Source organism: Ewingella sp. C233 (assembly GCF_055407225.1).
Genome location: NZ_JBUZRI010000005.1, coordinates 57672 through 173014 on the forward strand (window position 1 = coordinate 57672; position 115343 = coordinate 173014).

A 115343-nucleotide genomic window follows, 5' to 3' on the forward strand; every position below is an offset into this window, starting at 1 on the left:
ATCACCTCGCTGGAGAAATCCCCGCCGCTGCGCGTACCGGGCACGGCCGTGTTTATGTCACGCGCACCTGATGCGGTACCGCTGGTGTTGCTGCACAATCTTAAACATAACAAGGTGTTGCATGATCGGGTGATCCTGCTGACGATCGCCAGCGCCGATGCTCCGTATGTGCATAAACTCAAACGCGTCACCATCGAGCATCTTTCACCGTCGTTCTGGCGGGTGGTGGCGAGTTATGGCTGGCGTGAGACACCGAATCTGGAAGAGGTCTTTTACCGCTGCGGGCAGGACGGATTGCGCTGCACCATGAGTGACACCTCGTTCTTCCTCTCCCGCGACACGCTGGCGCTGGATAAACGTCCGTGGTATCTGCGCATCCGCGGCAAACTGTTCCAGGTGTTACAGCGTAACGCACTACGGGCACCCGACTTGTATCAGATCCCGCCTAACCGGGTGATTGAGCTGGGTGCCGTGGTGAAGTTTTAACGCCCCGGTGTTTTAGTGATAATCCGGTGGTGCATTGTTGTCAGGAGCGCCACCGGTATAATCCGGCGGAACATCACTTTGTGACCCGGCAGGCTGGTAGTCCGGCGGCACGTCGGACTGACGTGTGTCTGACTGCTGGTCGTAGTTGTAGGCGACCGGCACCTTGTTGCCTTTAGCGTACATACACTGGGTATAAATCACGTCATATTGATCCTGCAAATCGCCGCTGTTCATTCCCGCCGTATTACTGCCCATGGCACTGCCGACCAGCAAACCGCTGCCCGCGCCAATCAGCGCGCCCGGACCAGCCTGGCCAGACGCCGCCCCGATCAGCGCCCCTGCCGCCGCGCCTACGAGAGTACCCGCTGTCGCAGTGCCTGCGGCGCTGTTTGACGCCGCCTGCGCACCGCCGCTGGTGCTGTTTTGCGCCGTATTACGGCACAGAATGTCGTCCTGTCTGAATTGCCCGTAACTTTTACTGCTGCCTGGCAGTACAGTGACATCCGGACTGGAGGGCGGCGAGACGCAGCCGGAAAGGGCCGCCAGCAGAGCCAGCGGCGCTAACTTATAGAGACGTTTCATGGATAGCTCACTCAGGCTTAACGGGAAGCGGGATCGCCAACCACTACTTTCATCCAGCCACGTGAACAACGCGGCACGCGGGGGTAGTAGCCCGCCGGATTCTGGCAGTAATAGGCATAAGTCGGGGTTTTCTCAACATAGGTTTGCGCTGGCGGTGGCGTCACATAGACTACCGGCGGCGGACCATAATAGACCGGTGGCGGGGGTGCCCAAGGCGATACGCCGATCACCACATTCGGACCACCGTACCAGCCATGATAATAGCCATGTCCGTAATACCCATGTCCATAGTAACCATGCCCGTAATAGCCGTAGGCTTGCGAAGCCTGCGTGACAGACATCAGCGCCCCCGCCGCCAGCATTAACATCAATAGCCTTTTCATAAACCACCTCGACAACCTGCTTTTAACAACGTCTTTGACTTTGGGCGCAGCGCCCATCGATAGAGGGGAATATACGCCGGTACAAGCGTTTTTTTACGCGGGAGATCAGGGGGAATACGCTAAGGTATCGACAGTAATTGTGTAGAAATATTCAGAGGATAGCGGGGAAGGATAAACCTTCCCCGTACAGGTGACAACGTCACCAGAAAGGCGTTAACGGAACGGCGGTTCGTTGAAGGTCCGCAGTTTACGCGAGTGCAGTTTGTCGCCTTCCTCACGTAGCAGACCGATGGCATGAATGCCGATTTGCAGGTGCTCGGAAATCGCCCCTTCGTAGAAATGATTGGCCTGACCCGGCAGCTTAATTTCGCCGTGCAGCGGCTTGTCAGACACGCACAGCAAGGTACCGTAAGGCACGCGGAACCGGTAACCCTGTGCCGCAATAGTGGCACTTTCCATATCCACGGCCACGGCGCGGCTCAGGTTAAAGCGCATGGCCGATGCAGAATAACGCAGCTCCCAGTTGCGATCATCCGTCGTGACGACCGTTCCCGTACGCAGACGCTGTTTCACTTCCTCGCCCGGCATTCCGCTGATCACTTTAGTGGCGTCATACAATGCGCGCTGTACTTCGGCGATGCTCGGGATTGGGATATCCGGCGGCAACACGGCGTCCAGCACGTGGTCATCGCGCAGATAGGCGTGGGCCAGCACGTAATCCCCAATTTGCTGACTTTCGCGCAACCCGCCGCAGTGACCAATCATCAGCCAGGCGTGAGGACGCAACACGGCCAGATGATCGCAGATAGTTTTGGCATTCGACGGCCCGACGCCGATATTGACCAACGTAATGCCTTTGCCGTCGCGTGCGATCAGGTGATAGGCCGGCATCTGGTGCTTTTTCCATGCCAGATCTGACACCGTCTCTTCCAGATTAATGGTTTCCGGCGTGACGTAAGCGCCGCCGGCGCAGGAGAGCGCCACATAAGGGCTGGCGGGATCGATAATCTGCGCGCAGGCCCAGCTGACAAATTCGTCCACGTAGCGGGTGTAGTTGGTGAACAGCACGTAAGGTTGAACGTGCTCCGCTGGCGTGCCGGTGTAGTGCTTCAGGCGGGCCAGCGAGAAGTCGGTGCGCAGGGCATCGAAATGCGACAACGGGAAGACCGAAGACGAAGGCGAAAGACCATCGGTGATCTGGTCACCAATTTGCGACAGCTCGGTGGTCGGAAAATGGTGAGCCAGCGCCGCGCTCATGGTGCGGTTGAGGTTCAGGTCGGAGCCGTCAATCACGAACGGGAACGGGATCTCAAGCTCGGAAGGTTTAACCACAAAACTGGCGTTGTACTCACTTTCCAGCAGTGCCAATTGATCGGCCAGATATTCGCGAAACAGCTCCGGGCGAGTAATGGTCGTCGTGTATTTTCCCGCACGCGGAAAACGCCCATAGGCGCGGGATTTAAACTGATTCTGCGCGGTACCGTCCCAGCTAACGCTCAGTTCCGGGTAAGTAAAAAGCCCTGAGGCGCGTATGTCTGCGTCGGGCAGGGAGCCGTCAATAATAAATTCGCCAATGGCTTTTCGCAGCGCAATAACAGCACCGCTGTAGAGGACTTCAAGCCGATCAACGGCTTCGGCGGCGGTCAGTTGAGTACCAGGATTGCTTGTGTTCAAAGTGATTCCTTTTGATTTTATACGTTCATAACACAAAGTATGACATTGCTTAACACAGGATCCCAACCGGAACAATTGCGGGACACCTTTCACCTTTATCTCTTCACGTTCTTCTCTCGCACATTTTCGCGCTGTTAAATGTAAATTTTATGAATGCAGTGCGCGAACTCGCGCGTTAAGAAAATTCTCAGTTACCCTCTAACCCATTACATTGAATGACATTCTATGTTGAATTTTTTTTAAACATTCCAATATACTAAAAATCCTAATTTACATTTTTTACAAATATTCATTTTTCTTGCGAATCTCTTACAACAAAGGACGTTATGCCATGCAACAGAATCAGCGTGTATTGCTTTTATCCGCTCTGGTATCCACCGCGTTGTTAAGCGCATGTGGAGGAGGAGGCGGTGGTGGTGACGGCGGCGGTAGCAATACACCTCAGGTAGTGACTCCGGTACCCGCACCAGACACCAATGCCGGTAATTCAGGTAATAGTGCGACAGACAACGCAGAGATCCCGGTCTCAAAAGCCACGCTGGGCACGGTGTCGGCCTATACCTACGTTACGCCAGACGGCAAATCTTATGTGATGCGTAACGGCGGGGTCAGTGTAAGTGGGGTAGCGAATTTCATCACGCAGGATGCCGCCACCGGTGCTGCAGTTGAGAAGACGTCCTATTGTTGCGGGAAAATGAGTTACACCAACTTTGGTACCTGGGTGTCGATGCGTGAGGATAAACACGGGGTCTTCTATACTGGCGAGGGCACGTCTGCCAATGCCGTGCCTGCACAAGGCAGTGCAACCTATACCGGCAGCGGGATGCGCGCAGGGGAGATTTCACCGGCGACGTTCCAGGTAGATTTTGCGGCTAAAACGATCAATGGCAATATCGCCAGCGGCGACAAGTTTGGTTCTGAAATCGCCATGCAAGGCCAGATCCAAAATGGCGGCATCAAAGGCGCAGCACAGACTGGCGGTCAGAGTGGCACTTTTGTCGGCCATTTCAACGGGCCTGCCGCACAGGAACTTGGCGGTATAGCACAGTTTGCTGATGCCAAACTAGACGCCTCTTTTGGCGCCACGGCCAATCCGTAATAACGAACCCGGCGCAGCGCAGTTGGCTCGCCGGGTGATCCCTGCACCGCTTTGTTGATATGAATCCCTTAAAAAATGGAATTTCGCCGTTTTGTCTGGCCGTTTATTGTGTTTGTCTGGCCTGCAGTTCCCGCTCTGGCGGTTCAGCCGGAAACCCGCATCATACCTGCCGCCTCAGATATTCAGGTGCTGCAACCCCTCGATCGGGGAAATAACGGAGCCAGTGCGCAAGGCCCTGTCATTGATAACACCATGCTGCAAAAGAATCCGCAACTCGCCGGAGCGATGCTCAATCAGGCGGTGGAAGAGGAACAGTGGCCTATGGTGGGCGCTATCCTGCCGGTGTATGCAGCCAGCCCGCAGGCCGATGTCTCGCTGGTGCTGTATGCCAGAGCGGGGCTGGCGTACAGCCGCGGAGACTATCGTCAGGCCATTTCGACCTACCGCACGCTGCTGGCTGAGCATCCTGATTACGTTCGCGTTCGCCTTGATCTGGCTAAAGCGCTGTTCGAAGATCGTCAGTATCAGGCCGCTGTCTGGAATTTCGAACAGGCCCGCCGTCAGGATCCTCCCCCGGAAGTCATCGGGAAGATCGACAGCTATCTTGCTTACATGGATAAACACGCGGGCTGGACAGGCAACTTCAGCCTGAGTTACCTCAATGACAGCAACGTAAACAATGCGTCAGACAATAAATACATCACCATTGGTGACAAGGTGTTCCAGCGCAACGCCGATTCTTTTCCCAAGCGGGGTGAGGGCGTTTATTTTGGTGGCCTCGCGCAGCGTGATGTTTCACTTACCGATCACCAGAATTTGCGTTTCAGAACCACACTGAGCGGGAAAACGTACTGGAATAACCATGATTTTGACGACATCACATCACGTGTCTATCTTGGCTATGCCTTCCTGAATGCCCGTCAGCAACTGGCGCTGTTACCTTTTTATGAAAAACGTTGGTATGCCACCGAGGCCTATTCTGCCGGTGCGGGTATCAGGGCGGAATACAGTTATCTGCTGGCACCGGACTGGCAATCCAGTCAGGCGGTGGAATACCAGAAACTGGATTACGACAACCGTGACTACGCGGCCTTGCAGGGGCACAATACACTGATATCCACCACGCTGGCCCACGCCGTCAATGCGCGTATCTCCGTGTTTGCCGGGTTCGATCTCGGTCAGCAGAAGACACAGGTGGATGCAGAAACTAACCGCAGGCTGGGTGCGCGCCTCGGGGCCGAAACGGCGCTGCCTTACGGGGTTTCTCTGGGTCTGATGGCCAACCTGGCGCAGCGCAAGTATCAGGGTGAGAATGATATTTTTCAGGTAAAACGCAAAGACGATGAGCAAATTTATGCTCTATCACTCTGGCACCGCGATTTCTATTTCTTCAACCTGATGCCCAAGATCAACGTGGTCTATAAAGTGGTGAACAGCAATATCGATTTCTACAGTTATGATGAAACCAATGTGTTTCTGAGCGTGGACAAAAACTTCTAAATCAGACCCGCGGTGGCAAATGCCCCTCGGGCAGTGAGTGACAAGTCTGTCCCGGCTAACCTTTTTATGATTCCTGCTCCATACTTCATTTCCCTGTCATGCGAAATGGAATAGCCGTCATGCAAAATCCCACACTGTTGCAGTTCTTTCACTGGTACTACCCTGATGGCGGAAAACTGTGGCCAGAAGTCGCTGAGCGCGCTGACTATCTGGCAGAGATTGGCATCACTTCCGTCTGGCTTCCCCCTGCGTATAAAGGGGCCTCCGGCGGATTTTCCGTCGGTTATGACACCTATGATTTATTCGATTTGGGTGAATTTGATCAGAAAGGATCCCGCGCCACCAAATACGGTGATAAAGAGCAGCTTCTGGCGGCGATCCTCGCGCTGAAGGAGCGGCAAATCGGCGTGATCATGGACGTGGTCCTCAACCATAAAATGGGGGCCGACGAGAAAGAGCGCATTCAGGTTAACCGCGTCTCTCAGGATAACCGGGATGATATTGAGGAAGAGGTAATCGAAGCAGATGCCTGGACGCGCTTCACTTTCCCGGTGCGGCAGGGGAAGTACTCAGAATTCGTCTGGGACCATCACTGCTTCAGCGGCGTGGATCACATTGAAAATCCCGATGAAAACGGGGTGTTTAAAATCGTTAACGACTACACCGCCGACGGCTGGAATACTGAAGTGGATTCTGAATTCGGCAACTATGACTATCTGATGGGGGCCAACGTCGATTTCAGAAATAAAGCCGTGGATGAAGAACTCAAATACTGGGCCCGCTGGATGATGGCCGAAACTGGCTGTACCGGCTTTCGGCTCGACGCGGTAAAACACATTCCGGCGTGGTTTTATAAAGACTGGATCGACCATATTCAGGCCGAAGCCGAACAGCCGATGTTTATCGTGGCGGAATACTGGTCCCATGAAGTGGAAACCTTACAGCAGTACATTCAGCAGGTTGACGGCAAAACCATGCTGTTCGACGCGCCGTTGCAGCTCAATTTCCATCATGCCTCGCGCGGTGGCGCCGATTATGACCTGAGTAAAATCTTCGACAACACGCTGGTGGCTGCCGATCCGGCGCACGCTGTCACGCTGGTGGCTAACCATGACACTCAGCCATTGCAGTCGCTCGAAGCACCTATCGAACCCTGGTTCAAGCCGCTGGCTTACGCGCTGATTTTGCTGCGCGAGCAGGGCGTCCCCATCGTGTTTTATCCCGGCCTGTTTGGGGCCACTTATGAGGATACCGGCAGCGACGGCAACGAGCATGAAGTGGAATTGCAGGTGGTCCCGCATCTGGAGATCTTAATCAAGGCCCGCCAGACACACGCCTGGGGCGTACAGACCGATTACTTCGGTCACCCTAACTGTCTGGCTTTCAGCCGCAGCGGGACCGACGAACATCCAGGCTGCGTGGTAGTGATGTCCAACGGCGAAGAGGGCGAGAAGTCAGTCGCGCTGGGCGAAGGCTACGCGGGTAAGAAATGGCACGACCTGCTCGACAACTGTCAGGAGCAAGTCGAATCTGACGATCAGGGTACGGCGGTATTTCGCTGCAACGCGGGCAGCCTCAGCGTCTGGGTGGTGACCGAATGACGTAAAATAGCCTGGCCGGGCGGGTAATTTATCGCATCGTGTACCCGCCCTTTGCCAGCGCAATCAGGATTGCTACTATTGGGATATGAAATAGCCACCCCCTAAGTAGTGAAAAAATGAATCGCTATCCGATGTTCAGCCCGCAGCAAATACTCAGCTTTGTGGCCGTTTGTGAAACGGGCAATTTTACGCGTGCGGCTGAGCGGGTTTTTCTTTCGCAGTCGACTGTCAGTCAGCAGGTGCGGCGTCTCGAGGAGGCTCTCGGCAAACCTTTGCTGGAGCGCACTTCGCATCAGGTTAAGCTCACCGAAGAAGGAGATCGGCTGCTTGGCTACGCGCGCCGCATTATTGCGCTCAATGGCGAAGCCCATGACGCCCTGAGCGATCAGTGGCGTGAGGGTGTCGTGCGACTGGGCGTGCCGGAAGATTTTGCTGCCGCCACCACGACTCTTCTGGCCGAATTCGGCCGTTCACATCCGCATCTGCGGCTCAACGTTACCAGCGGTCTGAGCAACGAACTGCGTCGCGCATGGCAACAGGAAGAGCTGGATATCATTCTTATCAAGCAGACGAAAGGTGAAAAGCCCAATGCATCGCGCGCGGAGCCTATGCTGTGGCTCGACAGCGCCGGATTCCCCGCCTTTGAACGCTCGCCGGTGCCACTGGTGCTGTTTCCGCTTAACGGCATGTATCGGGAAGAACTCTGTCAGACGCTGGATAATCTGGACCTCAGTTGGCGTATCAGTTACAGCAGCGCCAGTCTGGCGGCACTTGCCGCGGCCAGCGCTGCCGGGCTGGGCGTCACACTGCTTCCGGCCAGTTGCCGTTTGCCCGGGCACCGGATTCTGGGGGCTGAGAACGGGCTGCCCGTGATCGATACCATTGAACTGGCGCTGTTTTATCGCCCTGACGCCACGGTAGCCCAGCGGGCCTTGGCCGAGAAACTGCAACATTTTTGCCAGCTCATTTAGCCATTGTGTTTGCCACTGATCGCCAGTGGAAAATATAGCAGCCGGGCAGGGACAGTTCTTTTATGGTGAAAGGAACAGGCCATTTTCCCTCGCATGAATAAGGAACCGACGTGCAAAATTCCCTGCAACAGAGCCGCAGAAGCTTTCTCTCCCAGAGTGCAAAATTAACCGCTGGCGGTGCGTTGCTCGCCACCGGCATGGCCTCCGCCGCGCCGCTCAGTACGGTATATCCACCGCAAAAATGCGATGACCCCGATCAAGTCAAAACCATTACGCCTGTCCATTACCAGCTGCGTAATGTCAGGCTGGAGGAGGGTTTTGAGCACCAGGATGGCATGATTGTTGCGACCAAAACCGCGCTCTATCATCTGGACATCAACGACGGAAAAATTGTCGCCATACAACCGGCCAACGGTGCGGTGGCCAGTAAATTGCCGGGGTTTGATGCGCAGGGGCTATTGCTGCTGCCAGCCACCCGCGATATGCATATTCATCTCGATAAGACGTTTTACGGTGGCCCGTGGGAAGCGCCAAGGCCGCGTAAAGGCAAAACTATCATGGATATGATTGCCCGCGAGCAGGTACTTATTCCCCAACTTCTGCCGACGTCGGTTGAACGCGCCGAAGCCATTATTGGCCTGCTGCATGCTAAAGGCACCACGGTGGCGCGCAGCCACTGCAATATCGACCCGGTCAGCGGTCTGAAAAGTCTGGAGCATCTGCACATTGCGCTGGAAAAGCATAAACAGGATTTCAGCTGTGAGATTGTTGCTTTCCCGCAGCATGGTTTACTGCACTCGAATGTCGATGGCCTGATGCGTGAAGCCATGCAAATGGGCGTGCAATATGTCGGCGGGCTGGATCCCACGAACGTGGACGGCGCGATGGAGAAGTCGCTGGACGCCATGTTCCGTATTGCGCTCGATACCCATAAAGGTGTGGATATTCATCTGCATGAAACCTCTCCGGCCGGTGTCGCGGCGGTAAAATACATGATTAAAACGGTAGAACAGAACCCGCAGTTACAGGGCAAAGTGACGCTGAGCCACGGATTTGCGCTCTCGACGCTCAAGGGTGACGAACTCGATGAAGTGATCGACGGACTGGCCCGCCAGCGCTTTACCGTTGCCTCCACGGTGCCTATCGGGAAGCTGGCGATGCCGTTGCCGCAGCTGAGTCAGAAGGGCGTTTTTGTTATGACGGGAACCGACAGCGTTATTGATCACTGGTCGCCATTTGGCACCGGCAGCATGTTGGAGAAAGCCAATCTTTATGCGCAGTTATATGGTAACTCGGATGAGTTTGGCCTGACGCGATCGCTGGCGATTGCGACGGGCAACGTCCTGCCACTGGATGACAACGGTAAGCGGCAATGGCCCGCGATCAACGACAGTGCGGAGATGATTCTGGTGCAGGCGAGCTGTTCGGCTGAAGCCGTCGCCCGCGTGTCTGACGTCAAAGCCACGTTCCATCAGGGGAGGTTGGTGGCGGGTACCGTGCAAAAAGTCTGACGTTTCAGCCTGCAGCCCATCACAACATTGGCCGCTGCGGGCTGTAAAATCAGGGGCGGTTACACTATAATTTCCACAGATACATACGCTGACTGGACGACCAGAGACTCAGCCAGATCATTTAGGGACGGCCCTGGATTCTATTAAGGTAAATAATATGGCCTGGATCTATTTGGTGTTGGCAGGTGTTTTTGAAGTGGTTTGGTCGACGGCAATGAAAGAGTCGCACGGTTTCACACGTCTGATCCCCAGTCTCATCACGCTGTTCTTTATGCTGCTCAGTTTTGCTCTGCTGGCCGTGGCGATGAAAACCCTGCCGCTCGGCACCTCGTATACCGTTTGGGTTGGCATTGGTGCTATTGGCGCATTTATTCTCGGCGTCACGATGTTCGGTGAAAGCCTGAATCCAATGCGTGTTGTCGCCGTTCTGCTGATTTTCTCCGGCGTGGTGCTGCTGAAACTGGCAACGAAGGAGTAGTTATGACGTTCTATTTTCTGAGCAGCCCTTGGTTGCTGCATCCCCGCATTGCCAGAACCAGTGATTATCTGAACGTGTAATCACTGCCACGAAGTTAAATCGTTCCGTGGCTTTCTTATTTCAAGGAAAAAGTCATGAAAAACAAACATTGGTCCCAGGTCGAGTATCTTCACCTGACGGTAAAAAATCCCAATATTCTGATCACCGGGCAGCACAGTTATTACAGTGATTGCTGGGATCACGGATTCGAACATTCGGTTGTCCGTTATCTTCACGGTGACAGCGTCAGCCAGCAGTGGGAGGCGCTCGGGCATATTGACCGTCTTATCATCGGTGACTATGTCTGTATCGGCGCGGAATCCGTGATTTTGATGGGCGGAAATCATAATCACTGCATGGATTTTATCAGTCTTTATCCTTTTATGAGTGAGGTGAAAACCTCTTATCAACCGCGTGGGGATACTGTACTTAACGACGGTTGCTGGCTGGGAATGCGCTGCATGATCATGCCTGGAGTAACTGTAGGTGAGGGCGCTGTGATTGCCGCAGGAAGCGTAGTGACCAAAGATATTCCGCCTTATGCTGTGGTCGGCGCTAACCCTGCGCGAGTGATCAAATATCGATTTGAGCAAGAGGTCATCAACCGTATTCTGGCGCTGGGCATTTATCAACGTTCTGCCGTGCAACGGGAAACGCTGATCCCGCTGTTGGGCTCGGCTGATCTTTCGGCGCTGGAAGCCGCGTTGAAACAGCTGGATATTGATACCGGCACTTGCGGCCAATAAATACCTATTGTTCTCAATGGGCAGGCAATCTGCCCATTTCTACTCTGTCCCTTCGAGCTACCCCCACGCCTTATTGCGCAAAAAACAGACTCCGATGCATAACTAAAAACGTATATATGCCTATTATTCATTCACATATGTGATGAATCTATCATTTTGCGATCCGGCGCACTCTTTTTAATCCGTATTTTGTTTTACTGACGAATGTTAGTAAATGTTACGAAGCTGATTTCGTAACTAAAATATAATGATAAGTAAGGAAACTTCGATGAAGATTGTTGCTACGTTTTGTGTTGCCAGCCTGTTTTCCCTCAATGCCTTTGCCCTTGCTGGCAATGATGCGACGACCAAACCAGACCTCTATTTTCTAAAAAATGATCAGGCTATTAACAGCCTGACACTGCTTCCGCCGCCTCCTGCTGTGGGCAGTATTGCGTTTCTCAATGACCAGGCCATGTATGAACAAGGGCGTCTTTTGCGTTCAACCGAACGCGGCAAGCAGGCGGCTGAGGATGCCAACCTGAGTGGTGGCGGGGTGGCTAATGCTTTCTCTGGCGCGTTTGGATCGCCAATCACGGCGAAAGACTCACCTGAGTTACATAAGCTGCTGACCAACATGATTGAGGATGCAGGCGATTTAGCGACGCGCGGTGCTAAAGAGAAGTACATGCGCATTCGTCCGTTTGCGTTCTACGGTGTCCCTACCTGCAATACGACCGAACAGGATAAGCTTGCCAAAAATGGTTCTTATCCCTCCGGCCATACGTCCATTGGCTGGGCCACGGCGTTAGTGTTGACGGAGATTAACCCGCAACGCCAGGATCAGATCCTACAACGTGGCTATGATCTGGGCCAGAGCCGGGTAATCTGCGGATATCACTGGCAGAGCGATGTTGATGCCGCACGTATCGTCGGCTCAGCCGTTGTTGCCACGCTGCATACAAATCCGGCTTTCCAGCAACAATTGCAGAAAGCCAAAGAAGAATTTGCTAAGCAACATAAGTAAATTTGCCTGAACGACGAATGGCCCTTGTTTTGCAGGGGCCATTTTATTAATGAGTTAGAGACGATGACTTATTTATTTTGGGTCAGTTTACTGTAGCTGGTCATCAGGTTGCGATAATCAGGAATATGGTTGGAGAACAGCGCTCCAAGCCCTTCAACATCATTACGCCAGTCGCGATGTAATTCACAGGCGACGCCGAACCAGGTCATCAACTGAGCACCTGCGTTAGACATGCGATCCCAGGCAGCGTGCCGGGTCATTTCATTGAAAGTGCCAGAAGCATCGGTGACCACAAACACCTCAAAACCTTCTTCTATCGCTGACAGTGCCGGGAATGCCACACAGACTTCGGTGACAACGCCCGCGATCAGCAGCTGTTTCTTGCCGGTGGCCTTGATAGCCTTAACAAACTCCTCGTTGTCCCATGCGTTGATTTGCCCCGGACGCGCAATATAGGGCGCATCGGGAAATTGGGCCTTCAACTCCGGTACCAGCGGACCATTCGGACCCTCTTCAAAGCTGGTTGTCAGAATAGTAGGTAGATTGAAATAGCTGGCCAGGTCGGCCAGTGCCAATACGTTGTTTTTAAACTTATCCGGATCTATGTCGCGCACCAGCGAAAGCAGACCGGTCTGGTGATCGACCAACAGCACAGCCACGTCATCTTTGTTGAGGCGGGTATAAGGAACTGACATTAGGTAACTCCTTCGTTGTTGAAACGCCCTTCGGGCGGTAAGTGACCCTCCATCCGGCTCTGATAGTCAGGCGTTAGAGCCGAATAATCGGTCAGGAATGCATCTGACCAAACCGACCGCTGTTGAAATCGTCGATGGCTTGCTTGATTCCCTCTTGCGTGTTCATCACGAACGGCCCGTGGCCCACAATAGGCTCGTCGATAGGGTCACCACTGAGCAGCAGCAACGTACTATCCGTATTGGCTTCCAGCTCAATGGTGCTGCCGGTTGAGTCAAACTGCACCAGTTGCGCCTCGCGTACGACGTCATTACCGTTCACCAGCACGGTCCCGTGTAACACCACCATGGCCAGCGTTCTGCCTGCCGGTATGTCAAAGCGCGCATTGCCGTTCTGCGTCATGCGGACATCCCAAACATCGAGCGGAGTAAAGGTATGTGCTGGGCCCGTATGCCCGGAAAACTCACCGGCAATCACCCGGACAAGACCCGCACCATCCGGTAAGGCGACTGACGGAATGTGTTTATTCAATACGGTCTGGTAACCCGGAGCTGCCATTTTATCTTTTGCTGGCAGGTTGACCCATAGCTGTACCATTTCCAATGCCCCACCCTGACGGGAGAAGGTTTCAGAGTGTAATTCTTCGTGCAAAATACCTGCGCCAGCCGTCATCCACTGCACATCGCCAGGGCCGATAACGCCACCTGCACCTGTAGAGTCGCGGTGTTGAACTTCACCCTGATAGACGATGGTCACGGTTTCGAAACCTCGATGTGGATGCTGGCCAACGCCGCGAGGCTGACCATCGTTTGGCGTAAACTGCGCTGGCCCTGCATAGTCAAGCAGCAAGAAAGGGCTCAGATGTTTACCATGGCTGTCGTAGCTGAACATCGAACGTACCGGAAAGCCGTTACCAACCCAGTGCTGGCGGGGCGCGCTATAAATACCGAGGATCTTTTTCATGGTTATCTCCTGTCGAAAAAGCTGCCAGAGCCAATTTACCCTGACTGATTGATAGAGAGATAATATGGGTGCAACGATGTGGCCACTAGATGCTAAAATTCAGTTTCAGCGTTCTATATATAGGACAATAAGGAGAGCGTGATGCGCGATTTAAACGACCTCTATTACTTTGTTGAAGTCGTGAACCATCGGGGTTTTGCTCCGGCAGGACGGGCTCTGGGGATACCCAAGTCTAAACTCAGCCGCCGTATTGCTCTGCTGGAAGAACGTCTTGGAACTCGGCTAATTCAACGTTCAACCCGTCATTTCACTGTCACGATCATTGGCAATACGTATTACAACCATTGCCGTGCGATGTTGGTTGAAGCGGAAGCGGCTGATGAAGCGATTGCGATAACTAATGCGGAGCCGCGTGGCATAGTGCGAATGGCCTGCCCGGTGGCGCTGCTGGATACGCGAGTCAGCACCATGTTGACGAACTTTATGGTTCAAAACCCTTTAGTGGAGATCCATTTAGAGTCGACAAACCGGCAGGTTGACGTCATTGGGGAGGGAATTGATGTGGCGATCCGTGTTCGCCCGCCTCCTCTGGAAGACAGCGATCTTGTTATGCGGGTACTGTCCGATCGCGCACAATGCCTGGTTGCCAGCCCGACATTGATTGAAAAATTTGGCATGCCCGCAGCGCCGGCGGAACTCATTGGCATACCCAGTATGGATTTGAGTATGCCGCAAAACGAACATGTGTGGACTCTGAATGGTCCGGAGGGTCAACAGGCCGTCATACGTCATAAGCCGAGGCTGATAACGCGCAGCATGATGACATTACGGACCGCGGCGGTCGCAGGAATTGGGCTCGTACAGCTGCCGACGATGGTGGTAACGGGGGAGTTTACTCAGGGCAAGTTGTTACCTGTACTACAAGAATGGCGACCACGCAAAGAAATCATTCATGCGGTATTTGCTTCTCGGCGAGGTCTGTTACCTTCGGTTAGGGCACTGCTCGACTCACTGGCTGAACAATTTTCGGCATTATCAGAAGAGTAGAATATGAGGGTCTGACTTAATGATGTTCGCACGATAAAAAAGACGAGAGGGTGTATCTCGTCCGCATTACTGGCATACTGTGTTTAATTACAGTGTAAGGAGCAAGTCATGGCTGTTGTAACAAAATTTGTTGTGGTCAGAAAAGGTGAAGAGAAGATGACATTTGCCAACAAAAAAGATGCGGATGCTTACGACAAAATGCTCGATATGGCCGATGCGTTCAGCGAGTGGCTGCTTGCGAGCGGTCTTGAACTGGATGAAACACTGGCTGAAAATATTTCACTGCATCTTGCAGAACAAAGAGATACCGTTCAGCACATCCTGCGTACCAGCAAACTGCCAGAACCAGAAAATGTTGAACTGCCCGTTGCTGCTACCGAAGAAATAGAAGAACCGGCAGAGAGCGAAGAACTCACAAACAGCAAGAAAATGCGTTCGGCAAAAGCAGCCTGAGTGGCGGGCAAGGCGCGCTGAAATGCGCGCAAAGCCTCTCTACCTGGTTATGGTTAACGGAGTACGACATTTTAACTTTGCTAGAACACGACATTATCGCTTTGGAGTAACAATCTTGGTGCGTATAACATTGATTATGTTAAATCAGATAATTTAATACCAATACAAACGTGGCATCATCGTCCTCCGAACTACCCCATATAAAGGAGGATGGCGCAGGTTACAAACCCACGCCCTTTTAACGCTTGAACTGTCTATTTAGTCATTAGAAACTAAAACGGTAACCACCGTTAATCTGTCTCTGGTCGAACTTATTGCCGGTCGCGCTATCAACATCTACATACAGTGTGTGCTGCTTATTGATCTGAGCGCTAACGCCGATACCATTATTCCACCATCCACCTTTAAAAGTATGCTGTTCGTTAGAACCGTTCAGATGATAATCAGCATCACCATCAAACTCATGCACGTAACCGGTTTTGAAATACGCATTCACCACCGTAGTACCAGAGTTTAGTTCATAACCTACAATGGCGCTGGTACGGGCTAATTTAGAATCGTAACCGTCTAAATCGATATTCAGTCCATTATTCGAAGTCATACGGGCGCTGTTTTGATGACTATAGGAGAGTTGTGCCTGAGGCTCAATGTAGAAGCCATTACCCGGCTGATTCAGGTTAAACTTCCGCCCTACTTCTAATGAGAAGCTAACACCGTCAGAATTTCCACTGCCACGGACAGTATTATCCTGACTATCTAGCACGCTGAATTTATTATTTAGCCTGGAATACTTAGCTACCGCGTCCGTATAGAAACCACCCGGCGCCATATAGGTCGCATAAACGCCCATGTGGTTAGACTTCACGGAACCATCACCAGAGCTATAGTTTGGATTACCGCTCGCCATACCAACAAAGGCACCCAAAATTAGCGGAATCTCTTCAGAAATACGCTTATCAGCACCGAACTGTATGCCGTTATAGCTCATATCAAAGCCGCTCATTTTACCCGAAGAGAATGAATCAAACTTGCCGGAAAAAGCACGCAACCACATATCACCGTGCTCGTTATTTCGACGCAGGTCGCCCATGCGCTGTAACAGCGTTTGGGTTTCTGCATAGTTCATCAGGTAGCCAATATTGAGAAAATTCGCTCCGGCATCAGCTGCGGAAGTTATCGGACCACTGCCACCCTCTTCGTTCGGCTCCGGAGTACCAGGGGAGACGGGATCAACGGGCTCGGCTGGTATAATCGGCTCGGCTGGTATATTGGGCTCGACTGGATCAATGGGGTCTACCGGCGGTTCAGGCGGAGGGACAGCCCCGGATGAAGACAGCTCCCAGTTATTGCCATTTTTACGCACACCATATAAGTAACCACCTAATTCAACCTTCCGCACGCTGCTGTCCAAACCAAAATTTGCGTGCCCATCAGCGGTTTCTACGACAGTTAATATTTCATTCCCCGTGGTTGCTAAGCTGCCTCTGTTGAGTATTTTTAATGAGTGATTGCCAGCGCTCGTCCCTGTAACTATCAGCTTATCGCCGGAGTTATTCACACCGTCACCATCGCCAACAATGTTGGCTCGCATAATAAAAGTACCGTTACCGCTTAAATCACCGACGGTTAAAACCGAGCCAGTTTTATCTTCCGCGTAGTCGACGGTACTGTTATTTAACGCCAGCTTAGTGACATTTGAATCAGCAATCATCGTCCAGTTGGAATGAGTCATGGCCATATTGAGCTCTCCACCATTCACACCGTCGGATGATGTTGCACCCGTCAGGGTTGAACCTGGAGCCATAGTAATATTAATCATACCGCCGCGTGAGAGAATGCTGCCCTGGATATCCATAAGGCCGCTGGCGTTAATCCGGCTAGGCGCATATCCGGCATTATCCTGAGTGGCTATAGCCATTCCAGCCGGGTCGGCCATTTTAATCACCGTATTACCGGTCAGGTCGATCTGACTATCGTTCATGGCATAAACCCCGCGGGAATCCATAGAACCGTTAACTGTCAGGTTGTCACCTTTAATTTTACCACCAGACATCGTCCATAGACCTATCCCTATCGCGCCAATGCGGTCAATGGTAATGTCCGTATTACTCAGATTAATCACTGAGTTTCCAGTTTGAGCTGAAGCGCCGTAAGAGCCACTGGAAAAAATAGAGTTACGGTTAGACTCAGTCCCTAGAAAATTAACTAGCACATCACTACCGCTGGCGACTAACGCGCCCGCCTTTTCAGATGAGATATGACTACCCGCGCCAATATTAACTTTTGCCTTTAGTCGGGCTTCGAGCGCCAGAGAATTACCGCCAGTAGTGGCCACGGTTAACGCATCGGCATTAACCGTAGTGCTATACATGGTAATACCATTAGCGTTAGTTCCTTGAGTCAAGATAGTGGTACCCGACCCCAGATCAACGATTGAATTATTATTAGCTTCAATGCCGGATGCCAGATTTCCGCTGGTCGAAATAGATAAGTTAGATGCAGTAAATTTAGCAGGGCCGTTAACTGCACTACCGTTGCTACCAAGTATTGATACGCCCAAAGCACCAGCACTGTTAGTCGTAATCGAGCTGCCAGTGCCGAGATCGACTGAGCTACCGTGATCGTTAATATGAACAGCAGGAAACATTGAGTTAGTCGCGGTATAGCTAGTATTAATATCAATGCCGTTAGCTTTTAAACCGGATGCGCCAGAGACAGTAATCGCCTGCCCTGACCCCGTTCCGGCGATATGAATACTGCCGCCATTACCTAAATCAACTTTTGACTTGTTACTGATAGCCAAACCCACGGCATTTCGCCCTGTGGCGGAAATGGTCAATTCATTCGCCTTCAGGCTGCTATTAGCGCCGTTCATTATAATAGCGCGCGAGCTGTTATTTCCGGTAGCATTAGCAATCACGCTTGCCCCGCTGGCTAAATCGATTACCGAATTTTTATTATTGGTAGGATTATTGATGCCATACAACAACGAACTATCCAGTGTATCGGCGATGATTTTATCGCCATCATTCAAGGTGATATTTCCGCCGGTCATACTGCCATACTCAGTGGCCAGGGCATGACTCTGAAAAAAGAACGGACCCAAGCCCAGCAAACCGGTAATGACCAGCTTCTGATGCAATGTACGCTTTGTCAATTTCCCCGTAGACTTTCGCTGGAAATCCTTTTTATACGCAAACCTATTCACTGACTAGCTCCCTTTCCTTTGTAATGAAGTATCCTTACAGCCAACGCCAGGCATGCTGTATGCAGCTTCGCCCACATTCCGCATGACATCTCAGTCAGCTATAGAAAATGTATTAATGGTCACACTGGATGACGAGCGATAGCCTGTCGGCGCATTACAGTACATTTCGTGACTGGGTAAATCATAAACCCAAGAAACGACTTTAGATATTTAACAATACATAAATGAATTTATTAGTTATTTGTTCTAATTATTAAAGTAAATTAAGAATTTTACTCCAATAGAGAGGTGTCACATAGCCATGCAAAGCACGGATGAGCATCACAGAAATTGCTAATTTATTATTAAAAATATAAAACCATCAAAAGATTGACAGAGAGGAGGTTTTCAAAGGGTAGCGGTCTGATCCTAATGCCGACCACAATATCGATTAATTCAATAATGCCTATTTGATGTTAAAAAACGTTATGCATTAATGGGTTAATTCTTGATGTATTGAATTTAAACCCATTTAACGTTTTCAGATTATTTTTCTACACGTGCACAAACAAAAAGAGGGTTGGAAAGTAGCTCTACTAACATCCCATTTTTATTTACTTTGCTGATTTCAGAGTAGAACTTAACTCCAGAAGACTCCGGTGAGATATATTTCAACCATATTTCCTCCGGAATTTCATTGCTCTTATTTATCTGCTCGTGAGTTATTATGGTTTTATTTACGCCACTTAATTCAGAGGGTTGAATAGTGAAGAATATTGTTCTGCTCACAAGGTATTTTTTGTCATCTTGTTTGACTGATCCCGTTATTGAAATAGACCCTTCATTATGAACCATGAGGATAATATCAGCATGTAAATTTGCCTCAATATTACTATTGCTCTGTTCAATGTGCGAGATCAGTTGCGCCTCACATCGGAAAGAATGCTTGCTATGATATCGATAAAAAATATAGCCACATATAAAGGTGATGCACAAAATAGAGATGATGATTTTTTTCATTTTCTTTCTACTTTACTAATTTATAGTTTATACACTGCTGATAGTGAGAATCAGCACTTTTGTAACAGACAGCCATGAAACTAACCCGGAGTAAATCACTATCCTGCCGTGCATCCGTGTAATAAATATCAGCACTCTTCTCGCTGCAATTTATCCCTTCCGTATCTAACATTTTAGTAGCATTCTCAATGAAATGAGAAGGCGGCTTAGTGTTTTTAAAACTATAAATATTGCATTTTTCATTTGTACTCACCAGCCTAACGTTATCTTTATCAGACATAAAAAAGAAAACTACCCACAAAGCCACTGTAAGTAAGCATAATCCACAGGCAAGAATTCCTACATTCTTCATGCGGGTTATTTTTTTTTCTGCTTCTGGTCTGTTTTCGCTCTGGGGTACTACATGTTCATTTACAAGTAGCGAGGTTTCATCAATAGCGGTGTTACTACTATCATCTGCTGATACTTTTTCAATAGGCTCATGATGTTTCGCTACTGGATGGATTTCTGCTTCCATTCTGAAACCTGTTCTCGGCACTGTGATGATGATTTCTTTATCGATGCCGAGACTGTCGAAGGCCTTTCTTAATTCACTAATGTGGTTACTTAAACTCGCCTTTGATGCTGTAAATCCATAGTCCACCCAAACATTCTTTATAATTTCATCACTAATAAGGGTGGTGTTGTTATTAATGATAAGTTCGGATAGCAACCGTGTTGCAGGCTTCGATAATCCAACAGATAAGTTTATATCATTTTTCAACACCAACACTCTGGAGTCAGAGTCAAAAACCAGATTGAGATTTATTATATACTTCATGGTTGTGCGAATTCCCTAGTGTAAAGAATTAAATAAATTATTACTATAATAATAGTCTTGCTTTGATAGTCGGTGAGAATTTAGTTCAAAGCTACCGTCATAATCAACCTCTCAGATACATTTATTTTTTTAATAAAAAATTATCTTTTATTAAAGAAGATGTTGATCACGATTAACGCTTTGTAAGTTACTCTTTTTTGTATTTTATTCTTAATAATAAATAATTTCTAGATTAAAAAACTTTTTATACTCATTAATCGATATTAAGTATCGATTTTTATTTTTTGTCGCTAGTATTTAATGCAACCACCGAAGCATATTAGCACTCCTTTTGACTCTTTAACGACTTGCTTTGCATAGGTTTTCCCAACTGTTTGCCGGTAACAAAAAATTAGAATATAACTCTTTGATTTGTCTAATTTTAGACTATCACTCCCCTGATTTCAGTCTACGCACGTCGTTGACCAAAAATTCAACAAGCTCCTTACTCACTGTAGAACATTTCCTACAGTCAGCGAAGACCGGACCTATTCTTGTTTTTTGCTACACGCAGTTTAATTACTGTCATGTGGCAGTTGGTTTTGATTCTCTTTGCTGTACCACACCAGGGATTGCTTTCCAGGAACCCGAGGCAATTTTTTCAGGAGAAAGGATATGTTTAATATTGCCATGATGGATCCGGATACCTACATTAAATATGGCCTATCTATCTATTTTAACGCCCAAGACATTCACGTCGTGGCAGCTTCAAATATCAGCGATCTGACCGTTAATTTGCATCATAACCACGTGGATGTGGTGGTCATGGAATTATTCAGTCGAGACGACGACGTGTTTGATTGCATTGAGTTTATTAGGGTGTTTCCGCAGCAATGGCCCACAAGTAAACTGGTGATTTATACTCAGATAGTGAATGAAGAAGCGATCAAGTTGCTGATTGCCGTCACCGGCCAGAAAGAGATTTTCTTTAAAACGGGCCGTTTACAGGAGCTGGCCGCTTGCGTCTTTACTCCGTGGAAGGAAAACCTGACTACGCCAGAAAGGAGGGGCTGATATGCCAATGCCAATGACCCGTTTTAAAAAACTCACTGCCCGTGAATGGAGCATACTCAGAATGCTGGCTAAGGGGGTTATTCCCGCGCTTATCGCCGTAAAACTCGCGATCAGCGTCAAGACGGTGAGCCAGCATACCCAAAGCATAGCGAAAAAGCTCGGCGTAGAAAATCGTCTGCTGTTGAAGAGAATGCTGGTCGCCATCAATCAGCAACGTGACCCTCTTTAGCCATTGGGGAACTTCTGTATTGCCTATTTCCCCCTTCACTCCCACTGAATTCTACCCATCACATTTTGCTGACAGACATCCCCCCTGCCGGCAATGGCAGCGCCGTTTTATAACGGACCTGTTTGAGAGCAAAACTCGAACGGATATTCGAGACGCCACGGATTTTGGTCAGGTGATCAAGGATGAAGTGCTCAAGAGCCCGAATGTCAGGCACTAAGACTCGCAGCAGATAATCGGCATCACCGGTCATCAGGTAACACTCCATCACTTCCGGGCGCTCGTTGATGGCCTGTTCAAAATAACTCAGCGCATCCTCGACCTGCTTCTCCAGACTGACCTGAATGAACACGTTGACGTTAAGCCCCAGCACGGCTGGTTCTAACAACGTGACCTGCTTTCTGATCACGCCCATCTCCTCCATCGCTTTTACCCGGTTAAAACAGGGCGTCGGTGACAGGTTCACTGCACGGGCAAGATCGGCGTTGGTCGTGCGGGAGTTGTCCTGCATCAGATTCAAAATGGCGACGTCGGTACTGTCAAGTTTTCTCATAAGGTAAAATATCTCTTAATATTATTTTATGGAGATAAATTATCTCAAATAAAACGTTTAACCTAATGTAATGAGAAAGTTTATCCACGCCTGTGTAGATAAAATTACCCCATCATAAAAAGGTGTGGAGAATCGATTGTGGAAACTGAGGGGAAATATTTAACCGCTTCAACGCGCGCTTTGGACATTAACAATGTCAAGGTGAAGGGAATTTTGCTGCTGGTCGGTGCGATCGTTGTCTGGGGGGCAAACTGGCCGGTCATGAAGTCTGGTCTTTCACATGTTTCCCCTATCTGGCTTTCCACTTTACGGTTTGCGACCGGCGGGCTGTGTCTATTTGCACTACAGGCGGTGACCGGTAAGCTGCGCTTCCCACCGCGCAAAGACTGGCCATTAGTGGTCAGCGTGGGATTACTGCAAATGATGACCTTTACGGTGCTTGGTGCGATTGCGATGACTGAAGTGCCCGCTGGCCGCTCTGCGGTCCTCGCATATACCACGCCGCTGTGGGTTACCCCGATTGCCGTCCTGTTTTTCCGGGAGTCGTTGTCGCGCAGACAACTGTTGGGTTCATTGCTCGGTGGCGTCGGCGTCGTGGTGCTGTTCAACCCGTTCACGTTTAACTGGGGAGACAGTGCCTTAGTGACGGCGAATCTGATGCTGCTGGTCGCCTCCTTCACCTGGGCAATGTGTATTTTGCACCTGCGCCACCATAAAGGCGTGTGCAGCGCCTATGAGCTGGCTCCGTGGCAAATGCTGCTGGCGAGTATCCCGCTGGTCATCCTGGCGCGTGTTATCGACGGCCCTTATGATGGCGACGGCTCGGCGTCTTTTATCGAAACTCTGATCTTTATGGGCCCGTTTGCGACGGCATTCTGTTTCGTCGCCGTGAATGCCGCCAGCATGTGGCTGTCGAGTACCAGTATGTCTACCGCCATGCTGGGGGTTCCGGTGATCGGTTTACTGATGTCGGTGGTGTTTCTGGGTGAGCGTTTGACGCCGACGCTGGCGACCGGGCTCATCGTGATATCAGTTGGGATTTTGATCGTAACGATCAAATCCTCAAAAGCAGGCGCGAAGGCGAGTAAAAAGTTGGGATGACATCGTTTATAGGGCAAGAGTATGAGTGAAGAACGGTGCTGAAACGCCTAAGAAATTGACTTTAGGTAGAAAAATAAGAGAATGACCCTTTCGAGCGACTACCTTAAAAAACGGAGTTTATCATCGTCTCTCCCCGTCAATTTTCTCCCGCAACGACAGTCAGGACGTTAGCCTCAGTGGCGGCTGCCGTTGTTTTACTGGCGAGTTGTTCATCCGCACCGCCGAAATCGCTGGTCACCCCACTTCATCCTGTGACCTCACAACCGGTTCCGGCCACATCGGCGCAGAGTAAAGAGCCGGTACGCGGTGTCTGGCTGGCGACCGTTTCCCGGCTCGACTGGCCACCGGTATCATCCGTCAATGCGGGCAGTGATGCCGCCCGTATCAGCCAGCAGCAGAAGGCGCTGACGGATAAGCTGGATAAGCTCAAAAGCCTCGGAATTAATACCGTATTCTTTCAGGTCAAACCCGATGGCACGGCCCTGTGGGCTTCAACAATATTGCCGTGGTCAGATATGATGACCGGGAAAATCGGGCAGGATCCGGGCTACGATCCGTTGCAGTTTATGCTGGATGAAGCGCACCGGCGCGGCATGAAAGTCCACGCCTGGTTTAACCCCTACCGCGTCTCGGTGAATACCAAACCGTCAACCGTGGCGGAGCTGAACGCGACGCTGTCCCTGCAACCGGCCAGCGTATTTGTGCTGCACCGCGACTGGATCCGCACGGCAGGCGACCGTTTTGTGCTTGACCCGGGCATCCCGAAAGCGCGGGACTGGATCACCAGCATCGTAGCGGAAGTCGTATCACGCTACCCTGTTGACGGCGTACAGTTTGATGACTATTTCTATGCGGAATCCCCCGGCTCGCGCCTCAACGACAGCGCGACCTTCCGGCAATACGGGCAGGGATTTACATCAAAAGCCGACTGGCGACGCCACAATACACAGCTATTGATTGAGCAGGTTTCGCGCACTATCAGGCAGATAAAACCGAACGTTGAATTTGGCGTCAGCCCGGCGGGCGTGTGGCGTAATCTTTCCCATGATCCGGCCGGTTCCCAAACTCAGGGGGCCGCCGCTTATGACGAAGCCTATGCCGATACCCGCCGGTGGGTCCAGCAGGGGCTGCTGGATTATATTGCGCCTCAGCTGTACTGGCCTTTCGCCCGTCAGGCGGCACGTTATGATGTGCTGGCGAAATGGTGGGCGGATGTGGTGAAACCCACCCATACGCGCCTCTACATTGGTATTGCGCTGTATAAAGTGGGCGAACCGTCAAAAAATGAACCGGACTGGATGATCAACGGCGGCGTACCCGAGCTGAAAAAACAGCTCGATTTGAATGCGTCATTGCCGCAAATCAGTGGCACGATTTTGTTTCGTGAAAACTACCTCAACCAGCCGCAAACTCAACAAGCCGTTAAATACCTTAAGAGCCGCTGGGGAGGCCACCTGTAAACACCCTGATATTCATGAGTCTGGCATGACCTGACTTTGTGCATGTTCAATTATGCAATTGGATCCGCCTCTGCCTGCCTTGTCTTTATCACTACTTAGTGAGCATGATTGAACACGTCTGTCGGTGGATTATGGCTGCTGCATGGTTAACAATACTCGTGGAGATTGTTTTAAAACGACGATAATCAGAAAGACGACGCACTGCCGAGGCGCATAACTCCCGCTGTTTTAATATCGCATTTGCATTTCGACACAATAAACTCCCCCTGCTTTAGGGCGTTTTCTCGTTATTATCCAGTGCTACAGCTCAGGGTTTTGTACCGGGGTATGCAACAGATTAATGCTTTTAAACGGGAAGAATTATGCGTTCAGTTAAATTGGTGATGTTATCGGTATTGGCGTTGGCTTCAGCCCTGCCACTGGTGGGAACCGCGCTTGCGGCCACAAATTCTCATGAAATTAAATCGTTCTACGATGCCTCTAAGCTTTACACATTAGGCAGCACCGTTCCGGATCTTTACCGCACCAAGCCTTATCAGATTGATGAGTGGCAAAAACGAAATCTCCCAGCGCCAGACGCGGGCAGCCACTGGACTTACATCGGCGGCAGCTACGCGTTGATCACCGATACAGACGGCAAAATCCTCAAAGCAGAATCTGGCGATATTTTCTTCCAGTAATGTGAAAGCCGAATGCCGGTAACTGTTTTCCGGCATTCAGTGACTCACAACCCGCGATACGCCTTTTCCACTTTCGCCATATAGCGTGGTGCTTGTGCAGCCGGATGATATTGGCGCACATGCCAGTTAAAAGCGTCCGGCGACAGCTGATTTATCATGCTGACCGCAGTCTGACGATTAGCCGAAAAAGTACGCAGTAAAGCGCCGGCCCCATTCGCATAGGCGGCTTCTGTGGCGTAACGGCGGGTCACGGGGTCTTTAATCCAATAAAGTTGCTGATATTGCAGTGCGCTGAGGTAGGCCGCGCCTAAATCGATGTTGGTCTCAGGATCCAATAAATCATCATCATCCGGGCAACCGCGTTTACCTTTATAGCGATAAGCATCGCAACCGCTGGTTGAGGCTTTGAGCTGCATCAGTCCGATGGCATTGGACGGACTCACCGCTTCGGGATTAAAACTCGACTCCACCTGAATGATGGCGCTGATAAGCTTCGGATCGACTTTATACTTTTTGGCCGCATCGCCGATCGTGTCATCGTAAGCATGGGCGTCAAATTTTTTATAGTGGTGCTTACTTGAACACCCCGCCAGTACCAGAAGCATCAGTAACATGGCGGAACGTGAAGGATGTTTGAGCAGAGAAATCATTAAGCACCTAGGCTGGTATCCATTATTCGGGCGCTGGCACCGTTGAGCTAAAGCTCAATGCAATTTGTCAGCGTTGCGCGTCTGCAAGGGACCGCAGGATGATATCGTTATCGTGGCCGGTGGTCATCTCATTAAAACGGCCTCGCCCATCCCCTCTCCTTGACTTATTTTGTACATTACGTATTTTTGAAGACATGCATACATTCCTGATTATCGTCCCCGACGGGGGCATGTTATTTGAAGCGGCGGGTATCGCCGACATCCTGATGCAGGCAAACCGCCTGAGGACGGAGAGTGCCGGTAAGCCGCTTTATCAGGTGACGGTTGCCACCACGCAACCGCACCGCGTCGTTCACGGGCTGTCGGGCTTAAATCTGCTCGCGGATCACCGACTGCAGGACGTTGATCCTGAGGTTACCCGCGACACCATCATGATCACCGGACGGGGCACCACTGAATCGGAAGGTGATGCCGTAGTTGAATGGGTCCGCCGCGCAGCACCTCATGCACGGCGGGTCGTCTCTATTTGCGGCGGCGCCTGGCTGCTGGCGCGGACCGGTCTGCTAGATGGCAAACGTGCCACCACGCACTGGCGCATGCTCGATAGCCTTCAGACCTGTTTCCCTGAAGTGAATGTAGAGAAGGGGCCGATCTATGTTCAGGACGGCGCTGTCTGGACTTCCGCCGGCGTCAGTTCCGGTTTTGATCTCACGCTGGCGCTGGTGGAAGATGATTATGGTTTCACCCTCGCCCGCGACATTGCGCAGGATCTGGTGATGTTTCTGCGCAGGCCCGGCGGGCAGTCACAGTTCAGCCGTTTTCTACATAATCAGGCCACGTCTCCCGGTCCGTTGCGCGATCTTCAGAGCTGGCTCCTTGAGAATCTGGCCTCTGATCTTTGCGTCGAAAAACTGGCAGAACGCCTCGCTATGAGCCCACGTAACTTCACCCGGGTATTCACCCGCGAAACCGGCACCAGCCCGGCCAAATATGTGGAAGAGATCCGCCTCGATGCTGCCAGACAGCGTCTGGAACAGGGCGCGGAAAAAATCGAACAGATCGCCGCAGCGACCGGATTCGGCACCAGTCTGAATCTGCGCCGGGTGTTCGAAAGAAATCTTCAACTCACTCCGACAGAATACCGCGAACGCTTCTACTCCCGCTCCATGGCGTAAATTGATTCTTTATTGTCATTTACGCCAAATGGCTGTCCGTCTATTTTTAAGTCAGGCAGATAACTAAGGAGCACATCATGGTTAAAGTAGGCATTAATGGATTCGGCAGAATTGGTCGTAACGTATTGCGCGCTGCGCTGGGTCGCGACGATTTTCAGGTCGTTGCCATCAACGATCTTACCGACAGCAAAACCCTCGCCCACCTTCTGAAATACGACTCGCTTTCCGGCACGTTGCAGGCCAGCGTTGAAGCGGGTAATAACCAGCTGGTGGTCGATGGCAAAACGATCCGCGTTTTCTCCGAACGCGACCCGGCAGCGATTGCCTGGAGCAGTGTGGGCGTCGATGTCGTGATTGAAGCGACGGGATTCTTCACCGAAAAAGCCAAAGCTGAAGTTCACATCACACGGGGCGGCGCCAAACGGGTGATTATCTCGGCACCCGGCAAGGATGACGACCTGACCATTGTCATGGGCGTCAATCACGAGAAATACGATCCAACCCGACATACTGTGGTCAGTAACGGCAGTTGCACCACCAACGGGCTGGCACCGGCGGCGCAGGTTCTGCATCAGAGTTTTGGTATTGAACACGGCTTGATGAACACTACGCACGCCTACACCAACAGTCAGGCACTTCACGACCAGCCGGAGAAAGATCTGCGCGGGGCGCGTGCCGCCGCGCTGTCAATCGTGCCCTACTCCAGCGGTGCGGCGAAAGCGCTCGGCAAAGTTATCCCTGAACTGGACGGCCGTCTGACGGGCTACTCCCTGCGTGTGCCGGTACCGGTAGTTTCTGTGGTCGACCTTACCGTCACGCTTAAACGCGATGTCACGGTCGAAGAAGTGAATGCCGCATTCCGTAGCGCCGCAGAGTCGGGCCCGCTAAAAGATATTCTGGGCTACAGCGACGAGCCGCTGGTGTCCAGCGATTACCGGGGCGACCCGCGTTCATCCATCATCGACGGGCTCTCTACGCTGGTCATCGGTGGCAATCTGGTGAAAATCCTCGCCTGGTATGACAACGAGTGGGCCTTCTCCAACCGGTTGGTTGATCTCGCAGTGCTGATGGAAAAACGCGGCCTCTGATTAGGCATGCTGTCTGCGGGCCGGAGCTGCTTAATATCAGCGCTGCGGCCCGTTGTTTATCCTGCTGGCGAAAACCGTAATTCCCCAATATAATCAGTTCATTCATTCACCAACGTTATATTAAGGAGGATTGCCATGCTGACCCGTGAATTGTTTCTAACTTCACTCGTCCTTAGCGATCGTCACTGCTCAAGCGTTACCGGTATCGTGCTGCGATAACCTGCTTGAGCGGAGCTAACTGACAATCTGAGAACTTCCCTCCGGCTTACCGGTTATCGTCGGCTTTATTGACGAGAGGCATTTTTATGCCTGTAAAACTTGAGTAAGCACATGACAACATTACTTTCTGCACAATCCCTCGGTTTTGACAACACCTTCGGCCCGCTGCTGGCTGAGATCTCCTTTGGCCTGAAAAAAGGCGACCGCATCGGCCTGATCGGCCATAACGGCTGTGGGAAAAGTACCCTGCTGAAAATTATCAGCGGCGCACTTTCTGCCAGCCGGGGCAGCGTCACGGTAGCCAATCAATGCCTGATGGCACGGGTTGAGCAACATCTTCCTGCTGGATTGCATGACAACACCCTACTTGACGCGGTGCTTAACCACCTGCCGGATACCCTGCATCAGCCTGAACGCTGGCAGGCTGAAGTGCTGTTAGGCAGCCTGGGATTTGATGAACCGGCCTGGGCGCTGACCGCCGGAACACTCAGCGGCGGGCAGCACACCCGCCTGCTGCTGGCCCGTGCGCTGATCCGCCAACCGGATTTACTGCTGCTGGATGAACCCAGCAACCATCTGGATCTCCCGACCTTACTGTGGCTGGAACAGTTTCTGAAAAACTGGAGCGGCAGCTTTGTCCTGGTCTCCCACGACCGCAGCCTGCTGGACAACGTCACCAACAGCACCTGGATTTTGCGCGATAAAACGCTGCAATTTATTCGCCTGCCCTGCACACAGGCGCGTCAGGCACTGGAGGAAAATGACGTGGCTGATGCTCTGCGTCGCAGAGCCGAGCAAAAAGAGATCGACCGCGTGGCAAAAAGCGCCAAACGGCTGGCACTTTGGGGCAGCGTGTACGACAACGAGAAGCTGGCGCGCAAGGCTAAGCAAATGGAAAAACAGGTCAACCGGCTGAAGGATGATCAGACGCAGGTCACTGCCGGGAACCAGTGGCGGCTGTGTCTGCAAGGCGAAGCGTTGCCTGCCGACCGCGTGCTGGCACTGTCAGATTTAGCCGTGCGCCCGGCACCCGACGCACCGGTGCTGTTCGAACTGGATGAAATGCGGGTGAAAAGTGGCGACCGTATAGCGCTGGTCGGGCGCAACGGCTGCGGTAAATCCTCGCTTTTGCAGAGTTTATGGCAGGCATTTACGCATCCGCAGCATTACGGGCCCAGCGTGGTATTCCATCCCAAAGTGCGGGTGGGTTATTACGACCAAAACCAGCATCAGTTGCAGGATGACGATACGTTGAGCACCGCGCTGGCCTCGTTCGCGCCGCTGACCGAAGATCAGCGAAAAATGGCGCTGATTGGCGCCGGTTTCACTTACGTCCGGCATCAGCAGCAAGTCAGTACCCTGAGCGGCGGCGAACGTTCACGGTTGCTGTTTATTGGCCTGACGCTGGCGAACTATTCGTTGCTGCTGCTGGATGAACCGACTAACCACCTGGATATGGAAGGCAAAGAGGAGCTGGCAGAGACGCTGAAAACGTTCAGCGGTGCAGTGTTACTGGTTTCCCATGACCGAATGCTGATAGAACAAAGCTGTAATCGCTTCTGGTTAATCGACAATAAACGGCTGGAAGAGTGGCACGATCTGACGCCCGTTTACGCCATTTTGTCAGATGCCCTGCCACCGGTTAGCGTGGCTGCAACGGTGAAAGTCGTTGAGCCAAAGGAGCAACCGGAAAATGAAGAGGAGCGGCTGCTGGCGATGCTACTGGAGGTGGAAAGCAAACTGGAAGAAGATCTGGCACGTAAGGCCAGGCATCAGAAACCTGAGTTGCAACGCCAGTGGCAACAGCAAATCACAGAGCTTAGCGAATTGCTGGATTTAGGCTAGTTCACGATATAAAACAGAGGGCACAGCGTTGTTGTGCCCTGAAAATGCTGACGTTTTATGAGGGCACAATTTCAAAAGCCAAACGCGTGCGTTAGGTTACTCTTAAGCTGTCATAACCCTACTTTCATACCGGAGCACTGCATGTTTGACTCAACCGCTTTCCCTATCACAACCCTTTGGCCAGCAAAACATCCGGACCGTTTGCAGCTTTATTCCCTGCCGACGCCTAACGGCGTCAAAGTATCGATTATGCTTGAAGAGATCGGGCTGCCTTACGAGGCGCACCTGATTGATATCGGCAAAAATGAGACCTGGACACCGGAGTTTTTAGCGCTTAATCCGAACGGGAAAATCCCGGCCATCCTCGACCCGAACGGCCCGGATGGAAAACCACTGGCACTGTTTGAATCCGGCGCAATTCTGGTTTATCTGGCTGAGAAAAGCGGAAAATTCTTGCCTACGGATCCCGTTGCCCGCATCGAAACCTTACAATGGTTGTTCTTCCAGATGGCAGCGGTTGGCCCGATGTTTGGCCAGCTCGGCTTTTTCCACAAGTTTGCTGGCCGTGAAATTGAAGATAAGCGACCTCTCGAACGCTACCGCAAAGAGTCTGTTCGTCTGCTTAATGTGTTGGAATCACGCCTTGATGGCCGCCAGTGGATCATGGGCGATGAGTACACCATTGCTGATATCTCCCTGCTGGGCTGGGTACGTAACATGATTGGTTTCTACGAAGCGCGGGAACTGGTGGAGTACGACAAATTGAAAAACGTTCCAGTATGGCTCGAACGAGGCCTTTCACGTGAAGCCGTACAGCGCGGGCTGAATATTCCCGCACGATAAATTCGATGGCCTGCCCCTTTCACCGTGCAGGCCTTTTTAATCTACCTTTTTTAGTTACAACATACATATGCTTTGATTAACCACAACATCAGTGATCAATGCGCCCCTTCGCGCAAAACTAATGTTTGGCAGAAAATGAGTCTGGCCAGAGAACCCAAAAATGCACGCGACAGTACAAACAGCGCATGAGCATGTATTGTACAGGTAGGCTTTATTCGAATCGTTAGTATGTTGTTGGGTAATTTCATTCATCGCTCTGCGCCCTCAGCCAGAGCCGAGACGGAGTTCATCATGACTGATATCACTAAATTGTTAGGTAAAGAAGCCGATTCACTGCTGCAACATCACTGTTCTACCATCACCGCAGACCAGCTCTATCTTCCCGGTACCGACTACGTCGACCGCGTCATGATCGATAACAACCGCTCACCGCGCGTACTGACCGCCATGCAGAATCTGTATAACACCGGCCGTTTGGCGGGTACCGGTTATTTGTCGATTCTTCCGGTCGATCAGGGGGTTGAACACTCTGCTGGCGCATCTTTTGCCGCTAACCCGCTCTATTTCGATCCTAAAAACATTGTCGAACTGGCGCTAGAAGCCGGTTGTAACTGCGTGGCTTCCACCTATGGCGTATTAGCCTCCGTGTCCCGCCGCTACGCCCATAAAATTCCTTTCCTGGTCAAACTCAATCACAACGAAACGCTGAGCTACCCGACCCAGTATGACCAGACGCTTTACGCCAGCGTGGAACAGGCTTTCAACCTCGGCGCCCAGGCCGTGGGCGCAACCATTTACTTTGGTTCTGAAGAGTCCCGCCGCCAGATAGAAGAGATTTCTATCGCCTTTGAACGCGCTCATGAGCTTGGCATGGTCACCGTGCTGTGGGCTTATCTGCGTAATCCGGCGTTCGTAAAAGACGGCGTGGACTATCACTCCAGCGCCGATTTAACCGGACAGGCTAACCATCTGGCCGCGACCATTGGCGCAGATATCGTCAAACAGAAAATGGCGGAAAATAATGGCGGCTACAAAGCCGTTAAATTTGGCTATACCGATGAGCGTGTCTATACCAAACTGACGACCGATCACCCGATCGACCTGGTGCGTTATCAGCTGGCTAACTGCTACATGGGACGCGCGGGTTTAATTAACTCCGGCGGTGCCGCAGGCGAAAATGACATTCAGGAGTCCGTACGCACTGCGGTTATCAACAAACGCGCAGGCGGGATGGGGCTGATTCTGGGCCGTAAAGCCTTCAAAAAATCCATGAAGGATGGCGTGGCGTTAATCAACGCCGTGCAGGACGTCTATTTAGACAAAAAAGTGACCATCGCTTAATAAACTCCTCGTCAAACTTCCCCATGTCTGCGTGGGGAAGTATTCTCTTCTCAACATCAATCAGGGCCAGACGATTATCCATCCCTAACAGTGCCGGTCAGTGAAAGGATATAAGAGCCGAGAATGAAGAAAAACATCACCATTAAGGATATCGCCGAGATTGCCGGGGTGTCGATCACCACCGTTTCCCGGGTACTCAATAACAATCATTGGGTGTCGGAAAAAACCAAAGCGAAAGTCGATAAGATCATCAAAGAGTATAACTTCAGCCCGAATCTGGTGGCACGGGGGATGATTTCGAAGAAAACCAACATGTTGGCAGTCGTGGTTTCTGATATCACCAACCCCTATTTCGTGATGCTGGTTGAGCAAATCGAAAAAGTCTGTCTGGTTTCCGGTTACAAAGTGATTTTATTCGATACGCAGTCTGCTAACAAAAATTCAGTAAGCGCCGTGGCAAATATTGATGAAAGTATTTTCAATTCGGTGATTAACAGCCAGCTGGACGGCGTGATTATTCTGGGCGGTGACATTGATTACATCGCCATTCCTGAACGTTACCTCCGCGCATTAAAACACCTGATCGACACCATTCCCGCCGTGATTGTGGGCCGTAAAATCCCCGAACTGGAATACCCATGCATCGTGCGTAATCAGACGCAAAGCGTCGAGCTTGTCACCGCTCATCTGCTCGAAAAAGGTTACTGCAATATTGCCTTCGCCGGCGGCTCTGAAAAAGTCTATATGACCCGGCAGCGGGTTAACACCTTTAAAAAGCAACTTACTGCCGCCGGACTGGTGGCGGATGACGACCTGATTGTACTGAATAACTTCTATCTGCGTCATGGTTATCAGGCAGCAGAACAACTGCTGAAAAATGGCTCAAAACGTCCTGATGCTATTTTGGCAATCAACGATCAGGTCGCCGCAGGTGTTATCCGCGCGCTGAAAGATCATCAGCTCAGCGTGCCCGAAGATATCGCCGTCGCCAGTTGTGAATACTTCCCCGGTAGCGAATATTTTATTCCACGCATCACGACCGTCGATCACCAAAACGCGAAAATCGGTCAGGCGGTCATTGCCACTATTCTGGAGCTAATCGAGCCCGGCACTCCGATTGTCAAACATCCGGATATCCTGCCGATTTTAGTGGCCGGAGAGTCCTGCTGAATGGGTTTCATTTTTTATGCTTTTGATGAGGGAGATCGGCCTGATGGAAACTTATACTTTTTACGTTAAGGACAAAAAGGTTCAGGTCATTCCCAAAAGGGAATTGACAGGGGCTGAGACGAATAAACTCAAAGAGAAGGGTTTTAAAAAGCACCATATTGAGGTGGAGGCCATGAGTAAAAAAGATGCCATCGTGAAGCTAAACGAAAACACGGATGAAAATCTTGAGGCCCTGAGAAATTACGCAGGGGATTACCTCTTTTCATCCGTGTTTATCATGCTGATTTTAGGATGGGTCTGGTACAAGATGTGAAGTCAGCTCTCTGATCTCAGACGCCCAAAAAAAGGTGGTAGACACCGCCCTTTCAGACCTTTTACTGCCTCCTATTGATAAATATCAGCCGTACCGTATAAACGATTGTTTCCGGACACACCAATGCGTACCGAAAGTATCTCTGTATCACGTGTTTTTCCTTACTGCCGGCTAACTACTCTAGAATAGGCAACAGGAAATCAGCGAAGGGAAATTCAGATTGCCGGTTTTTATTTTCGTGCCCAGCGATATATTGGGAACATATCAGCGGATCGGTTGCAGCCAGTGAGTGGCATGGATTTATCCCGAAAACGGAAAAACAGCTAACGATATAAAGCATTCGAGTTCATTGCCGATAACTCAGTAGAAATAGCGCAATTATATTTAATATTATACCACTGAGAATGTAAAAAACAGGTTAAATCCCCGAGGCTGCACTTATCTAAACCTTATAAATGCCAGCATCGGATCTTATGTATAAATAATATTATTTCCATTATGTTTGTAATGCACTCTGAATTAGTAAGAGGAAGTCAGGCAACAACCGAATAGCCCCTTTTCTCGATGACGCCGGGAATAACCTTATGTTATGGATATATTTATCGTTACTAGTGACAATTTTTATTTAGCACACTGTTTTTCTGTGGTGGGTGATTGTCACACACTCTTCTCGTACGGGAGTACACTAATAAGGTGTTTGCAACAGATAAAAATATATTACTAAAAATCGGGATGTGATGTTCACATAATATTAAATTTGAATATTTCGACAAATAAAGTTAATTAATATTTTTTATTATTAATAACAGTAAGTTACCAGAAATTTCACGTAGCAAAAACCTGCTAACTGCCGAAGTATGGATTCTGATTAAGAAGAATTCACAAGACTTCACTACCCATGCATTGAGAATCGTCTTAATGTGTGGCTCACAGAAACACAGTCCGGGTAGCTCCACTGAATTGCATATTCTGAATTTACCCGCCTCAGGAAACAAGGTCGTGAAACCAGTGACAACACTGGAATATCATAAAGAAGGAGTTAATGTCATGAAGAATGCGCGCATTATTTTTCCACCTTCTCCAAATGAAGCCCTGCCTCATTAATTAGCATCGTTCTTTCTTATGTTTTTATATCATGGTCTGAACGTTGCCTAGGCAGTTTTTAACCGTATTCATGTGCCTTTGCTTGAAAGTCACCCCGCCCCTTCGCCATAGCAGTGGTGCTGGTCAGCGCTTTGCAAAAAGATGGATTTAGTTTACTTCTAAAAGGTGTATTCGTAATGAATAAGATTTATCGAGTTATTTGGAACAGTACATTAGGACGTAAGGACGTTACGTCGGAGTTGGGACGGGGAAAAATAAAAGCCACCAAGGCAGAGGCATCTGTTCCTGAAAATTTAATCACAAGGGCACTTCCCAGATTACGCTGCCCGCAGCTAATTACTGCCATTAAAGCGGCAATGTTGTCAAGTCCATTACTCCTTAGCATCATGCCTATTATGGACGCAGACGCCGATACCAATCTTGGTAATTCTTCGTCAACGGTTAACCTTACAACTTATTCACCGGAATCGAATTTTAATATTACTGCACCTTCTACACTGACCTCAAGTTACGGCAATGTGATCACGGGTAATAACTCAGCCAACTGGTTACTGACAAATTATGGGTCATTACTCAATAATAGCGATAATGGAACGGGAGCGTCCGCTGTTGTATCTCTTGATGCTTCCTCTGCAGGGGGTTCCAGCCTGATAAACTATGGAGTTATTTCTTCCTCAGTGGGCGGTACGGGGATATCCGGAGTTACTCTCTATAACGGCGGTAGTCTTATTAACCATCTGGGGGCCAGTATTAACAGTGTCGGATTTTATGGCATTCTGGGTGCCAATAGCTCGTCGCCCGTAAATATAAGTAATGATGGCTCCATTACGGGTTATTCGGCTGGTTTACGTCTGTCAGGCGGCGGGATCTTTACCCAAAATGCCACCGGTGTCACGAAAGCAACTGCGGGATTGGGGCTGCTCAATGATGGCGGTGTTCTAACGGTCCAAAATGCAGGAACCATTCTCGGCGGCAATACTGCCGGAGTCTTTACCCGTGGGACCACCACCGGTAGCATCAATAATTCAGGCTCCATCTCCGGACCAAATGCGTTGCTTATACAGAGTAACGGGATGACAGTAACCAACTCTGGGACGCTTACCGGCAGCAATGGCACTGCCATGAATATCACCGGCAGCAATAACCAATTAATTTTGCAAACCGGCAGCACGATCAATGGTTCCGTCACCAGTACCGGCAGTAGCAATACAGTTGCTTTGCAGGGTAACGGTACGGCGAATAATACCTTTAGCGGTATCTCCACCCTGTCCGCACTCGATATCGGCACATGGACGCTGGGCGGTAACGTTACGACAACTGCTGCCAGTAGCTCCGCCACTGACGTAGAGAATGGCACGCTGACTGTTTCTGGCCAGCTAAATAATAGCGGCAGCGGAGCAGGCACCAGCATATTGAACGGCGGAACAATGCTCGTGTCTGGGCAAGTGACCAACAATGCAGGCACCAGTATATCCAAAGGCAGTACGCTGACCGTGTCAGGCCAGGTCACCAATAATGGGGCTGGAACAGTGATCTCTGATGGCAGTACGCTGCAAATAGGCACCGGCGGTACCTCCGGCAGTGTCACTGGCAATGTCTCGGTAGGGGATAACAGCCAGCTAATTTTTAATCATTCTGATTCCGTAATGTACAATTCAGCCATTAGCGGTACCGGAACTCTGGTTCAGAATGGGAATGATATGCTTGTGCTTGGAGGAAATAACTCCTACAGCGGTGGCACCATTATCAATAATGGTGCGGTAAGGGTTATTAACGGCGGTAATCTTGGGCCGGGCAATATTATTGATAACGCCATCCTGCAATTTTCAACGTCTTCATCTTCTACAGTTGATGGCGTTATCAGCGGCACAGGCGCCCTCACTCAGATTGCAGCGAGTACACTGATCTTAACGGGGAATAATACCTTTACGGGGAATACCACCATAAGTAATAGCAGTGGTGTTCTCCAGCTAGGTGCTGGGGGTACCACCGGTAATCTGACCGGTAATGTTATCAACAATGGCACCCTCAGCTTCAACCGTTCTGATGACCTGGCCTATAACGGTAAGATCAGTGGCTCAGGTGCAGTTTCACTAAATGGTTCCGGCACAGTGACACTGGGCGGCGCTAATACCTACAGCGGCGCGACACGAATTAACACGGGAACATTGGCTATCGCTGCCGATAATAACCTTGGCAGCGGTTCGGCTTCCAACAGCCTAATCCTCAATGGCGGTAACCTCGAGATTGCCAACAGCCTGACTTCAGCCCGTACAGCACAACTCGCGCAGAGCAGCAACATTATTGCTGATTCCGGCGTCACCGCCAGCTTCAATGGCTGGAACGGCAATGGCACCAGTGATCTGACCAAAGCCGGTGACGGCACCCTCATCTTTACCGGTGATAACTCTGCCAATACTTCGGCGGTGAACATCAACGGCGGTGTGTTGCAGGTAGCGACCCTTGATCAGTTAGCAAGTGCCGAAGGAGTTCTTAACCTTGGCAATCAAGGCACGCTCTCTGTACAAAAAGATTCGTCTTCTGCCGCAGACCTCAACGTTGGCCGCCAGCTTAACGGCGGCGGTCAGCTGTTAGTGAATCTCGGCGACAGCACGCAGGAACTGATCTTCGCAGACAGTGCCGCCGGCGGTAACTTTACTGGTCTGGTCACTCTGGATACCGGGCATCTGGCACTGAATAGCGGTACCGATGCGGTGATGAACAACGCCACCCTGCAACTCAATCAACAGGGCAGCACAACACTGACTGGCCAGCAAACCTTGCAGGGCCTGACCCTGAACGGCGGCAAGCTGGAAGTGAGTTACAGCGCGGATACCGATCGTCCGCTCGGCGAACTGACGGTCAACACCTTAGACGCCTCAAACGGCGGCACGCTGGTGGTGAATACGCCACTGAATCTGACTAACCCACAGCCGGTCGGTGGCACCTCGCTGTTTGACCAGCAGAAGCAGGTCATCGATCAGATTGTCAGTGCGCAGAACGTTGTCGGCGCAGGCAGTCAAATTGCCTTCACTTACGCCGATGGCAGCGCGCTGAGTGACGACCTCATTCAGGGGCTGGAGCAAAACGGCGTAGTGGCCGGTAACGCCCACTACAACTACGCCGGGATGGTAAAAGAGGACGGTCTGTACGTTGGCTATGGCCTGACGCAGATCGACGCCCTCAAGGGGCAGTCAGTCATTCTGGACAACAGCCAGGCGCAAAGTAACGCACTGGGCGCCAAACTTTCCGGTAGCGGCGGTTTCGACATCAATACGACCGGCGAAGTACGCATCGGCAATGCCGCCAGCGACTATACCGGCGCGACCAACCTCAACAGCGGAACCGTAACGTTGATCACCGATAATGCACTGGGGCAGGCCAGCGCACTGAACATGGCAGCGGGCACCTCACTGGATGTTAACGGCAACCGTCAGACTGTCGGCACATTAAACACCGCTCAGGACAGCCAACTGGCCCTGAACGGCGGTAACCTGACTGTCAGTAACGGCGGCACAGCGGCGGGTGAAATCAGCGGCGATGGCACATTAACGCTTTCCGGCAATACACTGACCCTGAGCAACAATAACAACAACTTCAGAGGTACGACGGCGATTGACGCCGGTGCTGGCGCGGTACTGACCCACATTAACGGGCTGGGCAACGGCGACATCACTGACGAAGGCACGCTCGAACTGCAACATGTGCAGGGTGCATTCCTTAATATGCTGGCAGGTCAGCAAGGCGAAGTCTCACTGACTCAGGCCTCTGACGTGACGTTGGATAATAACAATCAGAACTTCACCGGTCATTTTGCTGTCGATACTGATTCCGCGTTGACCGTCAGTAAGGCGCAGCAGCTGGGTACGGCGTCAGTGAACAACGACGGTAAACTGATCGTTAATAACGCCGATGCGATGGCACTGACCAACACCGTGCAAGGCAACGGCAGCCTGATCAAACAAGGCGGCGGTACGCTGACCATCGATGGCGACAACGTTTTACAGGGCCAGACATCTGTTGAAAATGGCACCTTACTGGTTGGCAGTACACGGGCGCAACAGGCGGCGACACTATCCAGTGATGTCAACGTGGCTACCGGTGCTACTCTCGGCGGCTACGGCAGCGTGAACGGTAACGTGACCAACGCCGGTACACTGGCGGTAGGTCAGGCGCTGACCGGCAACGGCCACAGCGACTTTACCATCAACGGGAATTATGACGGTCAGAACGGCGCGGTGCGCCTGGATACCGACATGGGGGGTGATGACGCCTCTACCGACAAACTTGTGATCAACGGTACTTCAACAGGTCAGAGTACCCTCAGTGTGCAGAGCGCACGCGGTCAAGGGGCGGATACCGTTGACGGTATTAAAGTCATCGATGTCACCGGCGCCTCCTCCGGCAAATTTACGCTGGCAGGCCGCGCGGTGGCCGGGCCTTACGAATACTTCCTGCGTCAGGGCACGGCCAGTAAACCAAACGACGGCAGTTGGTATCTGACCTCAAGCCAGAGCAGCACGGATAACGGTACCGGTGGCAATACTGATACTGGTGGTAATACTGACAACGGCGGTAATGGCAAAAGCGGTGGCGGCAACAGCGACAAAACACTGCGTCCGGAAGCCGGCGGTTACATGGCCAACATGGCGGCAGCACAAACGATGTTTAACCAGCGTCTGAGCGATCGCGAAGGCCGTGCGCAGGATTCCAGCCTGTGGCTGCGTCAGGCCGGTTCGCACACCGGTTTCAGCGACGGTACCGGCCAGTTGAAAACGTCTGCCAATGGTTACGTGGTACAAGGCGGCGGTGAAGTGTGGAACGGCGGCTTTGGTCAGGGTGACCGTCTGGGCTTCGGCCTGATGGCCGGTTACGGCTACAACAATAACAACACCGACTCTTCGCACACCGGTTATCGTTCACACGGTACGGTGGATGGTTACAGCGCCGGGGCTTACGCCACCTGGTATCAGGATGCCAAAAATCATAACGGCGCTTATGTTGATACCTGGATGCAGTACAGCTGGCTGAAAGCCAGTCAGCAGGCCGACCAGACACAGGCGCAGCATTACAATATCAACGGGGTGAGCACCTCGGCAGAAAGCGGCTACCGTATACCGATATACCAGACCAGCACCGGCCAGGTGTTTATCACACCGCAGGCGCAGATGATCTGGGACGGCCAAAAAGCGGACGAACTGCATGACGAAAGCAGCACCCGTATTCAGTCGGCAGGTAATGACGCGATCCACAGCCGGGTTGGTGTGCGTGTGTCACATGAAGGCGTGAGCACTCAGGACAAAGGCAAAGAAAAGCTCTTTACCATTTATTCAGAAGTGAACTGGCTCTACAGCACCAAAGAAACAGGTTCTGCGATGGATGACGTGACGGTCAGCCAGGCGGGCAACCGTAACATAGGTGAAGTGAAGCTGGGCGTGGAAGGCAAGGTGAACAAAAACCTGAACCTCTGGAGCAATGTGGGCCAACAGATGGGCGGCGCAGGCTATAACGACAGCCAACTGACCATCGGTATTAAATACGGTTTTTAATCGCTGATGTGTATAAGGCGCAACATGTTGCGCCTTATATTGTCATTTTGTGACTCCATATGTATGTCTCTGAATTTTTGATCAACTCCTGCCCACATAGCGAAATTTATTTTTCGACAGTACCAGAACTGAAATCACCCAAATGTCGGCCAATTGGCCATGGAATGATCGTGTTCTTTTTTTCTCCATTTTACTTATTTTCGTACATCTGGTGGCTTGATGTACTTACTCGTTCGGTTTTGGGCGCAGTAACGCTACAGAATTGGCAGTTCGGGCTGTTATCAACGAGAACGTCAGTGTCGTCAGGGTCAGCGCTGCTGGGAGGCATTTTGACGTTTCTCCTGCCGTGATCTCCTTTCCGGCATCCGTGTTGTCACGGCGAACCTGGACCCCGCCTTACTCAGTACCGTGCGTAAAATACTTTCCCCCTTCCCCGAACAGTCCACCCTGTTCGTAATAGCAAATCATCTTAGCCGACACGCCTGACCCCTATTCATTATTTTGCCTCTGCCGCATCACTGCGGCTTTCAACCGACATCGGTGCCCGAAAACGTTTAAGCCGCAACGCGTTTCCTAGCACAAAGACGCTGGAAAGGGCCATCGCCGCCGCCGCAAAGATGGGCGAAAGCAACGTGCCATTGAACGGATAGAGCGCACCGGCCGCCACCGGGATCAGCACCGCGTTGTACGCAAAGGCCCAGAACAGGTTTTGCTTAATATTACGGATGGTCGCTTGGCTGAGCGCGATAGCGTTCGGCACGCCGCGCAGGTCGCCTGACATCAGCACGACATCCGCCGCCTCGATAGCTACGTCCGTTCCGGTACCGATGGCCAGCCCGACATCTGCTTCGGCCAGCGCCGGTGCGTCGTTAATGCCGTCACCCACAAAGGCAACCCGTGCACCATTGACCCTGAACTTCTTCAGCGCGGCGACTTTACCGTCCGGCAAGACTTCGGCCGCCACTTCATCAATACCCAGCTGTCTGGCGATAGCCGCCGCCGTCGCCGCGTTATCGCCAGTGATCATCGCGACTTTCAGTCCGAGTGCGTGCAGCGCTTTGATCGCCGCAGGCGTTGTCTCTTTGATCGGGTCGGCCACCGCGATAACCGCGGCCAGGCGACCATCAATCGCGGCATAGAGCGGGCTTTTTCCCTGCTCGCCGAGACGCTGAGCCGTTTGCCTGAAACTTTCAACATTCAGACCCAACTGAGTCATAAAGCGGTCCGCCCCTACGGCAACCGTACGCCCGGAGATTCTGGCCGATACGCCAAAACCCGGCGTGGCATCAAATGCCTTAACCGGAGCCAGCGTAATATTTTGCTGTTTTGCCGCAGCGACAATGGCTTCAGCAATAGGGTGCTCAGAGCGGGTTTCCACAGCGGCCACCAGCGCCAGCACCTCGCTGTATTCAAAACCTTCAGCGGGGACGAGATCGGTCAGTTCCGGGCGTCCTTTGGTCAGCGTACCGGTTTTGTCGAGTGCAATCACACTCACATCGCGCAGCGCCTGCAACGCTTCACCCTTGCGGAACAGAACGCCGAGCTCAGCGGCGCGACCAGTCCCCACCATGATTGAGGTTGGCGTCGCCAGCCCCATGGCGCACGGACAGGCGATGATCAGCACCGCCACCGCGTTAACCAGTGCGAAGGTCAGCGCCGGTGACGGACCGAAGACCAGCCAGACGAGGAAAGTCAGCATGGCCGCGGCCATCACCGCCGGTACAAACCACATCGTCACCTTGTCGACCAGCGCCTGAATAGGCAGTTTGGAGCCCTGGGCTTCCTCAACCAGACGGATGATTTGTGCCAGTACCGTGTTAGCCCCGATTTTGGTGACCCGAAAACTGAACGCACCGGTCTTATTGATCGTGCCGCCCACGACTGCTGCCCCAGCCCCTTTCGACACCGGCACCGGTTCGCCGGTGATCATGCTCTCATCAACATAAGACGCGCCTTCGACCACCTCACCGTCGACCGGGATCTTTTCCCCCGGACGCACGAGGACGATATCTCCGGTGGTAACCTGATCGAGGGGGATCTCGACAGACTCGCCGTTGCGCTCAACCCGCGCCGTCTTGGCCTGAAGCCCGACCAACCGCTTGATAGCCTGGGAGGTTTTCCCCTTGGCCCGCGCCTCGAGCGTGCGACCGAGCAGGATCAGAGTCACGATCACCGCCGCGGCTTCGTAATAGACGTTGGCCGTCCCCTGCGGCAGTACGTCAGGAAGGAAAGTCGCGACCACCGAGTAACCGTAAGCAGCCGCCGTACCGACTGACACCAGCGAGTTCATATCCGGTGCACCGCGCAGCAACGCCGGAACTCCCTTGCGGAAGAAACGCAGACCCGGCCCGAACAGGACCAGCGTGGCGAGCACAAACTGCAGATACCAACTGGTCTGCTGGCCCAGCACCGCCATGACCCAATGATGCATCGGGGGAATAAGGTGCGACCCCATCTCGAGGATAAAAACCGGCAAGGAGAAAATAGCGGATATCAGCAAAGACTGGCGCAGCCCGTGCGCTTCTTTTTCACGACGCTCAGCGTCCTGATCGCCTGCGTCGGCCGTTTGTACCGTCAGGCGCCGGGTGGCGTAACCGGCGTGTTTGACCGCTGCTTCCAGATCGTTTGTGGTCACAACCCCGGCCAAATGGCGCACCCGTGCACGCTCAGTCGCCAGATTCACGTTGGCTTCCAGCACACCCGGAACCTGAGTCAGTGCTTTCTCAACCCGCCCTACACAGGATGCGCAGGTCATCTCCTCAACCGCGAGTTCTGTCGTTTCTTCACGCACGTCGTATCCGGCGTTTCTGATAGCATTTGCCGCCGCCTGCGGCGCAGCCAGATCGGTGAAGGTGATGTCAGCACGCTCGGTCGCAAGATTCACCGCCGCCGACTGCACGCCAGGCACGGCTTTCAATGCGCGTTCAACGCGACCGACACACGACGCACAAGTCATGCCGTCGACCGGCAAGCTCAGGCGTGTCGTTGAGGAACTGGAGGAGTTAGAACCGGATGGATTTGAACCAGACTGAATAGCCATTGCTTTATCCCTTAAATGTTACTCTTGGGACAAGCTTAAACCTTCCTCTCAGGGGAAGGTCAAGGTTATCTTTGGGATGCAAAAAAGTTTTATCAGTGCAGCTCAACCTGATGGGATCCGTTCACTCTATCACTCCTGCGCGTAAGCCATTCGATACCCGCCGTCCTGCGGCAGCACATGAGCAAATCCCGGTTCGCCGAGGTGCATACCTGCGACGAGTAACTTTTCACTGACGACCTGTTTCAGGATTTTCTTGCGTGTCTCTTCAGCCTGAACGGGATCGCAGTCAAAAAGAATCGAGACGGCGGGCTGTGCGGACTGAATATGCGGGAAATGAACAATATCCCCCCAGATCAGCAGACTCTTGCCGCCCGAATCAATGCGAAATCCGGTATGGCCCGGCGTATGACCTGGCAGCCATACCGGGCGAATGCCTTTCTCTATTTCGTTTTCATCCAGGAAATTCAGGTTCTGCGCATAGGCTTGCAGCGTGCGGCGAACCAGCGAAAACGTGCGCTGTGACCGCTCGCTGGCCAGCGCTAACTTTTCATCATCCCGCCAGTATCCTGCTTCGAAAGGATGCAGGTAAAGTTCAGCATTTTTATAAACCGGCCGCCCTTCAGCGTCCAGCAAACCGCCGATGTGATCAGGGTGACCGTGCGTCAAAAGCAGGATATCCACTTCTTCCGGGCTGACCCCGACCGCCTGAAGGTTATCTTTCAGTAAGCCCCCTGCGTTATTCAGCCCACCCGTTCCGGCGTCAACCAGAATGGTTCGTCCCCGCCCGCGAATAAGGTAACAATGAATATGGATATTGGCGGGTTCTGCGATCCCGGCCCTGCGCTGAATCTCTCTGGCATCGGCGGTATCAATACCCGACAACAGATCAAGGCTGGTTGCCATGTTCCCGTCACTCAGGGCGGTAACCAAAAAATCGCCAATCTGGCGGGATGCAAAAGACGGACGGTTCATTAACACCTCAAAATTAATTTACCTATGAATCAATATTATTTAATGGCATACGGGCATTTTGTCACTAACAATCCACCCCCTGCGAACAAAATACCGTGTTTTCCCGCAGTGTACGCGATACCCCCGCCCTCTCTTTTCGCAACATTGCTCACACTTCCTGCAAACATCCGTTGATCTTACGAAATAAGCTCTCTATTTTAACTGAAAACGTTTTCAGGTTTTATTCCATCTTGAACAGCAATCAATCAGAAATAAGGGAGAAGCGTGTGAAGCCGAGCATGATGACGTATATTCAGGAACAGCATGAGGTATTGAAAAATATTCTGTCCCGTTATTTTGACCTCTTACCGGCGATCCGGGATAAAAAAGAGTGGCTAATTCTGGCGACCGGCTCAAGCATTAACGCCGCGCACAGTGCTAAATATTATATCGAGAAAATAAGCCGCGCCCGGATCACGATTGCTGAATCTTTTCATTACCAACTTTTTGAAAAACATAATCCTTCGGTCGATTTAATTATGGGCGTTTCGCAAAGCGGCGAAAGCACTTCAACGCTCAATGCAATGCGCTTCTTGAAGCAAAACAACAGTGCCAGCACCTACGGCGTCACCAGCAAAATGGACAGCGAACTGGCGAAAAGTGTTGATACCGCCGTGGACATCCAAAATGGCGAAGAGCGCGTCGGTTACGTCACTAAAGGTTATACCGCCACAATTTTAACGCTGATGCTGCTGGGCTTACGCAGCGCCAGAGCAGATGACCTGATCACCGCAGAGCAGGAACAAGCAGAGTTAGCCCGGTTCAGCGCTGCCATCGATACCATTCCCACCCTGATTGCCGACAGCGAAGCGTTCTACCAAACCTGGAAAGAAGAGCTGGTGCCTTCGCCGCGGTTTACCTGCATCGGCTATGGCCCGGCGGTCGGCGTATGTCAGGAGATGGCGACAAAATTCGCCGAAACGGTGCGGGTTCCGTCACAGGGCATCGAGATGGAAACCTTCATGCACGGGCCCTATTTTGAGGTAAACCCGCAGCACCGCATCTTCTTCCTCGACGTGGAAAGCGTCGCTAAAGAACGCCTGCTGCTGCTGCGCGATTACGAGAAAAAATGCACGCCCTTTATCTACACCCTGAAAATCGGCAAAAGCGATGACCCACGCACGCTGTCAATCGATGCGGATATTGAAGAATGTATTGCCCCGCTCATTATGGTGATCCCATTCCAGATATTTGCGCATCATATTGCCGAAGATAAAGGCAATAATCTGGCGCAGCGTATTTATACCGATTTTGGCGTCTCGGTAAAAAGTAAAACAAAACCCGGCGATTATAACTAACCGTTCAGTGAGGAAATATCATGGCTATTGATTACCGTTTAATGGCAGGTCAGATTATTTCTAATATTGGCGGTGATGCCAATATTGAATATCTCACGCATTGCGCCACCCGTTTACGCTTTAATTTAAGAGATACCACCATCGTTAATGAGCAAGCGCTCAACGCCATGCCGGATGTCATTAAAATCATCAATAACAATAGTCAGTTTCAGGTCGTTATCGGCCCTAAAGTCGCTCAGGTTTTTCAGGCCATTAACGACCTGAGATCTCCCGCCGGTGAACAAAGCGAGTCTGCTGCACCCGCAGAAAAAGCGTCGCTGTTTAACCGGTTGCTGTCGAATATCTCCGCCATCTTCACGCCCTATATTGGCGTTCTGGCTGGCGTCGGGGTGCTCAAGGGCATCGTGGTGTTGCTGCAAACCATGAGTCTGGTGCCCAGAGAGAGCTATATATTTACGGTGTTTAACGCGCTGGCCAGTGGTGTATTTACTTTCCTGCCGCTGTTTATTGCCGTGACGGCCGCGGAGAGATTCAAAACCAACAAATACATCGCGCTGGCGCTGACGGCCGCGATGCTCTATCCCCTGACAGATCCCAACATGCCGGGCGCGATCCCGCTGTTAGGATTATCACTCAGCCTGAAAATCTATGGCGGCGCGGTTATACCGGCCATCTTTGCCGTGCTGTTCCTGAGTTATGTCGAACGTTACCTGAAGAAAGTGATCCCGGATGTGGCTGCGCTGGTGTTTATTCCCTGCCTGTCGCTGATTATTACCGGTTTTGTGGTCTTCACCTTTATCGGCCCGGTCGCAGACTATATCGGCATCGGTATCGCTAACGCTTATACCTGGCTTTATCATCTCAGCCCGGTGATCTCCGGTGCGCTGCTGGCAGGTATCGGCCAGATCTTCGTGGTATTCGGCGTGCACTGGGGCATTATCCCGCTGGCGCTCATCAATATTCAGGTATCCGGCTATGACACTATTATGGCGATGTTTATGTCTGCGGTAATGGGCCAGTTCGGGGCCGCGTTTGGGGCGATTTTTATTGCACGCAACAACAAAGACAAACAGATCGCCATTTCGGCGTCGATCTCCGCCTTCTTTGGCATCACCGAACCGGCGCTTTATGGCGTGAATTTGAAGTACCGTATGCTGTTTATTTTCGGCTGTATTGGTGCGGCGTTAGGCGGGGCAATCACCGGCCTGCTGGGCGTAAAAACCTACAGTTTCTTGCCGGTACTGAATGTCTTCGAGCTGGGCCTGTTCAGTGGACCAGAATCAAAGGCCATCTATGAGGTGGTCGCCATCAGCGTAGCGTTTACCGTCCCGGCTATTTTGACCATCATCTACGGCAAAACGCGTCTGGCAAAGTTGCAGTTATCTGAGCTTAAGAAGTAGAGAACGCCAAGCCCGCTTTACCCTGATAGTAAAACGCAGCCCTGAATTTGGGCTGCGTTATGTCTTTCACCGTATGACCTCAGAGGCCAATCGCGTCGCGCATCCGGTTCAAGACGGTTTGTTTCTGTTCTTTAGTCAACGCGCGCAATGGCAGGCGCGGGTTACCGGCATCAATGCCGTGCAGCTGCATCGCCGCTTTGCCCGCGGCCACGCCGCCAAACTCCACCAACACGCGGATCAGGGCGATAACCCTGTCCATGCCCTGCTGTACCGCAGCCTGATTGCCCGCATTGAAATCACTGATGATTTTGTGGAACAACGGCGCGGCGTAGTTGTACGTACTGCCCACGGCACCCAGCGCGCCCACCGCCAGGCCACCCGGCAGATGTTCATCTACCCCAAACGGAATGTCGAATTTCCCGCCGCTGACGCGCATACAGCGCTGGAATTCATATAAATCAGCGCTGTTGAATTTAATACCTGACAGGTTGAGGATCTTCGACTCCGCGTTAATCAGAAACTGTTCCATATCCAGATTCACACCAGACATCCCGGAGTGATAGTAGTAAAAACCCTTTGTCGGCGCAGCGGCGGCAATCGCCTGACAATAAGCCACCAGATCGTCAATATTTCCGGGTTTGAAGAAGCATGGCCCGATGACCGACGTCGCGAAGATATCCAGCGTTTCGGCATGGCGCGACAGATCAACCGCATCTTTGATACTCAGCGCGCCGGTGTGCAGCGTAATACTCAACTTACCCTGCGCCGCCTTCACCCAACGCTCGGCAATTTTCTTACGCTCTTCTACCGAGCAATGGATCCCTTCTCCGGTCGTACCACAGACGTACACGCCTTTTACACCGTCGCTGACCAGATGTTCCGCAATCTGATCGATAACCGGATAATTCACCTCACCGTGCGCGTCAAAAGGGGTGTGCGGCGCGGCGATAAGACCTGTTAATTTGTTCATTAGCATCCTCGTAACTTAAAGCGAACAGACGGCCAGTATGGCCGGGATCAGTAATCGGTCAGTTTTGCGGCTGCACTCGGGTTTATCGCATCCCGATACCAGCCACAAATATGTTCGATACGGGTAATGGCAGAACCGACGGTCACGGCAAAAGCCCCCGCCGCCATCACCTCTGCGGCCTGCACGGGTGAGTTGTAGCGCCCTTCCGCAATTACCAGACACCCTGCCTTCGCCAACTGTTTGACCAACTCGATATCTGGCCCGGCGGGCACTGCCGCCCCGGTATACCCTGACAGCGTGGTGCCAATAAAGTCGAAGCCCAACTGATGCGCCAGCAGACCATCTTTCAGGCAGGAGGCGTCGGCCATTGTCAGACATCCCCTCGCCCGCACACGCGCGTAAAGCGCCTCAACGGATACCGGTCTCGATCGCAGGGTCACATCGAAAGCGATGATATCGGCACCCGCCTCACTCAGGGCCTCCACATCTTCCAGCCAGGGAGTAATGCGAACATCAGTGTCCGCCAAATCACGCTTGATGATGCCAATGATTGGCGCATCGGTTGCCTGTCGCACCGCCAGTAAATTGCGCACACCTTCGATACGCAACCCGGCGGCTCCGCCGTCCATCGCGGCGCACGCCATCGCGGCAACCATCTCAGGTTTATCCATAGGGCTGCCGGGCACCGGTTGGCATGACACGATAAGACCCCGCTGTAGCATAGGGCGAAGATCGCTAATGTTGCGCATATTCACACTTCGCATGGCTTTAAACTCCAATAATTTATTTAAAATGAAGCATAACTCCAATCATCGTAAATCTTTTGTTTACGGCACGCAATGGGACTAAAGCGTAAATGTGATCCGGTCCGAAGAGGTGACAGGACGTAAAATTAACTTTGCATTGGAGTGATACTCCAGTTATTAAATATCAATGGAGTTAAATCGGACGCGTAGTGATAAGGCTTCTTTATGCGTCGTTTTACAGCACCGTTCACAGGGGATCATAACAATGGGTATGGGTTTAGCGCTGGATATCGGCGGGACAAAAATGGCGGCAGCGCGGGTAGATGAAAGCGGCCAGCTTTCTGAGCGCCAGCAGATCGCCACACCGCGCGGTGATGCGGCTCAGATGGCCTCAGCGCTGGAAACACTGATTTCTCCGTTTCGTCAGCGGGTGGATTTTGTCGCCGTTGCCTCAACCGGCATCATCAGTCATGGCACGCTGACGGCGCTTAACCCGGCAAATCTCGGCGGTCTGGCCGGTTTTCCGCTGTTGGAATGTATCCAATCAATCGCCGCTCTCCCCTGCGTATTGCTCAATGACGGACAGGCGGCGGCCTGGGCTGAATATCAGACGCTGCGGGATGAATGCGATAACGCGCTGTTTGTGACTGTGTCCACCGGCGTGGGCGGCGGCATTGTCTGGAACAAAAAACTGCTGGTCGGGCATACCGGGCTGGCTGGGCATATCGGCCACACTGCTTGTGATCCCCTGGGCCCGCAGTGTGGTTGTGGCCGCCGGGGATGCGTCGAGGGCGTGGCATCGGGAACCGCCATCGGTGCCGCCACGCAGGGCTGGCCGCAGCCAGTTACCGCCGTCGGCGTGTTTGAAATGGCACGGGCTGGCCATATTCCAGCGGAAAATATTGTCCAACGTTCAGCAACGGTGATTGCTTCCCTGCTGGCGGATATGCATATCGCACTCGATCTGGACGTGGCGATCCTCGGCGGCAGCGTCGGTCTGGCTGAGGGGTATCTGAAGCGAGTGACGCAAGCGCAAACCGCCTTGCCGGAAATCTACCGGCTGCCGGTTCAGGCGGCTTTCCACCGGCAGGACAGCGGGCTGTTGGGCGCCGCGCTGTGGGCAAGAGCCTCCCTGTAGTGGCCACAAAACAGTATGCCTCCTGCGCTTCACGCAGAGGGGCAACTATGTAATGATATGCACCAGATAAATCGTTGTTTCCTTCACTCTTTTCCCTGAGGTGTCCGCGTGAAAACTGGTGCTCATCGTTTTAAGCCAGGTAAAATCCTTGATGCCTTAGGTGCCATGCAAAACAGCCTGACCCGCTCCGCGCAGCGGATTGCGGTCTATATTCAGGCCGAACCTTCCAAAGTCACCCAGCTTTCCCTCGCCGACCTCTCAGCCCTAACACAGGCTGGCGAAGCCACCATCATCCGTTTTTGCCGGACGCTCGGCTATAAAGGCTTCCAGGATTTCAAAATGGATCTGGCCATTGAAGTGGCCACCCGGGCAAACAGCGGGGAAAGCCTGCTGGATGCCGACGTACAGGACGCCGACAGCGCGCTGGCGATTGCAGGTAAATTGCAGTCCGCCATCAATAATGTCCTGACAGAAACCGTTAATCTGCTGTCGCTTGAGAACGTTGAACAGGTGGTGAAGTTAATGCGCCCGGCAGACCGAATCTCTATTTTCGGCCTAGGGTCCTCAGGGATCACCGCTGAAGATGCCAAAAGCAAACTGATGCGCATTGGTTTACGCGTCGATGCTGCCACCAATAACCATTTCATGTTCATGCAGGCCTCACTGATGCGCCCCGGTGACGTAGCGATTGGCATCAGCCATTCCGGTACCTCCAGCGAAACCGTACATGCGCTGAAACTGGCGAAAGCCGCCGGGGCAACCACCGTGGCGCTGACCCACAATATGGGATCCCCGATCACCGAAATGGCCGATTACGTGCTGATCAACGGCAACCGTCAGGGTCAGTTGCAGGGCGACTCCATCGGCACTAAGATAGCCCAGCTTTTTGTTCTGGACCTGATTTATGCCCTGCTGGTGAAGGCCGATCCCGTACAGGCGGAAAAAACCAAACGCAAAACCACGCAAGCCATCAGCCAGTTCGACAGCAAATAACCCATTTTCTGTCAGTCATTCGCATGGGTATGGCGCACATATTTCAGCCGCGCTGCCCTGCACGTCACCATTCTGCTGCCACCTCTACTGGCATCAGCATTTCAACGTCTTAATCACATTTTTAACATTCCGCCATTGTAATGACGGAGGGTTCGAATACACTCAAATGGAGTTTTACTCCTATGTTAATTTTAATTTGGAGTTTAACGCGAGTGAGAGGGTGGTGAAAATGCGTGGTTTTAGTGGCGTCGTGAAACCTCATCAGGATGCGCTGAAACTGCCGTTGCCACGGGGATAACGTTTCTGCCTGAATACTGACAGGCAGTGAAGAGAGAGCGACGATATGAGCACTTCAGTACAGTCTCGTGGGAACACACCGGGCGCCCGACCGCCCCGCTGGTACCGGCAACTGACACCGGCGCAGTGGAAAGCCTTTACTGCCGCATGGATTGGTTACGCTCTGGATGGCTTTGATTTTGTGATTATTACGCTGGTGCTGACCGACATTAAACAGGAGTTCGGTCTGACCCTGATTCAGGCCAGCAGCCTGATCTCTGCGGCGTTTATCTCCCGCTGGTTTGGCGGCCTGGTATTAGGCGCCATGGGCGACCGCTACGGGCGAAAATCCGCCATGATCACCAGCATTGTGCTGTTCTCCTGCGGCACACTGGCCTGCGGGCTGGCACCGGGATACACCACGTTATTCATCGCCCGCCTGGTTATTGGTATCGGCATGGCAGGGGAATACGGCTCCAGCTCCACTTACGTCATGGAGAGCTGGCCAAAGAATATGCGCAATAAAGCCAGTGGCTTTTTGATCTCGGGCTTCTCGATTGGCGCGGTGGTTGCCGCACAGGCCTACAGCCATATCGTTCCGGCTTTCGGCTGGCGAACGTTGTTTTATATCGGATTACTGCCGATTCTCTTTGCCCTGTGGCTGCGTAAAAACCTGCCGGAAGCCGCAGACTGGGAGAAATCACAGCGTGAACAGCAGCATATCAAAAAGGGTAAAGACCGAAATATGGTCGATATTCTCTACCGCAGCCGCCTGAGTTATCTCAATATCGGCCTGACGGTCTTCGCCGCGGCGGCTCTCTATTTTTGTTTCACCGGAATGGCATCAACCCCTGCCATTGTGATCCTCGGCGTACTTTGCGCCGCCATCTTTATCTATTTTATGGTGCAGACCAGCGGTGAGCGCTGGCCGACCGGCGTCATGCTGATGCTGGTGGTGTTCTGCGCGTTTCTCTATTCCTGGCCCATTCAGGCACTTTTACCGACTTACCTGAAAATGGATTTAGGCTATGACCCACATACCGTCGGCAACGTGCTGTTTTTCAGCGGGTTTGGTGCGGCGGTCGGCTGTTGCGTGGGGGGGTTTCTCGGGGACTGGCTGGGTACGCGTAAAGCCTATGTCACCAGTTTGCTGGTCTCACAATTATTGATCATTCCGCTGTTTGCGATTGAAGGATCCAGCCTGCTGTTCCTCGGCGGCCTGTTGTTCCTGCAACAAATGCTGGGGCAAGGTATTGCCGGTTTGCTGCCAAAACTGCTCGGGGGCTATTTTGATACCGAACAGCGTGCGGCGGGTTTGGGGTTCACTTACAACGTGGGGGCGCTCGGCGGCGCATTAGCACCAATACTTGGGGCGTCGATCTCCCAACATCTCAGCCTCGGCACAGCCCTGGGTTCCCTCTCTTTCAGTCTCACGTTTGTCGTGATCCTGCTGATCGGTTTTGATATGCCATCGCGGGTACAACGCTGGATCCGTCCTGCGGGTTTACGCATGAACGATGCCATCGACGGTCATCCGTTCAGTGGTGCTATTGGGCCTGTGAGCGCACCGGTAGTGACACATAAATAGAAAGAATATAGAAGGCAGCAGATGGCCACCGTACCGGAAGATACGGCGGCCATCCCGCGGGTTAGCGCTTACGCCACACCGTCAGTTGCGCCACGGTATGCTGATATTTGCGGGCCGTTTCGCGGATCACAAAAGGCACATCCACCGGAGCCTGAACCTCGGTGAAATCAGCCGCCAGCAGCCTTTGCAGCGCCTGATGCGTGGTGAGTGCCTCACCATTTTCACGTACGCCCCCGATCCAGTTCTCTTTTGGCGTGAACTCTTCCAGCCAGGTATATGGCGATGAAAGCATCAGCACCCCGCCGGAGCGAATCATCGGCGCGATATCCTGCAAGAAACGTTTCGGCTGGCGCAGACGGTCAATAAGATTAGAGGCCAGTACCAGATCGTATGGCTCTTTCTGCGGTTTCAGGTTACAGGCATCACCCTGCAGGAAGCGGACTTTTTCCGCCTGCTCTGCGCTTAGGCCCACGTCAGACAGACGTGCCTGACAATACTCCATCAGATCACCCTCTTCAGGCATCAGATAGCGCAGCTCCTCACCGCTGGCCAGTGACAACGCCACATCGATAAAACGTGCCGAATAATCCATACCAGTCACCTGATCAAATAGTCGGGCCAGTTCGAAGCTGGCGCGGCCGGTGGCGCAACCGATATCCAGCGCACGATGACGCTTATCACACAGTTTTTCCGCAATATCGACCAGAGCGCGTGCATAGTTACCCACGCCGAAATAGCGTTTCCCGTATTGGAAATCAAGATATTGCGAGACCAGCGTATCCGTTTCGTACGGATTAACCGTCAGCTTTTCCTGATGTGTTGATACAACATAACGGAAACCCGCATGCTGGAAAAAGTGGCGGCGGAAAGCATAGCGTGAAGAGCGCAGCGCTTCGTTACCGGTAGAGATCCAGCTGCCGCCTTTCATGATGGAATGCTTACCGTCAAAGGTCGGCGTGGAAAAATCATCATATAAAGGATGGACGCGGAAACCGTCAAACCCGCTGATCGGCGTTGTTGTCCACTGCCAGACATTACCGACCACGTCGTAAAAATCTCCCTGCGGGAACTGGTCTACCGGGCAGGAAGACGCCCACCAGGCCAGATTGATATTGCCGGGCGCCTGCTGCCAGTCGGGCTGGTCACCTTCTACCTGATCGCGCAACAGATACCATTCGGCTTCGGTCGGCAGCTGGATGGATTTGCCGGTTTCATCGGTTTTCCAGCGGCAAAATGCGGCGGCTTCCAGCTGATTCACTTCTGCAGGCCAGTCCCACGGCATCGAAATTTCTTCAGCCATCAGACGCAATTTGAGCGCACCGGGCTCTGCCGCAGAACCTACCCAGAAGGTTGGCATGGTGGCACCGGCAAAGTCGCGCCAGCCCTGACCTTCTTCATCCCACCATTGCGCGTTCTGGTAGCCTCCGGCCTGCACAAACTCGAAAAACTCCCCATTACTGACCAGCATTTTGCTGGCCTTAAACGGCTTAACCTCGCTCTGCGACGTGCCGTATTCGTTGTCCCAGCCATAGGTGTCGTCAGTTTTACCCAACGTCACTTGCCCGCCCGGCATGGAAACCAAGACGTTATGCGGTGCGGCGGTACGATCTTCACGGACATGGGTACAGGCTGGCCAGTGCGCCTGAGGTTTTACCCATTCGACCGGCAACTGGCGCATAAGCACGCTCGACGTTTCCAGATGAATACGCTCATGTTCAATGCCCATCAGTATCACCCACGCAGGGCTTTCCCAGCTAAGCGGCAGTTCCAGCGGCATATTTTCGATGAAATCGACGAGAACGGTGCGGACTTTGCCGCGATAATCACGTAACTGGGCCACACCCGGCCAGCTGTAATGGCTGTTATCCAGATCGTCCCAGCTCATTTCATCGACGCCAATCGCCAGCATCGCTTCAATGCCGTCATCAATCCGCTGTGAGATCAGCCCGGCGGCCATCAGTTTATTAATGTAAAAAGTGGCGGTATGGCCGAAGTAAAAGATCAGCGGATGGCGCAGGGAAATGGCTTTATCGAAGTAGGCGCGCTCATCGCTCAGGCAATCGAACAGGCTCTCGTACAGGTCCCAGGTCTGATTAAAGTATTCAAGAATTTCCCGGCGCTTTTCGGTGGCGTTAATACCGTTCAGGCGTAAGGTTTGCGTCGGCTCAGGTAACCCGGTTGTTATTGTTTTTGAGTGATTCATGGCGTTTTCCTTAGTTCTCTGGCGAAGCAAATGAACTGCAAAGTGTAGCATTTATTCATTTCACATCCGTTTCAGGAGAAATTCTGACACACTTTAATCTGCGTGACGCTGTCACGTAAAGCGAGGCAATTCAAGGCAAATAAAAGTAATAATCTGACTTCTGTTAATCCCGTTCGAGGTCGAATGCGGCCTGAGCGCGCTCCAGTTCGGGGCCATGTTGAAGCGCCCAGTCGTAAAGCGCAGCAAAGGGCTGCTGAAGTGACTGACCAAACGGGGTGATGGTGTATTCAACGCCCACCGGCATGGTAGGAAGTACTTCCCGACGGATAAGCCCGTTGCGTTCCAGACGTTTTAACGCGTCAGCCAGAGATTTATGCGTGATCCCGTCAAGACGGCGCATGATTTCGTTAAAGCGCGATGGCCTCAAACACAGCACCGTCAGGATCAGCACCGACCATTTATTGGCAATATGCGCCAGGATCACCTGAGTCTTTTGTACCTCGACCAGGCCCGCGTCGGCGATACCTTTTGCCTTACGGTTTTCCATGCGTTTCCGGGCGGTCAGCGTGTCGGTGACGTTGGACATAGATTTACTCCTCGATATCTACGCTATATGTAGTGCGTAATTGACCCTAGATATAAAGAATATATCATCAAATTTCCGTGCGTCCCCCGCCTCTTTCACAAGATTTAAAGGATCCTGATGAACACTGTAAACCAAAATATAACGGGTACGGCCGTCGTCACCGGTGCCTCTTCTGGCATCGGCAAAGTCTATGCTGAGCGGCTGGCTTCCCGCGGTTATGATCTGTTGTTGGTTGCACGCCGGGGTGACCGCCTGCTGGCGATCGGTGATGACCTGCAATCCCGCCACGGGATCCGCGTTGAATCCATAGTGGCTGACCTTGCGACACCCGACGGCCTTACACAAACCGTGCAGAAAATTACCGCTGATCCCTCTGTCACTATGCTGGTTAACAACGCCGGTTCCTCCCAGGTGGGTACGCTTTCGCAAACCACACCTGAAAAAATGCTGGCGATGATCGCGCTTAATGTCACCGCCCTTTCCGCGCTGACGCTGGCCGTTCTGCCCCGTTTTCAGCAGCGCAATGCAGGCACGATCATCAACGTGGGTTCTATGGTGGGTTTCGCCCCGACCTCTTTTGTTCCTGTCTACGGGCCGACCAAAGCCTACGTCCTCAATTTCACCCAGATCCTGCAACAACAGCTGGCCGACAGCAGCATCCGCGTGCAGCTTGTCGCTCCGTCGGCCACCGTTTCGGAAGGCTGGGACGTGGCTGGGCTTTCACTCTCTACCCTCGATCCGGCGACGGTAATGAATACCGAAGATTGTGTTGACGCGGCACTTCGCGGTCTTGATCTCGGCGAACTCATCACAATACCCTCGCTGCACGATGACAACCTGCTGCGTACGTATGAAACGGTTTCGGCTGCCCTTTTCGATGCCTCGTTTGTCACCGGCCAGCCTGCCACGCGTTATACATCTACGCGATAACACGGTGGTAATGGCAGCGATCAGGGAATAAAAAGCAGAGAACGTGCAGAAATCTGCAATGGCTCACCGTCAAAACGGTGACGTAAAGAGAGATAATCTTCAGCAGAAATAATGCGCTGGATGTCAGCGGAAAGTGCGTCCAGCGCCAGTTTCATCTGTGGAAGATAATCATGGGTGTCATAGACGCGGTCGATCCCTTCGAGGGAATGGTTCATGATTTTACGCGCGACATCGTTCGCTACGTTGAGGGAAGCCAGTTTTGAGCGGGCGGTACGCCGCAGGTCACGGGTGGTGAAGGGTTCGAGGCCCGGCCCCCTTTCGGCGCGGATCACGCGGCGTAGTGCCTGAGTAATGGCGCCCCGTGACAGCGGTTTCTGTCCGTCAAGGGGCGACGGCACCAGCCACGGACTGTCGGCCGGGCTGGCCTCCAGCAACGCATCAATGCAGTGGATCATCAGTGGTGTGAGCGGCAAACTGTGATCGCGCTGCGACTTATTACGCAGCCCCTGTCGCCAGACGCCAATGCGTAAATGAAACTCTTCTTTTCGCGCGCGCACCACTTCATCCGGGCGGCGTGCCGTCAGTAAACACAGCCGTAATGCCCAGCGGCATTGCTCAGAAATATCCCACAAATCAAGACTATGCCAAAACACCCAGATTTCAGCATCGGTCAGGGAACGTTCGCGGGGAGGCGTATTGCGCCCGCCGACGTCCCGGCGTTTCATTGAGCCAATCGGCGAATGTTCTAAGTATCCCTGAGTTTCAGCCCAACTGAGAAACTGTTTGCACAGGGCAAAAACACGTTTGGCTTCAGCGATTTTTCCGTCCGCCAGCAACACGTTAAACAGACGGTTAAGGCGCAACCGGCTGACTTTGTTGAGCGGTAACGGGCCGATCACCGGCAGCACATGTATGAGTAAAGAAGAAACGGCGATTTCCGGACGGCGGCGGGTGATCATCAGTGACAGCCGGATCCACACCTTCATTACCTGACTGACGGTCGCATTGCCCTCTTCATCAAAATTATCGAGTTCTGCCAGCGGCGCTTTCCTGATCTCTTCAAGAAACTGGATCACATGGCGGCCAACTTGTTCAGCGGCGATATCGGGTTCGATTACAGCAACATTCATTCAGGCAATTCAACAGGGTAAAGTCCGGGGCGGTGTTATAACAACTCAGCGGTTCCGACGCAAAAGGTTTGTGACTCCAGACCTATTAAGTCTGGAGTCACAAAGAGTGCGGAGAATGGATAATAGCGGACCTGGGTGTGTCGTTTTAGCCAGCCGAATCAAAGACAAAAAAGATATTATTGGCGAATTAATCGTCGACAATACGCGGATGATGATTTGTGGATGATTAACCGCGTCCAAGATGTTAAAAACAGGGCAAGAATAATTACGCTTTAGTGACCTGGGAAAATAATGAGAATCACCCTTTCTGTTTGCACGGCAGTATTGGTTTTGCTGACCGGTACGGCCATGGCCGCACAGGCCAAAAATTTCAGTGAAGCCGACTGCCTGCTGATGAAGCAAACGCATATCGGCGCTTCGCAAATCGGGCTGCCAACCACTGGCGCGGTGATCCTATCGGCGGCAATGGTCGGTCAGGCCAGCGAAAGGCATTGTCAGGTTGAAGGGGCGATTAAACCGGTGGACCCGACCGCGCCGGATATTAATTTCCAGCTCAACCTGCCGCTGGTGTGGAATGGTAAAGCCCTGCAACTCGGCGGCAGCGGTTTTAATGGTGCAGTACGGAAAACCGACAGTGCGCGATTTTCTCCCAAAGGGGTTCCGGACGTTCTGAAACAGGGCTATGCCACGTTCGGCAGTGACTCCGGACATCAGGGGGGGATCTCCGACGCCTCTTTTGCGATGAATAATGAAGCCTGGAAAAATTTCACCGGCGCGCAGCTAAAGAAAACCCACGACGTGGCGCTGGCGCTGATTCAGCAGGCGTACGGTGCAAAACCGAAGCACATGTATTTTCAGGGGAATTCTCAGGGCGGCCATGAAGCACTGGCCGTGGTTCAGCACTATCCGCAAGATTACGATGGGGTGATCGCTATTCATCCGGTTTATAATTTCATCGAATTACACATGGCTGGCACGTTGTTAGGTCAGGCGATGTATAACATGCCGGGGGCGTGGATCTCCCCGGCGAAAGCCGCGCTGATCGCTAACGCTGTTTATGCCGTATGCGATCAGCTGGATGGCCTTACCGATGGCGTTGTCGCCAATATAAAAGGCTGCGAGAAAACCTTTCGTCTCGAAGGCCTGCGCTGTCCCGGCGGTAAAGACCTCGGCCCAACTTGTCTGTCCGATGTGCAAATGTCGCTGGTCCGCAAAATGACCCAACCGCAGCCTTTGGGTGTCACACTGCCCACCGGCAATCTTTTTGCTTCATGGCCCATTTTGCAGGGCGCCGACGCTCCCACACTGGTGACCATGTTTGGTACCGGGGTCAATAAATCAAAAGCCATTGTGGCCTCGGAACTGAATGGTCAAACCGGGCCACAAGCAGGAACTGCACCGGCTCCGGCCAATCTGATCATGTCGTTCCCTTACATCATGGGCGATCAAATAGTACGTTACGCTGTCACGCAAAATCCGAAATATGACACTTTATCGTTTGTGCCTGCTGAGCACGAAGCGCGTTTGCAGGAGCTGGCCTCGTTGGCCGATGATACCGACCCGGACATTCGGGCCTTTGAGCAGCGCGGGGGAAAACTGCTGTTAATGCACGGTTCGATAGATATGTCCGTTCCCCCGGCTAACACCATCGCCTACTATGAAAAGTTGCAGGCACGCTTCGGTGACAAAGCCCTGCATCAGTTTGTACGTTTTTATATTGCGCCGGGTTTTGCGCATAACGGTGGCACTTTCCCGGTCAGCTGGGATTCTCTCGGCACACTGGATAACTGGGTCGATAAAGGCATCGCGCCGGGGGCGCAAAAAATCATCGATACACATTCTGCAGCGGCAGGGCGTGAACTGCCCCTGTGCGAATATCCGCAGTATCCGCACTATGAGGGGCATGGGGATAAAAACGCCGCCGCGAGTTTCCGCTGCGTGTTGGATAATCAGGAGAAGTGATGACTGAAGAAGTGGTTTTACTCGACGCGCTGCACCGTCCGGCGGGCACCATGGATAAGTCACAGGTGCATGGCCCGCACACGCCGCTGCATCTGGCGTTTTCCTGTTATATCCGTAATGCGCAGGGTGAGATCCTGCTCACCCGCCGCTCCCTGAACAAAATCGCCTGGCCCGGCGTGTGGACCAACTCAGTATGCGGTCACCCCGCGCCGGGTGAATCCCTGCCTGATGCCGTGCGTCGCCGCAGCCTGCACGAGCTGGGGCTGGCAGTTGAACAGATCGACGTGCAAATTGCAGAATTCCAGTACTGTGCGACCGATGCTTCCGGCATCGTGGAAAACGAATTTTGCCCGATATTTCTCGCCATCACCCACCAGAAACCAGTACTGAATCCGCAGGAAGTGATGGACTTCCAGTGGGTTGCGCCTGCAAGCCTGCTGGCCGCAGTCATGGAGACCCCCGGAGTTTTCAGCCCCTGGATGGTTGAGCAGTTACGTCTCATGACAGCGGGAAATCTCAGCCTGACCGGCCAGGATCCGCTATAAAAAAACCCAGCGTTGTCATCGTGACATCCGCCGGGTTGAACGTGCAGGCAATGAATTACTGGGTTTTCAGTGCGACGGTGATCGCTTCCTGATACGGCGTGGTAGCGCGCCCGATGAGTTTGCTCAGGGTATGGCTGTCATCAAACAAACCGCCTTTGGCCGCACCCGCATCGGAATCTGCCAGCATATTCGCCAGCCATTCATCCAGCCCCGCGCCGACCAGCGCTTTAGCGAATTCAGCCTGTGGCAAATTGACGTAGTCTACTTTCTTGCCGGACTGAAGGGCAATTTGTGCCGCGTATTCTGCCAGTGAGTAACTGTCATCACCGGCCAGTTCGTACACTTTCCCCGCCTGATTTTCCAGTACCAGAACCGCCGCCGCCGCTTCAGCATAATCCTGTCGTGCAGCGGACGAAATACGCCCTTCGCCTACCGCACCAATAAACGCATTGTGCGCCAGCGCCGGAGCAATGCTTGCGGCGTAATTTTCGTGATACCAGCCATTACGCAATACCACGACCGGCAGGTTGGATGCGCGCAGCGCCGCTTCGGTCGCCAGATGGTCAGCGCTCAGGCCGAGCAGCTTTTTGTCTGCATGCAGCAGGCTGGTGTAGGCCACCAGTTTCACACCGGCACGCTTCGCCGCATCAATCACCGCCTGATGCTGGGCTTCACGCTGGCCGACTTCACTTGAGGAGATCAGCAGTAATTTTTCCACGCCTTTAAAGGCACTCTCCAACGTCTCAGGCTGGCTGTAATCAGCCTTGCGCACGTCGATACCCAGATCAGACAACGCTTTGGCTTTTTCAGGATTACGCACAGTGGCGATGATCTGGTTCGCTGGCACTTTCTTCAGCAATGCAGCGATAACGAGGCGGCCAAGCTGGCCGGTGGCACCGGTAATAGCAATCATGGTGTTTCTCCGAAAGTGATCAATGTTGTGGGGGACGACCGTCTTTATGACGAAACAATCTTAAAATCGCGTCCGTGGAAAACATCCTATGCGATATACTAACTTTTCGTAAGTACGTACAAAAAGGTTAGTATGAAATTAACATCAGTCAAGAGTGAAATCGTTGAAGATCAGGTGGCGGTGAACAGCCTGAATGAACGGCTGCGCCGGGGTGAAGTTATGAGCGCCAACTGCCCGTCGCGCGAAGTGCTGACCCACATCACCAGCCGCTGGGGCGTGCTGATCCTGATTGCACTGGGCGACGGAACGATGCGGTTTAGTGAACTGCGCCGCAAAATTGGCGGCGTCAGTGAAAAAATGCTGGCGCAGACGTTACAGGCGCTGGAAGCCGACGGCTTCGTCGAGCGGATTGCCTATCCGGTGGTGCCCCCGCACGTCGAATACACCCTGACGCCGATGGGTATCGAAGTGCAGGTGCAGCTCACCGGCTTGACCGACTGGGTGGAGAATAATCTCTACCGCATAATGCAAAAGCGTCAGCTAGCCAAATAATTCGGGCCGTTACGGGTAGAGGCCGCGCTCTTTGCGGGCCATCAGGATCCGTTCGCAGGCCACCGCATAGGCCGCGGTTCGCAGGGTAATGCCGAGCGAATCTGCCTTCTGCCACACGGCGGCCAGCGCCTCTTGCATAATACGGTCCAACCGCTGATTAATTTCGTCCTCACTCCAGAAGAAGCTGGAGAAATCCTGCACCCATTCAAAATAGCTCACGGTCACGCCACCTGCGTTACAAATGACGTCCGGCACCACCACAATACCGCGCTCGCGCAACATATCATCGGCCGCCGGGAAGGTGGGGCCGTTGGCCCCTTCCAGCACCAGTTTGCAGGTCAGGTGCTGCGCTCTCTCCGGCGTGATCTGCCCTTCGAGCGCAGCCGGGATCAGAATATCAAACTCCAGTTGCCAGAACGCCTCATGCCCTATCACCCGCGCCTGCGGGAAACCGGCGATACTGCCGTGCACCTGCTGATATGCTAATAGCGCTGCAATATCGAGCCCGTGCTCGTTAAACAGCGTGGCGCTGTGATCCTGCACCGCCACCACCTGCGCGCCCTCGGCGACAAACAGCTCAGCCGCCACGCCGCCTACGTTGCCAAACCCCTGCACCGCCACTCTCGCTCCGGGCAGTGCCAGACCGATACGCTCTGCCGTGGCCTTGCCGGTGACGAAAACGCCCCGCCCGGTGGCTTTCACCCTGCCAAGCGAACCGCCGAGATGAATCGGTTTTCCGGTCACCACACCGGTGGTGGTCGCCCCGACGTTCATCGAATACGTGTCCATCATCCAGGCCATCACCTGCGCATTCGTACCGACATCCGGCGCGGGAATATCCTGCTGCGGCCCGATAATACTGCCGATTTCACTGGTGTAACGGCGGGTCAGACGTTCCAGCTCCTTGGCCGATAACTCGCGGGGATCGACACGAATGCCGCCCTTCGCGCCGCCAAACGGCAGGTTCAGCACGGCACTTTTGATGGTCATCCACGCCGACAGCGCCATCACTTCTTCAAGCGTAACGTCCGGATGGTAACGTACGCCGCCCTTGCCCGGCCCGCGCGACAGATTATGCTGCACCCGGTATCCCTCGAAATGCCGCACGCTGCCGTCGTCCATCTCCAGCGGAATATCGACAATTAACGCCCTTTTAGGGTGACGCAGCGTATCGGCCCAGTGGGTCAGTTCGCCAAGGTACGGCAGCACGCGGTCAACCTGTGACAAATAGGTGGCCCAGGCTGAATCTTTATCCGATGACACGTAAGAAAGTACACTCATAACAAGCCTCTCTGAGACTGAATGGATGAATTTTGGCTGTGACAACGCCCCGCCGTGAGGCGCCTTTGCAGCGTTGACGTTGAATTTATCTACAACAGAATTTAACGGGCCTTCAGGGCCTCAATAGAATAACGGCTCGCCGTGGCCCAGCCGTTCAGGCCGCCCACCAGCACCGACATCAGCTGGGTACCGACCTCTTTTTCGCTGAGCCCTACGGTATCGACCAGATCGAAAATTTCACGCGGGTCAAACAGGATGTTCCACAAGAACACCGCCTTGTCGCCGATATCCGGCAACCCCATCTCTTCCATCGCTTCACGCAGCGGAGGGCGTACCGCATCGGCCTGCACCAGCAGGTAGTCCGCGCCTTCCCATAAGCGTTCGAGATAACCACGGCGGTTACGCATTGGCACCATGGCGGCACCGCGTTCACGCACCAGTTTTATCCAGTAGCGGCTGACGTTTTCCAGCCGCTGTAATCCGCGGCTGGTTTGCTGCTGGCTGAACTCCAGCAGCAGCACCCCGACATCCCGGCGGTATGTGTTCAGCACTTCCTCTACCGAGGAGAACTGACGATACGCCGTCGCTACCGAAACTTCGGCCTCAGCGGCAATCTCGGTCATGCTGATCGGGCCATCGGCCTTTTCAAACAACCGGGCTGCTGCCTGAATCAAATTCCTGCGATTTCTTTCGGTATCACTGCGCATTGCCTGTCTCCGTGGTTAGCCTTGCCTGCCTACCGGTGTTTTGATGGTGAACTCTGTCCCTGGCGGTTATCACTGCCTTAAGCGTTAATAGTGCCCGTAAACATTAATAAAGTCTCGCCAGACCCCGCTGTAATCTGGCAACCCCTTCCACGATGGCCTCTTTACTGGCTGCGTAGGAGAGACGTAAATGGCGCTCGCCCGCCGCACCGAATTCACTTCCGGGGCGTACCGCAATGCCCTGCTCACGCAGAATACCCACCATATCGATGGCCGGGATCGGCAGCTCATACGAAGGGAAACAATAGAAAGCGCCCTCGGGCTGATTGAGCTTCAGGCCGCGAATTTTCATCAGCCCGTCCACCATCAGTTGACGACGTTCTTTGTAGACCTCAAACATGCGGCGCACGTCCGGCCCGCACTCTTTCAGCGCCACCAGCGCCGCCCGCTGCACGGCGGTATTCACCGAGCCGTTGAGCGTATTGTGCACCCGCGCGGCGGCAGTGATCATTTCCGCCGGTCCAGCCAGATAACCGACACGCCAGCCGGTCATGGCATAACTTTTCGAGAACGTCTGGCAATAGAGCGTGCGCCCGCGAAACGCCTCAACCTGTAACACCGAGGTAAACGGCTGGCCGGTAAAGACCAGATCACTGTAAGCCTCATCGGCGATCACCCGCGTGTTGCTGGCTTTGACGATGCGGCCCAGCGCTTCAATTTCCTGCCGGGTGTGCACAATACCGGTCGGGTTACCGGGGTTGCAGAACACGAAAAGCTTCGCGCCGTCCATCACCTTCTCCAGCCGGTCGAGATCCCAATGCAGGTCACGGCGGCACGGCATCGGAACACAAATCCCGCCCGCCATATTGACCAGATCCGCGTAAAGCGAATAGGTCGGATCGGGGATCACCACTCGGTCGCCGGGATTGACGATTGACAAGATAGCCGCCGCCAACCCGCCAGTTCCGCCGTGGGTCACCAGCACTTCACCGGCCATCACCGGATTGCCGGACTGTTCCGCCACCTGTTCAGCCAGCGCCTGGCACAATAATTTGTCGCCGAGCAGCGGCGCATAGTGGGTAAAGCCGTTTTGCAGCGCATCAGCGGCCGCCTGCACAATGCGCGGCGGTGTGTCGAAATCCGGTTCGCCCATTGCCAGCGACACCATGTCACCGGAAGAGGCCGGTTGTTGTACGCGCAGCGAACTGCGTTCCACCCGTAATACCGCTTCAGCGGCTTTGAAACCTAATGCAGAACTCATGTTATTCACCTTTTGAACGGGATGATTAAGGGCAAAATTCAGGGATGATTACGTTCGTTGCGGCACTCCGGTGGCGCCCCTTTCCAGCGGCTGACGTCCAGGTCACCCGAGATATCCCGCAGGTACGTTGGTGCAATAATCAGCTCCTCAATCACCGTACGGTCCGGCAGTGCGGCGCATAACAGCACCGCGTCAGCGACGTCCTGCGGCTGAATCATCGCTTCACGCACGCTGCGCAGCGGGGGATTGGCACGGTTGTCCATGATCGGCGTATTGACCTCTCCGGGCAGGATCGACGTGGCACGGATCCCCTGATTGCGGAAGGTGTTGTGCAGATAGGTCATGAAATTGCGCACTCCGGCCTTGGCCGCGCCGTACGCGGCACCCCCAAGCAGATTCGGGCGCAGCGCCGCCAGCGATGACACCGTAATAATGGTGCCGCCGCCGCGCGCCAGCATGTCCGGCAGCACCGCCTGCGTCAGCAGAAACACGGCTTTCAGGTTGACGTCCTGCACCTGCTGCCACTCCTCCTCTTCAATCCAGCGCGCGTTCAGCACTTTACTGGCGCTGCCCGCGTTGTTAACCAGAATATCCACGCCACCCAGCTCGGCGACGGTCCAGCGCACCAGTTCGGCCACCTGAGTTTTCTGTTCGATATGGGCGGCGAACGCCCAGGCTTGACCGCCTTTGGCGCGGATGGCGCTGACGGCATCATCCAGCACCGTCTGACGTCGCCCGACCAGCACTACGCGCGCGCCCTGCGCCGCCAGTGACTCTGCGCAGCTGCGCCCGATGCCGGTGCCTGCACCGGTAATAATCGCCACTTTGCCGTTTACATCATTCATGGTTAACCCCGGAATCCGTAGTCACGTTCTGCCCCAGCGGCAGTGATATAGCCTTCGCGTAAATCCTGTAAAATCGCCTCGCGGTCGCGCTCAGCGGCCGGATATTTCCCACCACCGCCGGGCATCTGAATCGTAATTTCATCCCCCGGAAACACGTCATGGCGGCCAACCGGTTTTTCCAGCACGTCGTCGTTGATCGCAATCACGTTAGGGGTTCCCGCCCCGCCGCCGAGTACGCCCAGCGCCGGATGGTTTTGCCGCGAATAGAACATGCTGTGTGACAGCGGGAACTTGCCCAGATGGCGGATCACCATGCGCTGTGCCAGTCCGCCGCGGTAGCGGCCAGCCCCGCCGGAGTCCGGCACGATGGCTTTTTGCATAAACAGTAAAGGGGTCGCCGCTTCGATAAGTTCAACCGGCGTGGAGGACATATTACCGGGGAAGCCGGTGATAAAACCGTCCGCCTGCGGGCGCGCACCGGTGCCGCCGTTGACGCACAAGCTTTCGACAAAGCGCTGACCGTCGTCCATCTGCCCGGAGAAAACGTCACAGGTTACCGGCGCACTGCCGGAGTGGCCCATGACACGTTCCGGCATAACCTCCGCCAGCGCGGAGAAAATGGCCGCATGGGCCATATGGCCGACGCGGTTACGCATCTCCACGGCGCAAGGTGGCTGGGCGTTGGCGATGCAGCCCTCGGGGGCTGTCACGGTGATCGGTTTAAAGCAGCCCTCGTTATTAGGCAGCCAGGGTTCCAGCAGGCATTTGAGCGGATAGACACTGTAGGCGTAGGTAAACGACATCGGGCAGTTGGTACCAAACAGCGACTGCGCGGACGATCCGGTGTAGTCGAGGGTGATGTCGCTGCCGCTGACGATCACCGCTACATGCAGATGGATCTCACCCTCGTAATCGCCGATATCCACCGAGGCTTCATAGCGGCCGTCCGGCACGTCGGTGATGGCTTTGCGCATGGCGTTTTCGGTCAGCGAGTGGATTTTCTCCGCCAGCGGCTCCACCCGTTGCAGCTGTAAATCCTCCATCAGCCCCAGCAGGCCGTTGGACCCGACCTGATTGGCCGCCAGCATGGCGTGCAGGTCGCCCTGAACCTGATCTGGTGAGCGCACGTTAGCCAGCAGTAAATCCACCAGTTGCTGATTAACCTCGCCGCCAATCACCAGTTTGCTCGGCGGGATCATAAAGCCCTCTTCAAACACGTCGCGCGAGGAACCCATATTCAGCGTGCCGCCGATATCGGACATGTGCGCCGCTGACCCGGCAAAGGCCACCAGCACACCGTCGCGGAAAATCGGCGTGACGACAGTGACATCATTCAGATGGCCGGTACCCAACCACGGATTATTAGTCACCAGACTGTCGCCGGGTTTCAGGGTATCCGCCGGGAATTTCGCCAGCAGATGGCGCACCGTTGCCGGTAGCGTGCCAATAAACACCGGAATACTGGTTTTCGGCTGCGCCAGCGAATTGCCCTGCGCGTCCATCAGCAGGCAGGAGTAGTCGCCCACTTCGCGGATAATGCTGGAAAACGCCATGTTCACCAGCGTGGCGGCAGCCTCTTCGGATATGCTCACCAACCGGTCCCAGGTGATGCGCAGGTTGACCGGATCGTTGAGGAAGTCGAGGTTTTCTTGAACGTCAGTCATCAGTGGATCTCCATCAGAATATTACCCTGAGCGTCGAGTTGTGCGCTGGCACCGGGGCCGACGTAAATCGCGCACTCTTTTTCCTGCAACAGCGCCGGCCCGGTCACCGCCACGCCGACCTTGAGCAGGCTGCGCGGCACCACGCGGCATGGCTGGCTGCCCGCGTCTCGGCCAAGATACACCGACAGCGTTTTCTCGCTTTCGCCCTCATCTGGGCGGTCGTTCTGATCCTGCGTCGCCAAGGTCGGCGGCGTGGTCTGTACGCGACCGCGCCAGTTCACCACTTCCACACCGACGCCCGGTAAGGTGCGGCCGAAGCGGGCGAAATGCGCGGTTTCAAATGCATCGATCAGCGCCGATGCATCGCCCTTTTTAAGGAAAGCTTCCGGCAGCGTGACGGTCAGTTCTGAGCCTTGACCGACATAGCGCACGTCAGCCAGTTGCTGAGTAAATGCGGTTTTTGGGTCAACGTTGGCGGCAGCCAGCGTGGTGAAGGCTTCATCAAAACCCTCTGCCAGCAACGCATGAATGGCGGGCAGGTCCATGCCCTCCTGCAACCGACAGCGATCGCTGCGCACGAAGTCGGCGCTAGGCGGTGCGGTCAGCAGACCAAACGCGGAATACACACCGGCACCGTCCGGGAAGTACACCCGTTTCACGCCGAGCAGTTTTGCCAGCGACCAGGCGTGGCTCGGCCCCGCACCGCCGAAGGCCAGCATGGTCATGTGCTGCGGGCTCACGCCCTTCTCCACTGAGTGAGTGCGCAGGGCTTCGGCCATTTTATTGTTGGCCACTTCGTGAATGCCCCAGGCGGCATCTTCAATGCTTAGCCCCAGTGGCGTTGCCACCCGCTCAATGGCGCGGCGGGCGGCGTTCACATCCAGCGTCATACGCCCGCCCAGAAACGCGTGCGGATCCAGCAGCCCCAGCACCACGTTGGCGTCGGTCACGGTCGGCAGTTCACCACCGCGCCCGTAACAGGCCGGGCCGGGAAACGCACTGGCACTTTCGGGGCCAATTTCCAGTAGGCCGAGTGAATCCACCCGCGCGATGCTGCCGCCACCGGCGCCGATCTCAATCATGTCCACTACCGGCAGTTTGACCGGCAGGCCGCTGCCCTTGAGCAGGCGGTCAGCGCGGCCCACTTCATAGTTGGTGGTTATGGAAGGCTGGCCGTCACGCACCACGCAGGCTTTCGCCGTCGTACCGCCCATATCGAACGCCAGTACCTGTTTATGTCCGTTTTTACGGGCGAACGCTGCCGTCGCCACAATGCCGCCCGCCGGACCGGACTCAATGATCCTTGTCGGGAAGTCAGCCGCAATGTGTGGCGCCATCAGCCCGCCGTTAGAACCCATCACCAGCCAGTCGCAGGTGAACCCGCCTTCGCGCAGCTTGCTCTCCAGACGTGACATGTAGCGCCGCGCTTTAGGTTGCACGAACGCATTCATCGCCGTCAGCACGCCGCGGTCGTATTCACGAATTTCGCGCGACACCTGATGAGAAACTGAGATGGAGACGCCGGGCATTTCACGTTTCAAAATCGCCGCCACCTGATTTTCATGTTCCGGCCAGGCATAAGCGTGCATAAACAGGACTGCGACCGCCTCATAAGCCTGGCTCATCAGTTCAGCGGCCAATGCCACCACCTCGGCTTCTTTCAATAACGTGACCACCTCACCGCGCGCCGTCACGCGTTCATCCAGCTCGAAGGCTTGCGAACGCGGCAACAGCGGCATGGCGGGAGAACCGTTGAGGTCATAGATGTCGTAACGGTATTCGCGCCCCATGATCAGCACGTCGCGAAAACCTTTGGTGGTAACAAACGCCGTCCTGGCCCCGCGACGCTCAAGCAGTGCGTTGATCGCAAGCGTGGTGCCATGGGTAATGGTATGCACCTGGCTGGCCGCCACGCCGGCGATCTCCAGCAGTTGCGTCAGGCCGGTATAAGCGCCTTCAGAAGGATCGTCCGGCGTGGTCAGGGTTTTATGACGCAGGGCGTGGCCCGTGGCGTCATCGAGCAGCACCAGATCGGTAAAGGTGCCGCCGATATCAAAGCCCATCCGCCATGTTGAAGCGTATTTCATAGTGACCTCGGAAGTCATGTCAGGGTACGGAGTACAAAGGTGATGAATGTCAGACGGCATAACGCCTTAGCTGTCGCGCAGTGGCTGTCCGGCCGTTTCTTTCAGATACAGGGCGCTGATTAAGGTCAGCGAGGCGGTGAGGATCACCATATAGCTCGGTATGCTGGCGATGCCCGTCAGGCCAATCAGCCAAGTCATCAGCAGCGGTGCGGACCCGCCAAATACCACGGTAGAGAGGTTAAAGCCGATGCTGTAGGCGCTGTAGCGAACGGTGGTCGGGAACATTTCCGCCAGCGTGCTTTGGATCACGCCAGCGTGACCGGCGAACGCAAAGGCCAGCAGCATGGCGGACATACAGGCCAGCGGCATCATGCCGAGCGTCAGCAGCCAGAAGCACGGCCAGGCCAGCACCCCCATGGCAATGGCGGAGGCGATAAGCATCGGTTTGCGGCCCAGACGATCAGAAAGCCATGCCATCATCGGGATCGCGGCAATAATGGTCAGCAGACCGCAGGCAGTGACCAGCAGACTTTGCATCTGGCTGAAATGCATGACTTTGTTGAGATAGGTCGGCATGTAAACGAACAGAATGTAGTAGCCGGGCCCGTTAACGGCGGGCAGCGTGATAGCCAGCCCAATCGCTTTCAGGTGGCGCGGCGAGGAGAGCACCTCTTTGAGCGGATTTGGCACAATGCGCTTGCTCTCTTTCACCAGCTTAAAATGTGGCGTGTCTTCAATGCGGGTACGGATATAAAACCCAATCAGCGCCATCGGGATCGCCAGCAGGAAAGGAATACGCCAGGCCCAGCTGCGCATCGCATCCATTCCGTAATAGTTGATAAGCCCGCTTATCAACAGGCTGCCGAACAGCAGCGCGATGAACGATCCCATCACCAGCGGTGACATTACCGTGGCGCGGCGGTGGTCTTCGGCGTATTCCGCCACAAAAGAACCGGCTCCGGAGACTTCGCCACCGGCGGAGAACCCCTGCACCAGACGCAGCAGGATCAGTAACGCCGGTGCTGCCCAGCCGATGCTGCTGTAACCCGGCAGCAGGCCAATGGCCGCCGTCGCCAGCGAGATCATCAGCAGCAGGACCGCCAGTAATTTCTGCCGTCCCATCTTGTCACCCAGATAGCCACAGATAATGCCGCCGAAAGGCCGCACAACGAAGCTGACCGTAAAGCCCACGTAGGTCAGCATCAGACCAGCGTTAGTGCCGCCGATATCATTGGCCGAGAAAACCAGCGCCAGTGTGCCGACCAGCAAACCGTAAATTCCGTAGTCATACCATTCAACAAATGAGCCGACGCCCCCGGCAAAGGACGCACGTTTAACGGCGCTATTTTTGACAGCCGAATGGCGGTTAACCGAACGTGATGCACTCTCCTTTGCAGGCATTGCTTGGTCCATTAATGCCATAGATGATTTCGTCATTGTTCTGCCCTGCAATCATGTGAATGTCGGGCCGGTTTCCCCTGGGAAGACCGACCGCAATTACGTCAGATCAGCGGTACTTTTGGGTCACTTCGGCGGTCATTTCGGCTTCGCGCCTCGCCACCTCTTTTACGCTGGCGAGGATCGCTTCAGCCCGCCAGAAGGGAATAATGGCGATACCGTCGTCATCAGCGACCACGATGTCGCCCGCGCAGCACACCACGCCACCGATGGCGACCGGCTCGCCCACCACGCCCGGTCCGTTCTTATAAGGGCCTGCAGGACTCGTGCCACGGGCGAAGGTCGGGAAATTAACGGACTCGATAATGCGGCGGTCGCGCACGGCCCCGTCGATCACCGCGCCGTTGGCCCCGGCATGTTGAAACCGCTGGGTCAATTGTTCGCCAACCAGCGCGCGGTCAATGTGGCCCAGTCCGTTAATCATCATCACGTCGCCCGGCTCAATCACTTCCAGCGCACGGATCACCGCCGCGTTATCACCGGCAGGTACCAGCACCGGCAGTGCAAAACCGACAAAGTGAATCCCCGGAAACAGCGGCACCAGCCCGGCGTCACACATGCCAAGACGCTCCATGGCATCGCCGATGTTGGCGACCGGGAAGGGTTTGAACGCTTCAATCCATTCCACTGACGGGCGTTCCCAGCGCGGGGAAAAACGAATATCTGCATCTTCAAGCGACATGGTGAAATCCTCTTTTATGTTATTTCTCGGACGATAAAACCTGACTATAAAAGTATAAATTAATATCTAATGAGAAATGTTTATCATTTTAAAAATAACTCCGTCAACAAAAAGATGATTATTTTTTCTGCGATGGAATTTTCCTCAAAGAAAACAGTGTGTTTGAGCAAAATGGATGATCCCACTTTTAAAAATATAATTAAAAACCTTTAAATTCATTTGGTTATATATTAAAAATGTTAAAATCGCTCAGGAGATAATAAGTTTTACTTATTACTAAGAAGGAGAGGAAAAGAAATAAACTCGGGGAACCAGGCATTCCGCCAGATTAATTATTAAAATTAATAGCGTAAGAATGAATAGGGGAAATAATAAATTAAAAACACTCAATGCCCTGTTATGGGGAGTGCCATGAACTATTATGGCGCATGACGACGATTAAATAGGAATACTTCCGTTTATCAGCCCTCTGCCCGCCATGTTTTGCACCGTTAACGTGCCGCTTCCACCTCCGTCTTTGCCGTTGCCAAAAAAAACCTCCTGATGGTCAGTTGCCGGAAGCATTCAGACCACCATAAGAGGCTTTTTTGCGCACAGAAACAGTGACAGTTATCACTGTTAGTTATGTTACATAATTGTGTTACTTGTTACGTGATCTCTGTCATTTGCGCAACACGCTTTTCAGGTGGTCGCCGCCGTTTCATGCAGATGCCGCCACATCACCTTGCCGTCTGCACCCAGCTCATACACCACGGTGGAATACCGCAGCGTCGCGTTCTGACCGGGAAGTTGCTGACGTTCTTGATAGGACACTACCGCGCCCGTTGCACTTTCGGCCACCAACTGCATGTTTTCAATGCCGATCTCAAGCCCGGCTTTTGCCCCGCCTTGTGTGCGAAAAAAAGCGCAAAGTCCGGTGTAGTCCAGCCGGTTTCCGCTGAGCACTACCATAGAAAAGGCCGGGCTGAAGCGGGCCAGCAGCGTTTCGCATACCGCTTGCGGCGCACGGGCCTCTCCCAGCCAGCGGCTGATTAACTCATGTGCATCAAGCACTTCCTGAAAATAACGGTTCATGGATTCTCCTGGTTCAGGGTAAGGATCACACTGCGGTTAGCTATCCGCAGACAGAATAAAATAGGAATGATCACGCTGCACGCGGCGAGCGCAAAGCACAGACGATAAGCCTGCTGCGGGGCGATACCCGTCTGACCCAGCAGCAGGTTGAGTAATAAACTGAGCAGCGTGACGCCAAAACAAAAACTCAGCTGGCGGTTGATATTCCACAGCGCACTGGCATCGGCCAGTTCGGTATCCTTAATCTGGATAAACGCACAACTCTGCGCCGCGCTGCTGCACAGGCTGCTGCCGAACCCCATCAGGGTAAATGCGACAATAGAAGTGACAATGTCACCTGATGTGCTGATTTGCGTCAATAAAGCAATTCCCACGCCCTGCACCACGCAGCCCGCTATAAACAGCGGGCGTGGCCCCCAGCGGTTAAACTGTTTGCCGGTCAAACTGATAGCCACAAACGACGCCAGCGCCCACGGCAGCATCAGCGCGCCGACTTCAGCGGCATGCATACCGAGCTGATTTTGCAGATACAGCATGGCAACCAGACTGACGCCGGTAAACAGGCCGGGAATACACTGGTAGATAAGCATCCCGGTCCGCAGTAAAGGATCTTGTACCAGCCGCAGGTTCAGCAGCGGCTGCGGTTTGCGCAGTGCGCCGCGCACATACCATGCCATCAGCACGATCCCGCCCAACAGAATCAGCCCGCCAGAGAGCTCCTGACGTGCTTCGCCCATGCGGGTCAGCCCCAGTAAGATCAGTGTCAGCGCACCGCAGGCCGCCAGCAAACCGCTGAGATCCAGTGGCCCCGCGGGCTGTTTTTCTGACTCCGGTTTAAGCCAGCATCCGGCCATGATCAGCGCCACGACGGCCAGCGGCAGGCTGGCGAAAAATACCCAGCGCCAGCTGACGTTGTCGACAATCACTCCACCGGTAGCAGGCGACAGCGCCGGAGCCAGCAGCCCCACCAGCATGATGGCGGCGGATAATCTGGCCCGTTCATGGCTGCGGTATAATGCATACGTGAGCGTCTGCCCGAGCGGGATCAACACGCCACCACCCAGCCCCTGCACCATCCGCCAGCCAATCAGCTGCGCCATGGAGGACGCACTGCCCGCGCCGCCACTGCCAAGCATGAAAATCAGCAGCGACAGCATAAACAGGCGTTTTGACCCGACACGTTTTGCCAGCCAGCCGCTGAGCGGAATGATCAGCGTCAGCCCGAGAATATAGCCGTTACTCACCCAGACCAGCAGACTGACCGGTGCATCAAAATGCCGCGCGATGTCCGGATAAGCCACGTTGGCGATAAACATGTTGATCAGATCGATAAAAAAGCCCAGCAGGTAAACGCAGGCGACACGCGTCCGGTAGGTCATCGTTTTCTCATAAGAAAGACTCTCAGGCACGCAGTGTAGAGGGTGATTAAGACGGGATAAATCCGCCTGCGGCCGTTACACTGTCAATATTATTTTGACAATCAACTTGATGGAGGGAAGTGAGGATGCTGAATTTGCAGCGGCTGGAGATGTATGTGGCGGTGGTGGCAGCAGGCAGCTTTACGGCCGCAGCACAGACGCTCGGGCTGACCAAAGCGGTGGTGAGTTTTAATATCAAACAGCTTGAGGCGGAGCTTGGCGTTTCGCTGCTGACCCGCACCACGCGGCGCATTGCCATGACCGATGCAGGAGAACGTTTTTATCAGCGCTGCCTGCAACTGTTACAGGATGCCGAAAGCGTGCTCGAGGACGTGCGCCGTGACCATTCCGGGCTCAGCGGGCTGCTGCGCATCACCACTACACCGGAGTACGGCGCGCGGGTGGTGGTTCCCGCGCTGGCGGCTTTTACGGCGCTGCATCCGCAACTGCGCATTCAGCACGTTTCGTCGTCCAATCATGATGATCTGATCTCAGGGCGGTTTGACGTGGCTGTCCGTCTGGGCCAGTTGGCCGATTCCACGCATCACGCCGCGCCGATCGACCACTTCGATATTCTGCCCGTGGCTTCTCCGGCCTATTTACAGCCTTACGGCGGGAAAATAGAAGATCTTAAGCAACTCGAACAGGCGCGGTGGATTGCCCACAGCCGCCTCGAGACGCCGCTGACCTGGCAGGTGGTGACACCCGCCGGTGAAACCGTGCTGTTTAACGGCAACCCGCCGATGCTGGCGGCTGACAGCGCGGCGTCCCTGCGTGCATTTGCCCTCAGCGGCGCGGGCGTCGCTCTGCTTCCGGCATGGCTGGTGCAGGACGATATCGCCGCCGGCCATCTGGCGCATTTGCTGCCCGATCACCGTTTTCCCCGACAGGGCATTTACGCGCTCTACCCCAACACCCGCCACGTCCCGAAAAAGGTGCGGGCATTTATTGAGTTTTTGCAAAACCGTGTAGCGGGATGAGACCACATGAAGGCGTGCTAATGCCAGTAATGTCAGTGACCGTAATGACGCAGTAAGGCTTTCGACCCTTCAAGGGCAGATTTAAGGCTATCGTCCATTCCCCTCATTGTACGCACGGTGCACAACGAGCCGGAGCCTGCAAAGTAAGAGTTCTGCGCCGTTAAAGCCGGGCTGATGAAAGAAGATTGTTCCGAGTTCCCCTACGCCGCATTCATCTCGCAGGCCAGATCGGGTATATTGATACGCAGATCACAAAAATCCCCCAAAGGAAGATACCTCACTATGCGTTATCGTTTTACCCTTGCTGTCGTTACAGCCGTTTTAGCACTGACAGGATGTGCAAAACCGAAAACCGCAGCACCGGCTTTCGATTTCGGTTCGACGCGCGTGACCGTGACGCATATCCCGACGAAAACCGATGATGGCACCAAGCTGTATGTCACCGTGGATGGCAAAGATGCCGGTACGCTAGACATCGGCCAAAGTCTGGAAGTGCGCCTGCCAGAGGGCTCGCATAAAGTCGGCGGCTATGCCCGCTCACTGATTGGCCGTGTGACGATCCCGCCCGTTGACGTCACCACCTCGAACAACGCCATCAGCCACGTGACCTATTCCGTGGCGGATCTGAAACCGAAGTTCCTGGTTCGCGCGCAAACCCCGATCCCGAAACCTAAGTCAGAAAGCATCCCGCTCGACCCGATCCCAGCCCTGCCGAAGATTGAAGTGCAAGCGCCGGCAACGACTGAGCAGACAAAAACTGAAACACCTGCAACACCGCAAGCGACAGAGCAGACGCCAACGTCGACGCCGGTAACCACTCAGGCAGAGACTGCGACACCATCAACGCAGGACGCGCAGACACCGAAAGTCACTGAAGTGGCCCCGACGACGCAGTCACAGACCACGCAGACCACACCAAAATCGGCAACGCCCGAAGTCACTGACGTGACACAAAGCCCGCAGACGTAAATCAGAAAGCCTGTCTCCACTTGCACGGACACAGGCTTTTATCACTGTATTATTCATCATCAGCGACAACTGCAACTGACGCGCTGGCCGGTCCAGGCGTCATGACGGCGCTGGTTCGGATGAGAGATGGGGCAACAATGCTCACTGAGCGTCAGGGAAGTCTTGCCGCCTGACGTCTCAGACCCGCGAAAATGGTGTCACTGATGTTAAACGGAAAATCGGCGAGAATGCTGACATGACATCGTAGATGTGGCGTCATGCGGTAAACGCATCAGCCAGGAATTATCCTGCGACCAGCGACGATCAAAACGCTCAACAACTAATAGGGAAGTTTATCCATACCTTACCACTCCTGATCCCAGGACGTTTTGTCCTCAATCGAACCATTACGCGGTACAACCTGAAGCTCTAAATCCAGCGCCGTCTGCAATTTGAACAGGGTTTCGAGTCGGGTGCCGTCAGGATGGTTCTCAAATTCGGAGACCGTCGACTGTTTCAGTCCCATCGTTTCAGCCGTTTTACTTTGGCTCAGCTTTCGTTTTTTACGCTCATTACGCAGTGCACTTGCCAGCATTTTTGTTGAAGTAATATTCATTTTATCCTCCAGAGCGGATACTGACGCCTAAGGTCGCGAAACATTCCGAAACTGAGCTATATATATGGGTGAGCGGACCCAGTTTGGGATGGCGATTTTCTGTCGGATAAACATTGTATTCCGGAGCGGTAAATATGTTGGAAATCGGGTCTGCCCTGCTGGTGTTTGCTCTGCTTCTCGCGGTCACTCTGGCCGGTATGGTGATCAAGCCGTTACTGCCTGAAGAACACAAAGCCCATGAAACCGTGCAGCTGGTTCAGTTGGTCATCGGGATGCTGCTTACTTTCGCCGCACTGGTACTCGGTTTAATGACCGCTTCGGCGAAAACTAACTTCGATACACTCACCAATGATTTTCGTGGTTACGCCGCTGACCTGATACAACTTGATGTCGCCTTGCGTGATTACGGTGCCGACGCCAACGGCGCACGCATCAATCTGCGCCGCTATACGGCCGCCGCCATTGCCAGTACATGGTCTGCTGAGCCGGCCCCTGCCGGCGACGACTTTCCAAAAAACGTGCCGACAGAAAACATTCAGGAACGTCTGGAAAATCCTCAACTCGGCGCGATGCTAAACAGTGCCGAGCAGGAAGCACGGCAGTTAATCCCGCACGATGCGTATCATGAGAAGGTCATGGCCGTGGCTCTAGGCCAGTTTGATCGGGTTATCCGGGCGCGATGGAAACTGATTGAGGTATCGCATAGTTCCATGTCCCAACCGTTTTTTGCGATGCTGACGTTCTGGCTGATGGTGATTTTTCTGAGCTTTGGCTTAATAGCCCCGCGCAATGCGCTGGCGTTAGTGACCATCATATTGGGCGCGTTGTCTATTGCCTCCGCTATTTACGTCATTGTCGATCTGGATACGCCATTCACGGGCCCGATAGTGATCTCCAGCCAGCCGATGCGCGATGCGCTGGTCCATCTGAGTCGTTAGCGTAGGAAGATGCCTTATATTTCAGGTCTGAAAGAAAATGAAAAAGCACCGGGGACATTTCCACCGATGCTTCATTTTCCGTCTGAATATTCATTATTTATATTCAGCTTAAATTAACACTACCTGAGATTTAAACCGGCATTCGGTATTGAGTGACGCCCGGTTTTTCTGCCACCCAATTATAAAGTCTCTGCGCGGTCAAATTCGTTTCTTGAGTGTGCCAGTATAAGCGAGCGCACTGGCGACTCTGCGCCTGCTTTTTCACATATTCAATCAGATGTTTACCCACCTGTTTTCCTCTGGAAGACGGGTCAACAAAGAGGTCCTCCAGATAACAGTACTGATTGATGGCCCAGGTAGAATCGTGAAAAACATAATGTACGAAGCCGATAATCGTCTTACCTTCCCGGGCAACAGCGCAATAAACTGGCACTTCATCTTTGAAAAAACGGGCCCATGTCTCCAACGTTGTCTCTTCTGACAACTGGACCTTATAAAAGGTCTGATAGCCTAGCCAATACGGCAACCATTGGGCGTAGTCGTCTTCTTGTACCGGGCTAACTGAAAGTGTACCTGTGTTATAAATCATATCAACCTCTTGAATTTACGAATAATTATCAAATAAGTTCCGGGCTGAATCTTAACTTCTCAGGTGGTCCCGCATAAGGTACACTTTCTTGATTTATTAGGGATCCACTTTATAAATGAAGAAAAAAAACGCCAGTTTTCCAAGCTTATTGCTTAAGAAAGGCAAAATTAAAGATCAGTTTCATCAGGCCCTGAAAGAGCTGATACTCAATGGTCAGTTGAAATCTGGGACGAAAATTCCCTCCAGCAGAACACTTTCTGAAATGATGTCAATTTCCAGAAACTCTGTCATCACGGGTTTCGAACGCTTAATTGATGAAGGCTATCTGATCACAAAAAATGGGGCGGGAACTTATGTTTCCTCCATCCTTCCGGATGAAATGATCTGTATTACGTCTGTCGCTGACCACCCGCAGGAAGAGGAAAAAAAAACCGATCTCACTATTAATCCGCAAATGAAAACGATGCTCTCCCTCTGGGATAAGTCCCTGCCTAATTCCGGGCATAATCTCACCTTTAATATTGGTGTAGGCTGTACGGATTTATTTCCCCATGAACTTTGGGGACGCCTGCTGGGGCGAACATGGCGACAGTCTCGTCATCAGAGCGGCCAATTAAACGATCCTATGGGGTTTCAACCCTTAAGGCGGGCCATATCTGACTATATCTGCACCACACGAGGATTACATTGCACAGAAGATCAAATCCTTATTGTCAATGGAACGCAGCAGGCAATGAGCCTGACGGCACAGGTCCTTTTACAAAAGGATGATGAAGTCTGGCTGGATGAGCCGGGATATGACGGCGCATTAGGGGCATTTACGGCTATTGGTGCCAAAGTTTGCCCTGTCGGCAGTGACCAATACGGGATGGACATTCCCTATGGCATCGAGCACTGGCCCAATGCAAAAATGGTTTTTACTTCACCCTCGCATCAATTTCCTCTTGGCGGAACATTAAGTTTACCAAGAAGAATCGCTTTACTTGAATGGGCCGCAGCGAATGAAAAATGGATATTTGAAGATGATTATAATAGTGAATTCAGATATACAGCGCCCCCTATACAGGCCCTTCAGGGCTTAGATAAACATCAGCGGGTTATTTATGCCGGTACTTTCTCGAAAATGATGTTCCCTGAATTCCGGTTAGGCTTTCTTGTCATCCCCAATAAACTTATTCAGGCGTTCAAAATCGCCAAATATTATGCGGATACACGGACTTCTTATTTAGAACAAGCCACCCTCGCCACCTTTATTTCTGAGGGGCATTACGCGCGCCATGTCCGGCGGATCAGAAAAGCCTGTTACGAACGCCAAAAAGTGATGATGGCGTCCATACAGCAATATATTCCAAAGAGCATCCGGGTTGAGCCTTCTGATTCAGGGATTCATCTTGTTTGTTGGCTATCCGACGCTTTAAACGAGGGCGAGATTATTGATAAATGCCGCCAGTCGGGTTTGGGAGCGCAGCCCCTTTCCCGCTACTGCCAGAATAAATCGTCAAACCCCGCGATTTTATTGGGCTTTGCAGCCCATCAGCCGCCTGACATCGTGGCAGGAATAAAAACGCTGGCTAAAATCATCGCTTCAGACACTCTCTCTGGGCGGGAATGCCGGAAATAACCCCCACGGGGAATATAACGAAAAACGGGGATCATGCAGGCCAAGCATGTTACCTGGCATGACAATTTCCAGAGGTCAGTCATGTAAGCATTTAATCGAACGATTCCTGCACTCACTCCCCCTTTTTAGCGGCGCTGTCCTGATGCCGCCATTCGCTTCTGCGCAGTTTGATACGATTAACGGCGTGCCGCGCAAGCCGAAACCAGGAAACCTGACGGGGGTCGACCAGCATACTTAGCGCTCTGGCGTAATCCAGCGTCAGGCCCGGTGTCCAGGCCATGGTCCGCGCACGCATTCTGATCTGGGACGCGACCCACAGTTCGGGAGTGAGCAGCAGGCGAAGCATGACCAGCGCACCGTTGCCCATTGAACGGGCGACGGCTCCTTCTATGGCTGCATCCAGTGCACGGGAAACCGTGCTGGAGCAGTTGCGCCAGGTGAGGTTATACGTGGTGTCTTGCCGATAGCGTTGCCAGAACTGATTTAATTTCTCCGCATTGTAATTTTTGATCATCACCTGAACCGTTGAAGGGCACCACTCTTTTGCCTCCGTCTGATAATCGGGCAAAAAACGGCCCGCAACATTATTCTCCCGCGTGGCACGCAGCAGGCTGGTAAAAGAGCTCGTGGAGCGGTCAATCTCATCTTTAGGGTAGAGGCTGATATAGATCCCTTCCGGTGATTCAAGGGCGGAATGACCGGTAGAAATCACGCCGTTGATATCGACCGCCGCGATATAGCGCCCCACGATCATCTGACCACGTGCGGGGGCTTTCGAACTGCCGGTTGGCGTCCAGACATGGACCGTCAACGCCTTCGCGGATGTCGGTACGCTGTCCGGTTGAACAGGTTCGGGATTCACTATTTTGGACTTCAGTTTATGGCCCAATAAGGGGTTTTCGGCTGAGGTAAAAGCCGGATTAACCGACATTTTTTTAACATTCAGGGCAATACGTACAAAATTAAGACCTGCGAAAAACAAAAATAAGCCCAGGAAGTACGGCAGCGTTCCGTTGTAATGCGTCGGATAAGGTTGGAAAAAGAAGATAGCGAGCAGTATTTCAATCCCCCCTGCGACAGCCGCTGCCCGCCAGCGACGATAACGCACCACCCACGCAGAGGAGAGCTGGAGCAGTCCGTCGGCCAGAAACAAAATGCCAAACAGCATCGACAGAACAAAATGACCATGATGATGCCCCGCCAATATCAACCCGGCACACACCACCACAATGCAGCCTTTCACATAGCGCAGTGTCTTCTGCCCGCCTACACCGGCCCAGGCAACAGCAAGGGTGAAAAAACCGTCGATCAACAAAAGTAAGGCAAAGAAGGTGATCGGGAAGTTGATAGCATCGTCGAGTCCGTCGATAAAAATCGCCACACCGCTGACCAGCCATAAAATCCCTACTGACATCAGACTGCGCCAACGTCCCCGCAGGTAGTCCACACCGAGTAACAGTAAAACAAGCCGCGCCATTCTTTTCGCCTGATCATCATGGGTATTGGTTACAAGGTAAGCAGGTGTTTGCCATTTAATCAAACTGACCTTCCCCGCAAACAAAGCACCAATATCTGGCAATTTTTTGCCCTGCGCAGTGGCAGGATAAATCTCACCCACTAAGCTCACCTAATCAATCGCTTCAGAGTGCAATTCCATGATTATTGAGACAGAACGTTTGTATTTGCGGCCCGTGGCTGCGGGGGACGCCGATGCGCTCTATGCCATTTACGGTGACCCGCAGACCAACCTGTTTAACCCGGCTGGTCCTTACCCGAATCTCGATTTTGCTCAAACGACGCTGGCAGACTGGCTCGGACAGTGGCCATTGCACGGCTTTGGCCGCTGGGCGATTGCTTTGCGCAGTGCACCGGCTGAGGTGATCGGCTTTGGTGGCCTCAGCCGCCGTAAAGTGGATGAAACCCGCAATATCAATCTGGGTTACCGCTTCTCCACCTCGGTGTGGGGCAAAGGCTTTGCCACTGAGTTCGCCTTCGCCTCGCTGGCTTTCGGCTTCGACCAGCTCAAACTGCGTGAGATCTCGGCGCTGGTGCGTGAAAACCATCTGGCTTCTCGCCATGTGTTGGAAAAAATTGGTATGCAAAGAGTGGGTGAACTTTCCGAAATGGAGAACGGTGTCGGCAGCGTGGTGTATACCCTGTGCAGGGAATGAGGGAGCGGAAAACGCCCTTATGTGGAAAGATTTCCTGTCCATTGGCGCAAAAAGCGGAAAGTGGAATGCAAAATACCTGTTTAAGAGGATAATAGGTGGCATCTTTTTGACGATGGACATCATGAGGCTTCCTATGGACAACCACTCCGCCACACCCGTAAGCGCTGAAGACTATTACGCCGAAAAATACGGCCTGACCCGCACCCATTCGGAAGTCATTCACGCCGCGACCTTAGTGCCGGCCGGAAACGTACTGGATCTTGGCTGCGGCAGCGGGCGCAACTCGCTGTATCTGAACCTAAAAGGATCGACGGTCACCGCGTGGGATCACAACCCGCAGAGCATCGGTAAACTCAATGACATGATCCGTGCTGAATCCCTGCAACATATCACCGCCAGCGAGGCCGATCTCAACACCCGTCGTTTTGACGGCAATTATGATTTTATTCTCTCTACCGTGGTGATGATGTTTTTGCAGCGCGACACCATTCCTCACTTGATAGCAGACATGCAGGCCAGCACCCGCGACGGCGGCTCTAACCTGATTGTCGCCGCTATGGACAGTCCGGACTACCCTTGCCCCATTCCCTTCCCGTTCAGCTTCCAGCCCGACGAACTACGCACCTATTATGCCGGCTGGACTATCGTGAAATATAACGAAGACGTCGGTGAACTGCATAAACGAGATGAAAACGGTAACCGCTACAAAATGCGCTTCGCAACCCTGCTGGCACAGAAAAAATCCTGACCGCAATGACCGCGCCCGCCCGCAAAAAAGACCAGGTACGCTATTACCGCCCGGATGACATTCCGGGCATGGTGCTGGGCGAAGCCCATTTTACTGACTTTAGTTTCGAGCCCCATTTTCATCTGGACTACCACATCGGTCTGATCGCCGACGGCGCACAGCGCCAGCGTTTTGCCGGGCAGAACGAGGTGCTCGGTGCTGGCCGGATATCGATTATGCCACCCGGCGAAGTGCATACCGGCACGCCAGAAAATAATCATGCCTACTCCCTGCGCACCTTTCGCGTCGCCCCGGCGCTGCTCGATAGTCTGGCGGAAGAATTTTCAGGGCATAGCCGGAAGCTGGCGCTGCGACCGGACATCATTGAAGCACCACGTCTGAGCCAGCATCTGTATTCGCTGCATCAGCAGATGACACAAAACACCGGCACCGCAGGGCACTCTTTCGATGAGCAATATCTTGCGACGCTGGAACCACTGTTTGTGGCGCTAAACGTGGTGAAACCGGTGGAAGAGATAAGCGGGTTGTCGCCGTCGGACTGGCGGCAGATTGAAGAGTATTGCTACGCACATCTCGCCGAGAAGATTTCTCTGGGCGAGCTGGCGGGCCTCTGCGGTTTAAACCGCTTTCAGTTCTTACGTCATTTCAGCCAGCGCACGGGCATGACGCCCTACGCATGGCTGAAACGTTTACGGCTGGAAGTGGCCTGCGGCTGGCTGAATAAGCCAGGCCGCAGCATTGCCGATGTCGCCACTTCCGTCGGGTTCTATGACCAGAGCCACTTCAACCGCGCTTTCCGTCAAGCCTTTGGCGTTGCACCCTCGGCCTACTAGTCAGCTGATTTTTAAAAGAATCATGTAATCATAAAATCTCAGGATGACAGGATTATCACCAACCTTTCACCGCATCACCGTGATAGATTTTATCGGCGGCCGCCGCGACTTCATCGGTCTGATAGGCCTTAACCAAATCTTTCACTTTCTGGCTGTCTTTATTATCTTCACGCGCCACAATTACGTTCACATACGGTGAATCTTTGTCTTCAACAAACAGACCGTTTTTGCCCGGCGTCAAGCCAACCTGGCTGGAGTAGTTAGTGTTGATGACCGCCAGATCGATTTTGTCGTCATCAATCGCACGGGTCAGTTGCGGCGCTTCGATTTCAATAATTTTCAGGTGTTTCGGATTTTCGACGATATCCAGCGACGTCGGCAGCAGACCCACGTTGTCTTTGAGCTTAATCAGCCCCTGCTTTTGCAACAGCAGCAGAGAACGGCCAAGGTTAGTTGGGTCGTTAGGTACTGCCACCTGCGCACCGTCTTTCAGTTCAGAAACGGATTTTATTTTGCGCGAGTAACCGGCAATCGGATAGACAAACGTATTACCAACGGCCACCAGCTTATAACCGCGCTCTTTGATCTGTTTGTCCAGATACGGGCCGTGCTGGAAGGAGTTGGCGTCAATATCGCCGCTGCTCAGCGCGGAGTTCGGCAGAACATAATCGGTGAAAGTCACCACTTCCACATCGAGATTATATTTCTCTTTGGCGACTTTTTTCACTGCGTCCCACAGCGGCTGGTCGATACCGGCGCTGATGCCCACTTTGATGTGATTATCTTCTTTCTTCGGCCCGCAACCGCTGAGGATCAGCGCCGTGGCAAGTGAAGCAGAAAGCAGGGATATTTTTACCGCAAGTTTCAGAGAGGTGCGCATGGAAAAAGGTTGTCCTTAAACGGTGTGAAATAAGTCAAAACAAAAGGAGCGGCCCCGTAGGCGGAGCTTATAGTTGTTATGACGCCTAAGCCCTTATTTTTCCAAACAGTCTGACCGCTGGCAAATATGAAAAAGATATAACCTATGCAGTAAAAGTGCGGGACTTTTCTCATGTTTTCATTCGAGCAGTCGCTGGCGGCAAACGCTCAGGACCATTTGCCGCAGCCAGCGGTGAGCCGGGTCAACGTCAGAACGCGGATGCCACATCTGAGAAAGCGTGATTTCATCGGTTTCCACTGGGAGTCCAAAGGCATATAACGTCGCGGCGGACCCATTACGCTCAGTGACCGGCTGGTTAATCAGAAACGAGGCGGGGACCAGCGCCACCAGATCGGAAGCCTGAGCCACAGCAACCGCAGCGGAAAAGCCCGGAACGACGGCGGCGATCCGCCGCTGCAGGCCCAGTTCAGCCAGCGCAACGTCTACCGGCCCGACATGGCGTTCACGGCGCGAGACCACGACATGCCCGAATGACGCATACATCGCCGGGGTCATGGCGATTTCCTGTTCAAGCGGATGGCCCTTACGCACAACGCCCATAAACCGGTCGCGGAACAGCGTCTGCAGGCGAATTTCCGGCCCCATGTTACCTAACACACCCACCTCGAGATCCACCCGACCTTCGCGCAAACTTTTTGCACTTTTCTCCGGCTTCGGCGCAAATCGCAGACATACTTGAGGAGCGACCGCCGCCACGGCGGCAATCAGTGACGCACCAAATGTCACCACGAAGCCGTCGTTGGACCGCAGGATAAACGTGCGCTCAAGGGTAGCTAAATTGAGGACAGCCGAAGAGGGACGAAGCACCGCGCGCGCCTCAAAGGTGGCATTTTGCGTGCGCTCTCGGATCTCTTCCGCGTAAGGCGTCAGCACCATGTGTCGCCCGGCGCGTACCAGTAAAGGGTCGCTGGTAACGGCACGCAGGCGGCTAAGCGTACGGCTCATGGCCGAGGCGCTAAGCCCCAGACGACGCGCTGCGCCTGCCACGCTGCCTTCGGCCAGCAGAACATCCAGTGCAATAAGTAAGTTCAGATCAGGTTCGGTCATAACGCATTGTATTCCCACCGGTCGATTATGGGAAGGCGTCTGGTGCAGGTTATCAATGCAGATGCTGCGTCTTCCGCCTTATCTCTCTCATGGCTATAGTGGCGGCACTGAAAACGAACAGAACAATACTGAGGGCTTATAGATGGAATTATTCTCCGACCAACCAGGCGACGAGGGATTACCCGGCCGCGAGCGTGGCCTCGCCATGACCGCCGTCATGATGATGACCACCATGGCGGTGTTCGACGGTTCGATGGTGAACGTCGCATTACCGCAAATTGCACGCGCGCTGAATGTCACTGCAGGGTCCGCCGTCTGGGTGTCTAACGGCTATCTTTTGTCGGCCGCCATGACGCTGGCTATCTTTGCCGCCCTTGCCGGACGCGTGGGTTACCGGGCGCTGTTTGCGGCGGGTCTGGGCGTCTTTACGCTGGCCTCTGTCGGCTGTGCGCTGTCATCGTCACTCGATATGCTGGTTATCATGCGCGTATTGCAGGGCATCGGGGGTGCGGCCACGCTGAGCATCGGACCTGCCATTCTGCGCTCAGTGTTCCCTAACCGGGTGCTCGGGCGAATACTGGGTCTGAACGCCCTGCTGATTGCCACCAGCACCGCCATCTCTCCGGTGATTGGCGGGACGATATTGTCGGCAATGAGCTGGCAGTGGCTGTTTGCCATCAATATTCCGCTCGGTATTGTGGCAGTGATCCTGACCCTACGGGTGATCCCCGGCAAACTGGCGTCAACGCGTGAACCCTTTGATTTTGCCGGTGCCCTTCTGTCTGCGGTTGCGCTCGGCGCACTGATCATGGCGGCGGGTGCTTTTTCCCGTCCTGACGGTGGCACACATGCCCTGGGTGAACTGACAACTGCGATGACTTACGGGCTGACCGCTGTCGTCGCCGGTGCAGCCTTCGTCTGGCGTCAGCGCCGTGCGCCAAAGCCACTGCTTCCGCTTGCCATGTTCGCCTCGTCGCGTTTTTCTCTGGCGGCGCTCACCTCACTGGCCTCTTTTGTCAGTCAGGGCATCACCTTCGTGGCGTTGCCGTTCCTGTTCCAGAGCGTATATGGCTACAGCGCATTTTATTCAGCGCTGCTGTTCACCCCTTGGCCCATCGGCATTATTTTGGCCGCCCCCCATGCAGGACGCCTCGCCGACCGCTACCCGTCAGCCATTATTTCTACAGTGGGTTTATGTCTGTTTGCGGCTGGATTGGTGCTACTGGCGCAACTGCCCGACCATGCCAATGTGTGGGATATCGGCCTGCGCAGTTTGCTGTGCGGCATCGGGTTTGGTTGTTTCCAGAGCCCGAATAACCGTGAAATGTTGTCGAACGCGTCCCGCGAGAACAGCGGTTATGCCTCGGGCGTGCTGGCGATAATGCGCACGTTCGGGCAGTGTCTGGGCGCCGCCTTTGTCGGCATTATTCTGTCAATCTACGTGCAGTCTGCCAGCGATCCGCTTAAAAGCGCCATGCAGGAAGCGCAGGCGGTTCAACTGAGTTTGTGGGTGGCCGTTGCCGCCACGATCCTGGCGATTATTATCAGCGTCAGCCGCCTGCGTAACACAGGCGGTCTGCTGCAAAAGACCCAGTAAAATCAGGCGTGGTTACGCGATTTCATAGCTGATTTTCACCCGGTCTTTGGCCTTAATTTTGCGCAGTTCCAGTCCCTGCAACGCACCTGTGCTGGACGCATGGGTGCCACCGCAAGCAAACGGCAGATAACTGCCAATCGTCACCGTGCGGATCTCCTCATTTTGCGGAATGGCACCGGCCAGCGCAGGGCGCAGACGGGCAATCTCGTCAAAACGGATGTTACCGGTGCTGACTGGTAAATCGGCATCAATGGCTTCTTGTACCTTTTCCCTCACCTGCACCAGTAACAGTTCGGCGGATAACGTACTGTTACCGCTGAATTCCACGTAGGAACCCGGCAGAAAATGGTGGCCTTTGGCGGGCACCAGAGAAGGCATCAACGTTTCAACCACGTGTGAAATCAGGTGGCCCGCCGTATGGGCAATGGATGCCCGCTGGCGAAACGCCGTATCAATTTCCAGCCGGACTTCTGCGCCCTGCTCAAGTTCACCCGTCACATCGGCCAGATAATGACGGGCCTCACCCGCGTTCATCAATACGTGTTTTACGGCAAATTGCTGTCCGTTGTAGGTCACGTTACCCACGTCCGACATCTGCCCGCCGCCCTGCGGATAAAACACGGTTTCGCCGGTGACAAAATAGTGTCCTTTCTCATCGGTGCCGGATTGTAAAACCGTGGAGGTACAGCTCACCAGCTCAGGCTGACTGCGGCTTAGCAACAACGTCATGTGATATTCCTCAGGTGTTTTCTCGTTATGAGGGCCAAGTATGCGCATCTCCTCCGGGGGCTGGATTGTAAAAAATTGCACGCGGGGGGAAATTATTTCGCGCGCTGCAAATGGTAGTCCACGTGATATTCGTTGGCGTTGCGGATCATTACCGAGTAATTCAGATAATCGCCGGTGTCACTGTAGGAGAGCGAGGTAAGGCGCAGCAGCGGCGTGCCTTCCGGCACATGCAGTAACCCCGCCACCGTGCTGTCGGCCAGGATCGGGCTGAAACTTTCGTAATTCCCGGCGATGCAGATATGGCACTCATCTTCTATATACGTGAATTTAGAGCCTTCCAAATGAGCCACCGACAGGTTGCCGAACAACCTGCAAGGCATATAGCTGTCCTCCAGCACCAGCGGTTTTCCTTCCACTGAGCGTACCCGACGGGAGTAGTAGATACGTTCGTCTGTCTTGATGCGCAGCTGGCTGGCAATCGCAGGGGGTGCGCCCATCAGTCGGAATTCGAGGACTTCACTGACCGTCGGCCGCCCCAGTTGTTTCATCAATTCAGAAAAACCCATCAGCCCGCGAGTTTCATGCTGTACATCTTTTTGTGCCACATAGGTTCCGCTGCCGTGGCAGCGCCGTACCAGCCCCCATTCCACCAGCAGATCCACGGCCTTGCGCAGGGTCATACGTGATACGCCAAATTCTGTGGCGAGCGTTTTCTCGCTCGGTAATGCATCCCCTACGCCGTAATCAGCAGAATTAATGCGAATTCGTAAGCGTTCGGCAAGGATTTTGTAGATCACTGGCAGACCTCTTTTTAAAGGGGGAAAGTTCCGGAGTAATGCGGTTAGCGGCAATCAGACGATTGAAAAACCTCAGTTTTACACCGAATTTTCATGGCCAAAATATCCTGACTTCTTTCAGTGTATACAAATCGCAGCAAATGTAGATCACTTACCCTGCATAAAAAGCATGAATGCGATCACGAATTGATGAATCGCTCTGCGAACTTATTTTCTATTGTTCCTACTCTCTGATCAGAAATAAAACAACAGACGCCAACAAATAGACCATTAAAAAAACTCTGACCCGGAATTAATATGAGGATAATTTATGCTCAGTCAAATTCAACGCTTTGGCGGTGCGATGTTCACGCCCGTGCTGCTATTTCCGTTCGCAGGCATGGTGGTGGGGATCGCCATCATGCTGCAAAACCCGATGTTTGTCGGTGAGTCGCTCACCAACCCTGACAGCCTGTTTGCTCAAATTGTTCATATTATTGAAGAAGGCGGATGGACAGTCTTTCGCAACATGCCATTGATTTTCGCCGTCGGTCTGCCGATTGGCCTTGCGAAACATGCGCAGGGACGCGCCTGTCTGGCCGCGCTGGTCAGTTTTATGACCTGGAATTATTTAATTAATGCCATGGGAATGACCTGGGGTGATTATTTCGGCGTTAACTTTAATGCAGAGCCAGGAGGGCAAAGCGGACTGGCAATGATTGCCGGAATTAAAACCCTCGATACCAGTATTATCGGTGCGATTATTATTTCCGGTGTCGTGACTTCCATTCACAATCATTTATTTGATAAACAACTGCCGGTATTTTTGGGTATTTTTCAGGGCAGCTCGTTTGTGGTGATTATCGCTTTCCTGCTGATGATCCCGCTCGCTTGGGTGACGCTGCTGGTCTGGCCCAAAGTGCAGATGGGCATTCTTTCGATGCAGCACTTCATGCTGGTTTCCGGTGCACTTGGCGTGTGGGTCTATACCTTCCTTGAACGCATCCTGATCCCGACCGGCCTGCACCATTTCGTCTACGGCCCGTTTATTTTCGGCCCTGCGGCGGTAGAAGGTGGTATTCAGGTCTACTGGGCTGAGCATCTGCAAGCCTTCAGCCAGAGCACCGAGCCGCTAAAAACCTTATTCCCGCAGGGCGGATTCGCGCTGCACGGCAATTCGAAAGTTTTCGGTTCGGTCGGCATCGCGCTGGCGATTTACGCCACGGCAGCACCGGAAAACCGGGTCAAGGTCGCAGGACTGCTGATCCCGGCGACTCTCACCGCCATGCTGGTGGGTATCACCGAGCCGCTGGAATTCACCTTCCTGTTTATTTCACCGCTGCTGTTCGCGGTCCACGCCCTGCTCTCCGCCACCATGGCCACGCTGATGTATATGGCGGGCGTGGTCGGCAATATGGGTGGCGGCCTGCTTGATCAGTTCCTGCCACAGAACTGGATCCCGATGTACCACAATCATGCATCGATGATGTTTAAGCAGATTGGAATTGGCCTGGTGTTTACCGGCGTCTGGTTCCTGGTGTTCCGCACGCTGATCCTGCGTCTTAACCTGAAAACACCAGGGCGCGAAGAGAGCGAAATCAAACTCTACAACAAAGCCGACTATCTGGCGCGCAAAAACAGTACCGTCACCGATACAGCACAAAGCCCGGCAGCCGGGATCCTCAGCGCGCTGGGCGGCGCGGCCAATATCCTCAATCTCAGCAACTGCGCCACCCGCCTGCGTATCACCCTCGGTGATACGGCGCTGACGCAAAGTGACGAAATCTTCAAAGCCCTCGGCGCACACGGCGTCGTGCGGCGCGGCAACGGTATTCAGATCATCGTCGGCCTGCACGTACCCCAGGTACGGGACAAGATTGAAGCCCTGATGAAAGAAACGCAGGTTACACCATCCAAAACCGGGGGACCTACCCCGACAGAATCATCCCTTACGGAGGCAGTATGATGAAGAAATTTTCAGTAGTCGTGGCAGGCGGTGGCAGTACCTTTACGCCAGGTATCGTATTGATGTTGCTCGCTAATCAGCAGAGATTCCCCCTCCGCGCCATCAAGTTTTATGACAACGACGGTGCACGTCAGGAGATCGTGGCCGAGGCGTGCAAAGTGATCCTTAAGGAGCAGGCGCCGGACATTGAGTTTAGCTACACCACGGATCCGAAAGCGGCCTTTACAGACGTCGATTTCGTCATGGCCCATATCCGCGTCGGTAAATATCCGATGCGTGAAAAAGATGAAAAAATTCCGCTGCGCCACGGCGTGGTCGGCCAGGAAACCTGCGGCCCCGGCGGGATTGCGTATGGAATGCGCTCGATTGGCGGCGTGCTGGAAATTGTCGATTATATGGAAAAATATTCGCCAAATGCCTGGATGCTCAACTACTCGAACCCGGCAGCGATTGTGGCCGAAGCCACTCGCCGTTTACGTCCAAGCTCTAAAATTCTTAACATCTGCGATATGCCGATTGGCATTGAAGGCCGCATGGCACAAATTGCCGGGCTGAAATCCCGTAAAGAGATGCGCGTGCGTTATTACGGCCTCAATCACTTTGGCTGGTGGACCTCGGTAGAGGATTTACAGGGCAACGATCTGATGCCGAAAATCCGCGAACATGTGGCCAAACACGGTTATGTGCCGCCAACGGACGAAGCGGGCGTGGAAGCCAGCTGGAACGATACCTTTGCCAAAGCCAAAGACGTCTGGGCGTTGGATCCGTCCACCTTCCCGAACACCTATCTCAAGTATTATCTTTACCCTGACTACGTGGTGGCACACGCCAACCCGGAACACACCCGCGCCAATGAAGTGATGGAGCACCGCGAGAAGCACGTATTCAGCTCCTGCGCAGCCATAACTAAGGCAGGTAAGTCTTGCGCAGGGGAACTGGAAATTGACGAACATGCGTCATATATCGTCGATCTCGCCACCGCTATCGCCTTCAATACACAGGAAAGAATGCTGCTGATTGTGCCAAATCAGGGAGCCATCAATAATTTCGACCCAGAAGCCATGGTAGAAATTCCTTGCCTGGTCGGCAGCCACGGGCCGGAGCCGCTGACCGTCGGCAAAATCCCGTTGTTCCAGCACGGGCTGATGAGTCAGCAGGTGACAGTGGAGAAACTGGTGGTGGAGGCGTGGATTGAAAAATCCTATCTGAAGCTGTGGCAGGCCATCACGCTGTCGAAAACCGTGCCGAGCGCGTCGGTCGCCAAAGCCATTCTTGATGATCTGGTTGAAGCCAATAAAGAGTACTGGCCGGAACTGAAATAACGCCCATAAAAAACGGCGCACTGCGCCGTTTATTTTTAATCTGTTCACGACTTCCCGTCAGGCCATACCCGCAGACCGTTCTCGACAATCGCCAGCATCTCCTGCTCCGTCGCCCCTTCTTTGGCTTTGATCGACATGCCGTTTAACAGCGTGCCAAAAAAGCTGGCCAGCCCGGCTGCATCGGCCGTGTCAGGGACATCACCGTCACGTATCCCCTGCTCAATTCGCGCTTTGAGCGCACATTCAGACTGGTGACGCGCTTCATTCACTGCCTTTTGCACCGGAGAAGAAATCGGGCAACTGTTCACCGTTGAGACCACTAACATACAACCCGCGGGTGTCTGCGGGTCAACAAAAGAGCGCGCTGCTTCATGCAGAATACGGCTTACAGCGGCTTTAGCGGTGTCTTCTTTGCAGGCTTCCTGCTGATAGCTGCCGGGGCCATGGTTATAGCGTTCAATCGCTTGCAAAAACAGGCCCTCTTTATCACCGAATGTGCTGTAAATGCTGGGCGGTGTGACCTGCATGGCTGCCAGCAACTCAGCCATGGAGGTGGTTTCATAGCCCTGCGACCAGAACAGGCGCATGGCCCGCTCCAGTACAGTATCTCGGTCAAAAGAGCGCGGTCTGCCGCGCGCTTTGGCGGTGGAAGGTTTATCTGTTTTCATGGCAACCGATTCTATGAGATGCGGCTTATTGCAGCAAGCCGCTCACTGTTACTCCAGCGGAACAACCCGCGTGACGGACTGCGGTCGGGTGAGGAATATCGTCACCACGGCCAGCAGCGCCAGCGCGCCGCCCAGCATAAAGGAGCTGCCGGTGCCCTGCGTATCCGCCAAAATCCCGCCGAAGAAAGCGCCGCTCGCCAGAGCAATCTGGAAGATAAATACCGTCAGCGCAGACGCCGCCTCAAACATCGTCGGGGCCGCCTGATATAACCAGATATTCAGGCAAACCGGCAATGCGCCGAACGCCAGCCCCCACAATACGACCAGCGATGAGGCCGTGACGGTACTGGCGCTGAGTTGTGACGCTGCAAATACCGCTACGCCGAGCAGCAACATGTTCACCAGGAAGGTCCGTTTTACGCCAAATTCGCGCACCGTGACTTCGGTCAGGAAGGTGCCAATCAGGCCTGCCGCACCGTAGCCCATCAGCAACAGCGACAGGTCAGGCGGGGCCAGACGAACCTGAAAACGCAGCCAGGGCTCAAGGTAGGTATAAGCCGAAAAGTGCGCCGAGGCCATAAACAGCGCGATGATCAGGCCATAGCGTACACCGGGAATTTTTGCCACGCCAAACAGCGCCCGTGCATTCATCGACTGGCTGGCCGGCAACGAAGGTAGTGTCGCCCACTGCAACACAAACACGGCCACCGCCAGCCCGGTATTGAGGGTAAAAGCCATCCGCCAGCCGTATAACTCACCAATGAAGGCGGCCGCGGGCACACCGGCCACGGTGCCAATCGCCACGCCGGCACTGATTAGCGAAATCGCCCGCGCACCCTGCGCTTCAGACACCAGACGACGCCCGGCAGGAATAGCAAACGACCAGAACCCCCCCACCGCCACCCCGAGAATAATGCGGCCGATCAGCAAAACCGTAAACGACGGTGCCAGCATAGCGGCCGCGTTAGAGAAAATCAGCAGCCCGGAGAGCGTCAACAGTAATGTGCGGCGGTTCAGCTGGCGCGAAAATAGAATGAGCAGGATGGCCGAAATAGCCGCGACCACGCCGGGCAGCATGACGGCCAGACCGGCCTGCCCTTCAGTGACGTTCAGCGAACGGGCGATGGGCGTCAGTAATCCAATGGGCAGAAATTCGGTATTGATCAGCACGAAGGTGCCGCAGGCCAGTGAAAGTACACCCAGCCAGCGCTGGAAAGCCGAGGGGTGTGGCTGGGCGTCAGTCGATGTGCACTCAGTCATGATGGTTGTCCTGATATTTTTATAAGTGAATGGAGCAGGTGTAATGCGGCTATAAAACGTGATTGAGCTCACGGCGTCAAGGTATTTCGTAATGATCACTACGTTATTGTTTAGACTCATTTTCGCTAAGCCATCATTCGCCTGCCCTGCGGCTGTTTTTGCCTGCAAGGGCACCAGCGGCTAAGACAACACACTAAAACAGACCGGCGGCACAGGCAGGAAATCATTCCACATGTAAGTATGTTGTAACTAATTTGCAAGCGATTCGTCGCAACCAGAACAGTGAACATCAATGCACAGTTCAAGACTTCGCGGATGAACTCCTGCATGATATCGGTAAGCACGAAGAGAGGCCGTTAAGGTAATGAGGAAAGAGGCATTATCATGAAAAAGAAAGAGTTTATTGCTCAAGATCTTCTGAGCAAAATCTATCAGCGTAGCGCCCTGCCCGAAGATCAGCGACCTGAAAAACTACCACCGGAGCGCCAGCTGGCACAGGAGTACGCCGCGTCGCGTTTTACGGTACGCAAGGCGCTGGAGAAGCTGGTGGATATCGGTGCGGTACGTATCGTACAGGGATCAGGCATTTATATTAATCCGGGCATCAGCCGCAATCCGCTGGTCTATAACTCGATCACCGAGAAGAAATTCGCGCAGATCAGTTTCCGTATGCTGAACCTGCATAAGCGCCGCCCCGACCAGGAGGAGCAGCAGATCTTCGGTGTGACCGGGGAGGATTTTATCTGGTCATTTTGCCGCCTGCGGGCGGTGAATCAGCGGCTAGTGCAGATTGAAGAAGGAAAGATGCCGTTTCGCGATTTTACCGACCTGAATCAGAAAGTGATTGAAAGCTCGATCCAGCAGTATGTGCTCGGCAAGGGCTACCGCATTTCCCACTCCCTCACCCATTACGATGCAGTGAATGTCACCAAAACTCAGGCGGAACTGCTCGGCTGTAAAAAAGGCGTGGCCGCCATGCACATTCTCAACCGTGGAATGCTGCACGATGGCCGGGTTTACGCCTTCAGCGACATCATAGACATTGACTACTCCTGCACTTACGTCATCCCGTTCAATCAGGATAATCTGGCGTTTCGCCAGACCTGAGCCGGTTAAGGGGTATGAATTGCGCCGTTTGGCAGGCGGCTTTGTGTCCACTCATGCGGCCGGTAGACCACTGGAAACTCTGCCGCCGCTTTGGTATCAAAGCCCACGCCAATACCGGCTTTCTCAATCGGATAGAAGTAGCCATTTTCAGGCGTAACCGAGTCCGGGAAAACACGCTGCGTATTGGCCGGATAGGCCACAAATTCCTGAATCGCCGCATTGTGCAGATGAATATTCAGGTGTGTGTTTACCGCCGCGCCGATGGGTGTCATGTCCGGCGGGCAGTGCCAGGCCAGACGCACACCAAAGCTCTGACAAAATGCCCCCAGCTTCAGTGCCGGTGTGATACCGCCAATCTGCGACACATGGCAGCGGATAAAATCAATGCGGCGGTTGATGATAAGATCCTTCCACTCGGCCGGATTGTTAAACAGCTCTCCGGTCGCCAACGGTACGGCAGTCTGGTTACGGATCTGCTCCAGCCACTCGTTCTGCTGCGGCGGCAGAATGTCTTCAATAAAATAGGGCCGGTAGACTTCAACCTGTTTGGCAAATTGCAGTGCCTGTTGCGGGAACAACCGCTCATGGACATCGTGCAAAATGTGGAAACGGGTGCCGTACTTTTCACGCAGCGCTTTGAACATCGCCAGAGTGTTGTCCATGTACTGATCTTGATCGTAATAGGCGCCTTCAGTCGGTGTTTTGGTACTGTGGAAATCCTGCGCATTGCCGCCGTAAAAGCCCAGCTGGCAGCGGATATGGCGGTAACCCTGCGCCAGTAATGTGTCCACTTCGGCATATAAACCTTCCAGCGTGTCGCTGGCCGCGTGGCTGTAAGCGGTGATAGCGTCTTTGGATTTTCCGCCAAACAGCTGGTAGAGCGGCATATCGGCCAACTGCCCTTTGATATCCCATAGCGCCATATCGATACCGGCCACCGCGTTATTCATCACCGGTCCGTTACGCCAGTAGGCGTTGACCGTCATCATTTGCCATAAGTCTTCGATATGGTTGGCGTCGCGGCCAATCAGCAGGGGCTTCAGGTACTCATCCACCATCACTTTTACCGCCAGCGGCCGCTGCTGGAATGTCGCACAGCCGTAGCCCGTGATGCCTTTATCGGTTTCAATGGTGACCACCACCAGATTATGGCGGTCAGGACGCGTTATCTGGCAGTCGATATTTTTAATGATTGTCGGTTGCATGAAGTTTTCCTTAAGCGCCTGCTTTAACCGCAATAAATATAAAACAGGTGCAGGATTAAATAATGAATAAAACATTTTATGGCGTGATTTCACCCTATTTTGATGCCGGTTGTAAACCTTAAATTTTAATGATTTTTAATGGTTCGGTTTCACAAACAGAAAGTCATTAAAAACCAGACCAATTTAGCCTAACCGATACAACAAGGACTTTTGTAGCGCGGTTATGTGATGGGAGTCATGTTTTATTGGTTTGTTTTTTGATGGTGGGGCTATTAGTATTCCACGCTATTCATCTGATAATAATAAGCGGTTGACTCAGAGGCTTTATATGGCAAATACAGAATCTATGCAGGCGATCATCGCACTGGTCGGCGGTTCAGAAAATATTAATAAAGTCTGGCACTGTATGACGCGTTTGCGTTTCGATTTAATTGACGAGAATAAAGTCGCGTGGCAGGAAATTAAAAATCTGCCGGGTGTGTTAGGCGCGCAGAGTCAAAGCGATCAGGTACAGATCATCATCGGGCCGAAGGTAAATGAGTGGTATCAGGTGATTGTCGATAATCTGTCGCCTGTCGCTGTTACCAGCACGGACACCCCCCGCCCACGCAAAGGGCTGATTTCACTGTTTATGGACACCGTCTCCGGTGTGTTCGGCCCGATTGTCCCCGCCATCGCCGGTGCCGGGATGATCAAAGGCCTGCTGGCCGGGTTGATCGCGCTGAAGATCATCTCCGCCAAGAGTGACACGGTAATGGTGATTGATCTGATTGCCAGCGGCGTATTCTATTTCCTGCCGTTTTTCCTCGCCGTATCAGCCGCCAAAATCTTCAAAACCAACGAGTATCTGGCCGCTGCCGTGGCCGCCTGTCTGATGTACCCGACGCTGATTGACGCGGCCAAAGCCCTCGCCACCCATACGCCGGGTGCCGCCAGCGCCATCTACTTTATGGATGTTATTCCCGTATCGGTCTTTAACTATTCAGCCAGCGTGATCCCGGTGATTTTCTCGGTGCTGGCGCTCAGTTATATCCACCGCTGGGTGGATAAGATCATGCCGGACGTGCTGAAAACCGTATTTACGCCAACGCTGACGCTGTTTATCGCTGCGCTGGTGTCGCTGTCGGTGATTGGTCCCGCCGGGATTTACCTCGGCAAGCTGCTGGCGTTCTTTATTCAGGGAATGTTTGATATTTCGTCGGTGTTCGCCGGTTTTGTCGTCGGGGCCATCCGCCCGGTGGCGATCCTCACCGGTATGCACCACGCCATGACGCCGATTGCCCTGCAGAACTTTACCGATCAAGGCTGGGACATGCTGATGCCAATGATGTTCATGGCGAATATGGCGATTGCCGGTTCCACCTTTGCTATCTACTTCCACGTTAAAACCCGTGAAGAGAAAACCCTGGTGCTGTCGGCGGCGGTCTCCGGGCTGCTCGGCATCACCGAACCGGCGCTGTTCGGCGTGCTGACCCGTTATAAGAAAGCCTTTATTGCCACCACCATCAGCAGCTCCATTGCGTCGGCTTTTATCGCCTTCTTCGGCGTGCGGCTGTATGGCTATATTTTGTCGAGCATCTTCAGCCTGCCCGCATATATCGGCCCCTACTTTATCTACATCCTGATGGGCGTCACCCTTGCACTGCTCCTCTCCTTTACGCTCACCTGGATGCTGGTGGTACGGGGTGATAAAATCACCGAATCTCAAAATCCCAAGATTATTGCATCTCAGGATTCACGCTAAATGACAGGCTACGCGGTGCCCGGTTTCGCCGACATCGCGTAGCAGAGGAATTTCGCCCCGGCAGCGCTCTGTAGCCTGCGGGCAGCGGGTGTGAAAACGGCAACCGGCGGGCGGTTTTGATGGGTCTGGGATTTCCTCCCGCGCCATCGCCACCGGTTCGCTTTCTGGGTCCAGTGTCGGCACCGCCGCCAGCAGAGCCTGGGTGTAAGGATGCAACGGCTGGCGAAACAGGGTGTCGCGGTCGGCGGTCTCCACAATCTGCCCGAGGTACATCACCGCCACGTCATCACAAAGATGCTCCACCACGCCAAGGTCATGGGAAATAAACAGGAACGTCACGCCATGCTCATCGCGCAGGTCGGAGAACAGGTTGATGATTTGCGCCTGAATCGACACATCGAGCGCCGATATCGGCTCGTCCGCAATGATAAAATCCGGCTGTAAAATCAGCGCCCGTGCGATACCAATGCGCTGGCGCTGCCCGCCGGAAAATTCATGTGGAAAGCGGTTGTAGTGCTGCGGCGACAGCCCGCAGATTTTCATCACCTCTTCAACTTTGCCGCGCAGTTCTGCCGCAGAACAACGTTTATGAGCCAGCATGGCTTCGCCGATAGCGTCCCCGATGCGCATGCGCGGGTTGAGCGAACTGTAGGGATCTTGAAAGACCAGCTGCATTTTCGGGCGCAGCGCGGTCATCTCTTGGGGTTTGAGCGACTGTAAATCTACCCCGCGAAATTTCACGCTGCCTGCGGTTTTTTCATACAGCCCCAGCAGAGTTCTGCCCACTGTCGTTTTCCCGCTGCCCGACTCCCCCACCAGACCGAAAATCGATCCTTTACGGATAGTAAAACTGACGCCGTCCACTGCGCGCAGCTGGCCGGTTTCCTGTCCGAAAAGGCCATCGCGGATCGGGAAGTGCTTTTTGAGGCCATCGACCTCGATTAAATATCCTGTATTCATCGTTGTAACCCTGTCTCAGGAACTGCCGTCAGCCCGCTGTAAAAACAGGCGGCCTGGCGACGCTGGCCGATAAGCGGCGGAATACCCTGACGGCAGCGGTCAGTGGCGTTAGCACAGCGGTCAGTAAAAGCACAATACGGCGGCAAGGCGGCGAGATCAGGTACCTGCCCCGGAATAGAGTAGAGACGGCGGCGGCGCTCTCCCGGCACCGGGCGCGATGCAATTAACCCCTGCGTGTAAGGGTGTAGAGGATTGCGCAGCACATCGGCTACCGGTCCCTGTTCCACCACTTTCCCGGCGTACATTACCACCACGTGATCCGCCATTTGGGCTATCACGCCCAAATCGTGGGTGATGAGCATCAGCGCCATCTGGTGGCGCGCTGCCTGTTCACACAGCAGTGTGAGGATCTGCGCCTGCACGGTGACATCCAGCGCGGTGGTCGGTTCATCGGCAATCAGCAGTTTGGGTTTACAGCAGAGCGCCATGGCGATCATGACGCGCTGCAACATGCCGCCGGAAAGCTGATGCGGGTAGCTGCTCATCAGGCTGTCAGCCCGCGCCAGTCCGACTTCCGTCAGTAACGCCATGCCCTTCTTCCACGCAGCTTTCGGTGCATTGCCAAGGTGGCGGATCATGGGTTCGACTAACTGCTCGCCAATGGTCAGCACCGGGTTTAAGGCGCTCATCGGTTCCTGAAAGATCATCGCCAGCTGGTTGCCGCGTAAATCCGCCATTTGCGATGGCCGCAGCGTCAGTAGATTTTGCCCGCCAAATAAGATCTCGCCACCGTCGATGCGTGCCGACTGTGGTGGTAGCAGACCCATTAACGACATCGCGGTAACGCTTTTACCGCAACCGGATTCGCCGACTATGCCGACCGTCTGGCCGGGCATCACGTCAAAAGTGACGTCCTGCACTGCGCGTACCCGGCCTTGATCACTGGAAAATGACAGCGACAGCCGGTTAAATCGTACTAAAGGTTGAGTCATGGCATCAGCCCCGTTTCATTTTTGGGTCGAGGGCATCGCGCAGGCCGTCGCCCAGCACGTTAATCGCCACCACGGTGAAGAAGATGGCGATGCCGGGCGGCATCCATAACCACGGGCGGCGCTGGAAATCGATCAGGCTGTTGGCCGCATCCATCATGTTGCCCCATGATGCCATCGGCGGCACCACGCCCAGCCCCAGATAACTGAGGGCGGATTCGCTGAGAATGGCATTGGCGACAGCCATGGTGGCCATGACCACCAAAATCGGCACCGTGTTGGGCAGCAGATGACCGAAAATTCTGCGGCGGGCAGATAACCCCAGCACCTGCGTCGCCAGCATAAAGTCGCGTTCACGCAGGGAGAGAATTTGCCCGCGCACCAGACGCGCCAGCTTCGGCCACTCCAGCAGGCTTAGCATCACAATCACCATATAGACCCGCGAGTCCGGCGAAAAATCCAATTCGGCCAGCATCGCGCCCATGACGATCAGCAACGGCAGGCTGGGTATGGTCATCATCAGATCGGCAAAACGCATGATGAATCGGTCGGTTAATCCGCCGGCATAACCCGAGAGCGCCCCCAGCAGATAACCGAGCGTCACGGAGAGCAGCATGGTCAGCAGACCGATGATGAGCGAGATACGCCCCGCCAGCAGTAAACGGGTGTAGATATCACGGCCGATAAAGTCTGTACCCAGCCAGTGCTGTGCGCTCGGGGCTTTGTTGATCATCAGCGCATCCGTCGCTTCGTCGCGCCACGGCGAAAACATCGGTCCGAAAATGCACCATAGTGCCATCACACTTAACAGGATCAGGCAGAACATCGCCAACCGATTGCGGTGCAGCGACTTCCAGGCCTGATGTAACGGCGACGGCGTCACCTGAGCCAGCACCGGTATTTGTGCTTTGCGCAGGCGGCGCTGGGTAGAAAATAGAGAACTCAGCATCATGACCTCACCCGGATCCGCGGATCCGCCCAGGCATAGAGGACGTCGGCAATCAGATTACCCAGAATGGTCAGCACGGCCAGAAACAGCGTGAAGCCCATCAGCACCGGATAATCGCGCGCGGCCAGTGAATCGATATGGATATGACCGGCACCCGGCCAGTTAAAGACTTTCTCGGTGATCAGCGCCCCGGAAAACAGCCCCGGCAGCTCGAACCCTAATAGGGTGATGATCGGCAGCAACGCATTACGCAGCGCATGTTTGAGGATAACCGTGCGTTCACGCAGGCCCTTGGCGCGCGCGGTGCGGATAAAGTCCATACGCACCACGTCCAGCATACTGGCGCGAAAGTAGCGCGTCAGGCTGCCAGCCTGCAACATTACCAGCGCCAGCACCGGCAGGATTAAGTGCGCACCGACCTGCATCACCCAGACCCAGCCCGTGGCATCGCTGCCAGTATTGGTCATCCCGCCTACCGGCAGCCAGTGTAAGTCCACAGCAAACCATTTGATCAGCAGCAGACACAGGAAAAAGGTCGGGAAAGACATGGCGGCGAAGATCACCACGCTCACACCGTGATCGAACAGGGAATAAGGTTTCATGGCCGAAATAATGCCAACGGCCAGCGCGATGCCCCAGTAAAGGATCATGGCGATCGTCGCCAGCAAAAATGAGTTCCAGATGTACTGATTGAGCAACTGGCTGACCGGAATTTGGTATTGCAGCGAAAAACCCAGATCACCGCGTAATAATTGCCCGAGCCAGTGCAGATAACGGCTGAGCAGCGGCTGGTCCAGACCATACAGCGCTTTAAGTTCAGCGGCGCGTTGAGCCGTCAGGGTGACGTTGCCGTCAATAAAATCGCCAGGGGTCAGCGCGAACAGCATGAAGATCAACAGCGAGGCCAGGAATAACATGGGAATGGTTTGCAGCAGTCGTCGCAGAATGAAATTTCTCATGACTTTCTCATGGCCGCTGCCGGAGATTTCCCGGCAGCGGCTTTGTTTCTGATAATTGAAGACGTTGTTGTGAGACGTTTACTTAACGATTTTCACATCCGGCAGGCTGCCTGTCAGGCCGTTATAGATATCCGGTTTGAAACCGGTCACACGGGCGCTGCTGGCGGAGAGGATTTTACGGTTAGCGAGCAAAATAACCGGCGGATCGTTGGCCAGCACCTGATACAGCTCATGGTAGATTGGCTTACGTTTTTCGATATCCAGCTCGGCGTTGCCCTGGTTGATCAACTTATCAACCTGCGGATTGTTGTAGCCCCCTTGGGTTGCAGCTTCTGTACTGTAGAAATCCCATACCCCATCGTGCGGATCATTAAGGGTGCTGGTGCTAAATGACGCAAGGTCATAATTGCCGGATTTACGCTGTGACATCAGTGCGTTGAAGTCCAGCACCTGAGGTTTCAGCAGCACACCAATCTGACGGTAGTTCTCTTTAGCGATCGGGATCAGCGCATCGTTGAGCACTTTTTTACTGACCAGTAATGTCAGTTCCAGACGCTTGCCGTCTTTCTCACGAATGCCGTCAGCCCCCACTTTCCAGCCCGCTTCTTCGAGCAGTTTCTTCGCCTGCGCCGCATCGTATTTATACGGATTAACACCCTCGGCGTTGTAAGCCCAGGAAATCGGCGCGATAGGCTCATTCGCGACAGAACCATAGCCCTGATAGACCACGTCAATCAGTTTCTGGCGATCAAGGCCGTAGATCAATGCCTGACGGACTTTCACATCCTGCAGCGCCGGGCGTTTGACGTTGAATTCAATTTTGCTGTAATCACTGGATCCGTACAGATTGATGTTGGCGAAGCCGAGCAGTTTGAGCTGTTCGATATCATCCGGACGAGAAGTAAAGGCGTCGTAATCGGTTTCACCCGTCTGGAACAATTGGAAGTTAGTGGACGGGTTGGTCACGCGGTAGATAAAGCGCGGCGTTGGTGGCACGCCTTTGTAATAGTACGGATTGGCGTGGAAGCGGATCTCCTGACCCGGAATGTATTTTTCATAGATATAGGGGCCGTTACCAAGCGGTTTGCCGTGTAGCGTGCGTAAGGTGTCGAGGTTGCCGCGGCTGTAACCTTTGCCGTAATAGGCTTTTGACAGCACCGGGCCGCCGATTTTTTGCAGTGTGGTAGCACCCTCTTCGCTGGTGGTCACCTGCAGAGTTTGCGGATCGATAACTTTCAGGCCGCTGACGCTGTCCGCTTTACCAGCTTTGTAGTCATCACCACCGACAATATGCGCCAGCGAAATATCGGTATCCCCATCGTATTTCGGGTCATAAAGCACGGTCAGCGTGAAAGCAACGTCTTCAGCCGTCAGTGGAGACCCGTCACTGAACTTCAGATTCGGGCGCAGTTTGATGGTATATGTTTTGCCATCCGGGCTGATGGTCCAGCTTTCCGCCAGCCCGGGAACGGATTCACCGTGGCTGTCCCAGTCAACTAAACGGGCAAAGATCACGTTGGTGACGTTCTCGTCCCAGCCATTTACGAAGAAGTAGGGGTTGAAAATTCCCTGCGGTTCCAGGATACCGGCAACCACGGTGTCTTTGCGCAGGAGAGCCGATGCGGGGATCTGGCTGGCGTCCGTCGCAGGCGTAATTCCCTCTTTAAGCAGTTCATCAGCCATAACGCCGGAAGAGAATAAAATCGATCCGCACAGCAGTGCGATTTTCAGCGGCGTAAATTGTGACAGCCCGCGTGGGTGAAGATGTTGCAGTGACTTTGCCAAAAGAGGTTCCTCATCAGGGGATTTGCAGTTTATTTACAAAACGTGACAAAGAGTAAGGTTGCGTATTCGGCTTGTCTAACAACGAAAAAATATGGCTTATAGCTAATTTGTACTGGCAACGCGCTGCTTAAGATGACTCACGCGGCAGCTTATGCTTAAGTGTGAAATCAGTCTCAGAACTTAATTTCATCGCATCAGGGGAGCACGTCATGATGATCTACAACGTATTCGGCCGCCTGCTGGCCGTGAAGCAAACCGCTGATCAATGGCAGGTGCTGAATGTCACGTTACCGGAAAGAAAGTTCTCACCGAATCATGATGTGGTGATCCCTGATTTTATCGAAGAGCATGAGATAGCCACCTATCTGGGGGATATCTTTCATGAGGCCGCCACGGAAAAGTACCCCGATGTGCTAAAGGTGGAATGATTTCCTGCTCCAACCCAGTAAGTGCTCACTAACTTTTTAGGACAATAAGAATAAGGATGTCATATCCTTTTAAGGGATCCACATTGCAGTTTAGAGGAAGGCTTGGGGGGGTTATAGCGATGCGGGGCAGTTAAACGCCCCACTTCAGGAAGATTATTTGGCGCTGACTTTTTTGCTGCGGGTGCTGACTTCAGCCAGGACTTCTTTTTGTTTGTTCTTATCCCCGATCACCTTATACCACCCTGCCAGCTTACGCAGATCAGGCAGCGTCGCTTTATCATCAACATCATAAGCGGTTAATTTAATTCGATAATCTTCGAAGATGGCGATACAGCGGCGTGCCCAGTCCCCTTCGAGCTGAGAACCCGCCACCGCACGCGGGCGGCGTGGCAGACGCGGGCGTAAGGGCTTGCTGGCCTCAGGCGCTGACTCATCGACGTAGGCAAACTTAATGGACACCACGGTTCTGCCCTGCTTTACCGGCTCCCACACCACGGAGATGTCCGTATTGGCGTTGATACGGTTAATGGTGGGCTCCAGCAGCTTCTGACGGAAGTCACGGTAATCTTCATACTTACCCGCCAGTCCGGCCTTTTCACGCATCCAGTTGAGATCCAGCGTCACCTCGATGGCTTTTCCGCTGCGCCGGCCGTACAAGTTCTTGGCTTTGATCAGCCAGCCATAGAGGCGCACAGAGAAAGGCGTATCCAGTTTCGCGATGTTCGCGAAATTAAGTTTGGTAAAAGATTCTTTTAATTCATAGAGATAAGGCGCCACGTCCTGACCGAAACGTAGCACCACCGCGCTGTGATCGTCGCTGCTCACGTATTCAAGACGTGAGAACCACGAAAGCTGGACCGTACGCACTTTGCCGGTTTTTGTGTCAGGCTTGTAGATGGTCACCGGCTTTTTCATCAGGCTTTCAGCGGCTTCGCGCAGCTGCCGGTGGCTGCTGGTCGGATTGACGCCGTAGATCCGCTGATAATCCTGAGGGAAAAGTCGATAAAGCGTATCGGGTTGGGGTTTCCTGCTGTCAATTTGGGCTAATGCCAAATTGAGCAACCGCATCTCATCCAGTGTGACGCTGTATGCGCCTTCCAGGAGGTCGTTTCCCTGAACAACGGTCAGTTTGTTGAGTTCCATGTCGCAGGATCCATAGGTGGAATGTAGATAAATTATTCCACATATAAATTAGTGGCGTAAAGCAAAAAGATGCACTATTTAATCATTTAAAATCAGTTGGTTAAGAAAGGGATCCAAAAGTCAGATCAGGAAAAAACTCCACATAACCAATTTCATCAGGCTATTCCGGAAAGGATCCCCCCTTTCATTCCCGCAGCATTTTACAGGAAAAGTCTCCACATACCGTTTTTGCGAGCCCGCCAAAAAGTTTCCGGCTATCACCGAAACACTCCTTCTGTCCCGATATGAAAATTCAGGAAATCTTTCCACATATAGACTTTTTTGCGAAGGATCGCGTTTCGTGATCGATCTCTCAAATATCGTTTGAGGCCACATTCAGCCCCGGATTGGTTCGCGGGGGCCGTTTTACAGAAAATATCTCCACATAACGGCGTTGTGGTGCAGGAAAAGTTTCCACATAAGGTTTCACCCGGCGTCAACAGGTAATCTCTCCACATAGGGAAAATCAGAGATAGATGACAGGTAATCTTTCCACATAAGCGTCTCTCAGGCCGCTAAATTTGAGGATCCACGGATTGAAGGCGCCTCAGAACATGAAAATCCTCCACGTTAAATCCTTGTAACCCGATCAGGTAATCTTTCCACATATGAAAATGTGACAGCGTCACAACTAAGGTAAGTGGATGATTTCCCCGTAAACGCAGATGAAACCCTGACTCATCCTCCCTGCTCTTCTTCATCAGGAAAATACTCCACATAACCTTAAAAGCTTGTATACAGGAAATCACTCCACTTTAGCGGCCGATCAATATTTCCCACATCACGGGTCAGCGCAGTGACGCTGTCACAGGAAATCACTCCACGTTGAACGGTTTAGCGACAAATACAGGAAATCTTTCCACCTTTAAGCATCACCTAAGCGCCCTGCCAGCCATCGGGAGAGACTTACGCTGTTAAATCGCGGACAATCTGGTAGATTTTTGAGAACAGCGGCGAGGTAGAGTTTAGTTATCAACAGAAAATCCTTCCACGCAGATAAGCTTCTGATCACTCAGGAATTTATCCACAGGAAAAAGCTCTACGTTGATCATGAAAAGGATCCACATCCAGCAGGAATGATCTCCACCCGGCGCAGGAAATGACTCCACATAATTCATTGTAACATTATGATTAATAGAGTTAAAATCAGCCCTAAAGATAAAGGTTTAAACTTAAAAAGAAACAAAAGAGTTATTGGATCTTGCGATCCTTAAGGGAATAACAGCAGATCGGAGAAAACATGCGAAGTCTCGTCGCCAGCAACAAAGCGTGTGAAAAAGGCGTGCCGGTCACCTTCGTCACCGGCATTGAAGCGCACTACGTTGTCTTAACCACGCTCGTTATGCACTAACCAGCCTTCGATAAGCTCGGTCAGGACGTCTTTCATTTCGCGATCCTGCAAAAAGCAGCTAGTTTTAAAGCGTTTATGCAGGTCTTCATCAATATTGGTTTGCAACTTTTTGACGCCGACGGGCGGTTTGCTCACGGCTTCCAGTGCGGTATTCAACTGACGATGTTGGCCCAATTTCATTTTCATTTCAGCAGCTCCGTGATCTCTTTAGTCATGATTTCAATCTCCCCTTTGGCATTACCGTCGGTGGTATCAAATACCGTTCCGCCATCCATCATGGTCCGAACATAAACCTGACGTTGCGTGGTGCCCGTGCGCAGAGCAGGAACCCCTGTATCGGCAATCGACGCTTTCAGAACTTCAAGCATCTTGGCTGAAGCCACTTTCTTGGTAATAAGAAACCGGGCAATCACCGGCTGGAGATTTTCACGCGCTTCAACAACGGCCAAAATGGCACCACATGCTGCAAAATCCAAAGGAGAAGGTGTTACCGGGATGAGAACCAGGTCGCTGACCATCACGGCAGCTGCGGATATCGCGGAAATCGCTGCTGCGCCGTCAATCACCACATAGTCATACTCTTTCAGATGTTTTCTTACGGTATAGACTTCTTTTTCTGAGGCTGCTTCAGTCAGATCGAACTGACATTTGCTTTCGTCGTACCAGTTGCTGATGCTTCCCTGTGGATCCGTATCCACCATCACCACTTTGTGTCCTTGTCTGGCGAGACAGGTTGCAATGTTAATGGACGTTGTGGTTTTCCCTACCCCGCCCTTCCCGTTCAGGAAGGAAATAATTTTCGCTGCCATAACAACCTCTTGGTGATGAATCTTTGGATTATATAATTCTGGAATCTTAACATCCCAAGATGTCAAGACGCTGTGATTGTTCATGTCTCGTTATCTCAGGATTCTGTGATTATTACATCCATGAATCTCATGATAAGTCACTACTATAAGGTTTGCCTCTCAGGATTTCAATATCATCGGATTGAAGGATTATGAAATCTCAGGATTCCGTAATCTTTTATGAGGCATCATTGTTACTCATACTTTCAGATGAGAGGATGTAATGATGATGAGATACTATAAGCATGTCATCCTTGAATCCTGAGTTGCTGTTTGGGGCTGGCTCATAACGTTAACAAATTCAATGATTGTATGATTCTGGAATTCAAAGATTCCGAGATTCAAGGTATGCTGGATTGTGAGTTTGTTTTATACAGGGCTTACATATGGGGATTCAATCATCTCAGGATGCCACGCTCCTATCCCCCTGGTATCTCTGAATCCCGGAATACAGAACGCGTCGAAGTGAGGGGAAATTATGATGATGGGATTTCTGAATCCTGAGATTTCGTGAGGTTGAGATTCCTGGATGACTCGTATCACCAGCCGGATTGGATTCTATGATTTCAGGCTCTTGTTATCTTAGCATCCTTAATAAATCCTGAGATTCCAGGATTTATTAAGGATGCCGCGAGTGAGTAAAAACATTGAAAGGATTCTGAAATTTCAGGATTATTATATAATTTTCAATATATTAATTCTATGCGAGATGTGCAGTTGACGACAGGGGAGGGGAGAGGGAACGGAAGTCTTTGGGATTATTGTATCTTGTCATCCTATGATTCTCTGCTTACTGCTTTCATAAGTTATCGCAAGATATAACTATCATAGGATTTTAGGATTATGAAATCCTATAATTAGAGTTGCTGAACAAAACCAGGAATCTTGTAATCTCGGTGTTGTCAGGATTCTGTGATTCCTGAGCCAATATCTTATGCTCATCTCATTATTGGATGCATGAATTATATGATTCTGTGATTCTAAAATCTCAGGATGACTGATCGGGAGAATTACATCATTCTGGGATACAGACCTATTGGAATTTCGAGATTTCAGGAGTGTAGGATTTAAGGATTGTGTAATCACAAGATTCAATAATCCTCTAAAAGAAATGAGAATTTTACCGCTGACCGGTGTCCTTAATGTTGCCTTAAGTGTTTATGGTTAGGGTGAGATTAACTTTTTTTTACTGAGCTCATCATGCGCACGAAATATGCTTCACCTCAGATTTTCCTTCACTGGTTGGTTTTTTTTCTGGTGGTCGGAACTTACGCTTCAATGTTGCTGAAAGGCCTGGTTCCCAAGGGGACACCCGGACGAGAGTATTTTAATCTGGTCCATTACAGTCTGGGTTTTAGCGTTCTGGTACTGATGATTGTCCGCCTTCTGGTCAAAGCCATGTATGTCACTCCGACCATTAAGCCCCCTGAACCGCGTTGGCAGCATCTGGCGGCCCACGTTGCCCATGGCTTAATTTACCTGATGTTTATCAGCCTGCCGGTGCTGGGGGTGTTAACGATGTACTACAGCGGAAATCATTGGTTATTGTTTGGCATGAATATGCCCCAGAGCGTGGTGCCGGATATTGTCCTGCAAAAGCAGCTTAAGGGTTTGCACGAGCTTATCGCGGACACAGGATACTATCTGATTGGGCTACATGCCGCCGCCGCGCTGTTTCATCATTATGTGCTGCGGGATAATGCGCTGGTGCGCATGATGCCGGGGAAATCAAAACCAGATTCTGACGCGGGTTGCCGAAAATAACGGGCCCTCCTGAAGGCAAATAAGCAACAATGTGCTTTTCCCCGTCTGACCTCACAAAAATCATGGGAACTATGGTCAATCTGTGCGCAACGGCGGGGCTAAACTTCAAAAATGCAACAGTGTTTGTTATATTATCGCCTATTGACGTTCATCGTTCTGGCATTTTCCACCGCCAGCTTACCCTAAGAACTTCGTCTCTCAGGACAATGACATGTTAGATTTTCGCTTTCCGACAGCAATGCAAATGGTACTCAGCGTCGCCGTAGCCGAAAAGGTGGGCATACGCTCCACCAGTGCGGTTCTTGCCGCCAGTCTGGAAGCTAACCCGAGCTTTATCCGCAAGCTGATGGTCCCGCTGACCCGCAGCGGCATTATTGTATCCACGCTTGGCCGAACTGGCTCTATCCATCTTGGCCGCCCGGCGAATGAAATTACCCTGCGTGATATTTACACCGCCGTCATTGATGATAAACGCATCTGGGCAGCCCGTCCGGAAGTGCCGGCACGTTGTCTGGTGAGTGCTAACGCCTGCTGGTATTTCAAATCGGTAGTGAGTGAAGCGGAAGAGGCGTCGCTGGAAGTGCTGGCGCGTCACACCGTGGCGGATGCACTAGCGCAGTTCGAGTGTAACGACAAACGCATTTGCACCGGTGACGTGCAGGAAGCCACGGCGGATAAATAATTCAGCGCCTTGTTTTTCGGTGTACCAATCCATTCAGGCATAAAAAAAGGTCGGGTATAAAACCCCGACCTTTTTGCTTTCTGGCGAACCGTCAGGCAGTCACGGCCTCAGCACGCGCTTTGCGTGTTACCAGATGTCGCAGCGCCACGTAAAACACCGGCGTCAGGAACAGGCCAAACAGCGTCACCCCCAACATGCCGGAGAACACAGTAATACCCGTGACACCGCGCACTTCGGCCCCCGCACCATGCCCTAAGATCAGCGGGATAGTCCCGGCGATAAAGGCAATCGACGTCATAACGATTGGCCGCAGACGCAGGCGACAGGCCTCCAGCGCTGCTTCAACAATGCCTTTGCCCTGCATTTCCAGCTCGCGGGCGAACTCGACAATCAGGATGGCATTCTTGCAGGCAAGCCCCATCAGCACCACTAACCCGACCTGCACGAAAACGTTATTGTCCCCGCCGGTCAGCCACACGCCAAACAGGGCCGAGAGCATGGTCATTGGTACAATCAGGATCACCGCCAGCGGCAGCGTCCAGCTCTCATACAGCGCGGCCAGTACCAGGAAGGCCAGCAGTATGGCCACCGGGAAAACAATCAGCGCCGCATGTCCTTGGGTGGATTGCTGATAACTCAGGTCCGTCCATTGAATATTCATGCCGTTGGGCAGAATTTTTTGCGCCAGTCCGGCGACTTCAGTCATCGCTTCGGTTGATGAGAGCACGCGAGGATCGGCATCGCCGATAATGTCCGCTGCCGGATAGCCGTTGTAGCGGATAACCGGATCCGGCCCGTAGGTCGTGGTGATGTTAACCATACTGCCGATCGGCACCATTTCACCTTTGTCATTACGGGTACGCAGGTTGGCGATGTCTTCGACGCTCTGGCGATAAGGCCCGTCAGCCTGCGCCATCACTTTCCAGGTGCGGCCATAGCGGTTGAAGTCATTGATGTATGACGAACCGAGATAGGTTTGCAGCGTGCTGAACAGTTCGTCCAGCGACACACCCTGTGCTTTCGCTTTATCGCGGTCAATTTTCGCGTCCAGCTGTGGCACGTTGGCTTGATAAGAGGAGATCGGGAAACCCATTCCCGGCGTCTGCATAATGGCACCCGACATGGTATTGATGGCCGTTTGCAATGCGCCGTAACCGAGCCCTGCGCGGTCCTGAACATAGAGCGAATAGCCGGAGCCCTGGCCTAAACCGAGGATTGGCGGCGGCATAATCGAGAACGCAAACCCTTCCTGTAGCTGTGAAATCTTGGCGTTGATTTCCGCATTGATCGATGCCGCGGTGCGGGTACGTTCATTCAGCGGTTTCAGCGCGAAGAACACCGTGCCGGTATTCGGCGTATTGGTGAACTGCAAGGCGTTCAGGCCGGGGAAGGCGATAGCATCACTGACACCGTCAACACTAAGTCCGATCGCGCTCATTTTGCGGATCATGGCATCCGTTCGTTCCAGTGACGCGCCTTCCGGCATTTTCACGCCACCGATCAGATAGAGTTTATCCTGCGTCGGAATGAACCCCCCCGGCACCGCTTTAAACATAAAGGCGGCGGCGCACAGCAGCACCACGTACACCATAAACACTGCACCACGGCGGCTCAGCGCACGGGAAACCGCATGCTGATAGCGTTCAGAGCTCTTGTTGAAGAAGCGGTTGAACGGACGGAACAGCCAGCCGAACAACCGGTCGATGATGCGCGTCGGGATATCTTTCTTCGCGCCGTGAGGTTTCAGCAACAGCGCCGCCAGCGCAGGGGAAAGCGTCAGGGAGTTGATGGCCGAGATCACGGTAGAAATGGCAATCGTCACCGCAAACTGCTTATAGAACTGACCGGTCACGCCGGACAGGAACGCCATCGGCACGAACACGGCGCACAGCACCAGCGCGATGGCGATAATCGGCCCCGAGACTTCCCGCATGGCCTGATGCGCCGCTGCCAGCGGGCTCAGCCCTTCCTCGATGTTTCGCTCGACGTTCTCCACCACCACGATGGCATCATCCACCACGATCCCTATCGCCAGCACCAGTCCAAACAGGCTCAACGTATTGAGCGAGAAACCGAGCAGATAGAGTACGCTGAACGTTCCGACGATAGAAATCGGCACGGCCAGCAGGGGGATGATTGACGCACGCCAGGTTTGCAGGAACAGAATAACCACCAGCACCACCAGCAATACGGCTTCCAGCAGGGTATGGACTACCGCGCTGATAGAATCTCGCACAAATACCGTCGGGTCATAAGGCGCTTTCCACGTCATGCCATCCGGGAAGCGGGTAGCCAGTTCGCCCATCTTGGCACGGACCGCGTCAGACAAGTCGATGGCATTGGAACCGGGTGCCTGGAAGATACCAATCCCCACCGCGTCTTTATTATTTAGCTGTGAACGCAGCGCGTAGCTGCCTGAACCCATTTCGATGCGTGCCACGTCGCGTAAACGCACAATGGTGCCGTCATCACTGGTTTTCAGAATGATATTGCCGAACTCCTCCTCATTTTGCAGACGGCCCTGCGCATTAATAGAGAGCAGGTAGTCACTTTTGGTCGGCATCGGTTCCGCCCCGAGCTGACCGGCAGAGACCTGCACATTCTGCTCACGCATGGCTGCTACCACGTCCGAGGCGGTCAGACCGCGGGAAGCGACTTTATTCGGGTCCAGCCAGACACGCATGGCGTACTCACCGGCACCAAAAATCTGTACCTGTCCGACGCCCGGCAGACGCGCCAGCTCATCTTTCACTTTCAGCGTGGCATAGTTGCTCAGATAGAGTGAGTCATACTTGCCGGAAGGGGAAACCAGATGCACCACCAGCGTCAGGGTAGGGGACTGCTTCTGCGTGGTGATCCCTTGGCGTATGACATCCTCAGGCAACCTCGCCTGCGCCTGCGATACGCGGTTTTGCACCTGAACCTGCGCCTGATCCGGATCAGTACCCGGACGGAAAGTCACGGTAGTCACCAGCACGCCGTCGGAACCCGCAACGGATTTCATGTACATCATGTTTTCGACGCCGTTAATCGACTCTTCCAGCGGCGTTGCCACGGTTTCAGCGATCACTTTCGGGTTGGCGCCCGGATAGACGGCGCGCACCTGCACGCTCGGCGGAACCACGTTCGGATATTCACTGACCGGCAGCAGCGGAATAGAGATCACGCCGCCAACGAAAATCAGTATCGACAGCACCGCCGCAAAAATCGGCCTGTCGATGAAAAAGCGGGAAAAGTCCATAGGTCAGGATCCTGTAAGGCTTATTGGGAAACGGCTGGCGCGGCGTTGGCGGCAATCATCGCAACAGGTTTGGCGTCAACGGCCATCCCCGGCATAAAGACTTTCTGTACACCGTCGATAATGACTCTGTCGCCACTGACTAAGCCTTTTTGCACAATGCGCAGACCGGCGTACTGGCGGCCGACAACCACATCGCGACGCTGGGCTTTACCTTCTTTGTCCACCACGTAAACGTATTTACGGTCCTGATCGGTCAATATTGCGCGGTCGTTAATCAGTGTGGCGTTGAACTGCGGGCTGCCCGGCATCTGCACGCGGGCAAACAGCCCCGGCGTAAAGCGACGTTCGCCGTTGTCGAGCACCGCACGCATACGGATAGTTCCGGTGCCTGAGTTCAGCTGGTTATCGGTGAAATCGACATAACCGGTATGCGGATATCCGTCTTCACCTGCCAGCGCGACTTTCACCGGCAGTTTGGTACCCGGATCGGCAATATGCTGACCGTTGCGCGCCAGTGTCTGATAGCGCAGGAAAGTTTCCTCATCGACATCAAAATAGACGTAGACCTTGTCCTGGGATACCAGCGTGGTCAGCACACTGGCGCTGTCCCCGGCGGTGACCAGATTGCCGGCCGTGATCATCGCGCGGCTGGCGCGGCCATCGATCGGGGCAGTGACCTGAGTGAAGTCCAGATTCAGTTGTGCCATGTCCAGCTGGGCTTGCGCGGCCAGCACGTCGGACTGTGCCTGCGATGCCGCAGATTTACGCTGCTCCCAGATTTCGGTTGAAACGGCTTGGGTTCCAATCAGTTTCTCAGTACGGCCTGACTCGCTGCGAGTCAGGCTAGCCTGATTGCGGGCGCGCACTAACTCTGCCAGCGCCTGCTCGCGGGCAGCGCGGTAAGTACGGTCATCAATGGTGAACAGCACCTGACCCTTTTTCACTTCCTGACCTTCGGTGTAATTCACCTTGTCGATATAACCGGAAACCCGCGGGCGTAGCTGTACGCTCTGCACGGCTTCGATCCGGCCATTGAAATCGTCCCACTGACTGATGGGCTGGGTCACCACGTCCGCGACGCTGACCGCCGGCGCCGGAGGTGGCCCATTTTGCGCCACGCTTTTGTCGCAGCCGCTAAGTAGAGCGACCAACAGCGACACGGCTGAAAGTTGCAGCACCATAAGGGAACCGCGACGGCCCCGTTGAACCAGGGGATTTTGCAGGTTTAGCATTATTTTTATTTCCAGTGAGTAAACCGTCCGAGGCAATACACCCGTTACTGTCATCCGGGTAACGTCCTTTGCCTGAAGGTTTTTTGTCCGAATTGCGTCGTTCACTGACACAACTTTGCTGCGAGAAAAATGGGGAAGTGCTAAATTTAAGGTATCAATGAAAGATACATTAATTCGGAGGGATTGTAGGGAGCGGCTTACCAAAGTGCAAGAATTACTGTTGCACTTTATGTGCTCTTTTTCGGGCAGTGGTGCGGTGAGGAAAATGACTCTACACTGAGATAGGTTTAATGCAACAATAATACTTGCATTTAGAGGCGGATCCCGTCAGGCTAAAAACAGAACAAGACCACTACCCCACATCACTTACGTTGCTGCAAGGCGGGAGAGAGACCATGAAAACGGCTGATTTTATTCACGATTTAACTGACTGGATCGACAGGAACCTCGAAGAGCGGCTGGATATCAACACCGTCGCCGAGCGGGCAGGGTACTCAAAGTGGTACCTGCAACGGATGTTTAAAGAACACACCGGCTCTGCACTGGGTGAATATATCCGTGCAAAAAAACTGAATATTTCAGCTGAAAGACTGGCGAACAGCGGCGAGCCTATCGTCAATGTGGCGATTTCACTGGGGTTTGATTCCCAGCAGTCCTTTAACCGCAGCTTCAAACGTCAGTTTGGACAGACGCCGGGTGACTGGCGCAAAACCCTGCACAGCCAGCCGGAACGCAGTGCCTGCATGTGCAGCTAACGGTTCAGACCCTCGTGTAGCAACGCCCG

At 53.3% G+C, this 115343-nt stretch carries 97 protein-coding genes and 1 pseudogene (1 of these 98 only partly in view); 50 read left to right on the plus strand and 48 right to left on the minus strand.

The genetic code is table 11. The annotated features are described in order from the left end of the window. On the plus strand, window positions 1–486 hold the 3' end of the coding sequence (gene kup / locus ACZRKO_RS19515) for a low affinity potassium transporter Kup (RefSeq protein ID WP_463738895.1). Its footprint begins 1383 nt before the window's first position; the window shows 486 of its 1869 coding nt (coding positions 1384–1869); its start codon lies off the left edge, out of view; its stop codon occupies window positions 484–486. Between the two features lie 12 nt (window positions 487–498). On the opposite strand, the gene ACZRKO_RS19520 is transcribed toward kup, so the two are convergent. From ACZRKO_RS19520 to ACZRKO_RS19530, 3 genes are all read right to left on the minus strand, one after another. Further along, window positions 499–1068: a glycine zipper family protein gene (locus ACZRKO_RS19520; RefSeq protein ID WP_463738896.1), complete on the minus strand. Its 570-nt coding sequence runs from the start codon at window positions 1066–1068 to the stop codon at window positions 499–501. Window positions 1069–1085: 17 nt separating this feature from the next. After that, window positions 1086–1451 carry a hypothetical protein gene (locus ACZRKO_RS19525; protein ID WP_463738897.1) on the minus strand — a complete coding sequence of 122 codons (366 nt, stop codon included), beginning with the start codon at window positions 1449–1451 and terminating at the stop codon, window positions 1086–1088. 213 nt (window positions 1452–1664) lie between these two features. Continuing rightward, window positions 1665–3125 carry an AMP nucleosidase gene (locus ACZRKO_RS19530; RefSeq protein ID WP_463738898.1) on the minus strand — a complete coding sequence of 487 codons (1461 nt, stop codon included), beginning with the start codon at window positions 3123–3125 and terminating at the stop codon, window positions 1665–1667. A 331-nt stretch (window positions 3126–3456) separates the two neighbouring features. Here ACZRKO_RS19530 and ACZRKO_RS19535 point away from each other — a divergent pair, with 331 nt between their 5' ends. The 8 genes from ACZRKO_RS19535 to phoC all read left to right on the plus strand — a co-directional run bounded on the left by ACZRKO_RS19535 (window position 3457) and on the right by phoC (window position 12076). Further along, window positions 3457–4224, plus strand: a complete 768-nt coding sequence (locus ACZRKO_RS19535; RefSeq protein ID WP_463738899.1) for a Slam-dependent surface lipoprotein — start codon at window positions 3457–3459, stop codon at window positions 4222–4224. 75 nt (window positions 4225–4299) lie between these two features. Then, complete coding sequence (locus ACZRKO_RS19540) at window positions 4300–5724, plus strand: surface lipoprotein assembly modifier (RefSeq protein WP_463738900.1); 1425 nt, start codon at window positions 4300–4302, stop codon at window positions 5722–5724. A gap of 119 nt (window positions 5725–5843) precedes the next feature. Beyond that, a complete protein-coding gene (gene amyA, locus ACZRKO_RS19545; RefSeq protein ID WP_463738901.1) occupies window positions 5844–7325 on the plus strand; it encodes an alpha-amylase in 1482 nt (493 codons plus the stop codon). A 116-nt stretch (window positions 7326–7441) separates the two neighbouring features. Beyond that, the gene (locus ACZRKO_RS19550) at window positions 7442–8296 is read left to right on the plus strand and encodes a LysR family transcriptional regulator (protein ID WP_463738902.1); all 855 of its coding nucleotides are present in this window, start codon (window positions 7442–7444) and stop codon (window positions 8294–8296) included. Between the two features lie 110 nt (window positions 8297–8406). Next, window positions 8407–9807, plus strand: coding sequence for an amidohydrolase family protein (locus ACZRKO_RS19555; RefSeq protein ID WP_463738903.1), 1401 nt, complete (start codon window positions 8407–8409; stop codon window positions 9805–9807). 157 nt (window positions 9808–9964) lie between these two features. Next, window positions 9965–10285, plus strand: a complete 321-nt coding sequence (gene sugE / locus ACZRKO_RS19560) for a quaternary ammonium compound efflux SMR transporter SugE (RefSeq protein ID WP_463738904.1) — start codon at window positions 9965–9967, stop codon at window positions 10283–10285. A 134-nt stretch (window positions 10286–10419) separates the two neighbouring features. Further along, entirely contained in the window at window positions 10420–11070 is a 651-nt protein-coding gene (locus ACZRKO_RS19565) for a CatB-related O-acetyltransferase (protein ID WP_463738905.1), read from the plus strand. Between the two features lie 268 nt (window positions 11071–11338). Further along, window positions 11339–12076 carry an acid phosphatase PhoC gene (gene phoC / locus ACZRKO_RS19570; protein WP_463738906.1) on the plus strand — a complete coding sequence of 246 codons (738 nt, stop codon included), beginning with the start codon at window positions 11339–11341 and terminating at the stop codon, window positions 12074–12076. A 68-nt stretch (window positions 12077–12144) separates the two neighbouring features. Here phoC and ycaC read toward each other — a convergent pair whose 3' ends face one another. Together ycaC and ACZRKO_RS19580 are read right to left on the minus strand one after the other, a co-directional pair. Beyond that, on the minus strand, window positions 12145–12771 hold the full coding sequence (gene ycaC / locus ACZRKO_RS19575; protein WP_463738907.1) for an isochorismate family cysteine hydrolase YcaC: 627 nt from the start codon (window positions 12769–12771) through the stop codon (window positions 12145–12147). A 91-nt stretch (window positions 12772–12862) separates the two neighbouring features. Next, window positions 12863–13732: a pirin family protein gene (locus tag ACZRKO_RS19580; RefSeq protein WP_463738908.1), complete on the minus strand. Its 870-nt coding sequence runs from the start codon at window positions 13730–13732 to the stop codon at window positions 12863–12865. Window positions 13733–13873: 141 nt separating this feature from the next. On the opposite strand from ACZRKO_RS19580, the gene ACZRKO_RS19585 reads away from it, so the two are divergent. Together ACZRKO_RS19585 and ACZRKO_RS19590 are read left to right on the plus strand one after the other, a co-directional pair. Continuing rightward, a complete protein-coding gene (locus tag ACZRKO_RS19585; RefSeq protein WP_463738909.1) occupies window positions 13874–14779 on the plus strand; it encodes a LysR family transcriptional regulator in 906 nt (301 codons plus the stop codon). A 108-nt stretch (window positions 14780–14887) separates the two neighbouring features. Next, window positions 14888–15232: a YebG family protein gene (locus ACZRKO_RS19590; RefSeq protein ID WP_463738910.1), complete on the plus strand. Its 345-nt coding sequence runs from the start codon at window positions 14888–14890 to the stop codon at window positions 15230–15232. Between the two features lie 265 nt (window positions 15233–15497). Here the strand turns inward: ACZRKO_RS19590 and ACZRKO_RS19595 are convergent, their stop codons facing one another. From ACZRKO_RS19595 to ACZRKO_RS19605, 3 genes are all read right to left on the minus strand, one after another. After that, window positions 15498–18440: an autotransporter outer membrane beta-barrel domain-containing protein gene (locus tag ACZRKO_RS19595; protein WP_463738911.1), complete on the minus strand. Its 2943-nt coding sequence runs from the start codon at window positions 18438–18440 to the stop codon at window positions 15498–15500. A gap of 525 nt (window positions 18441–18965) precedes the next feature. Then, window positions 18966–19439 carry a hypothetical protein gene (locus ACZRKO_RS19600; protein ID WP_463738912.1) on the minus strand — a complete coding sequence of 158 codons (474 nt, stop codon included), beginning with the start codon at window positions 19437–19439 and terminating at the stop codon, window positions 18966–18968. A 7-nt stretch (window positions 19440–19446) separates the two neighbouring features. Continuing rightward, window positions 19447–20259 carry a winged helix-turn-helix domain-containing protein gene (locus ACZRKO_RS19605; protein WP_463738913.1) on the minus strand — a complete coding sequence of 271 codons (813 nt, stop codon included), beginning with the start codon at window positions 20257–20259 and terminating at the stop codon, window positions 19447–19449. A gap of 654 nt (window positions 20260–20913) precedes the next feature. Here ACZRKO_RS19605 and ACZRKO_RS19610 point away from each other — a divergent pair. Both ACZRKO_RS19610 and ACZRKO_RS19615 read left to right on the plus strand, forming a co-directional pair. Continuing rightward, window positions 20914–21312, plus strand: a complete 399-nt coding sequence (locus tag ACZRKO_RS19610; RefSeq protein WP_463738914.1) for a hypothetical protein — start codon at window positions 20914–20916, stop codon at window positions 21310–21312. Between the two features lies 1 nt (window position 21313). After that, entirely contained in the window at window positions 21314–21541 is a 228-nt protein-coding gene (locus ACZRKO_RS19615) for a response regulator transcription factor (protein WP_463738915.1), read from the plus strand. 58 nt (window positions 21542–21599) lie between these two features. On the opposite strand, the gene ACZRKO_RS19620 is transcribed toward ACZRKO_RS19615, so the two are convergent. Next, entirely contained in the window at window positions 21600–22091 is a 492-nt protein-coding gene (locus ACZRKO_RS19620) for an Lrp/AsnC family transcriptional regulator (protein ID WP_463738916.1), read from the minus strand. 138 nt (window positions 22092–22229) lie between these two features. On the opposite strand from ACZRKO_RS19620, the gene ACZRKO_RS19625 reads away from it, so the two are divergent. The 3 genes from ACZRKO_RS19625 (at window position 22230) to ACZRKO_RS19635 (ending at window position 25332) form a co-directional block, all read left to right on the plus strand. Continuing rightward, on the plus strand, window positions 22230–23192 hold the full coding sequence (locus ACZRKO_RS19625; protein ID WP_463738917.1) for a DMT family transporter: 963 nt from the start codon (window positions 22230–22232) through the stop codon (window positions 23190–23192). 122 nt (window positions 23193–23314) lie between these two features. After that, entirely contained in the window at window positions 23315–24652 is a 1338-nt protein-coding gene (locus ACZRKO_RS19630) for a glycoside hydrolase family 10-like protein (RefSeq protein ID WP_463739045.1), read from the plus strand. A 362-nt stretch (window positions 24653–25014) separates the two neighbouring features. Next, the gene (locus tag ACZRKO_RS19635; RefSeq protein ID WP_463738918.1) at window positions 25015–25332 is read left to right on the plus strand and encodes an RcnB family protein; all 318 of its coding nucleotides are present in this window, start codon (window positions 25015–25017) and stop codon (window positions 25330–25332) included. Window positions 25333–25376: 44 nt separating this feature from the next. Here the strand turns inward: ACZRKO_RS19635 and ACZRKO_RS19640 are convergent, their stop codons facing one another. Continuing rightward, the gene (locus tag ACZRKO_RS19640; protein WP_463738919.1) at window positions 25377–25982 is read right to left on the minus strand and encodes a transglycosylase SLT domain-containing protein; all 606 of its coding nucleotides are present in this window, start codon (window positions 25980–25982) and stop codon (window positions 25377–25379) included. Window positions 25983–26176: 194 nt separating this feature from the next. On the opposite strand from ACZRKO_RS19640, the gene ACZRKO_RS19645 reads away from it, so the two are divergent. From ACZRKO_RS19645 to ACZRKO_RS19685, 9 genes and pseudogenes are all read left to right on the plus strand, one after another. Further along, window positions 26177–27157, plus strand: coding sequence for a GlxA family transcriptional regulator (locus tag ACZRKO_RS19645; protein ID WP_463738920.1), 981 nt, complete (start codon window positions 26177–26179; stop codon window positions 27155–27157). 77 nt (window positions 27158–27234) lie between these two features. Continuing rightward, complete coding sequence (gene gap, locus ACZRKO_RS19650) at window positions 27235–28245, plus strand: type I glyceraldehyde-3-phosphate dehydrogenase (RefSeq protein ID WP_463738921.1); 1011 nt, start codon at window positions 27235–27237, stop codon at window positions 28243–28245. Window positions 28246–28575: 330 nt separating this feature from the next. After that, entirely contained in the window at window positions 28576–30309 is a 1734-nt protein-coding gene (locus ACZRKO_RS19655) for an ABC-F family ATP-binding cassette domain-containing protein (protein WP_463738922.1), read from the plus strand. A 141-nt stretch (window positions 30310–30450) separates the two neighbouring features. Then, entirely contained in the window at window positions 30451–31152 is a 702-nt protein-coding gene (locus ACZRKO_RS19660; protein WP_463738923.1) for a glutathione S-transferase N-terminal domain-containing protein, read from the plus strand. Between the two features lie 291 nt (window positions 31153–31443). After that, entirely contained in the window at window positions 31444–32493 is a 1050-nt protein-coding gene (gene fbaB / locus ACZRKO_RS19665; RefSeq protein ID WP_463738924.1) for a class I fructose-bisphosphate aldolase, read from the plus strand. A gap of 123 nt (window positions 32494–32616) precedes the next feature. Beyond that, on the plus strand, window positions 32617–33663 hold the full coding sequence (locus tag ACZRKO_RS19670) for a LacI family DNA-binding transcriptional regulator (RefSeq protein WP_463738925.1): 1047 nt from the start codon (window positions 32617–32619) through the stop codon (window positions 33661–33663). A gap of 43 nt (window positions 33664–33706) precedes the next feature. Beyond that, complete coding sequence (locus ACZRKO_RS19675) at window positions 33707–33976, plus strand: hypothetical protein (protein WP_463738926.1); 270 nt, start codon at window positions 33707–33709, stop codon at window positions 33974–33976. A 1280-nt stretch (window positions 33977–35256) separates the two neighbouring features. Then, window positions 35257–35349 (plus strand): annotated as a pseudogene (locus tag ACZRKO_RS19680) (ESPR-type extended signal peptide-containing protein); the annotation flags it as partial. A 408-nt stretch (window positions 35350–35757) separates the two neighbouring features. After that, window positions 35758–40629: an autotransporter outer membrane beta-barrel domain-containing protein gene (locus ACZRKO_RS19685; protein ID WP_463739046.1), complete on the plus strand. Its 4872-nt coding sequence runs from the start codon at window positions 35758–35760 to the stop codon at window positions 40627–40629. Between the two features lie 496 nt (window positions 40630–41125). Here the strand turns inward: ACZRKO_RS19685 and ACZRKO_RS19690 are convergent, their stop codons facing one another. Together ACZRKO_RS19690 and ACZRKO_RS19695 are read right to left on the minus strand one after the other, a co-directional pair. Further along, entirely contained in the window at window positions 41126–43669 is a 2544-nt protein-coding gene (locus ACZRKO_RS19690; RefSeq protein WP_463738927.1) for a heavy metal translocating P-type ATPase, read from the minus strand. A 129-nt stretch (window positions 43670–43798) separates the two neighbouring features. Continuing rightward, on the minus strand, window positions 43799–44641 hold the full coding sequence (locus ACZRKO_RS19695) for an MBL fold metallo-hydrolase (protein ID WP_463738928.1): 843 nt from the start codon (window positions 44639–44641) through the stop codon (window positions 43799–43801). Between the two features lie 278 nt (window positions 44642–44919). Between ACZRKO_RS19695 and ACZRKO_RS19700 the strand changes: the two genes are divergently transcribed. Beyond that, window positions 44920–45978 (plus strand): SIS domain-containing protein, encoded by a 1059-nt coding sequence (locus tag ACZRKO_RS19700; protein WP_463738929.1) that lies wholly within the window; start codon window positions 44920–44922, stop codon window positions 45976–45978. A gap of 20 nt (window positions 45979–45998) precedes the next feature. Next, window positions 45999–47378 carry a PTS transporter subunit EIIC gene (locus tag ACZRKO_RS19705; protein WP_463738930.1) on the plus strand — a complete coding sequence of 460 codons (1380 nt, stop codon included), beginning with the start codon at window positions 45999–46001 and terminating at the stop codon, window positions 47376–47378. A gap of 79 nt (window positions 47379–47457) precedes the next feature. Here the strand turns inward: ACZRKO_RS19705 and ACZRKO_RS19710 are convergent, their stop codons facing one another. Both ACZRKO_RS19710 and ACZRKO_RS19715 read right to left on the minus strand, forming a co-directional pair. Next, window positions 47458–48348 (minus strand): dihydrodipicolinate synthase family protein, encoded by an 891-nt coding sequence (locus ACZRKO_RS19710; protein ID WP_463738931.1) that lies wholly within the window; start codon window positions 48346–48348, stop codon window positions 47458–47460. Between the two features lie 47 nt (window positions 48349–48395). Further along, window positions 48396–49097 (minus strand): N-acetylmannosamine-6-phosphate 2-epimerase, encoded by a 702-nt coding sequence (locus ACZRKO_RS19715; protein WP_463738932.1) that lies wholly within the window; start codon window positions 49095–49097, stop codon window positions 48396–48398. Between the two features lie 262 nt (window positions 49098–49359). Here ACZRKO_RS19715 and ACZRKO_RS19720 point away from each other — a divergent pair, with 262 nt between their 5' ends. The 3 genes from ACZRKO_RS19720 to ACZRKO_RS19730 all read left to right on the plus strand — a co-directional run bounded on the left by ACZRKO_RS19720 (window position 49360) and on the right by ACZRKO_RS19730 (window position 53089). Continuing rightward, window positions 49360–50232: an N-acetylmannosamine kinase gene (locus ACZRKO_RS19720; RefSeq protein WP_463738933.1), complete on the plus strand. Its 873-nt coding sequence runs from the start codon at window positions 49360–49362 to the stop codon at window positions 50230–50232. A 165-nt stretch (window positions 50233–50397) separates the two neighbouring features. Then, entirely contained in the window at window positions 50398–51225 is an 828-nt protein-coding gene (locus tag ACZRKO_RS19725) for a MurR/RpiR family transcriptional regulator (protein WP_463739047.1), read from the plus strand. A gap of 343 nt (window positions 51226–51568) precedes the next feature. Continuing rightward, entirely contained in the window at window positions 51569–53089 is a 1521-nt protein-coding gene (locus ACZRKO_RS19730; RefSeq protein WP_463738934.1) for a sialate:H+ symport family MFS transporter, read from the plus strand. A gap of 61 nt (window positions 53090–53150) precedes the next feature. On the opposite strand, the gene ovoA is transcribed toward ACZRKO_RS19730, so the two are convergent. Both ovoA and ACZRKO_RS19740 read right to left on the minus strand, forming a co-directional pair. Further along, window positions 53151–55292, minus strand: coding sequence for a 5-histidylcysteine sulfoxide synthase (ovoA, locus tag ACZRKO_RS19735; RefSeq protein WP_463738935.1), 2142 nt, complete (start codon window positions 55290–55292; stop codon window positions 53151–53153). A 163-nt stretch (window positions 55293–55455) separates the two neighbouring features. Beyond that, on the minus strand, window positions 55456–55839 hold the full coding sequence (locus ACZRKO_RS19740) for a winged helix-turn-helix transcriptional regulator (protein ID WP_463739048.1): 384 nt from the start codon (window positions 55837–55839) through the stop codon (window positions 55456–55458). Between the two features lie 156 nt (window positions 55840–55995). On the opposite strand from ACZRKO_RS19740, the gene ACZRKO_RS19745 reads away from it, so the two are divergent. Then, on the plus strand, window positions 55996–56808 hold the full coding sequence (locus ACZRKO_RS19745; RefSeq protein WP_463738936.1) for an SDR family NAD(P)-dependent oxidoreductase: 813 nt from the start codon (window positions 55996–55998) through the stop codon (window positions 56806–56808). A gap of 20 nt (window positions 56809–56828) precedes the next feature. On the opposite strand, the gene ACZRKO_RS19750 is transcribed toward ACZRKO_RS19745, so the two are convergent. Beyond that, on the minus strand, window positions 56829–57938 hold the full coding sequence (locus ACZRKO_RS19750) for a tyrosine-type recombinase/integrase (protein ID WP_463738937.1): 1110 nt from the start codon (window positions 57936–57938) through the stop codon (window positions 56829–56831). 291 nt (window positions 57939–58229) lie between these two features. Here ACZRKO_RS19750 and ACZRKO_RS19755 point away from each other — a divergent pair, with 291 nt between their 5' ends. Continuing rightward, window positions 58230–59900 (plus strand): tannase/feruloyl esterase family alpha/beta hydrolase, encoded by a 1671-nt coding sequence (locus tag ACZRKO_RS19755; RefSeq protein ID WP_463738938.1) that lies wholly within the window; start codon window positions 58230–58232, stop codon window positions 59898–59900. Further along, a complete protein-coding gene (gene idi / locus ACZRKO_RS19760) occupies window positions 59900–60445 on the plus strand; it encodes an isopentenyl-diphosphate Delta-isomerase (protein ID WP_463738939.1) in 546 nt (181 codons plus the stop codon). The genes ACZRKO_RS19755 and idi overlap by 1 nt, the downstream gene beginning before the upstream one ends. Before the next feature lie 55 nt (window positions 60446–60500). On the opposite strand, the gene ACZRKO_RS19765 is transcribed toward idi, so the two are convergent. Then, entirely contained in the window at window positions 60501–61358 is an 858-nt protein-coding gene (locus tag ACZRKO_RS19765; RefSeq protein ID WP_463738940.1) for an SDR family oxidoreductase, read from the minus strand. A 132-nt stretch (window positions 61359–61490) separates the two neighbouring features. Here ACZRKO_RS19765 and ACZRKO_RS19770 point away from each other — a divergent pair, with 132 nt between their 5' ends. Beyond that, window positions 61491–61910, plus strand: a complete 420-nt coding sequence (locus ACZRKO_RS19770; protein ID WP_463738941.1) for a winged helix-turn-helix transcriptional regulator — start codon at window positions 61491–61493, stop codon at window positions 61908–61910. 9 nt (window positions 61911–61919) lie between these two features. Here the strand turns inward: ACZRKO_RS19770 and ACZRKO_RS19775 are convergent, their stop codons facing one another. The 10 genes from ACZRKO_RS19775 to ACZRKO_RS19820 form a co-directional block, all read right to left on the minus strand. Beyond that, window positions 61920–63191 (minus strand): Glu/Leu/Phe/Val family dehydrogenase, encoded by a 1272-nt coding sequence (locus ACZRKO_RS19775; RefSeq protein WP_463738942.1) that lies wholly within the window; start codon window positions 63189–63191, stop codon window positions 61920–61922. A 101-nt stretch (window positions 63192–63292) separates the two neighbouring features. Continuing rightward, entirely contained in the window at window positions 63293–63898 is a 606-nt protein-coding gene (locus ACZRKO_RS19780; RefSeq protein WP_463738943.1) for a TetR/AcrR family transcriptional regulator, read from the minus strand. Between the two features lie 103 nt (window positions 63899–64001). Further along, window positions 64002–65156, minus strand: a complete 1155-nt coding sequence (locus ACZRKO_RS19785; RefSeq protein ID WP_463738944.1) for a pyridoxal phosphate-dependent aminotransferase — start codon at window positions 65154–65156, stop codon at window positions 64002–64004. A gap of 38 nt (window positions 65157–65194) precedes the next feature. After that, the gene (locus ACZRKO_RS19790; protein ID WP_463738945.1) at window positions 65195–66001 is read right to left on the minus strand and encodes an SDR family oxidoreductase; all 807 of its coding nucleotides are present in this window, start codon (window positions 65999–66001) and stop codon (window positions 65195–65197) included. Between the two features lie 2 nt (window positions 66002–66003). Beyond that, on the minus strand, window positions 66004–67665 hold the full coding sequence (locus ACZRKO_RS19795) for a hydantoinase B/oxoprolinase family protein (protein WP_463738946.1): 1662 nt from the start codon (window positions 67663–67665) through the stop codon (window positions 66004–66006). Then, complete coding sequence (locus ACZRKO_RS19800; RefSeq protein WP_463738947.1) at window positions 67665–69752, minus strand: hydantoinase/oxoprolinase family protein; 2088 nt, start codon at window positions 69750–69752, stop codon at window positions 67665–67667. Before ACZRKO_RS19800 ends, ACZRKO_RS19795 begins: the two co-directional genes overlap by 1 nt. Window positions 69753–69818: 66 nt before the next feature. Then, the gene (locus tag ACZRKO_RS19805; RefSeq protein ID WP_463738948.1) at window positions 69819–71189 is read right to left on the minus strand and encodes an MFS transporter; all 1371 of its coding nucleotides are present in this window, start codon (window positions 71187–71189) and stop codon (window positions 69819–69821) included. Window positions 71190–71259: 70 nt separating this feature from the next. Then, window positions 71260–71892, minus strand: a complete 633-nt coding sequence (locus ACZRKO_RS19810; RefSeq protein WP_463738949.1) for an RraA family protein — start codon at window positions 71890–71892, stop codon at window positions 71260–71262. Between the two features lie 681 nt (window positions 71893–72573). Next, on the minus strand, window positions 72574–72966 hold the full coding sequence (locus tag ACZRKO_RS19815) for a DUF4440 domain-containing protein (RefSeq protein ID WP_463738950.1): 393 nt from the start codon (window positions 72964–72966) through the stop codon (window positions 72574–72576). After that, window positions 72963–74345 (minus strand): MFS transporter, encoded by a 1383-nt coding sequence (locus ACZRKO_RS19820; RefSeq protein ID WP_463738951.1) that lies wholly within the window; start codon window positions 74343–74345, stop codon window positions 72963–72965. Before ACZRKO_RS19820 ends, ACZRKO_RS19815 begins: the two co-directional genes overlap by 4 nt. 125 nt (window positions 74346–74470) lie before the next feature. Between ACZRKO_RS19820 and ACZRKO_RS19825 the strand changes: the two genes are divergently transcribed. Continuing rightward, entirely contained in the window at window positions 74471–75364 is an 894-nt protein-coding gene (locus ACZRKO_RS19825; RefSeq protein ID WP_463738952.1) for a LysR family transcriptional regulator, read from the plus strand. Between the two features lie 282 nt (window positions 75365–75646). Beyond that, entirely contained in the window at window positions 75647–76333 is a 687-nt protein-coding gene (locus ACZRKO_RS19830; protein WP_463738953.1) for a hypothetical protein, read from the plus strand. 343 nt (window positions 76334–76676) lie between these two features. Here ACZRKO_RS19830 and ACZRKO_RS19835 read toward each other — a convergent pair whose 3' ends face one another. Next, window positions 76677–76928: a helix-turn-helix domain-containing protein gene (locus ACZRKO_RS19835; RefSeq protein ID WP_463738954.1), complete on the minus strand. Its 252-nt coding sequence runs from the start codon at window positions 76926–76928 to the stop codon at window positions 76677–76679. Window positions 76929–77062: 134 nt separating this feature from the next. On the opposite strand from ACZRKO_RS19835, the gene ACZRKO_RS19840 reads away from it, so the two are divergent. After that, window positions 77063–77866, plus strand: coding sequence for a bestrophin-like domain (locus ACZRKO_RS19840; RefSeq protein ID WP_463738955.1), 804 nt, complete (start codon window positions 77063–77065; stop codon window positions 77864–77866). A 130-nt stretch (window positions 77867–77996) separates the two neighbouring features. Here the strand turns inward: ACZRKO_RS19840 and ACZRKO_RS19845 are convergent, their stop codons facing one another. Next, on the minus strand, window positions 77997–78455 hold the full coding sequence (locus ACZRKO_RS19845) for a GNAT family N-acetyltransferase (RefSeq protein WP_463738956.1): 459 nt from the start codon (window positions 78453–78455) through the stop codon (window positions 77997–77999). Window positions 78456–78570: 115 nt separating this feature from the next. On the opposite strand from ACZRKO_RS19845, the gene pdxR reads away from it, so the two are divergent. Beyond that, a complete protein-coding gene (gene pdxR, locus ACZRKO_RS19850; protein WP_463738957.1) occupies window positions 78571–80076 on the plus strand; it encodes a MocR-like pyridoxine biosynthesis transcription factor PdxR in 1506 nt (501 codons plus the stop codon). 112 nt (window positions 80077–80188) lie between these two features. Here pdxR and ACZRKO_RS19855 read toward each other — a convergent pair whose 3' ends face one another. Further along, window positions 80189–81694, minus strand: coding sequence for an HdeD family acid-resistance protein (locus ACZRKO_RS19855; RefSeq protein ID WP_463738958.1), 1506 nt, complete (start codon window positions 81692–81694; stop codon window positions 80189–80191). A gap of 37 nt (window positions 81695–81731) precedes the next feature. Here ACZRKO_RS19855 and ACZRKO_RS19860 point away from each other — a divergent pair, with 37 nt between their 5' ends. The 3 genes from ACZRKO_RS19860 (at window position 81732) to ACZRKO_RS19870 (ending at window position 83828) form a co-directional block, all read left to right on the plus strand. Continuing rightward, window positions 81732–82247, plus strand: coding sequence for a GNAT family N-acetyltransferase (locus tag ACZRKO_RS19860; RefSeq protein ID WP_463738959.1), 516 nt, complete (start codon window positions 81732–81734; stop codon window positions 82245–82247). 133 nt (window positions 82248–82380) lie between these two features. Beyond that, the gene (gene tehB / locus ACZRKO_RS19865) at window positions 82381–82995 is read left to right on the plus strand and encodes a tellurite resistance methyltransferase TehB (protein ID WP_463738960.1); all 615 of its coding nucleotides are present in this window, start codon (window positions 82381–82383) and stop codon (window positions 82993–82995) included. Window positions 82996–83000: 5 nt separating this feature from the next. Further along, window positions 83001–83828 (plus strand): helix-turn-helix transcriptional regulator, encoded by an 828-nt coding sequence (locus ACZRKO_RS19870; RefSeq protein WP_463738961.1) that lies wholly within the window; start codon window positions 83001–83003, stop codon window positions 83826–83828. Window positions 83829–83883: 55 nt separating this feature from the next. On the opposite strand, the gene metQ is transcribed toward ACZRKO_RS19870, so the two are convergent. Beyond that, window positions 83884–84708 (minus strand): methionine ABC transporter substrate-binding lipoprotein MetQ, encoded by an 825-nt coding sequence (gene metQ, locus ACZRKO_RS19875; RefSeq protein WP_463738962.1) that lies wholly within the window; start codon window positions 84706–84708, stop codon window positions 83884–83886. A 177-nt stretch (window positions 84709–84885) separates the two neighbouring features. Beyond that, window positions 84886–85815, minus strand: coding sequence for a LysR family transcriptional regulator (locus tag ACZRKO_RS19880; protein WP_463738963.1), 930 nt, complete (start codon window positions 85813–85815; stop codon window positions 84886–84888). 142 nt (window positions 85816–85957) lie between these two features. Between ACZRKO_RS19880 and ACZRKO_RS19885 the strand changes: the two genes are divergently transcribed. Further along, window positions 85958–87412 (plus strand): MFS transporter, encoded by a 1455-nt coding sequence (locus tag ACZRKO_RS19885; protein WP_463738964.1) that lies wholly within the window; start codon window positions 85958–85960, stop codon window positions 87410–87412. A gap of 12 nt (window positions 87413–87424) precedes the next feature. Here the strand turns inward: ACZRKO_RS19885 and ACZRKO_RS19890 are convergent, their stop codons facing one another. Together ACZRKO_RS19890 and ACZRKO_RS19895 are read right to left on the minus strand one after the other, a co-directional pair. Next, entirely contained in the window at window positions 87425–88141 is a 717-nt protein-coding gene (locus ACZRKO_RS19890) for an alanine--tRNA ligase-related protein (protein WP_463738965.1), read from the minus strand. Between the two features lie 92 nt (window positions 88142–88233). Next, the gene (locus ACZRKO_RS19895) at window positions 88234–88938 is read right to left on the minus strand and encodes a GntR family transcriptional regulator (protein WP_463738966.1); all 705 of its coding nucleotides are present in this window, start codon (window positions 88936–88938) and stop codon (window positions 88234–88236) included. A gap of 310 nt (window positions 88939–89248) precedes the next feature. Here ACZRKO_RS19895 and ACZRKO_RS19900 point away from each other — a divergent pair, with 310 nt between their 5' ends. Both ACZRKO_RS19900 and ACZRKO_RS19905 read left to right on the plus strand, forming a co-directional pair. Then, the gene (locus ACZRKO_RS19900; RefSeq protein WP_463738967.1) at window positions 89249–90883 is read left to right on the plus strand and encodes an alpha-glucoside-specific PTS transporter subunit IIBC; all 1635 of its coding nucleotides are present in this window, start codon (window positions 89249–89251) and stop codon (window positions 90881–90883) included. Further along, entirely contained in the window at window positions 90883–92205 is a 1323-nt protein-coding gene (locus ACZRKO_RS19905) for a 6-phospho-alpha-glucosidase (RefSeq protein WP_463739049.1), read from the plus strand. The genes ACZRKO_RS19900 and ACZRKO_RS19905 overlap by 1 nt, the downstream gene beginning before the upstream one ends. Window positions 92206–92249: 44 nt before the next feature. On the opposite strand, the gene ACZRKO_RS19910 is transcribed toward ACZRKO_RS19905, so the two are convergent. Both ACZRKO_RS19910 and ACZRKO_RS19915 read right to left on the minus strand, forming a co-directional pair. After that, window positions 92250–92873, minus strand: a complete 624-nt coding sequence (locus ACZRKO_RS19910; RefSeq protein WP_463738968.1) for a TetR/AcrR family transcriptional regulator — start codon at window positions 92871–92873, stop codon at window positions 92250–92252. A 48-nt stretch (window positions 92874–92921) separates the two neighbouring features. Beyond that, window positions 92922–94133, minus strand: coding sequence for an MFS transporter (locus tag ACZRKO_RS19915; RefSeq protein ID WP_463738969.1), 1212 nt, complete (start codon window positions 94131–94133; stop codon window positions 92922–92924). 384 nt (window positions 94134–94517) lie between these two features. Between ACZRKO_RS19915 and ACZRKO_RS19920 the strand changes: the two genes are divergently transcribed. Beyond that, complete coding sequence (locus ACZRKO_RS19920) at window positions 94518–95240, plus strand: GntR family transcriptional regulator (protein ID WP_463738970.1); 723 nt, start codon at window positions 94518–94520, stop codon at window positions 95238–95240. Between the two features lie 5 nt (window positions 95241–95245). Here ACZRKO_RS19920 and ACZRKO_RS19925 read toward each other — a convergent pair whose 3' ends face one another. After that, complete coding sequence (locus ACZRKO_RS19925; RefSeq protein ID WP_463738971.1) at window positions 95246–96445, minus strand: enolase C-terminal domain-like protein; 1200 nt, start codon at window positions 96443–96445, stop codon at window positions 95246–95248. 328 nt (window positions 96446–96773) lie between these two features. On the opposite strand from ACZRKO_RS19925, the gene ACZRKO_RS19930 reads away from it, so the two are divergent. Then, entirely contained in the window at window positions 96774–98189 is a 1416-nt protein-coding gene (locus tag ACZRKO_RS19930) for a PTS transporter subunit EIIC (protein WP_463738972.1), read from the plus strand. Here ACZRKO_RS19930 and ACZRKO_RS19935 read toward each other — a convergent pair. The 5 genes from ACZRKO_RS19935 to ACZRKO_RS19955 form a co-directional block, all read right to left on the minus strand. Then, window positions 98181–99149, minus strand: coding sequence for an ABC transporter ATP-binding protein (locus ACZRKO_RS19935; RefSeq protein WP_463738973.1), 969 nt, complete (start codon window positions 99147–99149; stop codon window positions 98181–98183). The two genes, ACZRKO_RS19930 and ACZRKO_RS19935, sit on opposite strands and share 9 nt — an antisense overlap. Beyond that, entirely contained in the window at window positions 99146–100141 is a 996-nt protein-coding gene (locus tag ACZRKO_RS19940) for an ABC transporter ATP-binding protein (protein ID WP_463738974.1), read from the minus strand. The genes ACZRKO_RS19935 and ACZRKO_RS19940 overlap by 4 nt, the downstream gene beginning before the upstream one ends. Before the next feature lie 4 nt (window positions 100142–100145). Next, window positions 100146–101087 carry an oligopeptide ABC transporter permease gene (gene opp4C, locus ACZRKO_RS19945; RefSeq protein ID WP_463739050.1) on the minus strand — a complete coding sequence of 314 codons (942 nt, stop codon included), beginning with the start codon at window positions 101085–101087 and terminating at the stop codon, window positions 100146–100148. Next, on the minus strand, window positions 101087–102046 hold the full coding sequence (locus ACZRKO_RS19950; protein ID WP_463738975.1) for an ABC transporter permease: 960 nt from the start codon (window positions 102044–102046) through the stop codon (window positions 101087–101089). Before ACZRKO_RS19950 ends, opp4C begins: the two co-directional genes overlap by 1 nt. 78 nt (window positions 102047–102124) lie before the next feature. Further along, window positions 102125–103729, minus strand: coding sequence for an ABC transporter substrate-binding protein (locus ACZRKO_RS19955; protein ID WP_463739051.1), 1605 nt, complete (start codon window positions 103727–103729; stop codon window positions 102125–102127). Between the two features lie 311 nt (window positions 103730–104040). Between ACZRKO_RS19955 and ACZRKO_RS19960 the strand changes: the two genes are divergently transcribed. After that, entirely contained in the window at window positions 104041–104259 is a 219-nt protein-coding gene (locus ACZRKO_RS19960; RefSeq protein ID WP_463738976.1) for a DUF7661 family protein, read from the plus strand. Between the two features lie 153 nt (window positions 104260–104412). Here ACZRKO_RS19960 and ACZRKO_RS19965 read toward each other — a convergent pair whose 3' ends face one another. The 3 genes from ACZRKO_RS19965 to parA all read right to left on the minus strand — a co-directional run bounded on the left by ACZRKO_RS19965 (window position 104413) and on the right by parA (window position 107601). Beyond that, window positions 104413–105402, minus strand: coding sequence for a replication initiation protein (locus ACZRKO_RS19965; RefSeq protein ID WP_463738977.1), 990 nt, complete (start codon window positions 105400–105402; stop codon window positions 104413–104415). A gap of 1366 nt (window positions 105403–106768) precedes the next feature. Then, window positions 106769–106978, minus strand: coding sequence for a plasmid partition protein ParG (locus ACZRKO_RS19970; RefSeq protein WP_463738978.1), 210 nt, complete (start codon window positions 106976–106978; stop codon window positions 106769–106771). Further along, window positions 106975–107601 (minus strand): ParA family partition ATPase, encoded by a 627-nt coding sequence (parA, locus tag ACZRKO_RS19975; protein WP_463738979.1) that lies wholly within the window; start codon window positions 107599–107601, stop codon window positions 106975–106977. Before parA ends, ACZRKO_RS19970 begins: the two co-directional genes overlap by 4 nt. A gap of 1239 nt (window positions 107602–108840) precedes the next feature. On the opposite strand from parA, the gene cybB reads away from it, so the two are divergent. Both cybB and ACZRKO_RS19985 read left to right on the plus strand, forming a co-directional pair. Next, window positions 108841–109404 (plus strand): cytochrome b561, encoded by a 564-nt coding sequence (cybB, locus tag ACZRKO_RS19980; protein ID WP_463738980.1) that lies wholly within the window; start codon window positions 108841–108843, stop codon window positions 109402–109404. 211 nt (window positions 109405–109615) lie between these two features. After that, a complete protein-coding gene (locus ACZRKO_RS19985; RefSeq protein ID WP_463738981.1) occupies window positions 109616–110086 on the plus strand; it encodes an RrF2 family transcriptional regulator in 471 nt (156 codons plus the stop codon). A gap of 91 nt (window positions 110087–110177) precedes the next feature. On the opposite strand, the gene ACZRKO_RS19990 is transcribed toward ACZRKO_RS19985, so the two are convergent. Then, window positions 110178–113327, minus strand: a complete 3150-nt coding sequence (locus ACZRKO_RS19990; RefSeq protein WP_463738982.1) for an efflux RND transporter permease subunit — start codon at window positions 113325–113327, stop codon at window positions 110178–110180. A gap of 20 nt (window positions 113328–113347) precedes the next feature. Then, a complete protein-coding gene (locus tag ACZRKO_RS19995) occupies window positions 113348–114508 on the minus strand; it encodes an efflux RND transporter periplasmic adaptor subunit (protein WP_463739052.1) in 1161 nt (386 codons plus the stop codon). 446 nt (window positions 114509–114954) lie between these two features. Here ACZRKO_RS19995 and ACZRKO_RS20000 point away from each other — a divergent pair, with 446 nt between their 5' ends. Further along, complete coding sequence (locus ACZRKO_RS20000; RefSeq protein ID WP_463738983.1) at window positions 114955–115314, plus strand: helix-turn-helix domain-containing protein; 360 nt, start codon at window positions 114955–114957, stop codon at window positions 115312–115314. Window positions 115315–115343: the final 29 nt, after the last annotated feature.

Bases quoted from the DNA above. Each gene is read 5' to 3' on its own strand.
- ACZRKO_RS19520 (WP_463738896.1), bottom strand. From the start codon at position 1,068: ATGAAACGTCTCTATAAGTTAGCGCCGCTGGCTCTGCTGGCGGCCCTT.
- ACZRKO_RS19525 (WP_463738897.1), bottom strand. From the start codon at position 1,451: ATGAAAAGGCTATTGATGTTAATGCTGGCGGCGGGGGCGCTGATGTCT.
- ACZRKO_RS19535 (WP_463738899.1), top strand. From the start codon at position 3,457: ATGCAACAGAATCAGCGTGTATTGCTTTTATCCGCTCTGGTATCCACC.
- ACZRKO_RS19540 (WP_463738900.1), top strand. From the start codon at position 4,300: ATGGAATTTCGCCGTTTTGTCTGGCCGTTTATTGTGTTTGTCTGGCCT.
- amyA (WP_463738901.1), top strand. From the start codon at position 5,844: ATGCAAAATCCCACACTGTTGCAGTTCTTTCACTGGTACTACCCTGAT.
- ACZRKO_RS19550 (WP_463738902.1), top strand. From the start codon at position 7,442: ATGAATCGCTATCCGATGTTCAGCCCGCAGCAAATACTCAGCTTTGTG.
- sugE (WP_463738904.1), top strand. From the start codon at position 9,965: ATGGCCTGGATCTATTTGGTGTTGGCAGGTGTTTTTGAAGTGGTTTGG.
- ACZRKO_RS19565 (WP_463738905.1), top strand. From the start codon at position 10,420: ATGAAAAACAAACATTGGTCCCAGGTCGAGTATCTTCACCTGACGGTA.
- phoC (WP_463738906.1), top strand. From the start codon at position 11,339: ATGAAGATTGTTGCTACGTTTTGTGTTGCCAGCCTGTTTTCCCTCAAT.
- ycaC (WP_463738907.1), bottom strand. From the start codon at position 12,771: ATGTCAGTTCCTTATACCCGCCTCAACAAAGATGACGTGGCTGTGCTG.
- ACZRKO_RS19580 (WP_463738908.1), bottom strand. From the start codon at position 13,732: ATGAAAAAGATCCTCGGTATTTATAGCGCGCCCCGCCAGCACTGGGTT.
- ACZRKO_RS19585 (WP_463738909.1), top strand. From the start codon at position 13,874: ATGCGCGATTTAAACGACCTCTATTACTTTGTTGAAGTCGTGAACCAT.
- ACZRKO_RS19590 (WP_463738910.1), top strand. From the start codon at position 14,888: ATGGCTGTTGTAACAAAATTTGTTGTGGTCAGAAAAGGTGAAGAGAAG.
- ACZRKO_RS19600 (WP_463738912.1), bottom strand. From the start codon at position 19,439: ATGAAAAAAATCATCATCTCTATTTTGTGCATCACCTTTATATGTGGC.
- ACZRKO_RS19605 (WP_463738913.1), bottom strand. From the start codon at position 20,259: ATGAAGTATATAATAAATCTCAATCTGGTTTTTGACTCTGACTCCAGA.
- ACZRKO_RS19610 (WP_463738914.1), top strand. From the start codon at position 20,914: ATGTTTAATATTGCCATGATGGATCCGGATACCTACATTAAATATGGC.
- ACZRKO_RS19615 (WP_463738915.1), top strand. From the start codon at position 21,314: ATGCCAATGCCAATGACCCGTTTTAAAAAACTCACTGCCCGTGAATGG.
- ACZRKO_RS19620 (WP_463738916.1), bottom strand. From the start codon at position 22,091: ATGAGAAAACTTGACAGTACCGACGTCGCCATTTTGAATCTGATGCAG.
- ACZRKO_RS19635 (WP_463738918.1), top strand. From the start codon at position 25,015: ATGCGTTCAGTTAAATTGGTGATGTTATCGGTATTGGCGTTGGCTTCA.
- ACZRKO_RS19640 (WP_463738919.1), bottom strand. From the start codon at position 25,982: ATGATTTCTCTGCTCAAACATCCTTCACGTTCCGCCATGTTACTGATG.
- ACZRKO_RS19645 (WP_463738920.1), top strand. From the start codon at position 26,177: ATGCATACATTCCTGATTATCGTCCCCGACGGGGGCATGTTATTTGAA.
- gap (WP_463738921.1), top strand. From the start codon at position 27,235: ATGGTTAAAGTAGGCATTAATGGATTCGGCAGAATTGGTCGTAACGTA.
- ACZRKO_RS19655 (WP_463738922.1), top strand. From the start codon at position 28,576: ATGACAACATTACTTTCTGCACAATCCCTCGGTTTTGACAACACCTTC.
- ACZRKO_RS19660 (WP_463738923.1), top strand. From the start codon at position 30,451: ATGTTTGACTCAACCGCTTTCCCTATCACAACCCTTTGGCCAGCAAAA.
- fbaB (WP_463738924.1), top strand. From the start codon at position 31,444: ATGACTGATATCACTAAATTGTTAGGTAAAGAAGCCGATTCACTGCTG.
- ACZRKO_RS19670 (WP_463738925.1), top strand. From the start codon at position 32,617: ATGAAGAAAAACATCACCATTAAGGATATCGCCGAGATTGCCGGGGTG.
- ACZRKO_RS19675 (WP_463738926.1), top strand. From the start codon at position 33,707: ATGGAAACTTATACTTTTTACGTTAAGGACAAAAAGGTTCAGGTCATT.
- ACZRKO_RS19690 (WP_463738927.1), bottom strand. From the start codon at position 43,669: ATGGCTATTCAGTCTGGTTCAAATCCATCCGGTTCTAACTCCTCCAGT.
- ACZRKO_RS19695 (WP_463738928.1), bottom strand. From the start codon at position 44,641: ATGAACCGTCCGTCTTTTGCATCCCGCCAGATTGGCGATTTTTTGGTT.
- ACZRKO_RS19700 (WP_463738929.1), top strand. From the start codon at position 44,920: ATGATGACGTATATTCAGGAACAGCATGAGGTATTGAAAAATATTCTG.
- ACZRKO_RS19705 (WP_463738930.1), top strand. From the start codon at position 45,999: ATGGCTATTGATTACCGTTTAATGGCAGGTCAGATTATTTCTAATATT.
- ACZRKO_RS19710 (WP_463738931.1), bottom strand. From the start codon at position 48,348: ATGAACAAATTAACAGGTCTTATCGCCGCGCCGCACACCCCTTTTGAC.
- ACZRKO_RS19715 (WP_463738932.1), bottom strand. From the start codon at position 49,097: ATGCGCAACATTAGCGATCTTCGCCCTATGCTACAGCGGGGTCTTATC.
- ACZRKO_RS19720 (WP_463738933.1), top strand. From the start codon at position 49,360: ATGGGTATGGGTTTAGCGCTGGATATCGGCGGGACAAAAATGGCGGCA.
- ACZRKO_RS19725 (WP_463739047.1), top strand. From the start codon at position 50,398: ATGCAAAACAGCCTGACCCGCTCCGCGCAGCGGATTGCGGTCTATATT.
- ACZRKO_RS19730 (WP_463738934.1), top strand. From the start codon at position 51,569: ATGAGCACTTCAGTACAGTCTCGTGGGAACACACCGGGCGCCCGACCG.
- ovoA (WP_463738935.1), bottom strand. From the start codon at position 55,292: ATGAATCACTCAAAAACAATAACAACCGGGTTACCTGAGCCGACGCAA.
- ACZRKO_RS19740 (WP_463739048.1), bottom strand. From the start codon at position 55,839: ATGGAAAACCGTAAGGCAAAAGGTATCGCCGACGCGGGCCTGGTCGAG.
- ACZRKO_RS19745 (WP_463738936.1), top strand. From the start codon at position 55,996: ATGAACACTGTAAACCAAAATATAACGGGTACGGCCGTCGTCACCGGT.
- ACZRKO_RS19750 (WP_463738937.1), bottom strand. From the start codon at position 57,938: ATGAATGTTGCTGTAATCGAACCCGATATCGCCGCTGAACAAGTTGGC.
- ACZRKO_RS19755 (WP_463738938.1), top strand. From the start codon at position 58,230: ATGAGAATCACCCTTTCTGTTTGCACGGCAGTATTGGTTTTGCTGACC.
- idi (WP_463738939.1), top strand. From the start codon at position 59,900: ATGACTGAAGAAGTGGTTTTACTCGACGCGCTGCACCGTCCGGCGGGC.
- ACZRKO_RS19765 (WP_463738940.1), bottom strand. From the start codon at position 61,358: ATGATTGCTATTACCGGTGCCACCGGCCAGCTTGGCCGCCTCGTTATC.
- ACZRKO_RS19770 (WP_463738941.1), top strand. From the start codon at position 61,491: ATGAAATTAACATCAGTCAAGAGTGAAATCGTTGAAGATCAGGTGGCG.
- ACZRKO_RS19775 (WP_463738942.1), bottom strand. From the start codon at position 63,191: ATGAGTGTACTTTCTTACGTGTCATCGGATAAAGATTCAGCCTGGGCC.
- ACZRKO_RS19780 (WP_463738943.1), bottom strand. From the start codon at position 63,898: ATGCGCAGTGATACCGAAAGAAATCGCAGGAATTTGATTCAGGCAGCA.
- ACZRKO_RS19785 (WP_463738944.1), bottom strand. From the start codon at position 65,156: ATGAGTTCTGCATTAGGTTTCAAAGCCGCTGAAGCGGTATTACGGGTG.
- ACZRKO_RS19790 (WP_463738945.1), bottom strand. From the start codon at position 66,001: ATGAATGATGTAAACGGCAAAGTGGCGATTATTACCGGTGCAGGCACC.
- ACZRKO_RS19795 (WP_463738946.1), bottom strand. From the start codon at position 67,665: ATGACTGACGTTCAAGAAAACCTCGACTTCCTCAACGATCCGGTCAAC.
- ACZRKO_RS19800 (WP_463738947.1), bottom strand. From the start codon at position 69,752: ATGAAATACGCTTCAACATGGCGGATGGGCTTTGATATCGGCGGCACC.
- ACZRKO_RS19805 (WP_463738948.1), bottom strand. From the start codon at position 71,189: ATGACGAAATCATCTATGGCATTAATGGACCAAGCAATGCCTGCAAAG.
- ACZRKO_RS19810 (WP_463738949.1), bottom strand. From the start codon at position 71,892: ATGTCGCTTGAAGATGCAGATATTCGTTTTTCCCCGCGCTGGGAACGC.
- ACZRKO_RS19815 (WP_463738950.1), bottom strand. From the start codon at position 72,966: ATGAACCGTTATTTTCAGGAAGTGCTTGATGCACATGAGTTAATCAGC.
- ACZRKO_RS19820 (WP_463738951.1), bottom strand. From the start codon at position 74,345: ATGACCTACCGGACGCGTGTCGCCTGCGTTTACCTGCTGGGCTTTTTT.
- ACZRKO_RS19825 (WP_463738952.1), top strand. From the start codon at position 74,471: ATGCTGAATTTGCAGCGGCTGGAGATGTATGTGGCGGTGGTGGCAGCA.
- ACZRKO_RS19830 (WP_463738953.1), top strand. From the start codon at position 75,647: ATGCGTTATCGTTTTACCCTTGCTGTCGTTACAGCCGTTTTAGCACTG.
- ACZRKO_RS19835 (WP_463738954.1), bottom strand. From the start codon at position 76,928: ATGAATATTACTTCAACAAAAATGCTGGCAAGTGCACTGCGTAATGAG.
- ACZRKO_RS19840 (WP_463738955.1), top strand. From the start codon at position 77,063: ATGTTGGAAATCGGGTCTGCCCTGCTGGTGTTTGCTCTGCTTCTCGCG.
- ACZRKO_RS19845 (WP_463738956.1), bottom strand. From the start codon at position 78,455: ATGATTTATAACACAGGTACACTTTCAGTTAGCCCGGTACAAGAAGAC.
- pdxR (WP_463738957.1), top strand. From the start codon at position 78,571: ATGAAGAAAAAAAACGCCAGTTTTCCAAGCTTATTGCTTAAGAAAGGC.
- ACZRKO_RS19860 (WP_463738959.1), top strand. From the start codon at position 81,732: ATGATTATTGAGACAGAACGTTTGTATTTGCGGCCCGTGGCTGCGGGG.
- tehB (WP_463738960.1), top strand. From the start codon at position 82,381: ATGGACAACCACTCCGCCACACCCGTAAGCGCTGAAGACTATTACGCC.
- ACZRKO_RS19870 (WP_463738961.1), top strand. From the start codon at position 83,001: ATGACCGCGCCCGCCCGCAAAAAAGACCAGGTACGCTATTACCGCCCG.
- metQ (WP_463738962.1), bottom strand. From the start codon at position 84,708: ATGCGCACCTCTCTGAAACTTGCGGTAAAAATATCCCTGCTTTCTGCT.
- ACZRKO_RS19880 (WP_463738963.1), bottom strand. From the start codon at position 85,815: ATGACCGAACCTGATCTGAACTTACTTATTGCACTGGATGTTCTGCTG.
- ACZRKO_RS19885 (WP_463738964.1), top strand. From the start codon at position 85,958: ATGGAATTATTCTCCGACCAACCAGGCGACGAGGGATTACCCGGCCGC.
- ACZRKO_RS19890 (WP_463738965.1), bottom strand. From the start codon at position 88,141: ATGACGTTGTTGCTAAGCCGCAGTCAGCCTGAGCTGGTGAGCTGTACC.
- ACZRKO_RS19900 (WP_463738967.1), top strand. From the start codon at position 89,249: ATGCTCAGTCAAATTCAACGCTTTGGCGGTGCGATGTTCACGCCCGTG.
- ACZRKO_RS19905 (WP_463739049.1), top strand. From the start codon at position 90,883: ATGAAGAAATTTTCAGTAGTCGTGGCAGGCGGTGGCAGTACCTTTACG.
- ACZRKO_RS19910 (WP_463738968.1), bottom strand. From the start codon at position 92,873: ATGAAAACAGATAAACCTTCCACCGCCAAAGCGCGCGGCAGACCGCGC.
- ACZRKO_RS19915 (WP_463738969.1), bottom strand. From the start codon at position 94,133: ATGACTGAGTGCACATCGACTGACGCCCAGCCACACCCCTCGGCTTTC.
- ACZRKO_RS19920 (WP_463738970.1), top strand. From the start codon at position 94,518: ATGAAAAAGAAAGAGTTTATTGCTCAAGATCTTCTGAGCAAAATCTAT.
- ACZRKO_RS19925 (WP_463738971.1), bottom strand. From the start codon at position 96,445: ATGCAACCGACAATCATTAAAAATATCGACTGCCAGATAACGCGTCCT.
- ACZRKO_RS19930 (WP_463738972.1), top strand. From the start codon at position 96,774: ATGGCAAATACAGAATCTATGCAGGCGATCATCGCACTGGTCGGCGGT.
- ACZRKO_RS19935 (WP_463738973.1), bottom strand. From the start codon at position 99,149: ATGAATACAGGATATTTAATCGAGGTCGATGGCCTCAAAAAGCACTTC.
- ACZRKO_RS19940 (WP_463738974.1), bottom strand. From the start codon at position 100,141: ATGACTCAACCTTTAGTACGATTTAACCGGCTGTCGCTGTCATTTTCC.
- opp4C (WP_463739050.1), bottom strand. From the start codon at position 101,087: ATGCTGAGTTCTCTATTTTCTACCCAGCGCCGCCTGCGCAAAGCACAA.
- ACZRKO_RS19950 (WP_463738975.1), bottom strand. From the start codon at position 102,046: ATGAGAAATTTCATTCTGCGACGACTGCTGCAAACCATTCCCATGTTA.
- ACZRKO_RS19955 (WP_463739051.1), bottom strand. From the start codon at position 103,729: ATGGCTGATGAACTGCTTAAAGAGGGAATTACGCCTGCGACGGACGCC.
- ACZRKO_RS19960 (WP_463738976.1), top strand. From the start codon at position 104,041: ATGATGATCTACAACGTATTCGGCCGCCTGCTGGCCGTGAAGCAAACC.
- ACZRKO_RS19965 (WP_463738977.1), bottom strand. From the start codon at position 105,402: ATGGAACTCAACAAACTGACCGTTGTTCAGGGAAACGACCTCCTGGAA.
- ACZRKO_RS19970 (WP_463738978.1), bottom strand. From the start codon at position 106,978: ATGAAAATGAAATTGGGCCAACATCGTCAGTTGAATACCGCACTGGAA.
- parA (WP_463738979.1), bottom strand. From the start codon at position 107,601: ATGGCAGCGAAAATTATTTCCTTCCTGAACGGGAAGGGCGGGGTAGGG.
- cybB (WP_463738980.1), top strand. From the start codon at position 108,841: ATGCGCACGAAATATGCTTCACCTCAGATTTTCCTTCACTGGTTGGTT.
- ACZRKO_RS19985 (WP_463738981.1), top strand. From the start codon at position 109,616: ATGTTAGATTTTCGCTTTCCGACAGCAATGCAAATGGTACTCAGCGTC.
- ACZRKO_RS19990 (WP_463738982.1), bottom strand. From the start codon at position 113,327: ATGGACTTTTCCCGCTTTTTCATCGACAGGCCGATTTTTGCGGCGGTG.
- ACZRKO_RS19995 (WP_463739052.1), bottom strand. From the start codon at position 114,508: ATGGTGCTGCAACTTTCAGCCGTGTCGCTGTTGGTCGCTCTACTTAGC.
- ACZRKO_RS20000 (WP_463738983.1), top strand. From the start codon at position 114,955: ATGAAAACGGCTGATTTTATTCACGATTTAACTGACTGGATCGACAGG.